At 44.4% G+C, this 103,640-nt stretch carries 73 protein-coding genes; 54 read left to right on the forward strand and 19 right to left on the reverse strand.

Annotated elements, in window-relative coordinates:
• Positions 1 to 370: 370 nt before the first annotated feature.
• The 3 genes from ISR87_01645 to ISR87_01655 all read left to right on the forward strand — a co-directional run bounded on the left by ISR87_01645 (position 371) and on the right by ISR87_01655 (position 3,522).
• Positions 371 to 1,216: an ROK family protein gene (locus ISR87_01645; protein ID MBL7024131.1), complete on the forward strand. Its 846-nt coding sequence runs from the start codon at positions 371 to 373 to the stop codon at positions 1,214 to 1,216.
• Positions 1,217 to 1,290: 74 nt separating this feature from the next.
• A complete protein-coding gene (locus ISR87_01650) occupies positions 1,291 to 3,186 on the forward strand; it encodes a Na+:solute symporter (protein MBL7024132.1) in 1,896 nt (631 codons plus the stop codon).
• A gap of 123 nt (positions 3,187 to 3,309) precedes the next feature.
• Positions 3,310 to 3,522 (forward strand): hypothetical protein, encoded by a 213-nt coding sequence (locus ISR87_01655; protein MBL7024133.1) that lies wholly within the window; start codon positions 3,310 to 3,312, stop codon positions 3,520 to 3,522.
• 223 nt (positions 3,523 to 3,745) lie between these two features.
• On the opposite strand, the gene ISR87_01660 is transcribed toward ISR87_01655, so the two are convergent.
• The 5 genes from ISR87_01660 to ISR87_01680 form a co-directional block, all read right to left on the reverse strand.
• Positions 3,746 to 4,567, reverse strand: a complete 822-nt coding sequence (locus ISR87_01660) for a DUF481 domain-containing protein (protein ID MBL7024134.1) — start codon at positions 4,565 to 4,567, stop codon at positions 3,746 to 3,748.
• Positions 4,554 to 5,609, reverse strand: a complete 1,056-nt coding sequence (locus ISR87_01665) for an LLM class flavin-dependent oxidoreductase (protein MBL7024135.1) — start codon at positions 5,607 to 5,609, stop codon at positions 4,554 to 4,556. Before ISR87_01665 ends, ISR87_01660 begins: the two co-directional genes overlap by 14 nt.
• Before the next feature lie 101 nt (positions 5,610 to 5,710).
• Positions 5,711 to 6,424, reverse strand: a complete 714-nt coding sequence (locus ISR87_01670; protein ID MBL7024136.1) for a pirin family protein — start codon at positions 6,422 to 6,424, stop codon at positions 5,711 to 5,713.
• 16 nt (positions 6,425 to 6,440) lie between these two features.
• Positions 6,441 to 6,800 carry a DoxX family protein gene (locus ISR87_01675; GenBank protein ID MBL7024137.1) on the reverse strand — a complete coding sequence of 120 codons (360 nt, stop codon included), beginning with the start codon at positions 6,798 to 6,800 and terminating at the stop codon, positions 6,441 to 6,443.
• Entirely contained in the window at positions 6,787 to 7,257 is a 471-nt protein-coding gene (locus ISR87_01680; protein ID MBL7024138.1) for a MarR family transcriptional regulator, read from the reverse strand. The genes ISR87_01675 and ISR87_01680 overlap by 14 nt, the downstream gene beginning before the upstream one ends.
• Positions 7,258 to 7,386: 129 nt before the next feature.
• Here ISR87_01680 and ISR87_01685 point away from each other — a divergent pair, with 129 nt between their 5' ends.
• From ISR87_01685 to ISR87_01875, 39 genes are all read left to right on the forward strand, one after another.
• Positions 7,387 to 8,124, forward strand: coding sequence for an NAD-dependent deacylase (locus ISR87_01685; protein MBL7024139.1), 738 nt, complete (start codon positions 7,387 to 7,389; stop codon positions 8,122 to 8,124).
• Entirely contained in the window at positions 8,108 to 10,084 is a 1,977-nt protein-coding gene (locus tag ISR87_01690) for a tetratricopeptide repeat protein (GenBank protein MBL7024140.1), read from the forward strand. Before ISR87_01685 ends, ISR87_01690 begins: the two co-directional genes overlap by 17 nt.
• 95 nt (positions 10,085 to 10,179) lie before the next feature.
• A complete protein-coding gene (locus ISR87_01695; protein ID MBL7024141.1) occupies positions 10,180 to 11,010 on the forward strand; it encodes a phosphatidate cytidylyltransferase in 831 nt (276 codons plus the stop codon).
• Positions 11,011 to 12,858: a peptide-binding protein gene (locus tag ISR87_01700; protein ID MBL7024142.1), complete on the forward strand. Its 1,848-nt coding sequence runs from the start codon at positions 11,011 to 11,013 to the stop codon at positions 12,856 to 12,858.
• A gap of 452 nt (positions 12,859 to 13,310) precedes the next feature.
• Positions 13,311 to 14,243, forward strand: a complete 933-nt coding sequence (locus tag ISR87_01705; protein ID MBL7024143.1) for an ABC transporter permease — start codon at positions 13,311 to 13,313, stop codon at positions 14,241 to 14,243.
• Between the two features lie 8 nt (positions 14,244 to 14,251).
• On the forward strand, positions 14,252 to 15,277 hold the full coding sequence (locus tag ISR87_01710; protein ID MBL7024144.1) for an ABC transporter permease: 1,026 nt from the start codon (positions 14,252 to 14,254) through the stop codon (positions 15,275 to 15,277).
• 164 nt (positions 15,278 to 15,441) lie between these two features.
• On the forward strand, positions 15,442 to 17,286 hold the full coding sequence (locus ISR87_01715; protein ID MBL7024145.1) for a glutamate mutase L: 1,845 nt from the start codon (positions 15,442 to 15,444) through the stop codon (positions 17,284 to 17,286).
• 3 nt (positions 17,287 to 17,289) lie between these two features.
• Positions 17,290 to 18,417, forward strand: coding sequence for a hypothetical protein (locus ISR87_01720; protein ID MBL7024146.1), 1,128 nt, complete (start codon positions 17,290 to 17,292; stop codon positions 18,415 to 18,417).
• Between the two features lie 28 nt (positions 18,418 to 18,445).
• Positions 18,446 to 18,904: a hypothetical protein gene (locus ISR87_01725; protein ID MBL7024147.1), complete on the forward strand. Its 459-nt coding sequence runs from the start codon at positions 18,446 to 18,448 to the stop codon at positions 18,902 to 18,904.
• A 6-nt stretch (positions 18,905 to 18,910) separates the two neighbouring features.
• Positions 18,911 to 19,240, forward strand: coding sequence for a hypothetical protein (locus tag ISR87_01730; protein MBL7024148.1), 330 nt, complete (start codon positions 18,911 to 18,913; stop codon positions 19,238 to 19,240).
• On the forward strand, positions 19,230 to 20,594 hold the full coding sequence (locus tag ISR87_01735; protein ID MBL7024149.1) for a hypothetical protein: 1,365 nt from the start codon (positions 19,230 to 19,232) through the stop codon (positions 20,592 to 20,594). The genes ISR87_01730 and ISR87_01735 overlap by 11 nt, the downstream gene beginning before the upstream one ends.
• Before the next feature lie 16 nt (positions 20,595 to 20,610).
• The gene (locus ISR87_01740; protein MBL7024150.1) at positions 20,611 to 21,633 is read left to right on the forward strand and encodes a hypothetical protein; all 1,023 of its coding nucleotides are present in this window, start codon (positions 20,611 to 20,613) and stop codon (positions 21,631 to 21,633) included.
• A gap of 2 nt (positions 21,634 to 21,635) precedes the next feature.
• On the forward strand, positions 21,636 to 22,481 hold the full coding sequence (locus ISR87_01745) for a hypothetical protein (protein ID MBL7024151.1): 846 nt from the start codon (positions 21,636 to 21,638) through the stop codon (positions 22,479 to 22,481).
• An 11-nt stretch (positions 22,482 to 22,492) separates the two neighbouring features.
• Entirely contained in the window at positions 22,493 to 23,335 is an 843-nt protein-coding gene (locus ISR87_01750; protein MBL7024152.1) for a hypothetical protein, read from the forward strand.
• Positions 23,336 to 23,378: 43 nt separating this feature from the next.
• Positions 23,379 to 24,305, forward strand: coding sequence for an ABC transporter ATP-binding protein (locus ISR87_01755; protein MBL7024153.1), 927 nt, complete (start codon positions 23,379 to 23,381; stop codon positions 24,303 to 24,305).
• A complete protein-coding gene (locus ISR87_01760; GenBank protein MBL7024154.1) occupies positions 24,298 to 25,056 on the forward strand; it encodes a hypothetical protein in 759 nt (252 codons plus the stop codon). The genes ISR87_01755 and ISR87_01760 overlap by 8 nt, the downstream gene beginning before the upstream one ends.
• On the forward strand, positions 25,053 to 25,529 hold the full coding sequence (locus tag ISR87_01765; protein ID MBL7024155.1) for a hypothetical protein: 477 nt from the start codon (positions 25,053 to 25,055) through the stop codon (positions 25,527 to 25,529). The genes ISR87_01760 and ISR87_01765 overlap by 4 nt, the downstream gene beginning before the upstream one ends.
• 151 nt (positions 25,530 to 25,680) lie before the next feature.
• On the forward strand, positions 25,681 to 25,953 hold the full coding sequence (locus ISR87_01770; protein MBL7024156.1) for an HU family DNA-binding protein: 273 nt from the start codon (positions 25,681 to 25,683) through the stop codon (positions 25,951 to 25,953).
• 73 nt (positions 25,954 to 26,026) lie between these two features.
• On the forward strand, positions 26,027 to 27,103 hold the full coding sequence (gene alr / locus ISR87_01775; GenBank protein ID MBL7024157.1) for an alanine racemase: 1,077 nt from the start codon (positions 26,027 to 26,029) through the stop codon (positions 27,101 to 27,103).
• 295 nt (positions 27,104 to 27,398) lie between these two features.
• Positions 27,399 to 28,862: a glycosyltransferase family 2 protein gene (locus tag ISR87_01780; GenBank protein ID MBL7024158.1), complete on the forward strand. Its 1,464-nt coding sequence runs from the start codon at positions 27,399 to 27,401 to the stop codon at positions 28,860 to 28,862.
• Entirely contained in the window at positions 28,855 to 30,048 is a 1,194-nt protein-coding gene (locus tag ISR87_01785; protein ID MBL7024159.1) for an ROK family protein, read from the forward strand. The genes ISR87_01780 and ISR87_01785 overlap by 8 nt, the downstream gene beginning before the upstream one ends.
• Positions 30,020 to 31,324 (forward strand): SpoIID/LytB domain-containing protein, encoded by a 1,305-nt coding sequence (locus tag ISR87_01790; protein MBL7024160.1) that lies wholly within the window; start codon positions 30,020 to 30,022, stop codon positions 31,322 to 31,324. Before ISR87_01785 ends, ISR87_01790 begins: the two co-directional genes overlap by 29 nt.
• Before the next feature lie 146 nt (positions 31,325 to 31,470).
• A complete protein-coding gene (locus tag ISR87_01795; GenBank protein ID MBL7024161.1) occupies positions 31,471 to 32,766 on the forward strand; it encodes a DUF1343 domain-containing protein in 1,296 nt (431 codons plus the stop codon).
• Between the two features lie 89 nt (positions 32,767 to 32,855).
• The gene (locus ISR87_01800) at positions 32,856 to 35,225 is read left to right on the forward strand and encodes a T9SS type A sorting domain-containing protein (GenBank protein ID MBL7024162.1); all 2,370 of its coding nucleotides are present in this window, start codon (positions 32,856 to 32,858) and stop codon (positions 35,223 to 35,225) included.
• 8 nt (positions 35,226 to 35,233) lie between these two features.
• Entirely contained in the window at positions 35,234 to 36,556 is a 1,323-nt protein-coding gene (locus ISR87_01805) for a DUF1343 domain-containing protein (GenBank protein MBL7024163.1), read from the forward strand.
• A gap of 159 nt (positions 36,557 to 36,715) precedes the next feature.
• Complete coding sequence (locus ISR87_01810; GenBank protein MBL7024164.1) at positions 36,716 to 38,272, forward strand: MFS transporter; 1,557 nt, start codon at positions 36,716 to 36,718, stop codon at positions 38,270 to 38,272.
• Between the two features lie 252 nt (positions 38,273 to 38,524).
• The gene (locus tag ISR87_01815; protein ID MBL7024165.1) at positions 38,525 to 39,865 is read left to right on the forward strand and encodes an MFS transporter; all 1,341 of its coding nucleotides are present in this window, start codon (positions 38,525 to 38,527) and stop codon (positions 39,863 to 39,865) included.
• A gap of 176 nt (positions 39,866 to 40,041) precedes the next feature.
• The gene (locus ISR87_01820) at positions 40,042 to 40,350 is read left to right on the forward strand and encodes a DUF971 domain-containing protein (protein MBL7024166.1); all 309 of its coding nucleotides are present in this window, start codon (positions 40,042 to 40,044) and stop codon (positions 40,348 to 40,350) included.
• Positions 40,340 to 40,591 carry a hypothetical protein gene (locus tag ISR87_01825; GenBank protein ID MBL7024167.1) on the forward strand — a complete coding sequence of 84 codons (252 nt, stop codon included), beginning with the start codon at positions 40,340 to 40,342 and terminating at the stop codon, positions 40,589 to 40,591. The genes ISR87_01820 and ISR87_01825 overlap by 11 nt, the downstream gene beginning before the upstream one ends.
• Complete coding sequence (locus tag ISR87_01830; GenBank protein ID MBL7024168.1) at positions 40,585 to 40,899, forward strand: YbjQ family protein; 315 nt, start codon at positions 40,585 to 40,587, stop codon at positions 40,897 to 40,899. The genes ISR87_01825 and ISR87_01830 overlap by 7 nt, the downstream gene beginning before the upstream one ends.
• A gap of 37 nt (positions 40,900 to 40,936) precedes the next feature.
• Positions 40,937 to 41,554: an RNA methyltransferase gene (locus ISR87_01835; GenBank protein ID MBL7024169.1), complete on the forward strand. Its 618-nt coding sequence runs from the start codon at positions 40,937 to 40,939 to the stop codon at positions 41,552 to 41,554.
• Positions 41,555 to 41,727: 173 nt separating this feature from the next.
• Entirely contained in the window at positions 41,728 to 42,705 is a 978-nt protein-coding gene (locus ISR87_01840; protein ID MBL7024170.1) for a hypothetical protein, read from the forward strand.
• A gap of 221 nt (positions 42,706 to 42,926) precedes the next feature.
• Positions 42,927 to 44,225, forward strand: coding sequence for a hypothetical protein (locus tag ISR87_01845; GenBank protein ID MBL7024171.1), 1,299 nt, complete (start codon positions 42,927 to 42,929; stop codon positions 44,223 to 44,225).
• A 9-nt stretch (positions 44,226 to 44,234) separates the two neighbouring features.
• Positions 44,235 to 45,551 (forward strand): saccharopine dehydrogenase NADP-binding domain-containing protein, encoded by a 1,317-nt coding sequence (locus ISR87_01850; GenBank protein ID MBL7024172.1) that lies wholly within the window; start codon positions 44,235 to 44,237, stop codon positions 45,549 to 45,551.
• A gap of 60 nt (positions 45,552 to 45,611) precedes the next feature.
• Positions 45,612 to 47,132 (forward strand): aldehyde dehydrogenase family protein, encoded by a 1,521-nt coding sequence (locus tag ISR87_01855; GenBank protein ID MBL7024173.1) that lies wholly within the window; start codon positions 45,612 to 45,614, stop codon positions 47,130 to 47,132.
• A 45-nt stretch (positions 47,133 to 47,177) separates the two neighbouring features.
• The gene (rsmI, locus tag ISR87_01860; protein MBL7024174.1) at positions 47,178 to 47,855 is read left to right on the forward strand and encodes a 16S rRNA (cytidine(1402)-2'-O)-methyltransferase; all 678 of its coding nucleotides are present in this window, start codon (positions 47,178 to 47,180) and stop codon (positions 47,853 to 47,855) included.
• Positions 47,852 to 48,478, forward strand: coding sequence for a hypothetical protein (locus ISR87_01865; protein ID MBL7024175.1), 627 nt, complete (start codon positions 47,852 to 47,854; stop codon positions 48,476 to 48,478). The genes rsmI and ISR87_01865 overlap by 4 nt, the downstream gene beginning before the upstream one ends.
• Positions 48,475 to 49,110: a dTMP kinase gene (locus ISR87_01870; GenBank protein ID MBL7024176.1), complete on the forward strand. Its 636-nt coding sequence runs from the start codon at positions 48,475 to 48,477 to the stop codon at positions 49,108 to 49,110. The genes ISR87_01865 and ISR87_01870 overlap by 4 nt, the downstream gene beginning before the upstream one ends.
• Positions 49,107 to 50,753, forward strand: a complete 1,647-nt coding sequence (locus ISR87_01875; GenBank protein MBL7024177.1) for a S41 family peptidase — start codon at positions 49,107 to 49,109, stop codon at positions 50,751 to 50,753. The genes ISR87_01870 and ISR87_01875 overlap by 4 nt, the downstream gene beginning before the upstream one ends.
• Here ISR87_01875 and ISR87_01880 read toward each other — a convergent pair whose 3' ends face one another.
• The 7 genes from ISR87_01880 to ISR87_01910 all read right to left on the reverse strand — a co-directional run bounded on the left by ISR87_01880 (position 50,754) and on the right by ISR87_01910 (position 64,164).
• A complete protein-coding gene (locus ISR87_01880) occupies positions 50,754 to 51,227 on the reverse strand; it encodes a DUF4442 domain-containing protein (protein ID MBL7024178.1) in 474 nt (157 codons plus the stop codon).
• 9 nt (positions 51,228 to 51,236) lie between these two features.
• Positions 51,237 to 52,775 carry a response regulator gene (locus tag ISR87_01885; GenBank protein MBL7024179.1) on the reverse strand — a complete coding sequence of 513 codons (1,539 nt, stop codon included), beginning with the start codon at positions 52,773 to 52,775 and terminating at the stop codon, positions 51,237 to 51,239.
• 63 nt (positions 52,776 to 52,838) lie between these two features.
• On the reverse strand, positions 52,839 to 54,221 hold the full coding sequence (locus ISR87_01890; GenBank protein MBL7024180.1) for an amino acid permease: 1,383 nt from the start codon (positions 54,219 to 54,221) through the stop codon (positions 52,839 to 52,841).
• A 356-nt stretch (positions 54,222 to 54,577) separates the two neighbouring features.
• The gene (locus ISR87_01895) at positions 54,578 to 55,936 is read right to left on the reverse strand and encodes an NAD-dependent succinate-semialdehyde dehydrogenase (protein MBL7024181.1); all 1,359 of its coding nucleotides are present in this window, start codon (positions 55,934 to 55,936) and stop codon (positions 54,578 to 54,580) included.
• A 23-nt stretch (positions 55,937 to 55,959) separates the two neighbouring features.
• Positions 55,960 to 60,624: a CotH kinase family protein gene (locus ISR87_01900; GenBank protein ID MBL7024182.1), complete on the reverse strand. Its 4,665-nt coding sequence runs from the start codon at positions 60,622 to 60,624 to the stop codon at positions 55,960 to 55,962.
• 161 nt (positions 60,625 to 60,785) lie between these two features.
• Positions 60,786 to 63,500, reverse strand: a complete 2,715-nt coding sequence (locus ISR87_01905) for a T9SS type A sorting domain-containing protein (GenBank protein MBL7024183.1) — start codon at positions 63,498 to 63,500, stop codon at positions 60,786 to 60,788.
• Positions 63,501 to 63,606: 106 nt separating this feature from the next.
• Positions 63,607 to 64,164 (reverse strand): manganese efflux pump, encoded by a 558-nt coding sequence (locus ISR87_01910; protein ID MBL7024184.1) that lies wholly within the window; start codon positions 64,162 to 64,164, stop codon positions 63,607 to 63,609.
• Positions 64,165 to 64,482: 318 nt separating this feature from the next.
• Between ISR87_01910 and ISR87_01915 the strand changes: the two genes are divergently transcribed.
• From ISR87_01915 to ISR87_01955, 9 genes are all read left to right on the forward strand, one after another.
• On the forward strand, positions 64,483 to 68,973 hold the full coding sequence (locus ISR87_01915) for a T9SS type A sorting domain-containing protein (GenBank protein ID MBL7024185.1): 4,491 nt from the start codon (positions 64,483 to 64,485) through the stop codon (positions 68,971 to 68,973).
• A 151-nt stretch (positions 68,974 to 69,124) separates the two neighbouring features.
• Entirely contained in the window at positions 69,125 to 76,222 is a 7,098-nt protein-coding gene (locus ISR87_01920; protein MBL7024186.1) for a VCBS repeat-containing protein, read from the forward strand.
• Between the two features lie 116 nt (positions 76,223 to 76,338).
• Positions 76,339 to 78,696, forward strand: coding sequence for a T9SS type A sorting domain-containing protein (locus tag ISR87_01925; protein MBL7024187.1), 2,358 nt, complete (start codon positions 76,339 to 76,341; stop codon positions 78,694 to 78,696).
• 57 nt (positions 78,697 to 78,753) lie between these two features.
• Positions 78,754 to 82,644: a T9SS type A sorting domain-containing protein gene (locus ISR87_01930; GenBank protein MBL7024188.1), complete on the forward strand. Its 3,891-nt coding sequence runs from the start codon at positions 78,754 to 78,756 to the stop codon at positions 82,642 to 82,644.
• A 191-nt stretch (positions 82,645 to 82,835) separates the two neighbouring features.
• The gene (locus tag ISR87_01935; GenBank protein MBL7024189.1) at positions 82,836 to 85,565 is read left to right on the forward strand and encodes a T9SS type A sorting domain-containing protein; all 2,730 of its coding nucleotides are present in this window, start codon (positions 82,836 to 82,838) and stop codon (positions 85,563 to 85,565) included.
• A gap of 111 nt (positions 85,566 to 85,676) precedes the next feature.
• The gene (locus ISR87_01940) at positions 85,677 to 86,516 is read left to right on the forward strand and encodes a hypothetical protein (protein MBL7024190.1); all 840 of its coding nucleotides are present in this window, start codon (positions 85,677 to 85,679) and stop codon (positions 86,514 to 86,516) included.
• Positions 86,517 to 86,745: 229 nt separating this feature from the next.
• Positions 86,746 to 87,834 (forward strand): T9SS type A sorting domain-containing protein, encoded by a 1,089-nt coding sequence (locus tag ISR87_01945; GenBank protein ID MBL7024191.1) that lies wholly within the window; start codon positions 86,746 to 86,748, stop codon positions 87,832 to 87,834.
• Between the two features lie 141 nt (positions 87,835 to 87,975).
• Positions 87,976 to 89,214, forward strand: a complete 1,239-nt coding sequence (locus tag ISR87_01950) for a hypothetical protein (GenBank protein MBL7024192.1) — start codon at positions 87,976 to 87,978, stop codon at positions 89,212 to 89,214.
• A 194-nt stretch (positions 89,215 to 89,408) separates the two neighbouring features.
• A complete protein-coding gene (locus tag ISR87_01955) occupies positions 89,409 to 90,338 on the forward strand; it encodes a hypothetical protein (protein MBL7024193.1) in 930 nt (309 codons plus the stop codon).
• A gap of 162 nt (positions 90,339 to 90,500) precedes the next feature.
• Here the strand turns inward: ISR87_01955 and ISR87_01960 are convergent, their stop codons facing one another.
• From ISR87_01960 to ISR87_01970, 3 genes are read right to left on the reverse strand one after another with little or no spacing between them, the layout of a single operon-like run.
• The gene (locus ISR87_01960; protein MBL7024194.1) at positions 90,501 to 91,796 is read right to left on the reverse strand and encodes a TolC family protein; all 1,296 of its coding nucleotides are present in this window, start codon (positions 91,794 to 91,796) and stop codon (positions 90,501 to 90,503) included.
• Between the two features lie 2 nt (positions 91,797 to 91,798).
• Positions 91,799 to 94,951 (reverse strand): efflux RND transporter permease subunit, encoded by a 3,153-nt coding sequence (locus ISR87_01965; GenBank protein ID MBL7024195.1) that lies wholly within the window; start codon positions 94,949 to 94,951, stop codon positions 91,799 to 91,801.
• A gap of 8 nt (positions 94,952 to 94,959) precedes the next feature.
• Positions 94,960 to 96,102 (reverse strand): HlyD family efflux transporter periplasmic adaptor subunit, encoded by a 1,143-nt coding sequence (locus ISR87_01970; protein MBL7024196.1) that lies wholly within the window; start codon positions 96,100 to 96,102, stop codon positions 94,960 to 94,962.
• Between the two features lie 178 nt (positions 96,103 to 96,280).
• Between ISR87_01970 and ISR87_01975 the strand changes: the two genes are divergently transcribed.
• The gene (locus ISR87_01975; protein MBL7024197.1) at positions 96,281 to 97,411 is read left to right on the forward strand and encodes a histidine kinase; all 1,131 of its coding nucleotides are present in this window, start codon (positions 96,281 to 96,283) and stop codon (positions 97,409 to 97,411) included.
• The gene (locus tag ISR87_01980) at positions 97,408 to 98,160 is read left to right on the forward strand and encodes a response regulator transcription factor (GenBank protein ID MBL7024198.1); all 753 of its coding nucleotides are present in this window, start codon (positions 97,408 to 97,410) and stop codon (positions 98,158 to 98,160) included. The genes ISR87_01975 and ISR87_01980 overlap by 4 nt, the downstream gene beginning before the upstream one ends.
• An 86-nt stretch (positions 98,161 to 98,246) precedes the next feature.
• Here ISR87_01980 and ISR87_01985 read toward each other — a convergent pair whose 3' ends face one another.
• Genes ISR87_01985 through ISR87_02000 form a run of 4 tightly spaced genes read right to left on the reverse strand, consistent with a single transcriptional unit; the run spans position 98,247 to position 102,742 of the window.
• Complete coding sequence (locus ISR87_01985) at positions 98,247 to 99,053, reverse strand: SDR family oxidoreductase (GenBank protein ID MBL7024199.1); 807 nt, start codon at positions 99,051 to 99,053, stop codon at positions 98,247 to 98,249.
• 29 nt (positions 99,054 to 99,082) lie between these two features.
• Positions 99,083 to 100,852: an FAD-binding oxidoreductase gene (locus tag ISR87_01990; GenBank protein MBL7024200.1), complete on the reverse strand. Its 1,770-nt coding sequence runs from the start codon at positions 100,850 to 100,852 to the stop codon at positions 99,083 to 99,085.
• Positions 100,842 to 101,573, reverse strand: coding sequence for a 1-acyl-sn-glycerol-3-phosphate acyltransferase (locus ISR87_01995; protein MBL7024201.1), 732 nt, complete (start codon positions 101,571 to 101,573; stop codon positions 100,842 to 100,844). Before ISR87_01995 ends, ISR87_01990 begins: the two co-directional genes overlap by 11 nt.
• An 8-nt stretch (positions 101,574 to 101,581) precedes the next feature.
• Complete coding sequence (locus ISR87_02000) at positions 101,582 to 102,742, reverse strand: hydroxymethylglutaryl-CoA reductase (GenBank protein ID MBL7024202.1); 1,161 nt, start codon at positions 102,740 to 102,742, stop codon at positions 101,582 to 101,584.
• Positions 102,743 to 103,073: 331 nt separating this feature from the next.
• On the opposite strand from ISR87_02000, the gene ISR87_02005 reads away from it, so the two are divergent.
• On the forward strand, positions 103,074 to 103,457 hold the full coding sequence (locus tag ISR87_02005; GenBank protein ID MBL7024203.1) for a response regulator: 384 nt from the start codon (positions 103,074 to 103,076) through the stop codon (positions 103,455 to 103,457).
• Positions 103,458 to 103,640: the final 183 nt, after the last annotated feature.

Here is a 103,640-nt window from a genome sequence, read left to right on the forward strand (position 1 = left end):
TGAGTTTATGAGTTTATGAGTTTAATGAGTTTAATGGGTTGAGTGGGTTTATTGTGTGGATGGGATGGGGCAGTAATCAGACATATTTTGAATTGGGTCTGGCGGTTTCAATGATAATGTAGTGCATACCAGCTTCTAACCCAAATTGGTAATCTCAAAGTTCCATGGGTCCTGTATACAGCCAATATTAATAGTTCTGTAATTCCAAAGGAATGCAGGTATGAGCACGGAAGTATTTTAATTTTAACGCAAATCAGTTCGTTCACACACCTTTATTATCCCATCGTTAGTAACCAATATTAACTTATCAACAAGCTGTTGGTACAAAAATTTAGGGATGAGAACCCAAGGTGAAAAAAAGGAGGGCGCAATGACTGTTATTGGTCTTGATCTCGGTGGAACAACCGTGCATTCAGGTAGAGTTGATAAGGGCGAAATCAAGGATTCGTTCTTAATGAATATATGCGCTGACCAATCAGAGCAAGATGTGTTAAATGATGTTTATACTGCCATTGATAATGTAATCCAGGATGGCGCAAAAGGAATCGGGGTTGGCGTACCTGGGCTGGTTGATGCTGAGAAGGGCATCGTTTTTTCATTGGCTAATATTCCTTCCTGGCAAAAAGTTCATCTCAAGGAAAATCTGGAAGACCGCTATGGCATTCCCACATATATAAACAACGATGCAAACTGCTTTGCCACAGGCGTCAAGTATTTTGGCCAGGGCAAGAATTTCAAAAATCTGATTGGGCTTACTCTAGGTACTGGTATGGGGGCTGGGCTGATCTTAAACCATAGATTGTATTCTGGGAATAATTGTGGAGCCGGCGAATACGGAATGCTGCCATATAAAGATCAGAACTATGAATATTATTGCAGTGGTCAATATTTTATAAAGCTATGGGGAAAATCTGGGAAAGAGCTTCACAAGCGTGCTTTGGATGGTGATATTGAAGCAATTAATATTTTTAAAGAATATGGGGTGGAGTTAGGGAAGGCAATTAAGGTTCTCCTATACACATTAGATCCAGAAGCTGTCTTTTTGGGTGGTTCGGTGAGCAAAGCTTTTGAATATTTCAAGGAAACCATGATGAGAGAAATTAATACATTTGAGTTCGGGCACATCCTGGAAAAATTCTTAGTTATACCCAACCAGACACCAGACATAGCTCTCCTCGGTGCCGCAGCACTCTATGAGGATTCACAGCGGACGTAGGCTAGCTGGATAGCAATAGGATGATCCAATTAAAAAGCTCCCTGTAACATTGACCAACACAAAAGGATAGAGTCATGCAATCATTACATTTTATCGATCTCACTGTCATTATGCTGTTTTTCTTAATCATTTTTGGAATTGCGGCATATTACACCCGCAAAGCTGGTGAAAGCACCAATGAATTTTTTCTATCGGGCCGCAATATGCCCTGGTATATCGCAGGGACTGCCATGGTTGCTACTACCTTTGCTGCAGATACACCTCTCGCTGTTACAGAACTGGTAGCCAGAAATGGTATTGCCGGCAACTGGTTATGGTGGAATATGGCCATTGGGGGTATGCTGACAGTCTTCTTTTTCTCCAAGCTCTGGCGACGGGCAGATATTATGACAGATGTTGAATTTGTTGAATTGCGCTATTCAGGGAAAGCTGCCGCCGTTTTGCGTGGATTTAGAGCGATCTATTTAGGGTTGTTCATGAATGCCATCGTCATGGGCTGGGTGAACAAGGCTATGGAAAAAATATTTAAGGTCACAATCCCCGAGTTTGATCCCTTTTTGCTGGTCATGGCAGCTGCTTTTATTATTGCTATCTATGCCTCTGCTTCGGGTCTACTGGGAACAGCAAGAACTGACAGCTTCCAATTTCTGTTTGCCATGGTGGGTTGTATTGTATTGGCAGTGATCGTCGTAAAACTCCCTGAAATCGGGGGTGTGGTTGCCTTACAAGAAAAGTTGGCCCCTCAGGTTCTGGATTTCTTTCCACGAATTGGTGCAATGAGCGCGAAGGGGGTTACTGGGGGGGTATTTGCACTATCCGTTGGAGCCTTTTTCGCACATATCGGATTGCAATGGTGGTCGAGTTGGTATCCTGGTTCTGACCCAGGTGGTGGCGGCTACGTGGCACAACGCATGATGTCTACCAAAGATGAGAAGAACAGTCAGCTAGCAACTCTGTGGTTTACCGTTGCCCATTATACTTTACGCCCCTGGCCGTGGATCATTGTCGCCCTGGCCGCCCTGGTGATTTTACCGAGAGCCCAGAGCCCAGAGCTTATTGAAGCTGAGAACCCCGCTCTCTACCAACAGGTTGTCCAGGCATATTCTGACAAAGTGAATGTCCTTGGTGATGCTGCCTATGCGGCACCAGAATTCCAGGCGATGTACGAGAAATATGAAAATACCATTGACCCTGGTGTCATGTATCCCAAACTCATGATGCGTTATTTACCCCCAGGTTTACTGGGACTCTTGATCGCTGTATTTCTGGCTGCCTATATGTCTACCATCGCTTCTCAATTGAACTGGGGAGCATCCTATTTGATAAATGATCTTTATCGACGATTTATGCGTAGAGACGCAGACGAGAAGCATTACATCAAGGTATCCAGAATTGCCATTTTTCTCATGACCGTGGTATCATTACTAATTACCCGGTACTTTTTGACCACCGTTTCTGGAGCATGGGAATTCATAATTAACGCCAGTGCGGGATTGGGTGCTGTCCTCATCCTTCGTTGGTTCTGGTGGCGCATCAATGCCTGGTCAGAGATCTCAGCCATGATTGCTCCCCTGATCATTTACCCGGTGGCCCGTTGGGGTTTCGGTCTTGAATCACCCATAACACTCTATCCGATTGTGTTTGGTACCACCATTGTATGGTTAGTTGTAACCTTTCTCACTGAGCCCGTCGAGGTGTCTCATCTCACTATATTCTTCAGACGTATTCGACCTGGAGGAATCGGCTGGAAACCAATAAAGGCTCTCGAGCCTGATGTGGTCCAGGACAGTGGCTACGGTATCACTTTTCTGAACTGGGTGCTTGGTGTCATTCTTATCTACGCTTTTTTATATGGGTTTGGTCAAATCATTTTCCATAACTATTTGGTGGGATTTATTACAGTAGGCGTTGGTATTTCGACAGGTGCTTTGATTAATCACAATCTAAAAAAGGTGACTGGACAGGTCTAGCCATGGCTCAGAAACTGTTTAGTCTACTTGATTTAAATCTCGTCAGGTAGGATTTATATCCTATTCGGTGGATATTTGGATCACCAATAATAATGCGATCTGGGGCGGTGTCATTGGGAGGATATGGCATCAGTGATCAATCTCAGACTCAAGGATCGCTACATTTCACCCTTCAAATGCCAGACTATTGAATTACGTAGTGCAGATGGATCTGCCTTCATTCACCTGCTCCTGGCGGGTCTGACAATGGCTATTCAATATGGGTTGAGGAAAATGGATGAACACATTTGGAAAAGGGCTCAGGAAATCATGCATCGTAGTATTCATGTGGGGTAGTTTTGGTTAGGAGATAGGAGTTAGGAGTTAGGAGTTAAGAGTTGGGAGTTAGGAGTTAGGAGTTAGGAGATAGGAGTTATTGAGTTTATGAGTTGAGGAGGGGGGATTAAATGTTGGGGGAAATCAAACATACATAAAATTGGGTCTACTGGCTATTCTGACCACGTTGTGCTTTTCAGCCCATCACCCAAATAGATAATTTCGAAGTCCCAAGGGTAGGCAGTTATTTAAATTTGTAGGTCATCCCCTGATTGTACTCCAGATCCCTGGACTTTACTCCACCTGGAGGTTCGCTGTCATAGCGGATATTTAATTCAGAAGTGAGTGCCAGCCGTTTGCCCAAACCCACCTCAATCAGGCTTTGGGATAAGAGCCGGTAGTCCTTTATTCTTTGGGTGTCCACCTGATAGTAGGTGGTAGATTGAATATTCACATTTTCATGGGGAGCATAAGCCAGCACGAAATAGTTGCTGGAACGGAGCAATTCAGCCAGATCCCCGTGTACCGGATCTCCTACCGTTGCATCAGAGCCGATATCGATACTTTCTCGTTCCAACATAAGACCCAGACCGAACGCCATGGACAGGGGGGCTTTGCTGATGTTGTCATTTCCAGCCAAACCTGAATGCTTGAAGCGTAGACCTGCACCCACCAGGGCTCTCTGTTTTAAACGGATAAACTCATTAAACTCCAGTTGAGAAAAAACTTCTGCAGAGTAGCCAGGAGTAAGTTCCTTCATGAACCTCAAATGGGCAAAACCCTGGTTCACAAAGACCGTTTCATCTTTGCTGCTCATTTTATAATTGGAGACCAAAAACAGATGCCCCCAGGGTTGGACCTGGTCAAGACGGGTTTTAACCTGGGTCTGGAACAGATTGCGGTTGCCATCCATGAGGTTGAGCGTGGCACCCAGATTAAAATGGAAACCAGGCTCCTGAGTTGTTTTTCGGAGTGACTCGGTATTTACCTGAGCGCTAATCGGTCCTGTTCCCAGGATCATCATACTTATGATGAGGGTAAAAAAAATATAACTACGCTTCTGCATCGATTGTCCTTTTTCCTGCTGCATTGACTATTGGCTGCACTTGATCACCGATTATCTCAATTGATCGCATAAGATCGGTGTGAGATAACCCAGCATTGTCCATTTGGAAAGTAAATCTTGAAATACCCCCAAGCGCTTCGGAGTGTCTCATTATTTTTTCTGCTACATCCCTGGGGTTCCCAATAACCAGGGCTCCCGTAGGCCCGGTCTGAGCATCAAAGCGCTCACGTGTCACCGGTGGCCAGCCGCGTTCTTTTCCTATTCGGGTAAACGTTTCAGCATAACCGGGATAGTACTTGTCAAGTGCTTCCTGTGTGGACTCACCGACATACCCCAGAGAGTGTAACCCCACCTTCAGTTGTTCTGGCGGATGTCCAGCGCTTTCACCAGCACGTAGATAAAGATCGATGAGGGGGCGAAAACGATGGGTCTCGCCTCCAATGACGGCCACCATAAGCGGTAGGCCTAATAAGCCTGCGCGCCTGAAGGAATCAGGGGTTCCACCAACTCCCAACCAGATTGGCAGCTTTTCCTGCAACGGTCTGGGATAGATGGCCTGGTCTTTAAGCTCAGGTCGATACTTCCCTGACCAGGTGATACGTTCATTATCTCTGATTTTAAGCAGCAGATCTAATTTTTCTGAAAAGAGGGCATCATACTCCTGGAGGTTTAAACCGAAGAGTGGGAATGAATCCGTGAAAGAACCCCTGCCGGCAGTTATTTCAGCTCGTCCCTGCGAAATCAAATCCAGAGTGGCAAAATTCTGAAATAATCTCACAGGATCTGCTGCACTTAAAACGGTCACTGCACTGGTCAATCTAATCTTTTTAGTACGCGCTGCGGCAGCGGACAGGATGGCAATATTGGCTGAATCAAGAAACTCTTTGCGATAGTGTTCTCCGATACCAAACACATCAAGCCCAACTTTATCAGCAAATTCTATCCTGTCAAGTAAATCAGATAAGGCAGTGGCAGCCTGGCTAGTCTGATACGGGTCTCCAGAGAGTTTACTGGCGGCAAAACTATCAATACCTATTTCCATTTTTTGCCTGCTTTCTTGAATGGATTCATTTGAAAAGACTTGGGGTAGAGGGAGATAATCTGAATGATGAGAGTGGAACTGGAAGCTTCTATGGAAACGATCTATGAGCTCAGTATAGGTAGGTCGGCCAGAACGATCTCAGCATCAGATTTTGCAGTGATGACAATCTCATCCTCATCTTTGATATAGACGCCGTCACGTTGTTTGAGTTCGTGTCCGTTGATATCAATGCTTCCTTCTGATACGACCAGGTATGCGTGACGCCCAGGATCAATTATCTGAGTGAATGAATGACCTCTGCTGATGACGCCGGCAAAGATGGCGGCGTCCTGATATATATGGAGGGGATCCTGAGGTTTATGGATTTCCCTGCCACTCACCAGTGGAATAAGCGTGTTGCTGGTTTTTTTGGGAAAGGATCTGGCTTCCCAACGAGGAGATACATCTCTTTGTGCCGTATGAATCCAAATCTGGAACAATATTGTGTCTTCGGATTCTTCATTGTGCTCACTATGGTAGACACCGGTGCCTGCGGACATGACCTGGACATCGCCTGCTTCTGTGCGACCCTCATTACCCATGTTATCTCGATGGGTGATGGCACCCTGACGGACATAGGTGATAATTTCCATGTTATCATGGGGGTGCATATCGAAGCCGGTTCCAGCCTGAATTTCATCATCATTCCAGACCAGTAGCGGAGGATAACCCTGACGAGCTGGATCATAATACCTGGCAAAACTGAAATGGTGCCTGGCAGTTAACCAACCATGCTTGGCAATACCCAACGACTGGAATGGAATGACATCAATCATTTATAAGCGACCCGTATTAATCCTGTTGGTAATTTGATGCTAACATCAAAGCACCACCTGCTAATCCAAGATCTTTAAGCAGTCCACTCATGGCCATCATATCGCCACCGATCATGGCTGGCAAATGGATGGTAAAAACGAAGACCAGCATCAAAGCGGCGGTTAATAAACCAGCCAGATATGTATGCTTTTGGATCACAAAGCTCACGCCTGCAGCGATAAGTGCCAGACCTGTAACGTATACCCAGAAAACGCCTCCAGGAAGCCAACTGGGAACCAGGCCAGCCATGTCATTGGCCATCATCAGGTGCATGAGACCAAAGAGAGCAAATGGAACGGTAAACAGGTAACGACCAATTGATTTAAGATTTTTCATTATGTTTTTCCTTTTGTTTTAACCCCAGCTCTTTTGATAGTGAACCGAGGGTTATTAGTTGTTGATCATCTATGACTGAAAAGCAGTTAAGCAATTCATCAAGATGGTTTCTAAAAACAGGTTCAATGAACCCTGAACCTTTTTGTGTGAGGTGAATAATGATGGAGCGTCGATCGTGATCACAGGGTACACGCTTAACCAGCTCCTGCTTCACCAGATTGTCGATGACAGTGACCAGGTTTGAGGTGGTCATTAATAATTTTTGACCAATCTCTTTAACAGAGAGGGGACCAATGTGTTTTAACACCTCTAAGACACCGAACTGTGAGATAGTAAGTCCCTGTTGCTCCACATTGTGGCGCATGAATTGATTTAATGTGTTATTGGCTCTGGAAAATTTAATAAATGTATCCAGAACAAGTTTTTCGCGAGGGTTGCCTTGGTAATGTGTGCTCATAGCAATAAATAAACATCAAATTATTTGATATCAAGATAAATATTGTCACAATAAAAAATATTTTTGAGTTTGGTCCATATGGAAGGAGGGGAGTTTTGAATGGGCACAATGAATTCTATATTCAATGCCATGAGTGGGAACACTATTCCAATAGATCGTTTCAATAGAGATAGTCATGTCGTCTTTTTCACAGGGGCAGGCATCTCCGCAGAAAGTGGAATTTCCACCTTTCGAGATCCTGATGGTCATTGGTCGAAATATGACCCGATGAAATTGGCCAGCCAGGCTGGATTTAAAGAGGATCCTGAGCTGGTATTAAACTGGTATGCAGATAGAAGAGAGACAATCCTGCAAGCTCAGCCCAATGCTGCCCACACCAGTATTAGCGATTTTCAGAAACTATTCAGACATTCTGTTGTAATAACTCAGAATGTTGACGGTCTCCATGAACGTGCAGGGAATCAGACCATTTATGAGTTGCATGGGAATATCCATCGTCATAAATGTAATAGCTGTGGAAAAAGTATTGATTTGACAGCAAAGGATATGAGAGCATTACATCAATGTGACTGTGGTGGAAAGGTCAGACCCGATGTGGTTTGGTTTGGTGAATCTTTACCCAGGGAGACAATCAATCAAGCATTCGAAGCGGTTCAGAATTGTGATCTGATGTTTAGTATTGGAACTTCTGCTCAGATTTACCCAGCTGCACGATTACCCTTTGAGGCTCAAATCCAAGGTGCTTATGTAATTGAAATTAACCCAGAACCGACACCCTTTAGTTCCAAGGCTGATATGAGTGTCCGTGATGATGCCGGTTCTGCCATGCCAAAATTTTATGAGGAGTTTCATGCTCAGCTCAAATGATTTCCTGAAATATTTTAAGCCCATCGTTTTGCTCATGTTTATAGGCATGCAATCCTGCGCTTATTACAACACATTCTACAATGCAGAAGAGTACTTCGCTGAGGCACAGAAACTTACCCGTGAAAACCAGACTGAAATAGTAAGCCGAGATGAAATAAATCTGTATTCAAAAGCTATTGAGAAATCAAAAAAGCTGCTACAAAGATACCCTGAGAGTAAATATCGGGATGATGCTCAATTCATTATTGCCAAGGCTTACTATTTCAAAGGTGACTATCTGCAGGCAAAACGCTATTTCGAAGATCTTGGTTCCCTTTATTCAAATTCACCCTATGTCAGCGAAGTCCCGCTTTGGATTGGCAAATGTCTTCTGAAAACTGGAGATCTGGAAATGGCCAGATATGAAGCCTCCCGAGTGTTGAGGAGTGACTCAGAGCGTAGGCTCCAGGCAGATGCCTTGCTGCTCATGGGTGAAATCGCAGTGCAACAGGATAGTCTTGGTGTTGCTGAACATTATTTGGAGCAGGTCATTGATCGTTCCCCAGATGGATTCACGAAAGCCCAGGCTCAATTTCAGGTTGGCAAAATGCGGGAAAATGAAAAGGATTATGAGGGTGCCCTCAAGGCCTATCAAACTGTTTCCAAATACAAACCTTCAGAATCCCTTAAGGTGGAAGCCATTATCCGACAAACTAGTATGCTTAAAGCTTTGAATCGTGATGAAGATGCAGTTGAAATGATTCAAGATATGCTTTTGAGTGATAAGTTTGTTGAAATCCGGGGGCAATTGGAGGTGGAGCTGGGGAAACTATTTCTCGTCATGGATGAAGTTGATCTGGCCGAAGCAAAATTTACTGCCATTGTTGAAGACTATAACAGGACCGAGGTGGCAGCTGAAGCCAGTTTTTATCTGGGCGAATTGTATCTGACAAAACGCCAGGATTATATCCAGGCGAAAGCTTCATTTGCCAATGTGAAAACGCAATCTCCACGTTCACCCCTACTGACTAAGGCGACTCTGAAAAACCAGCAGATAGATCGCTACGAAAAACTTCAATTCGATAATACCAACTTAGAGAGACAATTGCAGGGACTTCCTCCCATCGTGAAAATTGATAAGAAGGCCAACAGTTCAAATGCCAGGAATAATCGTAGTAACTCAAGGGGACGTTCACGGGGAGGGCGACAGACTAGCCCTGAAGAGGCAGCAGCTGCCCGGAAATTCGAAGCCCCAGACAGAGTCGTCATAGATACTGTCGAAGTGACTGGAGAAGACTCCATCCAGATATATAAATTGATTGGTGAGAATCGATATTCACTAGCTGAATATATGCTTTTCGACTTAGCCCGGGTGGATACCACACTTGAAATACTAAAGCATCTTGAGAATAGTACATCCGATACATCAATGCAGCAGCAGTGCGCCTACATGCAGTATTATGCCTTAGAATCCATTGAGGGTGATAAGGACGGGGGCCGATCTGCCCTGAATCATATCCAGGAAAAATATCCACACTACTACAATACCATCATGAATAAAACTGATACCACGCAGGTATCAGACCCAAATGAGGATCGATTTAGACGCATCGCCGTCCTGTTTGAGTCAGGCAAGTATTCAGAGGCAAGTAAGCGCTACTATTCAATCAAAGAAGATTCCACCATTTCAAGCACAATCAGGGGTGAATCCTGTTTCAACCATGCCTGGTTAAACGATTACTTTTTATTCGACAAGGCATCAGCTGTTGAGTCCTACAGTTACATGGTGGCCAATTTTCCTGAGGATCCACTTTCCAAGACCGCCAGGAACCGCTTAAATGCTTTGACCCAGGATCCCAGTCAGAATATTGAACCCCAAAAGGAAGAGCAGTCTGATGCAAGGGTTGAGGAAGATGAACAAGATCCTGGACAAAAATCGAATAGACCTGAGGATTATGAAAAAGATGAAGATGAGAAATAAAACCTTCACGTCTAAGGTTCTCATCGGATAATATTACCACTTGCCGAAAACATGTTGGTGTTTGGGGGGGCGCCCAATAATTTCAGCGCTCTAATATGTCGATTAATAATATAATAAAACGCGCCCCTGTCGTCATAATTGGCATCCCTGCCCTTATAGGGTTCACGCTATATACACATGATGTTTTTATGGTATTTTTTACCATTGCCGGTATTCTCATTCTGGGTGAGGCTTATCGAATGTCGCGACCAAATGGTACTGAGCCAAACATCTGGGTGGGCTATCTCATCTATCTGGCCCTGGTGGGGGATCAACTGCTAGGTGGCGGTGAAAATCTGGGTCCTATTTTAATTGTCTCGATTCTCATATTATTGACCTGGGAAATGTTTCGCAAGCAGGCCCACGTTATGGAAAACGTCGCCTCAACCTTTTTTGCGGCAACATTTATTGCCATGGCGATGTCATATTTTATTTTGCTCCAACAATTGGGGTTTATGGGGCAGGGGGGGCACCTTGGTGGTTATGCAGTTTTGACTGTTTTTGTAGGCGTCTGGACCTGTGACTCCTTGGCCTATTTTGTTGGTTCTGCCATTGGCAAACATAAGATTTTCCCACGAGTAAGTCCTAACAAAAGCTGGGAAGGTTCAATCGCTGGACTGATTGGCTCCTTTTTAGCACTACTGCTCATTGTACGTGTGGGTTGGTTACCGGGACTGGATTACACAGATGCCCTCATACTTGGTCTTATAACTGGTGTTGCAGGACAAATCGGTGATTTTGCTGAATCTCTGGTAAAACGAGATGTGGGTGTTAAAGATTCGTCCAATCTTCTACCGGGACACGGGGGAGCATGGGATCGGCTCGATTCCATCCTCTTTGCAGCTCCACTCAGTTATTTGTATTTGACGCTTGTTGTCGGGCTATAGATGAAGAAGTCTTTTCTTATTCAATTCTTGATAATGGTGGTGTTTATAGTTTTGGCTAACCTGGGTTTGAGACCTGCAGAGGTTCTGATAGATGATGTGTTGGGCAATGCAGGGGGTATTCGAGTAGATCTTACAGGCGATGAAACCATTTTTGAAAGCAGCCCAATTGGAGAAGATCCGCAACAGGGAGGAACACTGGTTTTTGCAGAATCAGCTCACCCTGAACATCTCAATACATTCACATCCACATCAGCAGCTGCCACCAGGATTCTGGATAACATCTATGAGACACTGCTGGGTTATGACTTCCGCACCTGGCGATATGATAAACCGGTTTTAGCCGAGAGTTTCTCGGTGAGTGAGGATGGCTATACACTCACTTTTAAAATTCGGAACAATGTCTACTGGCATGATGGCGAGCAACTTACTGCACGGGATGTCTTGTTTTCTCTTAAAGCCATTTTGAATCCTTTTGTGGATAGTGCCCCTACCAGGAGTTCCTTTCAAAAGGTGACCAGTGCTCGGACAGAAGGTGACTTTATTTTTAGTGTGACCAGTTCTGAAACCCACTTTCGAAATCAAGAAATCCTGGGTGGATTTCACATTATCCCAAAGCATGTCTGGGATCCTGAAGGATTGTTAGACAGGTATTCAGTCGAGGATTTACTTAATCCCTCTGTAACACGGGAAGAGGCAGCCATCAAGGGGTTTGCAGATGCCTTCAATGTTCATCCACAGGGAAGACCTGTGGGTGATGATGCTGAACCGATAATTGGCTCCGGTCCATGGATATTTGATAAATGGATTACTGGAGACTACATCTCATATGCTAGAAATAACAATTATTGGAACGCTGATGAGACCTATGAAGAAGCATTTTCTGAGAAGGGGGCATATCTTGACAAAGTGATTGTCAAAGTCATCAGCGATGCAACGGCGCGCTTGACAGCCCTGAAAGCAGGCGAATTAGATTTCATACCCAGAATGCGAGCAGTTCAGTACTTTACACAGACCAACACTCCTGATTTTCTAGATAAATTTCAAAAAGTGAGCTATGTGGTTCCTGCTTACAGTTATGTTGGTTGGAACAATGACCGACCCTATTTTAAAGATAAACGTGTGCGTCAGGCCATGACCATGCTCATTGATCGGGACAACTATAACGAGAATGTAGCATATGGGTTAGGTATCCCAACTATAGGTCCTTTCTACATTTATGGCAAACAATACAATCATAATATCCAGCGTTGGCCATATGATCCCCAGCGGGCAGTTGAGCTCATTGAAGAGGCGGGATGGATAGACCACGATGGTGATGGTATCCGAGATAAAGATGGTGTTCCATTCAATTTTACTTTTTCAGTGTCCTCAGGCTCCACCAGTTCAAAATATCTGGCTTTAATGCTCAAAGAGGACTTGCGGAAAGTCGGTATCGTTGTGAATATCAGGCAGTTAGAGTGGTCAGTTTATGTCGAAAATCTCCGAGATCGGCAGTTTGATGTGGTTTCATTATTGTGGATTGGAGGGCTGGAAATGGATCCTTACCAGATCTGGCATTCTGACAATATTGGAGATCGTGGATCAAACTATATGGGCTTCAGCCATGCCGAAGCTGATTCCCTTATTGAGGAAGCACGATATGAACTGGATGAGGAAAAACGAAATGACATGTATTTTCGACTTCAAGAAATATTTCATGAAGAACAGCCCTATACCTTTATGTTTTATCAGCGTGATCCAGGCGCCTATTTAAAAGAATTTCATGGTGTAAAATGGTTACCAATTCGTCCAGGGTATAGAGTGAACAGTTGGTGGCGCAATACTGCCAGCGTAGGAGCAACCTCCTGATGTGGCGCTATTTCCTCAAAAGGATTCTCCTCATATTTCCTACCCTCTTTGGAATATCCATCATCACCTTTCTGATCATCAAGCTGGCTCCAGGGGATCCTACAGCCATAAAAATGGGTAATCAGCAGACCGGAATGGCATCGGATCAGAATCTGGCCAAACAGATGATAGAACAGACACGAGAAATATATGGTTTGGATAAGCCATTATTACTCAATTTTGTCATTTATCGCGTCGAAGATAGCTGGGAGTCAGTCCAGAAGTATCTCATTGAGGGACAGGCACTTAGTGGGCGAGCTTATGATGATATTGTAGAGCCTCTCAAGCAGGCAGATGAAGTTGCCGTTCCATTTTTGGTTGGTCTCTTGGAGTCTGGTGATCTCACAGCGGATGAGACGACCGTAGTCCTTGAAATCCTGACCATTAAACAAAAGTTAAGTATCAGTGTTGAGATGAGTCTGGATAAGCAACTGGAATATATTCAGAACTGGTGGTATGGTGGTACTGACTCTACAGGTGTTGTGCGCAGTGCAGCAAAAGACACCTATCAATTCACCGGTTTCCAAAAATTTAAAAAGATTTTTACTGAGGCTCAATACCCACGTTGGCTGGTCAATATGATGACCCTTGAGTTTGGGACCTCCATAAAGGATAATCGTCCAGTTTGGGATCACATCAAAGAGAGTGTGCCAGTATCCCTGATTTTCACATTTACTTCTTTTATACTTGCTTATCTAATTGCTATCCCTCTTGGTATTTACTCAGCAACACATCAGTATTCAACGGGGGATAAGATCACGACGGTGATTCTGTTTATTCTGTATTCTCTACCAAACTTTTGGGTGGCTACTATGGCCATTGTCTTTTTTGGGGGTGGAGATTTCTTCAACGTTTTCCCTGTTTCAGGCTTGCATAGTTTGGGAGCCAGCGAATTGGGTACCTGGGACTATCTGGTTGATATGGCCCATCATGTGGCTTTGCCCCTGTTGATCTGGACTTATGGTTCATTTTCAGCACTATCGCGTTATATGCGTGGATCCATGCTGGAAGTGATCCGCCAGGATTATATCAGAACTGCCCGGGCCAAGGGTCTCAGTGAACGTGTCGTGACGTATAAGCATGCATTGAGAAACTCCTTGATTCCCATCATCACCATGCTGGCCAATCTTTTACCCCTGGCAATTTCAGGTTCCATTATTATTGAATCAATTTTTTCAATTCCAGGTATGGGGCAACTCAGTTTCAATGCTGTGCTTTCAAGGGATTACCCCATTATTATGGCAGTGACTACCATCTCAGCCATGCTCACTCTGTTTGGAATATTGCTTTCAGACTTGCTTTATGCCGTAGTAGATCCTCGGATCACCTTTGAGGAGAAGCGCTAATGTCAGAGATGGCACCAGCTCGCACCTATTCGCAGATCGTCGGCTCCCAGTTCCGTAAGAACAAACTCGCCGTCCTGTCACTTCACATTATTTATGTGCTCCTCTTTGTCTTTATCTTTGCCGATTTTCTGGCAAATGACAAACCAATTGTGATGCGATACCAGGGTAGCACCTATTTTCCAGTCTTTCGGGAATATGGTGTAAGGTGGTTGGGGTTGAATTGGCAGGATGCATTTAAGAGTCAACAATTCAAGATTTTGGAAGATAAGTATGGAGAAGGGGACTGGGCTATTTACCCAGTGATCCCTTACTCATCGACTGAGTACAATCTTCAGGTGAAACTGCAGCCGCCCAGTCGAGCCCATATATTTGGAACTGACGAATTAGGTCGAGATGTATTGTCCCAGATGATTCATGGTGCCCGGGTGAGTCTATTGGTGGGTTTCGTCGCAGTTGCCATATACGTATTTATTGGAGTTATTCTGGGAGCTCTGGCAGGCTTCTATGGTGGTCTCATTGATATTGTCATTCAAAGAATGATTGAAATAATGATTACCTTTCCTCGAATGTTTCTTATCATTACCATTGTTGCAGTGATGGAGACCCAGTCCATTATAAATATCATGATTATTTTGGGACTGACTGGTTGGACGGGGGTCGCTCGTTTCACTCGGGGTGAATTTTTGAAAGTTAAGAATGAGGATTATGTGGTAGCCGCTAAAGCACTGGGCTACAGAGACTTTCGTACTATTTTCAGACATGTCTTGCCCAATACTTTGACACCTGTGCTGGTTACTGCAACCTTTGGAGTTGCAGCTGCGATCCTGATTGAATCTGGCCTCAGTTTTCTTGGTTTTGGTGCACCCCCGGAGCAGGCAACCTGGGGATCATTGCTAAGCAGTGCCAGGGATACGCTGCCCACTGGCTGGTGGTTGACCACCTTTCCAGGTCTGGCAATTTTTATTACGGTGACCGTGTATAATCTTGTCGGTGAGGGTTTACGAGATGCATTGGATCCCCGTCTCAAACAATAGTGGGATGACAAAATTATAAATCTTTGCGAGAATTAAAGCAAAACACTCTCGCGAAGAACGCAAAGCCGCAGAGAAACGATTTAGGTGTAAGCGAAGCTTTTAGACATTATAATACACTCTGCGTCTCCGTATGCTCTGCGAGATGAAAAAAATAAAGGACCGAAATAGTGGCTGGTAACAAACTTAAAACTATTCTGGCAACGGATTGTGGCTCGACCACGACCAAAGCTATCCTGATCGAATTGACCGATCAGGGGTATCGTTTAAAAACAAGGGGAGAGGCTCCTACCACAGTGGAAGCCCCCTTTGAAGACGTCACCAAGGGTGTACTCAACGCAATCATGGAAGTTGAAGAGCTTTCGGGATTGAAGATACTCGATGGGGATCAGATTATTCATCCCATGAAGGATGCCAAGACGGGTGTGGATGTTTATGTATCCACTTCATCTGCTGGTGGTGGACTTCAAATGATGGTAGCTGGTGTTGTGAAGGCAATGACCGGGGAGAGTGCCGAACGCGCTGCTCTGGGCGCTGGATCCATTGTAATGGATGTTCTGGCATCAAATGACGGTAGACTGCCCCACCAAAAAATTGAACGTATTCGTCAGCTACGTCCGGATATGATCTTGTTGTCAGGCGGAATCGATGGCGGAACGGTTTCCCACGTTGTAGAATTGGCTGAAATTCTGGCTGCAGCCAATCCCAAACCACGTTTGGGTCAGAACTATAAGTTACCCGTTATTTATGCCGGCAACAAAAAAGCCCAGGATAGTATCGCCAAGACGCTGGGTGAGATCACTGATCTGGATATCATCGAAAATATTAGACCTGTCCTGGAAGTAGAAAACCTGGGACCTGCCAGGGACAAGATTCATGATCTCTTTATGGAACATGTCATGGCCCAGGCACCGGGCTATAAGAAGTTGATGACATGGACAGATGCACCCATCATGCCTACACCTGGAGCTGTTGGTTCCTTGATTGAGATGGTAGCCAAGAAGGAAAATATCTCGGTTGTTGGTGTTGATATTGGTGGTGCTACTACAGATATCTTTTCTGTATTCCAGGAACAATTCAATCGTACGGTTAGTGCCAATCTGGGTATGAGCTACTCAGTGTGTAATGTATTGGCTGAAGCCACACTTGAAAACGTGTTGCGCTGGGTGCCCATCGATATCGATGAAGGCGAGCTTACCAATCGGATCGGTAATAAGATGATTCGACCTACTACTGTCCCACAATCGCTTGAAGAATTAATCATTGAACAAGCCATCGCCCGTGAGGCCTTAAGGCTTTCCTTTATACAACACAAATCCTTTGCTGTAAGTCTGAAGGGTGTTCAATCACAACGAACCATTTCGGATGCCTTTGATCAATCCGGTTCTGGCGAAACACTGGTCGACATGATGGAGTTGGATCTGCTGGTTGGTTCTGGCGGTGTTCTATCTCATGCTCCACGTAGAGAGCAAGCCATGCGTATGATGATTGATGCCTTTGTTCCAGAGGGAATAACACAACTGGCAGTTGATTCAATTTTTATGATGCCCCAATTGGGTGTCATGGCTAATATCGAAAATTCAGAAATGGCTGAAGATGCCCGTAAGGCTGCCGTAGAAGTATTTGAGAAGGATTGTTTGATCCGACTGGGTACCTGTATTGCTCCAGTAGGGAAGCCAAAACCTGGCTCAGTAATTCTCACTGCAGAATTTGATCTTCCTGGAGAAGGCAAAAAGGTGGTTGAGCTGAAGCAGGGTGAAATTATTGTTATCCCCGCACCCTACCAGGCGATTAGTGCCAAGTTGACCCCTTCAAAATCCATGGCAATAGGAAAAGACAAGGGTGAATCTCACGAAACCAATATTTATGGCGGAACGGTAGGACTTATTTTCGATGGCAGAGGACGACCCTTTGAGCTGAGCAATGAAAAGTCCAAGAGAATTGAAAATTTGAATAAGTGGTCCAAAGCTACCAATGAATATCCGGACACTGAATTACTGGGAGGAGCATAGATCATGGCCCATTCATATACTCCCGGACTAAAAGTCCTCCACGAAACCAAAGTAAGAAAAGATAGAATTTTACCCCTGAAGGGGGAGGTAGTAGTTCAACTTGGAGCGTCTGTCACCCCAGATGATATCGTTGCTCGCACGCATCTGCCAGGCAGTGTCCAGATGGTGAATGTGGGTAATCTGCTCAATATTGATCCCACTGATGTAGAAGCAGTGATGCTGAAGCCCATTGGCTCTGAATTTACCAAGGGCGAGATGATGGCAGAAACCAAAGGATTCTTTGGCCTGTTTAAATCCAATGTGTTGTCACCCATTGATTGTACCCTGGAATCGATTTCATCCATTACGGGACAGGTTGTCCTTCGGGATGCACCCATCCCAGTTGAAATAGACGCATACATACGAGGCGTTGTGGCTGAAGTTGTTCCTGAAGAGGGTGTCGTCATCGAGACTGAAGCCGTTTTTATCCAGGGGATTTTTGGAATAGGTGGTGAGAGCAGGGGAGAACTCGTTGTAGTGACTGAAAGTCGCGAGGATGAACTTACTGCTGACATGATCAAACCCGAGCATGCTGGAAAAGTATTGGTTGGTGGTTCATTTATCAGTCTGGCTGCATATAAAAAGGCACTTAGCATGAAGGTTGCCGGAGTCGTGGTTGGTGGTTTTAATTATTTTGATCTGGAAGAGATTCTGGGATATACCCTGGGTGTTGCTATCACTGGTTCTGAGGATCTAGTCACCTCCCTGGTACTCACAGAAGGCTATGGCAAAATCCGGATGGGTTCAAGGACCTTCGATCTGCTCAAACAGCATGACGGTAAATTCACATCTATCAATGGTGCAACTCAAATTCGAGCAGGCGTTATCCGTCCTGAAATAGTGATTCCACTTAATCCAGGAGACATCAAGGGTGATATTCAAGCTGTTAAGATAAATGAAGGTATACAGGCTGGAAGTCTGGTACGTGTTATACGTGCTCCCTATTTTGGAAGAATCGGTACTGTGGTTTCCTTACCACCAGAATTGCAGAAAATGGAATCTGAAACCATGGTTCGTGTCGCAGAGATAAATATTGATGATCAAGTCATGGTTATACCGCGTGCTAACCTGGAGATGGTCGAAACTGATTAATCAAATTAAAATTGAGCAGGAGGGGAGTGTGTCATGCTTCGAAAGCCTCAGCAAGACACATTGGGCTTGTCTCCCTGAGGCTCTCGAAGGGTTTGAGGACAAGCAATCCATGATGATGAAGCCATGGTCATACCGCGTGCTAACCTGGAGATGGTCGAAACTGATTAATCAAATTAAAATTGAGCAGGAGGGGAGCGTGTCATGCTTCGAGAGCCTCAGCAAGACACATTGGGCTTGTCTCCCTGAGGCTCTCGAAGGGTTTGAGGACAAGCAATCCATGATGATGAAGTCATGGTCATTCCGCGTGCTAACCTGGAGATGGTCGAAACTGATTAAGAATAAACAGAAACTTGTTTTCAATCGAGTGAATACGAGATCAAACAAGTTTCAAAAACCAGTTTGGGTTCGCTCTGCTCTCCTGAAAACTGGTTTTGCCAGAGCCTGCGTAGGCTGGCTAGAAGACCTGAGACTTGTGAGAGGAATTTGATCAAGATTGATTAAAGAATTGGAAATCGAGACTGAAGGTGGCTTGCCTGCAGAGGACATGGCCTTTATTGAGCGCATAGCAAAACGTATATACAACACAGGTTTTATCACCCCTGCGGTTTTTGCACTGGAGATGGTTAAACCTTTAGCTTTGTTAGGCAGTCATAGCATGATATTTTTTGGACCCATAGTCAGCGCATTTATCAAGGCCGATGGGTATTATAAAGCTGCCGAGTTGTTTGAAGAACCGAGCAATGTCGAATTATTAATCTCAAGACTTGAACAACTTGAACAAGAACATAAAATCAAACAAACGGAGAAGCACAGTGAAAGATAAACAATTCTGGTCTGTTGCCGGCATCATCTTCGTCCTATTCATGATTTACTGGTTTGCAGGACATCCATTTTTTGTCTCTGAACGTAGTGTCATGTTTTGGTCAGTCCTTATTGTCGGAGGCGTGTTGATCTACTCAACCCGCATGGCAAAACGAGGTGAGAAGATTTTCCTGCGTACTATTCCCGGTCTTAAAGCCGTGGAAGAAGCTGTTGGGCGTTCCACCGAGATGGGAAAACCGGTGCTCTATGTTCCTGGAATTATGGATATGGATCAAGTGGAAACGGTAGCTGGTGTTGTTGTTCTTGGTCATGTAGCCAAGATGACAGCCCGCTATGAAACCAGCTTGAATGTTCCTGTATCTCGTGCTATCGTGATGAAGGCGGCTCGTGAATCCTGTCGTGAATCATATCTCGTTGAAGGTCGTCCAGACCTCTTCCATGATGATATGGTCCATTATCTTACAGATGATCAATTCGCATATGCCGCTGGAGTGAATGGAATTATGCTACGTGAGGAGCCAGCAGCCTGCCTGTACATGGGCAAATTTTATGCTGAATCTTTGTTATTGGCTGAAACGGGTAACTCCATTGGAGCTATCCAGATAGCTGGAACTGCTTCGCCATCACAGATTCCCTTCTTTGTGACTGCATGTGATTATACACTTATTGGTGAAGAATTTTTTGCTGCCTCCGCCTATTTGTCCCAAGATCCTGAATTAATAGGTGGCGTAAAGGGGCAGGACTATCTGAAAATTCTTTTCACATCTGTTCTCCTGCTTTCAGTTTTGTTTTTCTCCATGAACATCTTTGAACAGCAACGCAGTAATGAGTGGAAAGATCTTAAACAAAAGACCAATCTGAGCGCTGAAGAATCCATATCTGAATTTTGGAAAAATGCAGATCCTGTTGCAAGGTACAAGGCTGTAAACAGGTCTTTATCAGAACCAAGTGCTGAACGGATACTCAATAAATACAAAAATCTAAGCTATTCAGAATTGAGTAAGCGACAGAAAAACAAGATTGCTTTCACCACGGGTGCGTTATTCTGGATTCAACTGCCAGTTGACAATCGGATGGATCTCGTGAACCAGGCCTTCACTGATAATAATCAATCACTTTATGATGCAGATGATGAATTTCGTCAACTTGAAATTGTGAAAGAGGGTAAAAATAAGTGGAACCAGATGGGTGAGGAAGAACGGGAAGAATATAAGCTTAAGTTCCCTGGATTGAGTGGCGTAGACCTTTACGCAGAAATCGGAAAAGAAACCATCAGTTGGGAAGATCATGAAGTTGACTGGGCCATAAATCAGCGATCAATTCCAGTAATCAAAAACATTCTCATGGTTCAGTAGGAGATTGAATATGTTTATGAAACGACAATTACCTATAGCCATAGCAGCGACCATCGGGTTCTTGACTCTGTTTGGCTGGTTTGTAGATGAACCTAATATCAAATCATTTGTGGATGATGATGCAACCCAGTGGTTTGATATCCTGGCAAGTTTTGCCATGTTTTTGGGTGCCTTGAATCTTCTAAAGATGCAGGCGCTTAAAGTAGTAAAGCAGAGTAAAGGCTGGCCCTATGCGGCATTGGCCATAGCTGGCTTTACATTCTCCTTCACAGCTGGATTTATTCTTCTAGGCTCATATAACGTAGAGATCAGTCAGTATGATGATCCTGCCAAGGTGGCCACTGTGTTGGCCAGCGAGATCAACCTCGATGAAAAGAGCGCTGAGAATATTCTTATCGCCATGCCTGAAGGGGATACATACATCATTGATACACCTTATTTCACAAAAGCTGGAGCAGATAATGTGGTTAAGGAAATCAATGCCGCTGGTGGAACTGCAAATATGCGGGCCACAGAATGGGGTTCCCATATCTCCACCCGGGGATCTCTGTTTAACTGGATGTTCAGATTTATCTTTACACCACTATCTGCCACCATGTTTGCGCTGCTGGCTTTCTTTGTGGCCTCGGCCTCATACCGAGCTTTCAAAATCCGAAATTTTGAAGCAACACTATTGCTGATCTCAGGTATAATAATCATGCTTGGTCGTGTCCCTATTGGTGGCAACATCTCTGCTTGGTTCATCCTGTATATTGTCGTGCTGGCCCTCAGTGCCGGTGTGAATACATGGTTTAAGAATAGAACCTATACGCTGGCATCTGTCATTGGTGGAGTTCTCATCGTGACAATCGCTGGCTTTATCATGGGTTGGCCAGTTGACCAACCGGCGATTTTCTACTTGCCTGTCCTTCAGGACTGGATCTATAACAATCCCAATGTAGCAGGAGCTCGTGCTATTATGATAGGAATTGGGTTGGGTATCTTTGCCACCTCAATTCGCTACATTCTGGGAATTGAAAAATCATATATCGGAGAATGATCATGGAAAAATTCTTAGATTTTATCGTTCGTGCCGGTAGTCTTGATAGACGCTATATCTTTTTAGTCATTGCTCTGGTAGTCATCCTACCTCTGTTTTTTCCACTTGGGTTGCCCATCCGGCCAACCACTTCATCCCAGGATGTTTATAATGCCGTGGAAGAGCTGGAAGCAGGGGATAAGGCTCTGATTTCCTTTGAATATGGACCAAGTACAAAACCGGAAATTCACCCCATGGCAGTTGCTCTGCTCCGTCATCTCTTTGACAGGGATGTGAAGGTTTACATCACCTGCCTCTGGCCTGATGGTCAGTTTATGGCTATGGAAGCCCTTGAGCAAGTTGCTGACAGGCAATACAACAAGGTCTATGGTGAAGATTATGTTTTACTGGGGTATCGACCTGGAGCTGAGGCCGTTATCAAGGGGCTCGTCAGCAATATACGCAAAGTGTTTACCGTGGATGCCAATGGAAATTTCCTGGATGATATCCCCATGATGGTGGATGTGAATCAGGTTGCTGATTTTGACTATCTCTTCTCAGCTTCAGCAGGTTATCCTGGTACGGTTGAATGGGTTCAATATGCTGCAGATCCTACAGGTGTTACCATGAGTACAGGTACTACCTCCATTCAGGTCAACGAAGTGATGCCCTATGTCCAGTCTGGACAGATTGTAGGTATCCTTGGAGGAATGCCTGGAGCTGCAGAATATGAGTCTCTTATTGGTCAGGCGGGTATCGGTACCAGTGGAATGGATGCGCAGTCTGTTGCACACCTCGTCATCGTTGGATTTATCATTTTCGGAAACATCTCGTTCTTTGTTGAACGTCGGCGTTCCAAGAAATATTAGGAGGCTGAATAATGAACGGTTCTGAAATTTTTGGTGCTTGGGTTGCAGTCTTTCTAACCCTGGGTATTTTTTCATATTTATACAAGGATAATCCTTTTTACAAGATATCTGAACACGTGTTTGTCGGAGTGTCTGCAGGCTATTGGATGGCAATGGCCTTCTGGGCACAGGTCCAACCAAATCTGTTTGGTCGCTTATGGCCTACGCCTGAGGGCGAGATATCCGGTTTTTTTATGAGAGCCTGGTATGGGATATATAATCTCTTTGGTTTCATACTTCCCAGCGTTTTTCCTGCTGGTGGAATCGACAAGGGTCATGGTCATGATCCTCATTTTATATACATCCTGCCATTTGCCCTGGGTATCATGATGCTTTTAAGTGTGTCTTCAAAATTGAGCTGGTTAGCCCGTCTTGGTATCGCATATACAGTCGGTATGGCTGCTGGTTTGAGAGCGTACGCTTTTTTGAATTCCAATGTTCTGGGACAGATTAAGGGCTCAGCTGTATCCTTTGTTGATATGCCTTTATTCAGTCTAACCGGTGTTAGTGTTTTCAATAATTTGCTCATCCTGGTAGGTACGATTACCGGGTTGTTGTATTTCTATTTTTCCAAGGAGCATAAGGGTGCTTTTGGTAAAGTGACCCGAGTTGGAATTTATTTCCTCATGATTAGTTTTGGTGCTTCATTTGGCTTTGCTGTCATGGGTCGTATATCCTTATTAATTGGGCGTTTTACAGACCTCATCACCTATGGTGGCCCAACATATAGTTATGCATCAATTTGGTTAATATTGCTCATGATTGTCCTGTTGGCAGTATGGACCATTAAGGGTGACAAGAAAGTGGCTAGCTAAGTCATAGATAATTAGAACGTTTTTCTAGGGAGAACAGGCTGATATGGCCGTTTCAATCACGCTGAGAAATATCATCAAGAAATATGATGATAAGGCAGCTTTAAATAATGTAACCCTGGGTGTTGAAAAAGGGCATATCCACGCCCTGATTGGGACTACAGGTTCAGGCAAATCAACCCTGTTAAGAGTCATAGCCACGCTATGTTCACCTACTTTGGGTTCGGGTTATATCAACGGCTTAAATCTGGGTGCCAGACAAAATCAAATCCGTCATCAGATAGGTTATATGTCTCAGGACAGTCGTTTTGAACAATCGCTTACCCTGATGGAGAACCTGACCCTGCACGGTAAGTTGCATGGAATTGCTCAGGCAGATCTGATAAATCGTATCTCTGGATTTGTGCGACGTTTTGAAGTTGCCAATAGCCTGCATGCCTTTCCCAGAGAAGTGAGCTTCGGTACTCGCAGGAAAATGGAATTTATTCGGGCTGTCCTGCACAACCCATCCATTCTGCTCCTGGATGAGCCCACTGCTTCCCTGGATCAGGGCTGTAAAGAACTCATGGAAGCCTTTCTCCGTGAACAAAAACTGAGATTTACCACTGTGATGGTCTCCAGCAATATCGACCAGGTTGAGCGTCTTGCAGATAGAATCTCCATTCTGGATCAAGGACGCCTGGTTGCTGATGGGACCCTGAAGGAATTAAAAGAGACAGAACGAGAAAATCGAATCCTCGATCTCATTTTATCAGAAACCCATGAAAGGGATTTTAACATTCTCGATGCGTCACCCCATGTGGTCTCCTACACAGTTCAGGGAAATCACTATGAAATCATTACAGAAGTAGATATTCCCCCAGAGAAGATTACGGCTCTCTTTCACGAGAGGGTAGTAGAGGCAACTCCTCGTTTGCCTGCCTTATCCGATATATTTAAACGGATGATTAAGGTGGAGGCCATGCATGAATAACGTATTTGCTGCCCTCTGGCACCGAGAATTGACCATTTATAAACGTCAATTTACCACCATGGGTGTCATGCCTGTGCTCACTGGCTTGATATTCTTTTTCATGTTCTTTTTGCCATATAAATCACTTTTATCAAAAGCAGAGATGGATATCGTCATGCCAGCCCTGGTTTTGGATTCACTGCTGCTGACGCTATTGATTACGATATATGAAACGACAGCAAGGTTTTACTGGGAAACTCAGAGAAGTAATGGTATGGCCAGTCTCTACGAGATGGGTCGCTTTCATAGACAACCCTCATTTTTTATTGCCCAGGGAGTGATTAGTCTGGTGAAAGGATTCACGCATCTTGCAGTGGTTTGGGGTATTCTGGCTTTTGTGACCGAGATGTCTTTTGCTTCAATTAATTTCCAGGCGAGCATTGTGTTCATTCTCTTAGGAGCACTTCAAATTGTCGCTCTGAGTAAGATTATTGGTCTCCTTGCACAGCATGTTGATAGCTTGAGTAAGCTGCTTTATATCGGGCTTCTACCCATCATGATGATCAGCGGGTTGTTCCTTACCAAGGGGGCGCCTATGGAGAAATACCCTGAAATCGCCTTCTACTTGCCTCCCTACAATTGGATGGCCGGTCTTGATATTGCCTTTCTTAATGGCATGATAGATTATGGATTCTTACTCATCTGTTTGATTGAGACTGCCTTCCTTGTCTGGTTTGCAGCAACGTTTTTCCACCTGGATGGCGATAGTTGAAAATCTATCTGGCAGGGGCGATTGAAGCTGCTCCTGATGATGGAAAAGCGTGGCGGGCCGAAATAACCAAATTTCTCGATAGTGAATTTAGCATCGATGTGTTTGATCCTTCTCAACATGAGCAGGACTTTCTAACTGCAGAAGAAAAGAACAATTTCAGACAGTGGAAAAGTGTTGATATTAAACGTTTTAGGCCTGTTATAAAAAAAATAATTGATCGAGATTTGGAGCAACTCCTGGAAAAATGTGATGCAGTGATCTGTCTGTGGGATGAGCATGTAATCCAGGGAGGCGGGACACACGGGGAGTTGACGCTGGCTTATGAGCACAAGATGCCAGTCTACCTCGTGCTGGGTATGCCTCTGGAAAAAGTGTCCTCCTGGATCGTGGGATGTACGACAGAAATATTTTCCAGTTTTGACGAAATGAAGCTATTTCTCCTAAAAAATGGTTTCAATAATAATGTTGAATAACTGCTTGACTTTCAAAAAAGACCCCTTACCTTTTTGACGTTATCCTAAGGTGGGTAAGGGTTTACGCCCACTTGAGCGATTCCGTGCAGGACATGCTCAAGTCAACAGAACCGATAATATTTATTAATACAAAAAACAAGGAGGACACACTATGAACAAAGCAGAATTGATTGCAAAGATTGCCGATGACTCAGGAATCTCTAAAGTACAGGCTGAAAAAGCACTTGGTGCATTTACAGGCGCTGTTACAGATTCACTAAAAGCCGGTAACAAAATTGCTTTAGTTGGCTTCGGTACTTTCGATGTATCAGCTCGTGCAGCCAGAGTTGCTCGTAACCCTCGTACAGGTGAACCGATCAATGTTCCTGCAATGAACGTTCCTCGTTTTAAAGCTGGTAAAGGTTTGAAAGACTCCGTCAACTAGAACTCTTTGCTATACATCAATTAGAAAAAGGGCGTGTTAATTCACGCCCTTTTTTGATTGGGAGAATGAACTCATGGAAGCCATCTGTCAAGTATCTCTTGATGCCATCACTAAAAATTTTAGCTATTTCCAAAAAAGAGCAATTCCAGGACATGTCATCCCTGTCGTGAAGGCGAATGCTTATGGGCATGGAGCGTTGGCAATCGCACATCATCTGCATGCCACCCGGGGTGTTAATACTTTTGCCGTTGCCACACTGGAAGAAGCTCAGGAACTGGCTGCAGAATTTCATGAAATATCCATTTTAATTTTCAGTAGAGTATTTCCAACGGAGCTTGCGTCTGTACCAGAGAATGCAATCCTTAGCGTGGGATCAATGGATGATGCCAGGGCATTGTCTAATAGTTCCATGGGTAGTATCAGGGTTCACCTGAATGTTAATACTGGCATGAACCGGCTAGGTCTCACTTTCGAGGAAGTTTTAGACCTTTTTGGGGATGCTGGGTCCAATTTGCAGATAGAAGGCGTGTATAGCCATTTCTCGTCGTCAGATACAGCCTCAGAATTGGTTTATGACCGGCAAAACAGTGATTTCAAGAAACTGGTTGAAAAATTGCATGGCAATGGATTTACAGGGATGATTCACATTGCCAATAGTGCAGGTAGCTTACACGATGGACAGGAACCATTTGACGCGCTGCGTCTTGGTATCGGTCTTTATGGTTATGATACCTCACCCAAGGGAGATCACCAGGCTTACCTCAAACCTGCCATGACAGTCAAGGCTCCCCTTATTCGTGTGGCTCGTATTAGGGCTGGTGAATCAGTGAGCTATGCCGAAAAATGGCAATCTTCAGTAGATACAAATATAGGTACCCTCCGTATTGGATATGCAGACGGCTACACCAGGGCATTGTCCAACAGGGGAGTGGTCTCCTACAAAGAAAAGAGCTATCCTGTGATTGGTACAGTCACCATGGATCATATTATAATTGACCTCGGTCAAGATGAACCACAAACAGGTGAAATGTTTGTCGTCATGGGCGGAGAGAATCCAAAAGTTCAGGTCAATGCCATTTCCAAAATACTAGATACCATACCCTACGAGATTTGCTGTGCGATTTCACCGCGAGTGAGACGCCTTTATTAGATATATTGACAGTCGAATATTGGCTGTTTAGCTGCATGATTCAAATGCGTGACTTCTTCATTTAATTCCTGTGGAAACAATGAATTCGATCAAGTTATTCTGAAAATAAATTATATTCTCAGAATAATTAACCTGTTTGTTCAGATATTTTACTAATTCCACGGTTCTACCATAAAAAATGGTTGAATTTGCTGAAATATTTCTTAACTCCATGCCTGCATCAAGGTTTAGAAATGCCTGATTTTGATGGTCTTTTTATTATGCCTTCTGTCCAAGAATGCAAAAGGAGTTTAGCGTGAATATATTAGTGATTAGTGGAGAGCAAACCCACGAACTCGTCGACTACGGGAAAACTTTTCCCGACTCTAGAATTGATATCGTGAACTCAGCAGATTTAACATCCAAGTCATTAAGTGAAAAACTTCTTAGCTTTTCCGGCGAATCGCTGCTCCTCATAGATGCTCGCAGTGAAAAAATTGAATTCAAACAATCTGCAGTTGAATTGTATGAGCTCGTCGCTGAAACATCTGATGATTGGTCACTTATTTACGCAGACTATGAAGTTGATGACAATGGACAGCTCAGTGATGAACATTTATTGGATCACCATATTGGTCGAGTCCGCGACAATACAGACTATGGAAAGGCCTGGGTACTCAATCTTGAGAAATTGAGGGATGTGCTCCCATTAGCTGATTCTACCAAGCAGCATTTTTTCTATGAATTACGATTGCGTCTTAGTGAGGTGGGGGAATTGGTTCACATTGCCAATCGTTATGCAGGTTCTCCATATCGGATCAATAAAGCTGTGGGGGAGCAAAATGTTTTTGACTACCTCCTGGCCAGCAAAGAATCCCAGTTAGAGCTTGAGCAGATTGTTACCGATCATCTTAAAAGAATAAATGCTTATCTTGCGCCGGGAGCCCACTATTCACCTGTCCTGTATGCTGAAAAACAATACGAATTAACTGCCAGTATTATTATTCCCGTTAACAATCGACCTGAGTTTATTGGGTCAGCTATCGAATCAATTCTGGCACAAACGGTGCAGGATATTGAAGTCATAGTAGTCGTGAATGGTGGCGAAACAGATCCAACAATTCCTGCAGTTCAGAAATATCAACCTGGTGGAAATAAATACTCCTCAGACAAACCTGCTGTTCATCTGGTTGTTTTGGATATTAATAATATCGGACTTTGCCTGAATACAGGTTTAAGACGAGCAAAAGGAAAATTTTACGTCCAATTAGATTCTGATGATCAGCTAATTGAAGATGCTGTGGAAAAAGTTACTCAGGTCTATGCTTCAGACGATACCATAGCCATGGTTATTGGTTCATATGAAGTCTGGGAGAAAGATTCAGCTTCTGGTGAAATCACCCGGATGGATTCCATCCCAGTGGTCACACATGGAGAGTGGACTGAAGAAAATGGTCGCAATAATTTACTTCGTATTAATGGTGCAGGGGCACCACGATCATTCTACATTGAGGCTGCCAGAGATATTGGTTTCCTCGATATGAATACATCGCCCTATGCTAGAAATTATGGTGAGGACTACGATTTTGTATCCCGGATGAGTGAATATCATCGCATTGGTCGCGTATGGGATCCGATTTATAAAGTGATCAGACACGGTGGCGGCACGGATCACAATATTGATCGTGCTACTGTTGACCGGAATGACAATGCTAAAGATGAAATGCGTCGTGAAGCTATTTACAGACGTCAAATTATAAACGAGGTTGCAAATGGATGAAATTGTGCTCATTGGAATTGACGGCGGGGCTTCCAAAGTCCTGGTTCATAAAGTTGACATCCTGATTAACCCCATGCGTTTTGTCGCATTGAAGCCCTTTATTGAAGTGGCTTATAGCACCTCAGACTCATACAGCCCTAAATTCAAGCCCATCGCCCTGTCCCGCCAGCTAAAGGAGCACAATAGTGGAAGTGTTGTGCAAACCAAGGCTGAGTCTGCTCAGGAAACTGCATTTATCGATAGTTTTTCGAAAGCCATTCGCACCATTCTTGGAGACAATGTTACCCAGGATATAGTTCTGGGAATCGGCCTGCCAGGTCTCAAAACCAAAAATGGGCGTGGCATTTCAGCCATGGCAAATGGTCCACGCATGCCAAAATTCCTGGACAAACTTGAGAAAACCCTGAAAAAAGAGGGCTATTCCACTCTCCATCCGATTCAGATTATCGGTAGTGATGCCGATTATTGTGGTCTCGGAGAACAATGGGGAGATGATGGTGGAATGCGCGGGGTTAAATCGGCTTACTATTTCGGTGTAGGCACTGGTATTGCAGATGCCATGTTGTTAAATGGTAAAAATGTTGCCTTTGATGCATGCAAATCCTGGATTGCAAAAACCTGGGAGATGATGGCAAATGAGGAAGAGAGTTATGAGAATTTGCTCTCTGCAAAGGGGATTCAATCCCGCTATGCTGCACTTACAGAAACAACTGTGGAAGATTTAGATAAAGCTGAGATTTTCCCCTGGCAAATCTATGATCGTGCACTTGCTGGCGAAGAAGCTGCTCTTGAGATCGTTGGAAGTACTGCCCAGGCCTTGTCTGAGTTATTATTCCATCGCATCCAGACCCTTGCCCTGGGAGCTCCAGAAACTCTGCTCCGGGATGCTGACAGAACGCTGGAAATAGAACACGATCATGTCGGTGAAGTATTTGAGCGGATTGTTATAGGACAACGCCTGGGAGATATCTGGGAGTTTAAGAAATTCACACCACTCCTGCTTGACCCCGTGAATGAAAAATTAGGTCGTATGATTCATTCCTCAGCTTTACCAGCTGAAGTGAAGTCACAATACCTGACCAAAACCAACCGTCTGAGGGATGACTTAATCATTCATTCTGAATTGAGACATGCCCCTGCCTTAGGAGCTGCCGTCGATGCCTATCTCGAGTGGATTGAACAGTGAGATAATCCGTGTAGGAATTGTTCTACCTGAAGATCAAATCCAGGAAATTACCATATCCTGGTCTCCCGAGCTTGAGCTCGAATCAAATGTTCCAGATTTAATAGCTGCTCAAAGTATTTCCCTGCTTGTTGCGAATGATGGTATTTCCCTCAAGAATTTTCCCACAATTTCGACCCAATCCACAATCACCCTCGTCTGCCCTGATCAGGTTGTGTCTCTATCAACAAACTATGGATTCCATATAAAATCTGTGGTGGCAGGTCGCGGCTTCCATTGGGAAAAGAGGATTGAAGTTGAGCTACCAGGAAAACTCGAAATTTCCGTACAGGATGGCTCGCTTAAAGTGATCAACTTTGTTGATGTTGAAGCTTATGTGGCCTGCGTGGCAACTTCAGAAATGGGATCAGAAGCTCCAGCAGATCTTCTGGCAGCTCAAACTGTGGTAGCCCGCTGTTGGTCGTTGGCGCTAGCCGAAGCCAAACATCTCTCCGATGGGTATGATGTCTGCAATGACGATTGCTGTCAACGCTATCAGGGTACAAGTTATTTGACGAATCACTCACTCAAGGCTGCCATCGAAACCCGTGGTGAAGTTTTGGTCTATGACGAAAAAGTCATTGATGCCCGCTACTCGAAGAATTGTGGGGGAATGGTAGAAGCATATGATACCGTTTGGGAGGGAGGCAAGGTGCCTTACCTCATCCCTCTGTGGGATGGTCCCAGGCAAAAACCTGGGTATGCTGTTGATGACTTTGAAAAACATTACGCCTACGATGAGGCATATTGTTCTTCAAAGAGATTTGAAAATGTCAATCTGGCTGGAATGCTGGGGAAGGTAGATGTTTCCGGGAGTTATTATCGTTGGGAACAGGTCATGACCAAAGCTGATATCCTGAAAAATTTGGAAAAATATACTGGGCTAATCTGGTCCAGCATTGATGATATACGCATCATGGAACGTGGACCCAGTAGCCGGATCAAATACTTATTTCTCGTCGGTACAGATGAAAACGGCGGTTTGGTAGAACAAATGGTGAAATCAGAATATGGTATTCGCCAAATGTTTAGTGACTCATTTCTCTATTCGTCGGCTTTTGTTATTAAGAATGCAGAAAGCCTGGGGGAGGATGATCATGTGGTTTTAAGAGGGGTCGGTTGGGGGCATGGCGTTGGTTTGTGTCAGATGGGGGCCCTGGGAATGGCCCTGGAACACATCGGATACAAAGATATTCTAAAACATTATTATCCTGGATCAAGGCTGGCTTCACTTAAATAGTTGGTCCCGGTTTCTACCCTGGAAGAAGACCCTCCAGATTCTAAGCTTTTTTTAAGGATTCACCCAATTAGACAAGAACTTCTTGTTTTGTGTTGGTAAATGCTTTTAACTAACCTAGTTTAAATCAACAACCCGGAGTATGACTTATGCAACACCCAGACATTTCTCTTAGAAGACGAATCACAATTGCAGGCATCTTATTGATGCTAATTCTTCAATCCTGTGTGAGCGTAGCACCACATGATATGATTGAGATGCCGCCAGTTCAAATCAAGCCCCAACTGCCATCAGATATTGTCAAATCCGGTCTTGAAGTCTTTATTGAAAGTCGCGCCTGGGACAATAATTTGAAATATGGTCTTCTGGCAAATCAAAGCTGTGTGGATAGAAATCTGGTTCATGGTGTACAACTGCTTCCTGAATATATCAATTTGGTCCTCATTATGTCACCTGAACACGGATTGTTCGGTGCTGAAAATGGGGGAGATCTCATCGGTGAAGAAATTGAACCCAGTTCCGGAATCAGAGCTGTCACCACCTATCGGCAGGGGCAAGAGGCCATTAACGAGATGGTTGCCGATCTGGATGTGATCCTTTTCGATATTCAAGATATTGGTATCCGATCCTATACCTTTGTCTATTCAATGTCTTATATCATGAAGGCCGCTGCAGCCAAAGGAAAAAAAGTCATCATTCTGGATCGCCCAAATCCTATTAACGGGATGCAGATGGAAGGCAACATTCTCAGACCAAAATTTGCAAGTGGTGTCGGTCGATATCCGATCCCATATCGTCATGGAATGACTACTGGTGAGCTGGCCTTGCTCTTCAATACCGAGTTTGGGATCAATTGTGATCTTGAAGTCGTCAAAATGGAAGGCTGGACCCGGGACATGTGGTTTGAAGAAACTGGTCTGCCATGGGTTCCAACCTCCCCCCATGTGCCAGATGCATCCACTATTCTTCCCATGATTTCAACCGGTACTTATGGCGAATTACATGTTCTATCTGAAGGAGTGGGAGTAACCATCCCCTTTGAATTTGCAGGTGGACCCTGGATAACTAACCCCCACGAATTTGCTGAGGCGTTGAAAGCAAGGGTTGGGGGGGGCATCATCTTTCGCCCGACCTTTGTGAAACCCTATTATGGCCGCTTTAAAGGCCAGGTTTGCGGTGGGGTCCAACTTTATGTCAGTGATCGTGAACTTTACAAACCCTATTTGGTTGGGTTGCAAATTATGGCCGTTCATCAGGAGTTATATCCTGAGGTTGATCTCTTCGCCAATGAAGGCCGCTGGAGTATGTTCAACAAGGTCATGGGTGATGATCAAATCAAAGAAGACATTCAGGCCGGTAAAGATCCATTGGAGATGGAGGTAGGCTGGCTGGAAGACCTAAACAAATTTGCAGAAATGCGCAAAGCATACCTTTTATACAATTAACCCATTCCTGAGGTGACCTTATCTTAAGCAATTTACGTCGTGCTATCGGGGTTCTTATTATCCTGAGTTCATTCCTCTATAGTCAGGATATGCTGGAAAAAACCCACGCTGCTCATGTTGCTCAATTTGGTAATGTTGACATCGATCAGGAAGGTGGATTTACAGGATATCCCCGAGATCTGATACCCCGCAATGCATTACGGGATCCCAGCCATGTTGTTTTTGGATACCATCCCTATTGGAACGGCACCGCCTGGGAAAACTATGTCTATGATATTCTAAGTCATGTCGCCTGGTTTGGATTGAACATGGGAAATGATGGCGAAATTACCAATGCCCACGGCTGGCCCGTAAATGGTCTTGTTGATCTGGCCCATAGTCATGGTGTAAAGGTTATTGTCACTGTAACCAATTTTGATAATGCAGGTATTGGAACCCTGCTTGGCAATCCTGCCTATCGCCAGACTGCCATTGACAATCTCATATCAAGGGTGATACAGGGCAATGCTGATGGGGTAAATATAGATTTTGAATTTGTGCCCTCAAGCGCTACTACCAATTTCAACACCTTTATTCATGATCTCACCCAGGCTTTCCATGATCAGATTCCCGGATCTGAAGTAAGCATTGCCATGCCCTCTGTGGATTGGTCCAATGCCTATGACTATAACTATCTATCTGATAATTGTGATGGTCTCATGATCATGGCTTATGGGTACTATTGGTCCGGTAGTTCCCATGCAGGTCCTAATTCACCACTAAATAGTGGCCTGTCAAGCTGGTATATCAGTCGTACGATTGAGGACTATCTGACAAAGACAGGGGATGATGGTTCACAACTCATTCTGGGGCTTCCCTGGTACGGTAGAGATTGGCAGGTAACCAGCACTGTTATCAATGCACCTGTGGTTGAAAATACTACCGGCTCATCGATTTTGTATCCTGCTGCCGAGGCCAGTGCCCAAGCCTATGGAAAACAGTATCACAGTGGCGTAGCAGCAGCCTGGTACAATTACAATAATGGACAACAACATCAGGTCTGGTATGATGATTCCCTCAGTCTGGCCACAAAGTATCAATATGCAGTTGATCAGGAGATCAAGGGAATTGGTATCTGGGCGCTGGGGTATGATGGAGAGCGTCCTGAAATATGGGGCGGGCTCAGCAATATATTTGGTGCCACAGCACCACCCCAAACCTCCAGGTATTTCACAGTCAGGAATCTGGGGAATGGCACCGTTGCCGTGCATTGTGCACAATCACTTTTTACCGATAAGTATGAAGTGTTTGCCAGTGCAGATGGTGAGGAGTATACCCTGGTGGACAGTTCAGAAACACAGGATATCCTGGTCTCCAATCTCTGGGAAGGACAGGTTGTCTATCTGAGGGTGAGAAATTCAAATAGTTATGGAAGCAGTGAGCTCTCTGAAGTACTTGCCACCACAGTCGATATACAACACGAATCAAATGTGCTTATCGTTCAGGGTTTTGAGCGAACATCAGGCACTGTAAACAATTTTGACTATATCATCCAACATGGTTCTGCAATTCAAGCCAGCGGTCGAGCATTTGACGCAGCTAGTAATGATGCGGTAGAAGTCAATGCCATTGATCTGTCGGCGTATGCCATTGTGGATTGGATAAGTGGGGAAGAAGCCACACAGACAGTATCATTCTCACCAACAGAACAGACTCGTATCAAAGATTATCTTGAACAGGGTGGTCGATTATTTATTTCTGGTTCTGAGATTGGCTGGGATCTTCAAGCAAATGGCAGTGAAAGTGATATAAGCTTTTATCATAATTATTTCAAAGCCGATCACATTACTGATGATGCCCAATCCTATGCGATTTCAGGTCAATCCGAGGGCATTTTTTCAGGGATGACAGGAGTTACCTTTGATAACGGATTGCATGGGACCTATGATGTTGACTATCCAGATGGCATTAAGCCATATGCTGGATCGCTGAGCAACCTTCACTATGATGGATCTGATTATCAAAGTCTGGGAGGCGCTGGCATTCAATACATTGGGAGTTTTGGTGGAAGTTCAGCTTTAGGTGGAATTGTGTATCTTGGCTTTGGATTTGAGACCATTTATCCTGAAAGCGCTCGTACCGATGTGATGTCTGCAATTCTGGATTACCTGGAGATTTCCGTCCATGTGGATGTCCCTACCCAGTACCCTGTTCACTTTCAAGTTTCACAGGCCTATCCCAACCCATTTAACGGGTCCTTTGCAATTGATGTACACATCCCTGAAGCGACTGCCCTGACCCTAAGCCTTTATACTTTGAAGGGGCAATTGGTCAGACGCGTTGAGCAAAAGGTTCATGCCGGGTCAAATCATATTATATTAGCTGGTCTTAACACTTCAAATGCCAGCTCAGGTGTGTATATCCTTAAGGTTGAAAATGGAACCCAGTTTTATACACAACGTGTTACCTACTTGAAATAGGAGCTAAAATGAAATCATATTCCAAACCCATACTACTGGGAATTGTCCTTCTGGGACTGTGGTCCTGCGCATCTTCACCTAAAGGGGGTCCAGGAGTAGATATCCCCGGACCGCATGAAGAGCAGCAAATGGAAAAAAAAGATATCCCACAAGAGAAAATTGTAGTCCACACAGGACTGGATGTCATGGAAAAGATGGGTTTTGAACCTCTCCTCGAGAAGCATGTAGGTGTGGTTACCAATCATACAGCTGTGAATAAAAAGGGTGCCCATCTCGTTGATTTGTTACATGCCAATAGTGACATCACCATCAAGGCAATTTTCGCTCCGGAGCATGGATTTAGGGGGAAAGAGCAAGGCGGTGATGACATTCCAGGTGGTGTAGATTCAAACACGGGGGTGCCGATACACAGTCTGTACGGTGCTCAACGTGAACCGAATCCAGAAATGTTGAAGGGCATTGATGTTCTGATTTTTGATATTCAAGATGTGGGTACTCGCTTCTATACCTATATCTCAACCATGGGATATGTCCTTGAGGCTGGTGCAAAATACGATATTCCAGTAATGATACTGGATCGTCCGAACCCAATTGGGCGTCGTATAAATGGCAATGTTCTCGATGAAGGTTTTGAAAGTTTTGTGGGACGCTACAAAATTCCCATTCGTTATGGCTTGTCCATGGGAGAGCTGGCCCGCATGATTGTTGGTGAGAAGATGATATCTGGCCTGGAATCATTGGAGCTCCACGTCGTGGAATGTGAGGGGTGGCCAGGAGATGTGTACTGGTCTCAAACTGACCTCACTTGGTTGCCACCCTCACCCAATATGCGAAACACCAATGAAACCTTGACATATCCCGGTCTTTGTCTACTTGAAGGTGTCAGAATTAATGAGGGTCGCGGGACTGAGTTTCCCTTCGAATATATCGGAGCGCCCTACATGGATGGAAAACTACTGGCCCGAGAACTTTTGGCCACGGGGTTGGAGGGTTTCACAGTTGAACCTGTTTCCTACACACCAGTAGATATGCCCGGCGTCTCTATGAACCCGCTCTTTGAGGGCGAAGTTGTCAATGGGGTCAATATTGTTGTCACCGATCCAGATAAATTCAAAGCAGTGGATTTCCTGATACACCTCCTGGTTATAACCAAAAAGAATTATCCCGAAGCATTTGGATGGAGATCCACCCGTGGACCTGATCGTTTATGGGGAGGATCGGGATTGCGTGAGATGGTGGATGCTGGAAAGACCGCCCAGGAAATCATTGCTAGTTATCAAAACGAATTGATCGCATTCGAAGCCATTCAATCCAAATACCTGATTTACTGAATTTAAACATTATATACTGTCTGAGATGATCACAAAGTGAAGGACATCCCAATGAATACTGACAAGACTACAAAAGCTCGTTCACCCTGGACCTGGATCCCATCCCTTTATTTTGCTGAAGGAATTCCATATATCATCGTCATGTTTGTGGCCAGTGATATGTATAAAACACTGGGTGTCCCAAACTCCACTTTGGCTTTATGGACCGGCCTGCTCTATTTACCCTGGGTGATTAAACCTTTGTGGAGTCCTTTTTTGGACATGTATTCCACCAAGCGCAACTGGATATTCTGGATGCAACTGGTTCTCGCCGTCATGTTCTTTGCCGTTTCTCTCTCACTACACCTACCCTGGTGGTTCCCCATGACCATATTTTTTCTCTGGGGCATGGCAATTTCATCAGCAACCCATGATATTGCAGCAGATGGATTTTATATCCTGGGCTTGAATGAGCACGACCAGGCTTTTTTCACCGGTATTCGTTCAACTTTCTACCGTCTGGCCATGATCGCTGGATTGGGACTCCTGGGAATAATCACAGGTCTGATCATTGACAACACTGGCCTTGAAACTGTTAAAGTGGATATCCATTCAGTACCATCAAGTGAAATCACTGAGGTGATCACGGAGGCAGATATCATTATCCCTGCGGACAATGATGGTGAATCCAGAATTCTTATCTATCCTGAGGTTATCAATGTTCCACTTCCTGGTGGATCTCTCGACTCCACCAACATCTTCTTTATCCTCTCCGCGCCACCTGTGGAAGATGTGATTATGAGTTTTGGACAGAAGAAGGGAAGCCAGGACATTAGCCTGGTGACTTCTGGTATTTTGGAATTCGACGCGACAAACTGGAATGTTCCACAGAAACAAACCCTCAAAGTCATTGGAAATTTAACCGAAACAGCTGAAGCAAGATTTGAAGCAAAAGCTGGGAATGTGCCCTTTGGTTGGTCCGTATCCATAGGTTTCCTCGGTGGACTATTTGTCATCTTTGCCCTTTACCACAAATACATGTTGCCACGACCTGCCCGGGATATTCAAAAAGACCCTGCTAATGAAAAAGATTCCTATATAGAGATATTCACCTCCTTCTTCAAAAAGGAAGGTATCGTGGCCTCAGTATCCTTCATGTTGCTCTATCGCTTCTCTGAAGCTCAGCTGACCAAAATGGCTTCACCCTTCCTCCTGGATGCCAGGGAGAATGGTGGGTTGGCGCTTTCACTCACCGAAAAAAGTTTTGCCTATGGCACGGTTGGCCTGTTGGCCCTGGTCATTGGTGGAATTAGTGGTGGCATTCTGGCATCTCGTCATGGTCTGAAAAAATGGATCTGGTGGATGGCGTTGGCAATTAATGTCCCTAACACAGTCTATATCTTCATGTCCTACACTATGCCGTCCAACCTGTATCTGATTAATTCCATGATAGCCATCGAACAGTTTGGCTATGGATTCGGGTTTACTGGATACATGTTGTACATGCTGTATGTGGCAGGTCAGGGAAAGCACGAGACAGCGCACTTCGCCCTGACAACGGGCTTTATGGCTCTGGGTATGATGATTCCAGGTATGATTAGCGGATATATCCAGGAATTTTTAGGCTACCAGCATTTCTTTATTTATGTCATCCTGTGTACCATCCCCAGTTTTGTCGCGCTCTATTTTATAAAAATTGACTCTGGATTTGGAAAAAAAGTAGAGGCGAAAGTATAGTTTCTAAGACATTTCGGACGAAAGCATGGCTCATGGCTCTCTCATTTTTGGAGTGGTCAATCAGTGTTGCCTAAATGGCCTTTTCAACAGGTGTTGGTATCTTTGGCTACAAGACGAAATTGTATCGCAAGAAATCCCTTCGCATATTTCTGTGGTTGCCTATATTGATTCCGAAGTCTTCAACATCTCAGTAGTATAAAGAACCGATAACCATTACAGCTAGAGCTGTATTGGTACACAGGAGGATAACTCATGGATAAAACCAGAAAAGGTATCTGGGGTTGGGCAATGTATGACTGGGCAAATTCAGCATTTGCCACCACAGTCATGGCTGGATTTTTCCCAATATTTTTTAAAAGTTATTGGAGTGCAGGCGCAGATGTAAATGTCAGTACAGCCCAATTAGGTGCCGCTAACTCTATAGCCAGTCTCATTGTTGCCTTAATGGCTCCCATATTGGGTGCCATTGCTGACAAGGGTTCCGCCAAGAAAAAATTCCTTATCTTTTTTGCCTATCTGGGTGCCCTCATGACCGCCGGACTTTTCCTGGTACAGGAAGGGAATTGGCAAATGGCAATTTTCGTGTATGTAATGGGTATTATCGGCTTTTCTGGTGCGAACATATTTTATGATGCACTCCTGCCCAGTGTTACCTCTGAGAAAAATATTGACAGAGTTTCAGGTCTGGGTTTTGGCATGGGGTATCTCGGAGGAGGAGTATTGTTTGCCTTGAACGTAGCCATGACACTTTTTCCTGATACCTTTGGACTTGACGGACCAGCTCAGGCAGTACGAATATCATTCCTGTCCGTGGCAATCTGGTGGGGACTTTTCACCCTATTCACCATCTTTTGGGTGGAGGAAGAGAAGATTGAGAATAACCTGGGTGTGATGGACACGGTTAAGGCTGGCTTCAAACAATATCTGGACACTTGGAAAAAAATCAGACACCTCCAGACCGTATCAATATTCTTGTTAGCCTACTGGTTCTATATCGATGGTGTAGATACCATTATCAGAATGGCTGTAGACTATGGCATGTCAATTGGCTTTGAGTCAAATGACCTTATAATTGCTCTCCTAATTACTCAATTCGTGGGATTCCCAGCAGCCATAGTTTTTGGAAGACTTGGTGAAAAATGGGGTGTTAGAAAATCCATATATCTGGCAATATTCGCATACATTATTATCACCTTTTATGGTGTCCTCATGACCAAACCAATCGAATTCTATGCCCTTGCCATCGCAATTGGACTGGTTCAGGGGGGTATTCAGGCTTTGAGTCGTTCTTACTACTCCAGACTGATTCCCAAGGGACAGGAAGGCGAATTTTACGGATTCTATAACATGTTGGGAAAATTTGCAGCAATCCTTGGTCCCCTCCTCATCGGTGTGGTGGGTTTAACCATTAAGGGAACTCTCGGTCCATTAGCAAATACTCCAGAACAGCAGATGGCCATTGGTCAAATTGCGTCTCGATGGGGTATTGGATCTGTTGTATTGTTGTTTGTCATTGGAGCTATCCTCTTCAAATTTGTAGATGAGGAAGAAGGCAAACGAGAAGCTGCCTATATTGAGAAACATTCAGAATAAGTACTCAAACATCTGAGAAAAAGCCTCGGAACAATCCGAGGCTTTTTTTGTACTATCACGGCGAGAAACAGGCTTAAAAAGTCTCAGAACCGGAATGTCCTGTTTCCAGACTCGTATCGATATTTATTTCTGTCCCGCTTGAAACGCTTATATTTGCGCCGAAAGGATTTAAGAACATGAAAATTCTAGAACTGATCCAACTTCCCGTCGGGGTTGCTATTCGCTGGGATGATGGGGATGAAGCACTGATAGATTATCGCAAACTCAGAGATGCCTGTCCCTGTGCAAATTGCTCAGGTGAAAGTGATCTCTTTGGACATAAGACCTTTGGCCTGCCCATGCTGAAAACAGCAAACACCTATGAGCTGCAATCATTTCGTTGGGTAGGACACTATGCCATACAATTCACATGGGCAGATCGCCATGATTCCGGTATTTATACATTAAAACTTCTAAAGGCCTTGGGTGAACCTGATGAAGAATAACATAGCTGATCAATCTGATTCAAATTTTCTCCCCAGGATCATTGTTGCCGTCATGATCATCGGGTCTAGTATAGGTTTGTATAGTATTGCCCTGGATTTATGGCAGGGAGAGATGATCTCAACTTTTGAACGCTTATTGGTCACAGGTTTTATTCTCGTGATTGTGGCAACCTTAATTTATGTCATTATTCAGCGCATTGAGATGCGTAAAACTGAAAAATTCAGGAGAGAAAAATGGTAGCATGGTATACAACAGAGACCGTTGCGGGGAAGCAAATATCCAAACATATCGGCGTGGCAATGGGCAGTACCATCAGAGCTCGCAATATTGGTAGAGATATTATTGCCGGTCTGAGAACCCTGGTGGGTGGTGAAGTTCCAGAATATACGGAAATGATGGCTCATGCACGCAACCAAGCCATTGAACGCATGCTCCAAAAGGCCAATGAAATGGGAGCTGATGCTGTGGTTGGTGTACGTTTTTCAACTGCCATGATTATGCAGGGAACTGCTGAGGTCATGGCCTTTGGAACTGCTGTAAAATTTTAAGCCGCCCATATTGAAATCCAACTCACCTTCCGGAGAAATTGTAGGGACTATCACTGCAAAACGCCTGGATACCATCAAACGAGTGGTCAGTAACCGTCAGTTTGACTTAACCGTCATTCTCGAAAACATTCATGATCCCCACAATGTAGCCGCTATTTTCAGATCTGCCGATGCTGTGGGGATTGATGAAGTTCAACTGCTCTATACAAAAGAGAGTTTCCCAGCACTCCACCCCAAGGTGACAGCAGGAGGGGGGAAATGGGTCAAACAAAATAAATATCGGGATCCACAGAAATTGGCCACAGATTTAAAGCAAAGGGGTTTCAAAATTTATACAACCCATCTTAGCGTAGATGCAGTTTCCATCCATGATATTGACTGGACTCAACCCTCGGCTGTGATTCTGGGCAATGAAAATCGCGGGGTATCTTCGGAAATGACCAAACTCGCCGATGCCAACATAGTCATCCCCATGTTTGGCATGGTTGAAAGTTTAAATGTATCAGTGGCAACGGCAGTGGTTCTCTTTGAAGCATGTCGACAACGAATTGCCAGTGGAAAATATCCCAATCCTGAGTCCAAGCCTGAACTCCTGGAGCAGATGACAGATGAATGGGTTAAAATAAATATTAACAAGCGAATACGACGGAAGTAGGCTAAGGCTTGCCCCTGGGGATATATCCAATTTCATCTTTTGCTACAGTTGACCTGAGCGGACACAGGAGACTGTCATGGATTCATCAAAAAGAAGGTTTGTTGTTGGCACAGAGATAGGTATGTTGTCAATCTCATTAGCGTTCATCCGAAACCCAGGTAAGGAATTCAGTTTTGATAGACATATTTAGATCGCTCCAAAAACGAACCTATCTATTGCTTCTCATCCTGGTGAGTTTTGCTTCCCTGCAAGCCATTCCCCCAGAAGCGAATGGTATGATGACAGAAATGGGTGCCATTGCCTATATCAACGAATCAGATGGGAAGGACGCGATTTATGTGAGGGATGCAGCATCTAGTAATGTCATTTTCACTTGTGCCTCTGGAAATGTAATCATTCTTACTCCCTCAGTTAGCTATGATGGGAAATACATAACCTTTGTGGTGGATAATGGCCGCAATCAGAAGACGATACACATTTTAGGACCCATTCAAAAGCTCGATAATAAATGGCAGGCCCATGACCTTGAGGTGATGACAGTAAGAGGGGGAGCATGGCCAGTATTTAAGGATAATCAATCGGTATACATGTCCATGCCTGAGCAGACTTCGATATCTAATGACGGCTCCTCGAATATCTACCGGATCAGTAGCGAGGAAATTATAAAAATTAGCGACAATCAAGGGGTATCGTCTCATATCTGGCCTCTCATCAATCCCACTGGCGACGCATTGATTTATCGCAATATACCACAAACTGATGATATGGGATACACCACTGAACCAGTTAAATCCGTAATTCTTAATCTGGAGTCTGGTAGTAGTGACAAGCATTTTGTGGATCAATTTGTCTATCTGGAACAATGGACAAGTCTTGGAGAAATACTTTTTTCATTCAGAGATAAAGATCAGAATGGGAATCGGATCTACGCCTTATACAATCCTGAATCCAGAAAGACCAGAGAGATTTATCGCTCTAAATCAAGACAGGGTGCTTTAACCAGCGATTCCAAATTTCTGGCTACCATTCGCCCGGTCCCTGAGGGGAGTCCACAGTTTGATATTTTCGTGACGGATTTGATTTCCAAGACAGAAATTAATCTGACACAATCACCCAGACAGAGTGAAAGTCTCATCGGCTGGATCAGATAACTCAAATCAGTCTTCATTTATGTCGGTAAATATTTAATAAATAATGATTTAGTTTAAATATTTATTGAGAGATAATCTGCAATAAATTTTTGATAAAATTGATCCTAATTTCTTAGTCTAATCCCCACTTTTTACAGCATAAACCTTGAGTCGCAAGCACCCTAAACTATATTGCAGAGCTTCATTTCATTTGGACTCATAAAGATAGGGAAATTGCGCTGATGGCTGTTAAGATTGGAATCATAGCTGAGCACAAACCAGGGGAAGGTCGAATACCTCTCACCCCTGTGCAAATCTCACAATTACTCAAGGATCATCCTGACCTTGCTATCACAGTAATGCCCTCTGAACAGAGGATATTTCGGGATGAGGAATTTCTAACATCAGATATCCCCATGTCCCAGGATTTGGCAGATGCAAATCTGGTTATGGCGGTAAAAGAAATTGATGTGAAAGATATTCGTAGCAACCAAGCCTATCTTTATTTCTCACATACTATAAAGGGGCAAGATTATAACATGCCCATGCTGCAGCACATCCTTGATACTGGTGCAACCCTGCTGGACTATGAACTCATTCGAGATGACAGCGACCGTCGACTGGTATTTTTTGGTCGTCATGCGGGATTAGCTGGGATGGTGAATACCCTCTGGGCCTATGGACAACGTCTGAAGGTATTGGGGACTTCAAGTCCTTTTCTTCAGATCAAGCAGGCTCAAGATTATGCCAATCTTGAAGAGATCAACCTTTCACTTCAAATTTTAGGATCAGAAATAAGTCGCTGGATGGCAGACAAACCTGCACTTGTAATCGGTGTGACCGGTTATGGCAATGTCTCTGGTGGTGCACAGGAAATCCTGGCCAATCTACCCGTGCATGAAATGAGTGCTGAGGAACTGCTTGCCGCAGATTTGGATGCATTTCATGGACAGCTCATCAAAGTTGTCTTTAAAGAACAGGACATGTTTGAACCCATTGATTCCAAAACTGAATTTGAACTTCAGGATTACTTCGATCATCCTGAAAAATATCAGGCAAAATTTCAACCATACTTAAAAAAAATGAATATGCTGGTAAATTGCATTTACTGGGATACCCCATATCCGAGACTTGTCACACTTGATGATATTAAAGCCCATTATGAGTCCCATAAAACCCTCATGGTCGTGGGTGATATTACCTGCGATATTGATGGAGCTATTCAATTCAATACAGGTTCCACCCTGAGTCCAGATCCAGTCTATATTCATGATATTCACACAGGTGAAAAAATAATGGGTTTTGAAGGTGAGGGACCTGTGGTGATGGCAGTGGACAATTTGCCTACAGAATTGCCCCGTGAAGCCTCTGAAGCCTTTGGTGAAGCACTTATCCCTTTTGTGTATGCAATGGGTGTATGTGACTACTCCAAGCCCTTTGAAAGCCTTAATCTTCCACCCCCAGTGAAAAGAGCTGTGATTGCTCATGCTGGAAAATTGACCCCTGACTATGAAATGTTGAAAAAATATTTAAAGGCCTAACTGAACTCGATGAGCAAACACGTACTTATTCTGGGGGCTGGGCTTGTATCTCAGCCAATTATTGATTACTTATTTAAGAAAACAGATTTCTTTCTTACTGTAGCCGATATCATTGAAGAAAATGCTGCTCAAGCCATTGATAATCACCCTAGAGGAAAATCAGCTGGGCTGGATGTCAATAATGAGGATACTCTGGGCCAGTTAGTAGCAGAATCGGACCTGGTTGTATCACTTTTGCCATACGCACTTCATGGCATTGTAGCCAAGCATTGTCTTAAAGCTGACAAACATATGGTCAACGCATCGTATGTTTCGGAGGAAATGAAATCCTTTGATGCACAAGTTCGCGAAAAAAACCTGCTGTTCCTGTGTGAAATGGGACTGGATCCTGGTATTGACCACATGTCAGCCATGCAGATTATCCATTCCGTGCAGAAGCGGGGAGGGAAGATTGATGAATTCGTTTCTGTTTGTGGCGGTCTGCCTGCACCTGAAGCCAATACTAATCCCTTTGGATACAAATTTTCATGGAGCCCCAAAGGTGTCCTCCTGGCAGGCAATAATCCTGCCCAGTACATCGACCATGGAACTTTGAAGAAAATCAGTGCCAAGGACTTGTTCAATTCAACAGCTCCCATGGAAATTGATGGACAAAATTTTGAAGCATACCCAAATCGAGACTCCACTGCCTATGAGGAGATTTATGGGCTGGAGGGAATTGATCTGCTTATGCGCGGGACCTTACGCTATGCAGGCTGGCATAAACTGGTCCTGGCCTTGAAGGCATTAAACCTGTTGACAGAGACATCCGTCCCAGCAGAGACAAGTAGTTATGCTGGAATGCTGGCGATGGTAAGTGGTTTAGATGAATCTAAACTCCGGTCAGCGGTTGCTTCTAAACTTGAGATGACAGAGGATGATAAGACAATCAAAGCACTAGATTGGTTGGGGCTTTTCGATACGAAGCATGTTGATTTTCCAGCAACCACATCAATTGATATACTCGCTGATCTCATGAATCAAAAAATGGCCTATGAATCTGGTGAAAGAGACATGATAGCCCTCCAGCACAGATTTAAAGTAACTTTTCCTGATCATCGTGAGGAAATAATATCAACCCTGTTTGATTATGGGATTCCCAATGGGAATAGCTCCATGGCCCGTACCGTATCATTGCCTCTAGCCATTGCAGCCAGGCTCATTCTTGAAGGAAAGATTAACCTGACAGGCGTGCAAATTCCAGTTGATCCCATCATTTACGAACCCGTTCTTTTGGAATTAAAATCTCTGGGTATTGAATTCTCAGAGGAGATTGTCAGAAGCTAGACCGAATGAATAACAGGACATTAAACTTTATAAAATTAATAGATAAGTAAAGAGGTAATTATGGATTTCTTAAAAGAATTAGGAATTGAAGAATTTAACGCTGGTGCCTGTGTAGGAGCCGGTGAATGGTTGGCGACTGGCGGGGACGATGTCCTCAAATCTCGCAACCCAGCCACTGGTGAAGTTATTGCCAATGTGTATCAGTGCACGGAAGAAGCCTATGAGCAGGTTGTTGCTCAAGCCGATGAAGCCTTTAAGGAATGGCGCCAGGTTCCAGCCCCAGTTCGTGGAGAATTGGTCCGCTTGATGGGTGTGGCTCTGAGAGAGAAAAAAGATGCACTGGGTAGCCTGGTTTCCCTCGAGATGGGAAAGATAAAGCAGGAGGGTGACGGTGAAGTTCAGGAAATGATCGACATTGCCGATTTTGCAGTTGGACAGTCCCGCATGCTATATGGCAGCACCATGCACTCCGAGCGTTTTCAGCACAGAATGTATGATCAGTATCATCCGCTGGGCGTGGTTGGAGTCATTTCAGCTTTTAATTTTCCAGTCGCTGTTTGGGCCTGGAACTCATTCCTGGCAGCCATTGCTGGTGATACCACTATCTGGAAACCATCATCAACTGCCCCGCTATGTGGTATCGCAGTGCAGAATATCTGTAACAAGGTTTTGACTGACAATGGTTACAAAGGAATCTTTAATCTGGTGATTGGTCGCGGTTCTGTTATTGGTGAGCGTCTCATCAATGATAAACGTATTCCGCTTGTATCCTTCACAGGATCCACTCCCATGGGTCGTCATGTGGGTGAAGTGGTTGCAAAACGTTTTGGCAGTACCATTCTTGAATTAGGTGGTAATAATGCCATCATCATTGATGATACAGCCAATCAGGATATGGCTATCATGGCTACTGTTTTTGGTGCTGTGGGAACTGCTGGACAGCGCTGTACTTCCACACGCCGAATCATCATCCAGGAAGAGATCATGGAACCCTTTGTTGACAAGCTGGTGAAGGCCTACAAACAAGTCCGTATAGGCGATCCACTGGTTGAAGGAACCCTTATGGGACCTCTGGTGAATGCAGCTGCTGTAGAAGACTATGAGCATGCTATTGGTGAAATCAAGAAGGCTGGTGGAAGAATTCTTGCCGGTGGCAACGCATTGAAAGACAGAGCAGGATATTTTGTTGAGCCTACCATAGTATTGGGAGAAAACCATTGGGAAATTATCCAGACGGAGACTTTTGCACCCATCCTGTATATCATTCCATTCAAAACCATTGATGAAGCTATTGAGTTGCACAATGCCGTCCCACAGGGACTTTCTTCAGCTATGTTCACCATGAATATGCAACATGCAGAACGATTCCTATCCCACACTGGTTCTGATTGTGGAATTGCCAATATCAATATTGGTACCTCAGGTGCAGAAATTGGTGGAGCCTTTGGTGGTGAAAAGGAAACTGGCGGTGGCCGTGAATCAGGTTCAGACGCCTGGAAAGCCTATATGCGTCGTCAGACCAATACCATTAATTGGAGTAAGGACCTACCGCTGGCTCAGGGTATTTCCTTCGATCTATAGAACTGGATTATTAGCGGGGCTTTTTTAAGTCCCGCTGAATCATTTATGCCTGCTGGAAAAATATATATTGTCTCTACACCCATCGGTAATCTCGGTGATTTTACTTTTAGAGCCGTTGATGTCTTAAAGTCGGTTCAGCTTATTGCTGCGGAAGACACACGGGTTTCAGGGGTCTTACTGAAGCACTATGAGATAAAGACCCCCATGTTGCCCTATCATGACCACAATAAAGAACAGGCAACCCCTGGTCTTTTGAGGAAAGTGGAAGGGGGCGATGATATCGCTCTCATCACTGATGCTGGGACACCCCTGGTCAGTGATCCTGGATTCTTTCTGGTGCGAGCTGCCATTGCTCAAAATATTGAGGTGATCCCCATTCCAGGTGCTTCGGCTATGCTGGCTGCTCTTGTAGCCGCCGGGCTTCCCTCAGATCGATTTACCTTTGAAGGGTTTCTGCCCAGGAAAAAGGGGCGTCAAACCCGGTTTAAAATGCTGGCTGAAGATCCCAGAACCATCATCCTGTATGAATCACCTCACCGTGTTGGCAAGACACTCAAGGATATTGGAGAGCATATGGGCGACAGGCAGGTTGTTATCGGCAGGGAAATAACAAAAAAATTTGAAGAATTCATTCGTGGTTCAGTCTCAGAGATCAGGGAACAGTTGGACACGCGTAGCATTAAAGGTGAAGTAGTAATTATGATTGGAGGGAACAAGGCGTGACCAAAGACCAAGTTTTCGAGTATGCACGAGATGATTTTAATTATCCCAGATGGATTCAAAACCTTCTAAAGAAAGCCCTCAACTTTGCCATCACAAAGGTTCAGGAAGGGAAGGTTGAAGCCAGTACACTGACCAAGACCCGTTATGTTGTTGGTTTATCCAGTATGTTTGCCCTGGTATTGGGCTTGTATCTATGGACAGCAGTCTTTCTGGCGATCTGGCTGTTCATGGATCAGATTCAGTTGCACCTGTTTGTTGATAGATCTGCTCCCAGCAGCCGGTTTAAACATTTTGTGGAGGAAGTGCCACTTATGTTTGCATTAAGTCTTCACATGTGGGTTGAGGGGCATCTTTGGACGGGTATAGCCGGTCTCGTTGGAATTACTGGTCTCTATCTGCTTACAAATTTGCAGATGAAATATGATCTGACAGCCATTAATCTCCCACATCTCTACTTTTTAAGATGGGATAGAATGGGCATCCTGTTTCTGTTTACGCTGTTAGGGTCCTGGCCTGGTGAAAGAGCCTACTTGTTTGTGGTGCTCTTGGCCTGGTTCCTGGCAGCCTTAAGTTTTTACGATTATATCTGGATACTTATCCAATTAGCTAAAAAGAAAAAATGAAAACTGTTAAACCACTGCTCATAAGTTTCGAAGGTATTGACGGATCTGGGAAATCAACCCAGTGCAAAATGCTGTATCATGAACTCCTGGATCGGGGTTATGGTGTCCATTTATATCGAGAACCAGGTGGGACTTCAATTTCTGAAAAAATTCGAGATATTCTTCTGGATCGGGAAAACGTTAAAATGAGTCCCATCACTGAGATGCTGCTTTATTTCTCCAGTCGAAACCAACTCATATCCGAAAAAGTCCTCCCGGCCCTGGCAAGGGGCGAAATCGTTCTGTTGGATCGATTTGTGGACAGTACCATTGCCTATCAGGGCTATGGCAGGGATTTATCACTTGAGAGCATCCAAAAGGTTGCTGAGGTGGCTATTGGAGATCTTTCTCCCGACCTGACCATTCTGGTTGATACACCCCTGGACACCGCTGAAGACAGGATGGACCATCGTGAACTTGATCGTTTGGAAGCTGAAAATGAAGAGTTTAAGCAAAGAACCCGAAATGGTTATCTGCAATTGGTAAAAGCGGAACCACACCGCTTCCTTCTTCTGGATGGACGCGAGGCCATTGACACATTGAAACGCAAGGTCTTTGATCGGGTTGACCAGTTATTAGAGGCAACAGTTTGAAATTTCGATCCACACTTTTACCTGTTTTGACACTGCTTCTGCTCACTGGATGGGCAGCAACAATTTATACCCAGGCACATTCTGAACGTGTGGAGGGTGAAGCTTCAATCACCAAGGTATTTCAGACTATTCTTGATCGTTATGTTGCCGAGATTGATCCCGATAAGCTTGCAGATGCAGCCATTGAGGGAATGCTGAGTGAACTTGATCCCTACTCCCAGCATATTGATGATAATAATTCATATCGCCTTGATGCCATAACAACTGGTGAGTATGGTGGTGTGGGTATCCATCTTGGTCGTATGAATGATTCTCTCATTGTGATCTCACCCATGGATGGGACACCGGCATTTCTCCAGGGCATTCATGCTGGAGACCGAATTGTAAAAATTGATTCTGTCTGGACCAAAAAGCTGAATCTGAACGAAGCAGCCCGGATGGTACGGGGAGAGCAGGGGTCCACAATAAATCTTCTCATTAAAAGAGAAGGCGAAACTGATTATATAAATTTTGAGCTGATTCGAGAATTGATTAAGGTTCCAGATGTGAGTTATTCCGGGTTACTGAGAGAGCGGACGGGGTATGTGAAACTTTCCAATTTTTCAAAGTACTCTGCTGAAGAGCTGGAAAAAGCCATTCGCAAGATGAACAAAGTTGGCCTTGAAGCGCTAATAATAGATGTGAGGGGTAACCCCGGTGGACTTCTCAGTGCAGCCCTCATGAGTGCAGATCTGTTTATTGAACAAGGTGCCACCCTGTTGGAAACCCGGGGACGTGTGGATCAGTCCAATAAGAAATATCTGTCTCGTCGTCGTCCCATCGTTAAGACGGATCTTCCAGTAGCCATTCTCATAGATGGTGGATCGGCCTCAGCTTCAGAGATACTCGCGGGTATTCTTCAGGACTATGATAGGGCAGTGGTGATTGGTGAACCTTCGTTTGGCAAAGGTTTGGTTCAAACCGTAACCCGCTTGTCACCTGATACCCGACTCAAGCTTACCTCAGCAAAATACTATCTGCCCAGTGGTCGCCTTATTCAGAAACGTGAAATCGCTCAGGATGTGCTGTATGAAGATTTACTTATTTCTCAGGATACTTCTTTTCTCTCTGACAATAACCGCAAGTTCGAAGGTGGGGGTGGTGTTGAACCCGATATTTACACAGAAGATTTTCCTTTAAGTAATCTTGAGAACTCTCTGTGGCGTAAGCGGCTATTCTTTAAATATGCTCTAAAATATGGTGAGGAGCATCCAGGTCTCAGCATGCCAATTCATTTCGATGATTCTGAGGTGGATAGCTTTTATACCTGGATGGATCAGCATGAATTAATCCCAGAAACAAACTTCAATCTCTGGATAACCGATCTTGAGGATGCCATTGACACATCAAGTGCTATCTATTCTGATGTACTGGATTTGCAACATTCTTTGAGTCTATTGGAAGAAATTTATGCTCAAGAAGAGTTTCATAAAATAAAATTTCAAATTCTGGCTGGTCTGGAAAAGGAAATGGCCAGAGTTTTAGGTGGAAACGGGGCTCGAATTGCTGCCTCTTTGGCCCATGATCGTGTTGTTTTGAAAGCGATTGAAGTCCTATCGTCAGGGAAGCAGATTCAGGAAATCCTTGCTGGTCCTACTGAGTAATTAATCCTTTACTTTTAAAGAAAGCGTAAGGGTGAAAGTCGCCAGGATTTCAGCTCCATATTTGTCTGGCGCCGTCACTAGAATATTGATTGGTTCATGGTGACGCTCACCCGTATCGATGACCTTTTGAATGAGTGACCCTATTTTTTCACCATCGGTGCAGGTGAAAATGGCATCTGCATCAACTCTTTTTAAAAAATCTGCATGCATATCTTTAAATACGAGATTGATTTTGTGGTCACTTCTGGCAAGCATTTGCATGGCCAATAAACCACCAGCCAGATCGGCACCGACTGCCAAAACACCGAAATACATACTCATTAGATGATTTCGGGTCCGGCGGCGCAAGGGAATTTTGATCATACACTGGGATTGATTCAACTGTAAGACCTGGGGTTTTACAAAAAATATCAGGGGTATTTTGGTGATTCCAAAATATCGAACCAGGAGCGTTTGTTTCCAGCGTGTTTTCATAATGCCAAATTATATCAAATGCTGGATGGTTTCTTTTAATTCGGCCAAACGGAAGGGTTTGGTCATAAAGTCGCTGCAACCTGCATCAAGGCATCTATCCCTATCAGAGGTGAAGGCATGGGCAGTCAGGGCAATTATGGGTATATTTAACCACTTATCCTCTCCTCGGAGATATCTGGCGAGATCAAGTCCATCTTCATCCCCCCTCAGGGAGAGATCCAATAGAATTAACTGAACTTCTTCAGCATTCAGCACGTCTTTAGCATCTGATACCGAATCTGCAAAATGAAGGTCATAGTCTTTGCTAAGGGTGAAACTGGCCAGCTTTTGAGAATTAGGGTCATCCTCCACCACAAGAATGCTCATTCTGGTGTCCTGAGTGGCGTCTGAGTGCCCACCCACAGAATCAATAGGTTTTGGTTCGTCAACAGCTATTACCGGTTTCACAGAGGGATCTATGGGTAAATAAACGGTAAATTTGCTCCCTACTTCCCGCTCACTCTCAAAGGTTATCTTTCCATTGATCAGGGAGAGATAGCGGTGGGCCAGTGCCAACCCAAGACCAATACCTTGAAAATTCTTGGTATAGCCAGTGCTTTCCTGGGAAAAAACATTGAACATGTGGTCCTGATACTCTTTGGACATTCCTATGCCCGTATCCTTAATGATGATAATGACAGAGCCATCAACAATCTCAGTGTCCAGGTCGACGTGGCCGGAGCTTGTATACTTTATGGCATTGTCGATAAGATTGGTGATAGCCTGTGTCGCACAGTACTCATCAGATATTATGTTAATTTCAGTATCAGGAAGGTTGATGTTGAGTTCCAAATTCTTAGCCTTGGCTGCGGATTTGAATGAGGCTCCCAGATCTTTTATAATTTTGCCCAGATTAACGGTTTCGGTTTTCAATTCAAAAGTGCCGGTTTCAATTTGGGAAATATCCAGGATGTGATGAACGGTTTGCCAAAGGCGTTCGCCGCTCATGTAAATGGTTTCAAAATATACATCCAAATTTTCATCAATCTTGCCTTTGACTTTTTCCTCAATCAGCTCAGTAAACCCCAGTATTGAATTGATGGGAGTTCTGATCTCATGACTCATATTGGCCAGGAAGAGGGTCTTGACTTCTTCGTTCTTTAAGGCCCGTTCTTTGGCAGCTATAAGCTCAGTCTCAGTATTTTTGAGATTGGTGATGTCCGTGGCGTAGTAGTGTAACAGATTTTGGTTTTCCAGGAAGAATGCTGTCCATAGGAGGTGCGAGCCACCCAATGATACCTCCCGTGAAGGAATTTTGCCCTTATCGGAGGAGGCAGTTTTTATGTCCGATTTATACGTCTTCGGTAATATTTGGGAAACCTGCGACATATCCAGATTCATCTTATCAAGGAGTTGGATTCCTGCAGGATTTATATAACTGGGAACGCCATCTAGATCAACCTCTACAACAGGCATGGGGTTGGCAAGTGGAAAAAAAGCGAGTCGCTCTATCTCCTGTTGCGCTCTATCGCTTTCGCTTATATCAAGTGGTTCTTTTTTAGCAGTCAACTTTGGTTTTTACCTTAATATTTAATAGACACATTTTAAAAAGACCAGACATCTGCATGAGAATTATTCTCTAACTAATTTATCTCGCTTGTGGATGTAAAAGTAATAGTAAATCGATCCCAGACTAGTCAAACCCAGACCTATGAGAGACGGAATGAGAGTCGTCATAAGTGTAATAACAAAGAAAGTGGCGTATATGACAATTACAATAATCAAACTCCATGGATATAACCAGGCCTTGTAAGGTCTGTCAACAGTAGGATATTTCTTTCTGAGAATAAAAATGGCTCCAAATACCATGAGATTGAATACAGTTGATGTGGCTGAGAAAAAATCGATAATCGTCTCATAGGAGTTCGCTGCAGACACGGCAAAAGTCAATAGTACGGTTGCCCAGACACCTTGTCCGATCAAAGCATTGTTGGGGGTTTTATGTTTTTTGCTGAGTACAGCAAATTTTTTAAAAAACATGCCATCTCGCGCCATGGCCTGCAGGGCTCTTGCTTTACATAGGATTTGAGTGCTCACATTTCCAAAAGTATTAAACATGACCGCCACGGAAATTAGAATGCCACCGGTGGCACCAAGAGCAACTTTCATGGCTTCTGTTGCTACCTCATTATTGTCGGCGATTTGAGCAGGTGTCAATTGGAACAGATAGGCAGCGTTTGCACCCATATATAGAACCATTACACCGGCTATTCCGATAAACAGAGATAGGGGTAAATTCTTACGTGGGTTCTTCACTTCTTCGGCGATATATGTAGCACCCTCCCAACCACTAAATGCAAAAAAGGCGTATCTCAGGCCTGCACCCACGGCTAGAAATGTGGACCCACTGAAGGATTCCGGTAAAAGAGGATTGACAAAATTTGACAGAGACCCTGTTGACCAACTGGTAAAACTCACACCGATGATACCACCCACAGCAACCACTTTGATAGCACCAAAGAAGTTCTGAATTTTACCGCTAAGTCGAACACCAAAAAGATTTACCACGGTAAGCAACCATATGGTAGACAGAGCAATAAAAAATAGAGTAATCTGTCCAAAGGCCTGACCAGATGCGATTCGCCAGAGGGCATTTAGATACTCTCCAAAAATGAGGGCCACAGCAGCAATAGAGGCAGTTTCGGAGACAAAAAACATGGCCCAGCCACGGAGAAAAGCCCAGAAGGGGTGATAGGCCATTTTCAAATAGACATAGGGACCGCCAGAGCGGGGCATCATGGCAGCCAGTTCAGCATAGACGACTGCCCCAAAGATGGTCACAATGCCACCAAGGACCCAGACAAGACCAAATAAGGAGGTACAACCCACCAGAGCCATAATGGGTGCTGGGGTTCTAAAAATGCCTGATCCAATAATCCTGCTGATCACAATGGAGATAGCCTCAATGAGCCCAAGATCCCGTTTGTATTCAGTTGAGTCGCCGAAATCTCTCATTTGCGAAGTCATCTCAGTGGTGGACAATCGAACCTCCAGGTGTAAAGTGCATCTTGTTTGAGCAGCTTAAACAAAGCCAAATGGATTTTTGCTCAATTTAATAAGGACGAGCATTCAAGTTTGATATCCTCAAATGGTAGTGGTGCTTCATTATGTGGAATCAACAGAACAGCCTTATTTAATAGCTGAAATCTCATGAAGCAAGGGGGTATTTCTCTTCATTCATAAATATTTGATACTATCAATTTGTGTTTTTAGAAAAACAAACTGATCTAGAGATATTAATATTCGTATATCACTGATACATAGATAGTTATGAGATATACCTAAATAGGAATAATGATGAGTATGAAGTGCTATGCAATCCAAATTGATTTGATATTGGTGAACTCACGGATACCAAAATGTGATAGCTCACGTCCATAGCCTGAACGCTTGATGCCGCCAAAAGGAAGCCGTGGATCAGAAACAGTCATCCCATTCACAAAGACTGCTCCACTCTCGACTTGCCTCGCAAGCTTCTCACCCCTGACCAAATCATTGGTCCAGAGTGAACCCCCCAGGCCAAATTCGGAATCATTGGCTACTTCGATGGCTTGCTCAGCATCTTTCACGGGGATGATGGCAGAGACAGGCCCAAAGGTCTCCTCGTGATATAGACTCATACCTCGCCTAACATCACTTATTACCGTAGGCTCATAGAAGAAACCTGGTCCAGGAATGGATTTTCCTCCCAGAAGGAGTCTGGCACCATCATCCAGACTTGCTTTGACCTGTTCATGCAATTCATCGCGGAGATCCGCCCTCGCCAGGGGCCCAACCTGTGTGTCTGCCAGGAGGGGATCACCAACAAGAAGGGTTGACATGATCTCAGCTTTTTTGGTTTCAAATTCCTCAAGACGAGATTCAACAACTATAAACCTTTTGGCAGCAATACAGCTTTGACCGTTGTTGATCATGCGCGCATTGACGGCTGTTGTCACACATTTATCAATATCTGCATCCTCCAGAACGATGAAAGGATCAGATCCACCCAATTCCAGGACGGTTTTCTTGAGGGCTCGTCCCGCTATGGCGGCGACGTTCATTCCCGCCGCTTCACTACCTGTCAGGGTGACTGCTCGGATATGAGGATTCATAATGACTGACTCGACTTGGCTGGCCGATATCATCAAGGCTCTAAACAGGTTTTCTGGAAATCCTGCCTTGATAAAGATATTCTCAATGGCCAGTGCGCATCCAGGGACGTTGGAAGCATGTTTAAGAACGGCAGCATTGCCAGCCATGAGGGCGGGTGCGGCGAAGCGAAAGACTTGCCAGAACGGGAAATTCCAGGGCATGACTGCCAGAACAATTCCCAGGGGTTCAAAACTGACAAAGCTTTTGGAAGCGTTTGTCTCCACCATCTCATCGGCGAGAAAGGATTCTGCATTGTCTGCATAAAACTCACACACCCAGGCGCATTTTTCAATTTCAGCCCGGGCTTCATGGATGACTTTCCCCATTTCAAGGGTCATGAGCTGAGCTAATTCTTCATTTTGCTCTCGCAGAATGAAGGCTGCCTGTTTCATTTTCTTGGAACGAAGGCTAAAGTCGGTGGATTTCCAATCTATCCAGGCTTCTCCGGTTTTTGATACAATTGACAGCGCTTGCTCATTTGAATGAGTCTCATATTTCCGGATAAGCTCGCCTGTGGCGGGATTGATTGATTTCATATGTTTCCCCGTTGTTTCCGCAACTATTTCAGCAATACCATTTTAATTGTTTTGGTATACTCGCCGGCGACAATATGACACAAGTAAACCCCAGCACTTACTGGCTTGCTACGATGATTGCTACCATCCCAGATCAACTTTTTGTATCCTATGGTCTGGGTTTCATTGACCAGAGTCCTGATCAATCGGCCTCGAAGATCATAGATCAAAACTTGAACTTCAGCTGGTTCAGGTAATTCATATCGAATGGTCGTGTTTGGATTAAATGGATTGGGATAATTCTGATGCAAGGCGAACTGTTCTGGGATAGACGGCATCGATACAAGGTCAAGAAACTGATTTGAGTTACCAGGCGTAGGGGATAGCATGGCCCAATTATTACTACCATCAGGAACTCTACCCCAGGAGATGTCAGTTATCTGAGCGCCAAAAGTAAGTGAGTCGATGATACTTAAACCATTTGAATCAACCAGGGCAATGAACTCACCTGAGGCACTTAATTTGAAATTGGCGTGGAGCGGCCCCTGGCTACCATCTTCATCACACCAGATGAGGAGAAATCCACCATGTTCAATGGTGGAAGCCATCTCAGGAAATTGCCATTTGGTCAAGTTGTTGGGATTGTCCGTTAAATATAAATTGGAAAGATCCAGTGTTTCTTCAGTAGGATTATAAATCTCAATCCAATCATCATATTCACCTGATTCATCGGCGTTGGAGGTTGAATTACTGGCCAGGAATTCATTGATCTTCAGAAATGAAACATATCTACCTGGAATTGGGAAAGGGTAATCATCAGGGTTGAAGGAATAGTAAGCGCCCATATCTCTGGGGCTTCCATTCTCATCAAGGGGATCACCTGGATCGCCCGCATCCATGCAGGGTGAATTTGGCGTCAATTCAAAATTATAAAGGCCTGGATCAACAAACAGGGGCTCGTCATACAAATTGCCTGCTCCCATCATCAATTCAGCATTGGACAAAGAATAGGTTACTGTTTGAGCGGAAAACGCATCCACAAAAAGTGTTGAGATCAAGCTGTTGGAATAAATACTATTCCTTTCCCAGGCTTCACCTCCACCATTACCGACATTTTTTTCGAAACAGACCAGACTGATTTCATTGTTAGCATAGGTGTTATTTAAGAGCAGCGCGACGGAACTGTCTTTCACAGCGACACCCCACTTGCACCCAACAATCAAATTTCTCTCTATGCTTGTTGTGGAATGCTGGCCAACAGAAATACCCTTATCTGATGAATGGTATATCTGATTATCGGTGATGAGAATCCCCACACAACGCTCACCCAGATCAATGCCATCTGAATTTGGCCCTGCAAAGTTGTAGATATGGTTATTGGATACAACCCCTGACTCAACCCCATCAAGGTCGATAGCGTCCGTGTCAGGCGCCTGAGAACCATAAAAGGTGCAGTTGTCAATGAGAACCTCTGCCCGTTTGACATTGATGAAGTCAGAGATGAACTCACAACGCAGGGAACTATTTAACAATTTGACGGAACCACCTTGTATGTAGATGGGGAATAACACATCCTGAATATCCAGATGATCGATGATCAGATTTGCATTATGCCCAGAAATGGCCCCGCGATGAATGATGGGATCTACACCCTTGGAAGCACCCGAAAGAGAGAGGTGGTTAATTCTTGAAGTATCTGTAGCATTGGAGAAGGAGATACCACCCCATCGCAGCGTTCCTGTTTCAACATTGGGAGAGATAATTACAGGTGAAGCATTTGTGCCATTAATGAGGAGGTGACCATCCACGATGATATGTCCCTGTTCAGGCATGAGAATCTCTACACCAGCCTCCAGGGTCAGGGTGAGTCCCGCAGGAATCTGCAGATTTTCTGAAACGTAGTAAGTCTGATTACCCAGGAGTGTGGTATTCTCCTGAATTTGGGCAGGTAGAATGTTACCAGTACTCGGTTGAAACAAGGCAATAAAACTCGTATCTGTCTCACAAGTGTAGAGAATGCTGGTGGAATCCGAGATGCCAGACCAGCCAACGACTTCCCATCCTGGCGCGGGAACGGCAGTGAGGTGGAGGGGATGATCTCTGAAATAGGTTCCCGTATTATTTTCAGATAGCTGAGGGACATCATTTATCAAAATATGTCCACCCTCAGAAGGATAGGTTGCCAGATTCATATCGATGGTCCCATTCAGGATCAAATGACTGTTGAAATGATCAAACAGATTCGCTGTTCGATTTTGGGCAAAAGTCTTGATGGCCTCCGTCTCATTTTCCCAGGATGTCATGGATGAAATACCGCCTTGGGATCCCCATCTGTCAATATGACGAGGCATTTCATCAGTGATGGTATTGCTTAAACTATCCACAATTCTTTCAACTCGCTCAGTCAGAAAGGTATTGTTGAAATGTGCGGCAGCCCGTTGGAGAAAGCGGTCTTTGAACCGTTCGCTGACCATGAGATATTGAAACAGAAGATAATCCCTCAAGAGATTGTCCAGGAGGTTATTATTGACATTGGATGGATTAAAACCACGGTCCACATCCACAATTAACCATTGCCATTTTCCGTCACCACCTCTGGGGCGCCACCATTCACGGTTATGCCCCCAGCTGGTGTTGGCACAGTATAAAGTCATGACGACATGATCAATAAATCCATCAATATTCATTCGCTCTGACAATTCATTGTATACTGTAATCTGGTCAAGATCACTATTTTGTACGAATGAGATGAAATCATTATAGGCGAGCTGGTCACCTTCAATGGTGAGCAATCGGGTTCCAGCCTGTGTGGCACCATATTCAAGATGATCTATATTATCGGGATCAACTCCAAAATTCTCAAAGAAATAGCGGGTATTGTACTTTTCCCGAATATTGTAAATCCCCCAATATTCGCCATTCAGAAAAAGGGCGGAGGGTTGGTAAGCCATATAGCCGCAATCCATCATACCTTTCACAAGACTACCGGTCATGGGATCCCGTAGCAGGGTTTCTTCCCAGTCATCACCACCATTTCGGAAAACGATTCGGGAAAAATCCGAGATGGGTTTGGTTTTGAAAATCTGATAGGGAATAAGATCCTCACCAAATCTGTCGCGTGTGTAAATAGTAAAGGGTTTCTGGGGTTTGGTCCAGATGTTCAATCCACCCAATCTTGCTCCGGCATCAATGCGAAATCCAGTCTCAGTATCCTGCTGGAAATAGTGGATGGATACAGGGATTTCTCGTTGCTTGTACTCGTTCTCATAAATACCAATATCGGTATCCCAGAGGGTGGGAGGTTCAGCAACCAATGAAATAGTGGGCAGAAAATGCTGTTCATCAATGAAATAAGACGCTGTCATGAGTTCACCGGGTAGTAATCCAGCTTCAAATGATCTGGCCTTTACAACGGTGGTAGCATCAATGGTGATACTTCCAGAATAGAGTGGACTCGAACTGCCTGGTCTGCTTCCATCCAGAGTGTAGTGAATTTGAGCCTGGGAAGATGCAGTTGTCAGGGACACGCTGATAGCGCCATTATAAAAGCCGCTGGCGACTGAAGTTGCCACAGCTGTGGTTTTATCTGTGCCCGCACTTTGGGGAGTTAAGTTCGTATTCCCTGGTGTAGGTTCTCCGAAAAAGGTCCAGCTCATAGCTCCAGAAGGGCGTCCGAAGGAAACATCGGTTACTTGTTCATCGAAAGATACATAATCAACAATGCTGGCCTCAGAGTAGTTGATTCCCACAAGCTCAAGATCAAAACTTATATCTGAGCTGGTTTCACTTATCTGGTGTATTTCTACTGCCAGACAGTTTTCTCCAGCGGTAAGCTCATTGGTGGAAATAGTATATTCATAAAATGCATCTTCTTCAGCAGAACTCACTGCCGTGCTGGCCAGGGTTTCGTTGGTGATGTCCCCACTGGGTAAATTCGATCGGATGATCTCAGTCCCATTTAAATAAACCACTGCACCATCATCACGCTTAATCTGGATTATCAGATTACTGATGGCATTTGGATCATTTACAATGAAGGTTTTCCGAAAATAAGTCGTGATCTGCTTCTGATTGCTATCATCACCATAGTCCACGATGGTGTTTTCATCCCCATCCCCATAACCCAGTTCTGCCTGACCCTCAGCCCAGCTGGCATCATCATAATTATTTTCAATCCAGGATGGATCAAGGTTGGAACCATCATCCAGATACTTCCAAAATGATTCGGTGGGAATAAAGGAGGTTGTAGATGTTATATCTGCTTGGGCCAGAACCAGCTCTTCACCTGATTTGCTCAGTTTGAAGTTTGTGTGGTAGTGACGGGTGGAATAGTCATCATAGGGCCAGGTTTCACGTGTGTAAATAGAACCTGGTCCATCGTCATAGTCATCTGCCCAAACCAGCAAATACCCCTGGGCAGGAATGGAAGCGCCACCAGGTATTCTCCATTTTAGCGGATTGTTAAGATTATCCGACAGGAAGTATCCATCTAGCGATACTGGTGAATCTGAAGTGTTATGCAGTTCTATCCAGTCATTGTAGTCCCCAAAATCGTACATCTCAGGATAATCCCGCACATTTGAAGCGAGAAATTCATTGATTTGGATGTCCTGTCCCCAAATGGAAAAACTTAAGCTCAGTACAAGCAGAAAGCTCAGAGGAGTGTTCTGGAACAGTTTATGGGCAGGTTTTAATAATGGGCTATTCATAGATAGCATATAGTGTATCACCAACACGTTTTCGGACAAGTATTTTAGCAGTGGCTCTGGCCGGAGAATATGTCGAGGTCAAACATCCTCTGAGACTCCTAATATCAATTAAATATTGAATTTAGATTCGATATACATGCGAGCTACATGCGTGATTTGACTCACCTCAGGTATAGCATTTTGATTGTGTGCTGATAGCTCTCTGTTATTAAACTGCAAAAGTAGACACCCGTGCTAACAATCTGACCATCTTTATTTAACCCGGACCATTGGAGTTGATGATGTCCGAGGCCTTTATAACCATCAACCAAGGAGACGATCTCCTGGCCCCGAATATCGTATACAGTGAGACTGACATGGGTATCAATTGGAATCTGATACGAGATGGTGGTTGTTGGATTAAACGGATTGGGATAATTCTGACGAAGCACAAAAGTATGGGGAAATTGGTGAAAATTGTCTTCTTCAACATCGCTTGGATCTAGCATCTGAATCTTTACCGCATCAGCTCTCAAAACGGGCCCTTGAGTGGTATTCCCAACATCGTGAACTTCCAGATCAATGGGGACATCAGCAGACAGGTAGTACATTCCAAGACTTACCCAATGGCCACTATTGGCATTTTGGTCCATGAAAACAGAATCAATAGGTGCACCATTAATTTTTAGCACATATGCCGCATTGTCACTTGAGTTGATGGTATTTGGAACAATATAGCTGACCTCATAGTAGCTGGGATCATCAGGCTCCAGACGAAATGATGCTGAAGCCCCGGAATTAAGCCAGGAGTACCGGCTGGACGATCCCCAGGCCTGGGCAACACTGGTAAACCACTCTCCGGTTTCCGTGTAGGATTCAGTATCTTCATTATCCACCACATAAAATGGGTACTGAACATTGGCCGTGATGACAATATCAAGTTGTGAGTGCATGGGATCATCGCTGGAAATTCTCAGCGTATCCTCAAGGGGACCCAAATCAAGGGGATGAAGGGTTAGGGGAACATCGATATCGCCCATGGGCTCTATCTGCAAGGGTAGTGACAGGTCAAAATTCACATGCTGGTTGATGCTTTCAAAATTGTGAATAGTCAGCATTGAAGTGCCCAGATTGTTGATTCTCAGATTTTGGGAAGTCGTGCGATTCAAGCTGATCTCCCCATAATTAATGTTTTGACTGGAGAGATGAATATCTCGCTGGCGTACTCTGGCTGTGAGTTTAAGAGCATCTACCGTGAGTCTTGCACCGGTCACAGTTTGGGTAATGTCACTTAATAATTCAACCACTTCGTTCTGTCCTGCATTCAGCGGGACAGTAGCTAAATAAATCCATTCATGGGCAGGTAGGGGAGCCATGAGCGATAGGGTATCAGATGTAATATTTGAATGAATGATGGCTTTTAGCGGGAATGGTGGCGTATCGGTGTCGGGTACCTGAATAAAAACATGATACAGTGAGGATTCCTGAATATCTGGTGACCATGAGACATGCACTGGATTGTTTTCATCGGTTGAGGCAGTGCGTGCATCTACCCCCCAGGCTGCATTTTCGGTATTGGTCCATACACCACTAAACTCGTTATAGCCCATATCTTCATTGTCCATATAGAGGTCATCGGGAATCAGGTTGATAAATTCAGTGGTCAGGTTTCCAGAAGTATCTGTGGCTGCTACACCGAGTTTTGCCAGTTCTGACGGAAAGGGGATGATTTCTGTGGTCCAGGACAACTCTGATTGTTGGATGCACTGGATTTTGCCATAGCTCTCATCTCTATACTTAACTGCCACAAAGGGTTGGGGCATAAACAGGGGTTCATTTGATGTGATATGATAGGTGCAGTTGTCTTCTGTCCCCTGACTGGTAAGGGTGATTTCAGGAGGTGTCTCATCAATAGTTCCACGCCACAACTGCATGGCCTCAACCCCTGTACAATAGCGGAAATCGACATCAGGATATAAATCAGCAGCGGTATGCGCCAATTGATCCATGGTAGCCATTTTCTCTGGGAAATCACTCTCTGGAAGGTGGGCCCAGAGGCAGGCAACTTGATCGGTGCCATTGCTGGCTGCTTCAAAAATGGAGTTCATAATGCTTGAGCCAGCGACCTGGCCAAAGGAAACGGAGCGTACATTCCAGCCAGGACCATCGCCATCCAACATGTAGTTTTCCAGTGAGGGTCTAAAAGGTACAAATTCTGAAGGGGATTCTGACCAATTATAGGAATTGTCCAGTGGTTCTTCTTCATCGACCCGGTTTGCAGGCCAGGCATTGTGCATACTGAAGGGGAGGATCTCATTCAGGTAATGCTGCCACTCATTGTCCATAAAGTGCCAGCCACTGCGAAATGAGACAGGGAAAACATCCTCTTCTAAAAGGAATTGAGCCAGGGTCACATCAAAATCGTCTTTAGATTCTCCAAAGGTGAGGGATTGATTCCAGAAATACATGCCATCCTGATCATAGTCAGACCAGAAAAATGTATGATAGTGAAGGGATAGTTCATCCCCATTGATGATGGCATTTTCTCCATGATATTTCTTCATCAGATACATGGTCATGATATTGGGGACAGGGAAGTTCCGGTTGGTAGCATAGCGGAAGATATTTCCGGCCATCATCCACCAGGTCATTTTCATGGGTTGACCGTATGAATCCACGAATTGTGCTCGAAACGCAGGGTCCATTACCTCATAGGTATTCATTGATGGATCTGTGTACAGAGCCTGGTTATAGGTGTTGTGATAGCGATTAACTGACATGCCGTCCCATATGGCAGTATCAGAACCCAATACCAGATAAACTGTGGCGGATTCAAGCTGGGAAACCCCAAGAATTAAGATTAGGAAAATGTTGAGAATTTTTTTTGATCGGTCCAAATCAGAGCTCCCCCTCGTGGTACCGCAAGTTTACAATTTAATTCCACCGATATGAAGAGATGTTTAAAAATTAACTATGGATATAGCTGCTAATATTAACTTACGCTCAATTGAGATGACTGACCAATATTCTGACCCCAATTCCCAGCAAGATGAGACCACCCAGGATTTCAACCCGGTGACCCAGCCAAGCTCCTGCAGTCTTCCCAATCCTGGTTGACAACGCTGATAAGATGGCAGTAATCACACCGATGAGGAGACAGGGGATCCAGATATTCACGTGAAGGATGGAAAAACTGAGACCAGCAGCCAGGGCGTCAATACTGGTGGCTATGCTCAGAGTAATAAGTGTCCACCCCTTGGATGGATCCACAGTGAGTCTATCATTGTCCGGGAAGAACCCGGAATAAATCATTCTACTACCGACGATTGCCAGGAGGATGAAGGCAATCCAATGATCCCACATGCTGATGTAATCCACAACAGTAGAGCCCAAAAGCCAGCCTATAAAAGGCATAAGTGCCTGGAAGAACCCGAAGTGGAAGGCGAGACGAAAGACAGCCCTGTTGTCGTTTACAAATCCGGCCGCAGCAGCTGTTATAGATACTGCTGAGGCATCCATTGCCAGACCGATTGCGATGAGTATCATCTCGAGTATAGACATGCTCCATGATAATCATTAATGCAATAAATCCATCTAAATAGAATGGAATCCGATGTAGCTTAATTCGCTCTATACAGGTTCCAGCTCAAAATCCTCTAATCACCCCCAAAACACCTGAAATGTTCCATATGGGCAAGGATTGGTTCCATCCGTGTTAGTCAGATTCCATCCTGAACCTTAATTTTTTGCTGAATATCAGGAGTACTTGCTAATAAATAATAGATGCGTTATACTCTGCGCATTCCATATTGATTCACAAACAGTATTTATTCCTTCTGTTGTTCAGGGCTGATTTATAATCTAACAAAAGGGGGAATCATGTATTCCAAAATCAGAAACAATTCGATGTGTTTTGTAAGTGTCAGTATTGTACTCGTGCTTTTCTTTAGCATGGGCTTTGCGGACTATGACGCCGATGGGGTCGATCTAGTGGGACGAAATCCTTATGGATACTGTCCATTTGCAGTCGCATCTGGGGACTTTGTTTATTCAGCCAATGGAACCGTACTCGAAGTGTTGGATATCCATACATTGGAACCAGTAAGTGAAGTTGTCACAGAAAGTATCGTCAGTGGGCTGGCAGTTTCCGGTGACTTTGTCTATATCGCCAATTGGAGTGATGGCTTCAGGGTTGTTGATGTGTCAGATCCCACAAATCCATCTATGGTGGCAGAGCTTGAATTTCTCGGACAATGCTGGGATATTTCCGTAACGGGGGATTTTGCCTATGTTGGTAATGATGATCAGGGTCTCAGGATCATTGATATTTCCAATCCACTCATCCCAACGCTGGCCAGTACTTTTCTGAGCACTCCTGGAGTTAAATTTGAACATGCTCAGGTCATTGACACGCTTGCCTATGCAGCGACACAATCGGGCTTATTTATCCTGGATGTAAGTGATCCAGCTGCGCCTGTCCAATTAGGTCATTCTCCAGCAGAGAATGGAGCCTGGTCGGTGCATGTTGTAGATACAATTGCTTATTTGCCCAAAGTGTTTGAAGGAATACGCATGGTCAATGTTGCTGATCCCACCAACCCAATTGAACTGGGGTATTTCCAAACACCTGATGCAGCCTACTGGATGGAGGTTGTGGATACCATAGCCTATGTGGCTGAACGGTTTTCAGGGATCCAAATTCTCGACATTTCAGATTTAACCGCCCCAGACTCCGTTGGGATGCTTTCAATGGATTATGCTGATGCGCTCTATATACTGGGTGACAGCATGTATGTTGCTTCATCCAGTTGGGGTCTCAAACAGGTGGATATTAGTGATCTGACTGCACCTGTCTTGGTAAACGAATGTAAGGGAGGTGGCTATCCAGTAGACATTCAAGCCGCCGATACGATCACCTACGTGGCTATGAGGGGCCTGGGTGTTGGCATTTTCACATACGACGAATTCTTTGAGCCTGACATGATTGCACTGATAGAGATGGATAATCCCTATCGACTCCATGTAGAGGGGGAGTTGCTCTTTGTCCTAGAGAATTATAATTTGCATATATATGATGTAAGTGATCCATCGAATCCTGTACATACATATTCAACCGATTCAGGCGGTATAAATTCTGTTTTTTGCATGGCTAATTTGCTCTATGTCGGTGGATACCCAGATCTACGGATTTTTGATATAAGTGACCCCTACTTTCCCGCTCAACTTGGTGAGATGGATGGCTTGCCCAGCAGTCCTTATTCCATGTATGTATCGGGTGGTTTTGCATTTCTCACCAATCGATGGGGTGGACTACATATCGTCAATGTCATGGATCCCATAGAGCCATGGCCAGTGGGGGCAGCTCCCAATTTTGAGGATGCCAGAGCAGTCTATGTTGCAGGTGAATACGCCTATGTTACTGATCGCTATGTAGGTGAATTAAAAATTATCGATATTGGCAACCCTGAAGATCCCTATGAGATCAGCAGTTTTTCTGTGGGAAATGCCGCAGTGGATGTTTACGGATCAGGAAGGTATGCTTACGTCATCGATTCATGGACAGGTGTGCGGATCATTGATTGTGGAGATCCCTACAACCCGGTTGAAGTTGGATATTTTAATACTGGGGGATATGCCCAGGCTGTTATTGCAAACCAGGGGCAACTCCATGTTGCTGATGGGGGTGGTGGATTCTATCTGCTGGAAACTGAATTCAAGCAAGCCGTATTTACGGTGAATTCAACGGGTGATGCTGTTGATGCCATTCCTGGAGATGGAATCTGTGATGATGGTACAGGTGATTGCACCCTCCGGGCCGCTATCAATGAAGCCAATGCAACCCCTGGATTCAATACGATCAATTTTGATATAGAAGGTGTTGGTCCGCATACATTCCAACCTGCTAGCGCTTTACCCACTATCATAGATCCCGTGGAAATCGATGGTAGCTCAGAACCAGATTTCCTCGGTACTCCCATAGTCGAACTGGACGGTAGCTTGATCGAAGTTGACAATGGACTCAATTTTGCCACAAATAATTGTCTCATTTCGAACCTGGTAATCAGTGGATTTGATGGCGCTTCAGAGAATTTCGAGGCCAGTGGGATCTATATATTAAATGGCAGAAACATAATAATTGAAGGTTGTTATATTGGAACGAACAATCTCGGTTCAAGCGCGAACGGAAATGTAATTGGAGTTGTATTGACCGGTTCGTACAATCAAATCCGTTCTAACCTCATTTCTGGAAATACTAGACTTGGACTTGAAGTCAGTAATTTTGAAGAAGAGGCAGCATCTTTCAACCATATAACAAACAACAAATTTGGAACTGATATTTCTGGCATGTCTGTGTTGCCAAACGAGGGGAATGGGTGTGTTCTCTTGGGAGCCCGCTTTAGCTCCATAATTGGAAATACATTCTCTGGAAATACAGGTTATGGTCTACAACTGACCGACGGTTCTGCTTTTAATGAAATCCAAGGCAACTTTCTTGGCTGCGATCCCACTGGGACGATACGTGTTCCCAATGAAAATTCAGGTGTTAATATTCGCAATGATGCCCATGATAATCTGATTGGGGGGACTGAACCAGGTGCCGGAAATGTCATCAGTGGTAATAACCGTACTGGGCTGTCAATTGGACAGGGGACTGGAGCTAGTCTTAATTATATCTTGGGGAACCGTATCGGTACAAATGCCGCCGGTACCGACTCCCTAGTGAATACAGCCAATGGAATCGTCCTGTTCCCAGGAGCGTTTGAAACCATGATCGGCGGTCTTGAACCCGGCGAAGGCAATCTTATCTCAGGGAACCGCCTGTCAGGCATCTCCATACGAGCGGGCTGTGAACAAAATTCGATTCTGGGTAATTATATTGGCACCGATATCAGCGGCTCCATGGCCATTCCCAACCAGGCAGACGGGATATCCTCATTAGGCGCAAGCCATGATATTCGTGGAAATCTCATTTCCGGCAACAACCTGGATGGTATCCTGATCGAGGGTGAATCAGCCTCTGGCAATCAGGTCTTTTCGAATCGCATCGGTAGCGATGCCAGTGGGACGGCTGCAATTCCCAATGCCTTAAACGGTATTCACATCCTGGAAGCCTCTTCGAATCAGATCGGTGGCATCAACGATGATGATGGCAATTTGATCTCTGGAAATGAATACTATGGTATTCACGTTGAAGGAGCTATGTCAACAGAAAATATCATGCAAGGCAATCTTATTGGTACAGATATATCCGGTATGGAGCCCCTAGGAAACAGTGTTAATGGTATTGGACTGCGTGGTGGAGCTAACAATAATCTGATTGGTGGGGCAGAAGAGACTGCTGGAAATGTGATATCAGCAAATGGGGGTAAGGGTATCACCCTCATAGGGGAAGGCACCAACAATAATATCATTCAGGATAATTTTATTGGCTGTGATATTACCGGAGACAATAGTGATCTGGGTAATGGTGGCGGTATCGTAATCGCAGGAGGAGCCTCAAACAATCTCATCGGTGGAATGGGGGAGTTCACAGCAAATTGGATTGGTTATAATTTGGGCTATGGGATTACTATTAGGGACACTTCAAACACTGCAGGAAATTCAATACTGGGCAACGGTTTCACGCAAAATGAAATAGCCGGTATTGATTTAAGTGAAATAAACAGGGGCAATGATGGACCCACAGCCAATGACAGTGCTGATGTGGATACTGGACCTAACAATCTCCAGAACTACCCTGAACGATTGAATTGTGGCATTGAAAGCAATAATGATTTCATGCTACAATTTTTCATCGACTCAGATCCAGCGCATTCAGCCTATCCCATTCATGTTGAATTCTTCCAGGCTGATGAGGAATCCAATCAGGGATATTATCTGGTTGTTACAGATGAATATTCAGATGATGACCATACTGCAGGTTTAAAAACCCTGAATCTGGGGAACGCGAATGAGCTTGGTCAGGAAGGACTCTGGAATGGGATACGCATTGTTGCCACAGCCACAGACGCCAATGGCAATACGTCAGAATTTTCAGAAGCAATTGAAATAGGCAATTATGTGGGTATCGCTGCAGTTGAAGCGCTTCCAGAAGTATTCACCCTTGAACAGAACTATCCGAACCCATTTAATCCAACCACGACGATCCGCTATGGTTTGCCGGAAGCATCTGATGTAAGGCTGGTCATATATGATCTGAAGGGTAGAATAGTACAGAGCTATTCAGAGAGGGGTCGAACAGCTGGCTGGGTCAATTATGAATGGTCTGGTACCAATATGAGCGGTGAACCGGTAAGTACAGGTGTTTATCTCTGTCGTCTGGTTGCAGGTGAATATTCAAAAACAATCAAGATGGTGTATTTAAGATAATACGATAAAAGTGTAAAATATCCCTGTAGTATACTAATGGTCAGTGTATTACAGGGATAATATAAAGTGGATAATCACTGCAGGGAGCGATGTATTTCCTTCAGGAATACCTCAGTTGCCTCAAACGAGGTGTAAACACAAAGGGGGGATTATGAATTCCTTAGGCAAGGTTCACACGAGCTTATTCATTATTTTAACATTTTGTCTGTTCCTGAACGCAACTCCGGCATTGAGCCAGGATCTGGACGAGATCAACATCCTGATGGATGACCCTGAATTAATCCAGAAGACTTTGAGCAACACCAATTTCTCCCAGACACAATCACAGCTACGGGATCTGGATTTCTCATTTGAACTCATCAGTTGGGCTGAATATGATCCTTATGATTATTCAGCAGTGTGGTATCCCACAGAGGGCTGCCGTGGCTTATGTGCCGGGTCAGATCTTGATGGAGACGGACATGAGGAAATTTTCGCAGTTCATTATGGAAACGGCAGCGGAGTGGTTGGGTTTGAAATGAATGACTCAGGCGTTCTGGAAATGATCTGGAATTCATCAACAACTGAGCCTGCAAGCTACAATTTAGGGACCCGTTTTGTACAAACTGGAGATATGGACGGCGATGGATTAGGGGAAATAATATTCTTCCGGGGCAGGTATTCAGACGACCCCAACCGCGGGCTGTATATCTATGAATGGGATGGGAGTGACAATGGCTACTGGCTGGCCTACCATAATACGCTTCAATCACTGAGCGGGGATCTGGTTTATGATATGGTGATTGAGCACTTCCTGATTGCGGATGTGGATGATGACGGCTCCCAGGAGCTCATCTTTGCCAATAATGGCCTGACCATGGGGATTGATCGCTCTGAGGATTTCTTTTCCATCCTCTCCATAGCAGGTGACATCGGTTCCGGTGAAGAGGTTCTCACCGAAGAGTACTGGATCAGTCCCAGAGATGTCGACCGTGATGGTGTAATAGATGATCTTCTAGGTGGAGGCAGTGGTCTGAATGTTCAGGTCTGTGACACCGACAATGATGGTCTGAAGGAAGTGTTCTGCCATGCCTGGAATTATTTCAATATCTTCTTTTTCGAATGCACAGGTCCCGATAGCTATACATTGGGAGATACCAGCAATATACGTTTCACCTATCCTGATGACGATTCCCAACTTATGAATGCTGCAGTATCTGATATGGATGGCGATGGAGCCGATGAAATCTATATCGCGAATTACATAACTGGTGATGTTTATATGATCCAGGATACTGATGGCGATGCCACCTCTCTGCTCAGTAGTGAAATCGTGGTATTGGGAGAGAATCTGGGGGCCAAATTTGGAGCAATAGCCTTTGATTTTGATACCAGTGGAACGGATGAAATTTATTTCGGTGGTTCCTCGGTATTTGGTGCAGATATCCGTGTCTGGGATGGGGAGGAGTTCAGCAGCTTTCAATCAGATCCTGGATCAGACGGATTCCTGCCGAAGATGGATGTAGCTGACATGAATGGGAATGGAATACCAGAACTGATTACCGCACATCAGATGGTGTCAAACTACCCACAGAAAATTATACGTGTTTTGGAATATCGGCCTGATGATCCCTCAAATTCAAGATGGGAATTCACACCTATGGCTAACGTCGGTTATACCAATGATTGGGGCAGTAGCTATGCTCCTGTTTTGGGAGATTATACTGGCGATGGCTTTATAGATGTCTTCGTCACCAATGGGGGTGATCAAAATAATTTTCTCTATCAGAACAGCGGACTGGGGTATTTCAATCGAGATTATAATAGTGATCTCGCCTGGGATTCGAATTGGTCAAACACGGCCACCTGGGGGGATTACGACAATGATGGTGCCCTTGATCTATTTGTTGCCAATGGAGGTGATGGAGAAGCCAATTGCCTCTATCACAACCTGGGTGATGGAACCTTTGAGACGATGTATAACTCAAGTATAGCCAGCGAAACCGGCGCCCGTGGCGCCAGTTGGGGTGACTATGACAATGACGGTTATCTGGATCTTTATGTTGCCAACAGCTCAGAGGCGAACGCCAACAATTCTCTCTTCCATAACAATGGGGATGGCAGCTTCAGTCAGATAGGCGTTGGCTGGATTGTATTTGACAATGATGATTCTCAAACGCCGACCTGGTGTGACTATGACAATGATGGTGATCTGGATATGTATGTGGTTAATTGCGGTCCCAATGCGCTTTATCGCAACGAAGGGGGAGGGACTTTCACCAAGATTCAAACCGGCGTCCTGGTTGCCGATGGTTATTGTTCGAATGGAGCCAGCTGGGCAGACTACGACAATGATGGTGATTTTGATGTATTTGTAACCAGTGGAGATGATCATTCAAATCGTCTGTATCAGAACCAGGGTGGGGGTGTTTTTGTTCAGATCACAAATGGAGCAATAGTTACTGATAACTCTAATTCCTGGGGAAGTGCCTGGGCTGACCTGGATAATGATGGTGATCTGGATCTCTTTGTGGCCAACAGTGCAGAGCCCGATCCACGGGATAACTTCATATACATCAATAACGGAGATGGAAGTTTTACCGGAGTATACGATAATCTCCTCAATCAGAATGATCTGCTCCCCATTGGCTGTGCCTGGGGTGATTACAATAATGATGGAGATCTGGATCTCTTTGTTGCAATCGATGGGGGACGGAACTTGTTGTATTCCAATCAGGGTAATAGCAATTCCTGGGTCAATATCCAGTGTGTGGGAACCCTTTCCAATCAATCAGCTATTGGCGCCAAGGTGCGTGCCAAAGCCACCATTCTGGGGAACGATGTCTGGCAGGTCCAGGAAATCAGTGGACAGACCGGGGCTTTTGGCCAAAATAGTCTCAACGTGGAATTCGGCTTCGCAGATGCTGATATCATTGATTCCCTGCGTATTGAATGGCCTTCAGGGATGATCAATGAGTATACTGACATTCAAGTTGATGAATTCTATGTCATCCAGGAGGGACCTGCTTTACAGGTTTCAGCTGACACATTGGCCTGGGGGGAAGTATTTCTGGGTAGTGCCAATTCGCTGGCTTTTGAATTATCAAACCTGGGTCCAGAATCAATCCAGATCGACAATGTTAGTATAGATAATACCGCGTTCATGACTGATCTCACTTCATTTCAGATCGAACCTGGTTCGACATCTCTTTTGTCGGTCATTTTTGAACCAACTGAGACAGGTAATTTTGAAGCACTTCTCACTTTTACATCAAGCGATCCGCTCGTCCCTGCAGATAGCGTGGTACTCGCCGGTCAAGCCATCCTGGCTCCAGATATTAATGTGACTCCCGATAGTGTGGCTGTTACCCTTCTACCAGGCGCAACGCATACTCAAATAATTACTATTGATAATATTTCTGGCGAGAGCCCACTATACTGGACAGCCGACCTGGTGACAGGTGACATTGATCGCACAGTCACCTTCACAAAAGATGATTATGCTCCATGGGAGCAGCCAGAAAACCAGGATCGGATAACCGACAATGTCTGGATAACCCGATCTAATAGTCAGGGTATTTTTAATGCTGCTGTAGAATCTGGATATGATTTTGATATGTCTCCCTGGGATACGGAATGGGCTTATGGATATTCTGAAGATTTAGCACCTGAGCACTATGCGGTTTGGCGTGATGCCATCAATGGTCAGCCGCCAGCAATGATTGATAACCCTCTCTCTGTCCATTTGATATCAGATGATATCTATTTTGATGTAATATTTCACAGTTGGACCTCAGGCGGTAACGGTGGTGGCTTTTCATATACCCGAACGATTACCTCACCTGAATGGATAAAACTATCTGCAGACATGGGGTCTTTGGGAATTGGGGAGAGTACTTCATTAGAGCTATCGCTGGACGCTTTTGACATGCCGGCTGGTACTCATATTGCAGACGTGGTGATTAGCAGCAATGATCCTGATGAATCGGAAATAATCATACCCGTTGAGTTAGAAGTAAGCGTTGCTCCAGATATCTATCTTGAAAATGACACACTTGATTTTGGCAATGTCTACAATGGTTATTCTGATACCATGGCCATCCAAATTGAGAATTTGGGCTCGGCTGACCTCGTCGTATCTGATGTAACAGCTGATTTGACAGAATTCGAGGTCATGACTCAGAATTTCGAAATTTTAGCTCTTGAGTCCTATATGTTGGAAGTAATCCTGACCCCCTCCTCAGCAGGTGATTATGTTGGAGAGCTGACGCTTACAACTTCAGATCCAGATGAGGAATTTTTCACAATCACACTGTTGGGGAGCAGTTTGGACCCACCCATTGCAGGTGTAGCTCCTGATTCATTATATGCTGCTTTACTCACAGATGAGACCCTCGTTCAAAATATGACCATTTCCAATACTGGTTTGAGTGAGCTCACTTATGAGATCCGATCAATTTCTATTGATAACTTCTCCAGGGAGAGGGGTGCGTTTCCTGATGTAAGTCTGTTGTCGGGTTCACGCTATACTTGGGATGAATTGATGGGTGGAAACACCCAACCCTCAAATTTCCAGGGAACAATGCGGGGTAGAAACGACAAGCCAGGACCTCGTTTAGCTGTTGAAAACGAAATGACTGATTATGCGCTTAGGAATCTCAGGGAATCCTGGGAGTTGCTTTATACAGATCCAGAAGAATTCGGGCCTGTTGATGTTCAACACGTTTATGGAAGCACGACTTCAGACGAAGTGCTTGTCAAAATAGAAGGTTATTCGGAATTTGATGAGATGGTTTTTGTCGTTTATATCGATATTGACCAGAATGTGAATACTGGGCTGGACACTGAAGAAGATGAGCTGGGATGGTATCTGGGTATTGATTGTGCCATGATAAGCACAGGTTTTGGTTTCGATGGATTTTTTCTCGTAGATACTGAGTCTCAAGAATTTATTTTGTTGGATACGCTAACTACAAACATTATTGAGACAAACTCTACTGAAAGAACTATGGGTGCAGGTATCAGCCATTTCGAGGGCATATCGGCTTTCGATTTTGCTATTATTTGTGATAGTGGAATTGAGGATTTGGTCCCGGATTTAGGATCAGGACATATTACTTTTCCATTTTCTACCCCCTGGTTGGACTTTGAACCAGAAATTGGTACAATTGCAGCAGGTGAACAGGAAGACATCATTGTAACTTTTGATGCTACTGACATGTATGGTGGGGAATATTATTCACAGATTACGGTTCTAAGTAATGATCCTGCATCACCAGAAGTAACCGCAAGCGCTCATTTGACAGTCACGGGTATCCCTGATATCGATGTGGAGTTAGGCGTCTTTGATGAGACCAGCCGAATCAATTTCCATGAATACGACGCGTCGACCACCCATGAGTTCGCCACCGAAATGATGCCGGATGGAAATGGCATGCTGTACGTAGGCCTGCAGGGGGATTTTGGCAGTTCCAGTGAATATGCCGATGTTTATATCGATGGGGAATTCTTCATGACAGTAAATCCTGCAGTCGAGAGCTACAGTGTGCATGAATTTACTATCACGCTGAACTCGTTGAATCATTATCTCAGGGATGGTCTCATGGAGGTGGATGTTGTGAATTCCAGCTCGGTGGGATCAGGGGATGGCAACAGCTTTCACGAGGTTCATCTACGCTTTCAGGGAGGGGTGGATACCTTGAGATTACGTGACGTATTCCTGGGAGAGTCCAGAACCAGCAACATCGTCATCAAGAATACCGGAACCGATTCTTTGCAGATATCCAGTATCAGCATCGGTGCCGGGGCGTTCACACTCGGTGCCGTCCCGTTGGGACTGAGCTATGACGAGGCGGATACAGTTGCAGTGGGTTTCACCCCGGGAGCCGTCGGTGATTATTCAGCCACCATCACCATTACATCAGATGACCCGGATGAGCCTCTGCTCACCATACCGGTGTTAGGCTCTTGTGTTGAGCCACCGGTTATATCAGTTTCTCATGACTCACTGCAGGTTGTTCTTGCTGACCGGCAAAGCCTGACTCGAACGATCACTATCTCGAACACGGGTGGAAGTACCCTGGAGTATAATGCATGGATTGACCTTTCAGATGAGCGTGATAATTATGCACTACACTTCGACGGTGCCTATGATCGTGTGATCCTGGGGAATGATCCCGCTCTGAATCCAGCGGGTGCGATGACGATCAGTACCTGGGTAAAACCGGAGAGCTTCTCGGAATGGGATCGCATCCTCGTAAAACCCTGGACAGAGAACAGTGAACCCTGGCAAGTTTACAGCCTGGGACTTGATGACCATATACCAGCAAGACCCATGTTCGTTGTTACTGTGAATGCCCAGGCATTCTATCTAACATCAAATTTGGCTCTGACAATTGGCGAATGGACCCATATAGCTGGGACCTACGACGGTGAAATCATGAAGATCTATGTGAACGGACAGTTCTCAGGTCAAAGCTATGATCCCTCAGGTCCCATCGATCAGTTTGATACAGATGTCGCCGTCGGTTATAATGTGTTACATGCTCCGAATAGCTTCAACGGTGAGATCGATGAGGTGCGCATTTGGAACATCTCACGTTCTCAATCTCAGATTCAGCAGGACATGTACGCTAAGTTGAGTGGCTCAGAATGGGGGTTGGTGGGCTATTGGCCATTTGATGAGGGCTATGGTTCGTCTACTCTCGATGAATCAGGTGGTGGGAATCCCGGCTACATATATAATGAAGCACAATGGACTCATCCCGGTTCGCCGGTAGATCTGTGGATCGACTTACCCGTCACCCAGGCCGTTGTGAATCCTGGCAGTATGACTGGGATGGATGTTAGGTTTCAGGGTATCGGTCTCCTGACCAATGATTACACCGCTGAAATTGTCATCGCAGGCAACGATCCGGTCACGCCGGAAATCAGGATTCCGGTGGAAATGCATGTTGACGTGGTTTCTGTCGCAGAAGGGCTGCCACTGCCGGAAGAATTCGTCCTGGAACAGAACTATCCGAATCCCTTCAACCCGACCACAAGCATCCGCTACGGTTTACCAGAAGCATCGGATGTAAGTCTGGTCATCTATGATCTGAGAGGTCGCGTGGTACAGCAATACTTCGCACCAGAACAAGCCGCAGGTTGGGCTAATTATGAATGGTCTGGTACAAATAGGAGGGGTGAACCGGTTAGTTCAGGTGTTTATCTCTGTCGACTGGAAGCAGGGAATTACACCAGGACTATTAAAATGGTATTTTTGAAATAAAATTTACACATCATTAGTCAACAGCGTTGAGGACAGGTGATACGCTTTGTGAAGTGGGTTAATTAACGATCCCAACGTAAATAGTTTCTTTGAGAAAATGAGAAGGGGGCTCCATTATGACTAAAATTCGCCTGGTAATCATCGGGATCATCTTGATGATGAATACGCTCTGCGCTGAATGGGAATTCAGTCATGTGCTGGATAGAGTCGACCTTGATGTCACAAGTAGCTGTGGCATGCACGGTGTTGCTGTCGATCCAGATGGAAACATCTGGTATGGAATGTATTCAAGCAGTGGCTCCTGGGCTTATGACACCCTGGATGTGAATGGTGAGGAAGTCTATATCCTACCCATTTTCGCTGTAACACCCCTGGGTGAACCCCTCCCATTTTCTCCCATCTATACGCTTAGCAACGGAGAAGTCATTGATACGATGACCAGCGGTTGCCGTGGGATGGCGACAGCTGCAGATGGTCATATCTTGTATTCTGTTTCCGGGAAACTGTACAAGGTCAATTATCAAACCGGGGAAGGCATTGCCGTATATCATTTTCCAGAATACACATCTGGTCTGACTAAACCTGCAGTCGATGATTCAGGACGCATTTATATCAGCACTGTAGCACATGGATATCCAGTCAAGATCCTGAATCCGGATCTCACCGAGCTAGGCAATGCCCTGGATGATAATTCAGGTGGCTACAATCGAGCCATTGCGGTTACAGGAGACGGTCATGATCTTTACCTGGGAAGTGTCTGGAATGGTGTGGGAATTCGACATTTTTATAGCCCCATACCTGGAGTATTCCCCTATGAACCTGTGGACACAATTGGTGGCTGGTGGATGGATAATGCCACTTGGTTCCAACCCATGTGGGCTGAGGATGTGAGTCTCAATCCCTTTGATGATCAATTATATGCGGCCAGCACTGAAATCAACTATACAGGTGACGAGTATCATTATTCCAGGTGGTACATCTATGACCGTGTTTCTGGTGAAGAGCTGGATTCCTTTGGCATCCCTGAGGGAGATTATGCAGCAGGAGGCGTTCACAATGGACGTGGTGCTGCCTGGAGTGCAGATGGTAGAACCATGTATGTGGCTGATTTTGGCTACAATAGCATCACGGTCTGGGATCTAATTGGTACAGGTCCCGATTCGATTCATCTTGAGATCCCTTTGGCTTATGCAGCTCCCAATTACACAATAGCTCTCCCAGTAAATGTTGAATTCCCCTTCGATTTCAATTGTGATACCGCTGTCATTGGTCTGGGAGGGTTCCAGGATGATTTGGAATTTACAGGTATTATCACGGAGGGTGGACTGCTTCAGGATGCAAACTGGTCCATTGAATACACCGAAACAGATACACTCATGATATCGCTCGGTACCAGTGGCAATGGTGTGAGAGGGGCAGGGACGCTATTCTGGTTGGAATTTTATGTGCCGGATACACTTGAAAACGTGTTTGTACCAGTCACAATTGACACTACCCTGTTCAACAACGGGGACCCGGATATTGTCATAGTGGATGGAGGTCTTGAGATTCTGGAAAACGCATTTTTCGGAGATGTGGACCTGAATATGGATGTCCGTGCTTTTGATGCATCCCAAATATTGAAATATCTGGTTGATCTAATCGAACTCGAACCCCAGCAATTGTTGAATTCTGATGTGAGTTTGGACGGCACTGTATCAGCTTACGATGCCACATTCATTCTGCAATATGTGGTTGGGCTAATTGATGCGTTGCCATACATACCTGGACCTGATCTGCAGCTTGCCAGTGGGAGCATGTCCCTGGAATCAGCATTGCTTAGGCCTGGTGCCATGGTTGAAGTGCCACTACTCCTCCAGAATCCAGATAATATCTATTCATTCGAAGGGCAGATAGATTGGGATGTACAGCACCTTGGTCTTGTTTCAGTTGAATGGAGTGAACTCTCTCATGGCCTGGCCATTGAGTGGAATAGTCAGGATGGCTTTCTGAGATTCGCTGGTGCTGGTGAACTAGAACCTGGCTTATCCGATGTTTTGGCTATTATGCAATTTCAGGTTTCTGATCAATTCGATGAGGAACAAACCAGTATTTCATTGAGCAAGCTCCGTTTCAATGAAGAAGACCTCCAGGAAGATGTTGCCCGGGTGGAGTTAATTCACGCCGTTTTAAATCTGGAACAGGGTGAGTTGCCTATCAGTTTCGACTTGTTGCCAAATTATCCCAACCCCTTCAATCCACTTACATCTATTCGCTATGATTTACCAGTCGAGGCAGAGGTAAGTCTCCAGGTATTCGATTTAAAAGGTCGATTGGTGCAAACTCTGGTACGCAGCCGTCAATCTCAAGGCCGGTACGCCATATGGTGGAATGGCACCAGTAATTCCGGATATCCAGTCTCAGCAGGAGTCTATTTATGTCATCTGCAGGCAAGCGATTATAGTGCAACGATCAAGATGCTTTACTTACGATAGAGTGAGATGATGAAAACTCAAATAGGTCGTAAAGTAAAACATTTTTGGAGGGAAAAAATGAGCTGGATAAAAAGTGTTATCACACTGGGATTAATAACTGTGTTTGGGATAAGTGCGAACAGCTTAAATGCACAAATAATTATTGATGGGATTATTTCTGATTGGGACGACGTTGCACAATTTGACGTGGCACCCAACCCAGAAGAATATGTAGGAGATTTCCTTTATCCCTCAGGTGATATAAGCGATATCTACATTACCCAGAATCAGGACAGCTTGTTTGTTCGAATTGATATCAATCCGGATGGCAATATTTCCGATTTGGCAGCTGATAATTCCATGATCCAAATTGGTTTTGATACTGACAACAATGTTAGTACTGGGCTTACCTGGGATTGGTGGATGACAGGGGTCGACTATTTTGCCGGTGTTACCTGGCCCAATACCTGGAACGGGATGGCGTGGCCTATCCCCACTCAAGATAGTCTTGGAATTGTGCGGTTTGTCGGCCCTCATGGGGGTGAAGCAGATTGGGAGGACACCTATTACGGTTGTGAAACAGCAGCCAGTTCTGATGGCACTTCATATGAAATTGCCATTCCCTTGGCTGCCCTGGGTGAGCTCTCAGAGAGTCTAACCATCATGTTTCTCACTGAAGAGACCGTGAACTGGGCTGCGGATTCCTACCCAAATTCCTTGGGTGATGAGACAGCAGTTTATGAAATTGCCAGAATAACCAACACCATTTCATTCATTGTTCCTGAAGTGCAGGCTTCCCCTGGGCAGGATGTTATGCTCCCTCTCCTGGTTGAATTCCCCACTGACTCCAGCTACAGCTCCGCTGAAATCAGTGTTGGAGGCTTCCAGGGCGAATTGGAGCTTCTTGATGTCATTTTGAGTGGCAGTCTCATGGGATTTGCTGATTGGTCATACCAGATGAATGAGACGGACAGTTTGCTACATCTCGCCTTTGCCGGAGCAAATGAAATTTACGGGGAGGGACAGCTATTCCAGCTGGCATTCCATATCCCTGATGACGCTGAGCCCGGCTTTGTTCCCGTCACCATCCATTCAATCCTTTTTGATAATGCTGGCATACCAGATTCTATCATCAACGGTGGAATAGAAATAATTCCGCCTGGATTTATTGTCAGGAACACGGATGACAATGGTCCAGGTTCTCTGAGACAGTATATCCTTGAAGCCAACCTGAATCCTGGAGTAGATACGATCAAATTTGACATCCCTGGTCCCGGTCCTCATACCATCCAGCTATTTTCAGCCTTACCGACCATCACGGACCCTATCGTCATTGATGGGACCACAGAACCTGATTTCTCAGGAGGTCCAGTGATTGAATTGGATGGGAGCAGTGCAGGACCGATTACGTCTGGATTAAAGATTACTGCCGGAAACAGTACCGTGCGAGGATTGCTAATAAATCGTTTCCATGAAAACGGGATTCTATTGGAATATGGTGGAGGCAATGTCATTCAGGGGAACCTCATTGGTACCGATGTCAATGGAACCAGCGCTTTAGGGAATTCATGGGATGGTGTCCGCATAGGACAGGGTAGCGATTTCAATATCATCGGTGGAACAACAGAAGCTCACAGAAATCTTCTTTCTGGCAATGGCGAGTGCGGCGTGAATATCTCGGGTTGGGGAACAAATAATAATACTGTTATCGGGAATTTCATCGGCACCGATATCAATGGAACCACTGCATTGGGAAATGGCTGGGACGGTGCTCGCATTCAGGGAGGAAGTCATTCCAACACTATCGGTGGAATAACGGCTGGTGCAGTGAACATTATTTCAGGCAACAGCGAATGTGGAGTGAATATTGGAGGATCTGGAACCAGTGGTAATTCTGTCATCGGAAATCTAATTGGGACGGATCTCACTGGAACGTCAGGAATTGGGAATGGTTCATCCGGAATAAGTGTGGTAAGTAACTTCAATATTATTGGTGGACTTTTGGCAGAAGAGCGTAATGTAATTTCAGGGAATATGGGACCCGGCATTGAGTTCTGTTGTGAAGATTACGGTTATAACCAGGTGATGGGCAATTATATCGGGACGGATATATCTGGTACTGAAGCTTTGGGAAATGGATCCGGAATCAATATCCTAAGTCCTGGAAACCTCATCGGTAATCATTTCCAGGGTGCTGGTAATGTGATCTCAGGAAATATGGGGAATGGAATTGATATAGGAAGTCCAGATATGCCAGCCACAGCCAATTCAAATTCAATTAAGGGGAATTTCATTGGAACAGACGTGACTGGAACCATGGCACTCCCCAATGGCGGGACAGGGATCCTGATTAGTGAGGCTGGCTTCAATCTCATTGGAGGGTATGATCCAGGTGCCGGCAATGTAATCTCTGGGAATATGCTTGATGGTGTCCTGATAGCAGACAATTCCAGCGTGAATTACATCCAGGGAAACAAAATTGGGACAGATGTTACAGGTGAAGCTGCCATTTTGAATTCTTTTGGCATCTCCATCCAAAATGGAGCCTCAAACAATTTGATTGGGGGGATGGAACCAGCCGCAGGGAATCTCATTTCAGGTAATTGGAGGGATGGTATCAGGATTTTCGACGATAGTCACTACAATACTATCAAGGGGAATTTAATCGGAACCAATGTATCTGGTGAAGCCAGCCTGGAGAATCAAAGGGATGGTATCCGCCTGGAAGCAGGTGCCACTCATAATCTCATTGGTGGTGCTGCACCCGGTGCCAGAAATGTAATTTCAGGAAATGGTGAGTCTGGTATCATGTTCTATACCAATTCTACACTGAATACTGTGCAGGGCAATTTAATTGGTACCAACATCACTGAGGATTCGGCCCTTCCAAACTTTATTGGGATTTCTATCCGCTCAACTTCATCCAATAATCTTGTAGGAGGTACAGAATTCGGTTCAGGAAATGTGATTTCAGGTAACTCGAATGTGGGTGTTAGGCTATATAACAGCAGCAGCAACAACATCCTACAGGGTAATATCATTGGAACAAATCTTACTGGTGACTTGGACATTGGAAACCAGCGGGAAGGAATCCGGATATATGATGGCTCCACCAACAATCTCATTGGAGGGAGCGTAGATGGAGCAGCCAATACCATCGCATATAACAGTCGGAGTGGAATCCTGATTAATTCCTCCGTCTCAATGACCGGGAACCAATGCCTGTCAAATTCGATCTATCTCAATGCCGGCTTGGGTATTGACTTGAGCCCGACCTCTCCTGGTGATGGGATCACTCCTAATGATCCCGGTGATGTTGATGAAGGTCCAAATCGTTATCAGAATTTCCCGGAATCAATAAATATTGGGGTTGATGATAACGATTATCTGATCATCCAATATCTGGTCGATTCTGATCCTGAAAATTCTGACTATCCGCTGCAAGTGGAGTTTTTCCAGGCTGATACTGGTGGTGCAGGTCAACTGTTTTTTGCATCCGACGTCTATGATACGACAGATTTTGAGCTTGGATTAAAAACCGTCGATTTAGGTCCCGCTGTAAATTATGGAATTGTCATGGGTGACCAGATAGTTGCTACTGCTACGGATGCTGCTGGAAATACTTCAGAATTCTCCGCAATGAGTGAATTGGGTGATTATGTGTATGTTGAGGAAGCGATTGAGATTCCTGAAAACTATATGCTACAGCAAAACTATCCCAACCCCTTTAACCCAAGCACCACCATACGCTACGGCTTGCCAGAGACTTCAGATGTTTCGCTGGTCATCTATAATCTCAAAGGTCGGGAAGTGCGACGTTTCTCAGAGACGTCTCAAGCAGCAGGCTGGGTCAATCTGAGATGGGATGGGACCTCGAATAATGGTGAACCCGTGAGTACCGGCGTCTATCTGTGTCGAATGGTAGCCGGGAACTACACCAGGACTATCAAAATGGTTTATTTGAGATAAGATGAATCCATCGCAGCCGAAAGCCTTAGATGGACGATCAAGGTGGTGTATCTCCGATAATATTGGGAGTATTTGTTGATGCACAATGGGTGTGCTACATTCTGAGCATACCAAATTGATCCACAAGCTGCATTTAAACCTTCTGATTCTCGAGGCTGATTGAAATCAATTACTAAGTGAGAGGGGAAATTATGCTAAAATTTTTTCTGACAATTACTGGGATTATATCAAGCCTATTCGCCACAATCATCAATATACCAGTAGATTATGCAACTATACAAGGCGGCATTAATGGGGCAGAAAATGGTGATACTGTCCTTGTACAAGCTGGCACTTATGCAGAAAGTATCAATTTCATTGGTAAAAATATAATTATTATGAGTGAAGAAGGCCTGGAAAGTGCCATTATCCAGGGTGACAACACACAGAGAGTTGTCACCTTTGAATCCAGCGAAGGTCCAGGAGCCATGCTAATTGGTTTCTGTATTGAAAATGGGAATGGTGGAATCATCTGTAGCGGGAACTCTAATCCAATCATTTTTCAGTGCAAAATTCGCAACAACAACTCAACAATTCCTTCAGATGCCAGTTTCAGCCTGGCGGGTGGCGGTGGTATCGCCATTATTAATTCAGCACCGCTCCTGATGAATACTGCTATCTATCAGAATGAATCTTCCCTCATGGGTGGTGGTATTTATATGAATTATTCAACTGCCGTCCTGGCCAATAGTATTGTGTATGGAAACCAGGGGATCTCCATTGATGGAGTAATTTATCTAAACAGCCCGAATAGTGTCATTCTTAACTCAATTATTTGGGAAAATAATATTGGCCCAAGTTCAAATAACCCGATCAATATTTTATATAGCGATATTCAAGGAGGATGGACAGGCGAAAGTAATTTGAATGAACAACCTCAATTTGTAAACACAGAGAATGGAGATTTCCATCTTCTTCCAGAATCACCATGTATCAATGCTGGCCAACCAAGCTTTTTATTCAATGATAATGATGGCACTTCCAATGATATAGGATCATTTGGCGGGTCTGGATTCTTCATTGGAATGGGTGGGATAGATATCGGTCAGGTGGTCATTCAATCATACTCGACCTATCCGCTGAAAATTTACAATCTGATGGGTTTACCACTATCGATCTCGAATCTTGCATTCTCAAATCCAGATTGTTGGAGTACGAATATCGCTTTCCCTTTTAGTCTTGACTTGTCAGACGTCAGTGAACTGCCAATCACCTTTATTCCTCAGATGATCGGTCTCGACACATGTGACTTGACCTTCCAATTTACGGATGGAATCAACGCAGACAATTTGAGTATCGTGGCAGAAGCTGAGGGAATCCCATCCTTCGGCCACCGCGAGTTCAGGAAAAAAGGGCAACTCGATGCAGGCTTAGTAGCCACCATATTTAAAAATTACAGTGAGATTACTGATTATCCCAATCAACCGAGTTGTGAATGGCCGAAGGGAAGTGGCCATAGCTACATGGATGGTATAGCATTTATGGTTCAAGCTGAGATTGAGGACATCTCAGGAAACATCATCCACCCCTTAGAAACCCAATATCGGGAATTTGTCGATATGAGTCCTGAAGGCGAACCGTGGGGCTGGGAACCCCTACCTGGATATTTCAATCCACTATCTAGTTCTATTGCCATGAGTACAAACCCAGACAGTTGGCCGACACATTGGCCAAATAAAGATTCAGCTTGGGATGGATACTGGAATGGTTTCTTTGGACGAGGCGTTGTCCATGCTGATCAGGAGACCTATTTCATGATCGATGATTATCAGGATCAGGAGTGGGATTATAATCCTGTGGAAACCGATCCATCTCGAGGTGGCTTGGGATTACAGGTTGAAGTGCGGGGTTACGCCTGGAATAATACACAATTTGAGGACTTGTTGATCTGGCACTATGCTGTTCATAACATTTCAGACTTTGATTACCAGCAAGTTGTTCTGGGATTGTATATGGATACGGGTGTAGGGGGAACTGAGGATGGTGCTGATGATCTGGGTACCTTTCTGCCGGAAGAAAAATTGGTCTACTTCAATGACATTGATGGGATAGGCGGGGGTGGCTGGTCCCCAGTTGGGTATGTAGGAATAAAATTTTTAGAAATGCCTGGAAATCATAGTGATGGAACTGACAACGATTCTGATGGATTGGTCGATGAATCACGAGATAACGGAATAGACGACGATCTGGATTGGAATCAACTAGTGGACGATGTGGGAAATGACGGTATCGCTGGAACAAATGATACTGGGGAAGGAGACGGTTTCCCATCACATGGTGAACCTAACTTTGACAAAACGGATCAGGACGAATCTGATGCTGTTGATATTAATACCGTGCGGTTCTTTCCAGTTCATAGTTATGAATTGCATGATGATGAACAGAATTGGGAAATATTCACCAGTGGTGAAAAACAAAGCAATTCAGGGGATATTGGCAACCTGGGAAGCTTTGTAATCTCCGAAGCATTTCCACTCTCTTCTGGTGAGACCACCTACTTTTCTTTTGCCATTGTTTTTGGTGAAGACCTGGAAGATATGCTTTCAAATACAGGGTCAATCTCTCCCTCGAGATTGGTAGATGATTTTTATCCCGGACAAGTTCATACAGCCAATTTACAGCCTAATTTTCCGAACCCCTTCAACCCCACAACCACTATTCAATACAGTCTGTCTGAGGCAGAACAAGTTAAACTGAAAATATTCGATATTCTGGGTCAAGAGGTCATGACACTCCAAGATGCTAAAAAGGCTCCTGGTAATTACGAAGTGCAGTGGAATGGATTAGATCAATCAGGCAATCCACTGAGTACGGGAGTGTATTTCTGTCGACTAGAGGCAGGTAGTTATAATCGAACCATTAAAATGGTTTACTTGCGATAAAGATTTATCAATCGTGTGCCAGGCCGAAGCCCAGAGGGCATAGGCTGGTAGCTCAGAACGAGCGCAGATGGGTTGAGTATTTGAGGTAGTAGTATCCATTACGAGGGGGCCATGCAATTAACAATATTATTAATGATTATCTCCTGTGCTAGTATTTTTGGACAAGACACATTAATCACTACATCGGGGATGATTTATACTGGAAACTTGAATGAAATCAACGATGAGCGTGTAATCTTTACTGAAACAGGAAAGTCCCAACCCCAGTCCATACCCCTCTATATCATAGGTCAGATTGTATCAGAAACGGGGACAGTTGATATCAACGAAATTACAGAACAGACTACTCCGGTTAGCAAACCAGAAGTCTTTAACGACGGGTCTAATCACACTCAGCAGCCAACAATTTCTGGCTTCTCGCTTAGTCCCTTCACACTAGTTCATGTCACCACAGCAGATCAGATAATGAAAAGAACCCACCGCAAGCGAGTGATCATTTCATTCACAAATGGCACTACTGTCAAATCTAAAATTTTGAGAATGGACTCGTCTGTGTTGGTCTGGCGGAATCTTGAAATCCAGTCAAGGGATGACAGTACTGTAACACCTTTATCCGAGATATTGAGAATAAAAGTTGGACGCAGCCGCCTTGGCGGTGGTGTACGCTTTATGATGTACGGAGGCATATTGGGCGGAACGGTAGGTTTTGCATTGGGATATGCAGGAGGACCTGGTCCAGGAATTGGTGAGGGGAGCTATAACGAGACCGCATTTGATAGCGGCTTATTGGGAGCTGGATTTATAGGATATTTGGGGGCTGTTTTTCTCACACCTATTGGCATACTTATCCCAGGACACTCAATTTATCACCATGAAGGGATGGCAAAACTGATTCTTGTAGAGCAGCTCATCCATGAGGATGCAAAAGAAATCAAGATGGGGGACGATTAATATGAAACGAATGAAACAATTAATATCAGGGTTGATAGTATTTTGCTGCCCCCTCATTGGATTAAACCAGATTCAGCATAAAATGTCAGCAATGTACCAGGACTTTCCTAGTGTAGATTTTTATGAATTCTCATCTTTTGGTGCAAATAATATTGAAAGAGGGGGAAAAACTATAAGTATGACTCATCCTGTAGAAACAAATGATTATGCTTGGGTTAACTACCTTAGAATGAGCAAAAGGTATGATTCGCTACAATATATTGTGGAAGATACCTGGGCTTCCTGGCAGGGAGAAACTTGGGTTAATAGCTCAACGATGACTTTCACCTATGATGAGAATCACGAGCTATTACAGAGGCTACAATTATCGTGGGATGATACGGAATGGATTAATTATAGGCGACATTCCTATATTTATAATACAGATGGTGAAAGAATTGAAAGATTGACGGAAAGGTGGTCGGAAGATCACTGGGATAATTATCAACGCTTCAGCTATGGCTACTCAGAAAATGGCTTCATGATTTATGTCTTATATGAACCATGGGTGGCGGAAACTTGGATCAATGATTCCCAGGAGTTTCATTCATACAACGATAGTGGTCTCCGTGATTCAATTATTGCAGAGACTTGGTTTGGATCCGCATGGTCGGCTGACTGGAAAAATACTTACTATTACAATCCTGATAGCACTCTATCAGAAATTTATTGGTATCAGTGGGTGGACGGAGTTTGGGAATATAATCAGAAAGCAATTTACACCTATGATGCCGATGGAATACTGCTTCAGATCATGTACATGAATTGGGAGTCGGGAAATTGGGTTGACTATTTGAGGAGTACTTTTAGCTATGATGCTAACGGTCTACTACATACTGAAACAAATGATTTTTGGGGATATAGCGGATGGCCTCCAATTATCCAATGGCTTCCAAGTAACCAATATAAATACTCCTATGATGAGGCTGAAAATTTAACAGAAACCATCTGGACCAGATGGCTGGAAATTGTGAATATTGAAGACCAAATGCATCGCCCGCTCACATTCCTTCTATCACAAAATTTTCCTAATCCCTTTAATCCCACGACCACTATCAGCTTTAAATTGCCAGAAATATCCACAGTCAGTCTCACCATATATGATGTTAAAGGTCAAGAAATCATTAGCATTCAGAATGGAATTAAACCACCAGGCAATTATGAGGTGCTGTGGGGCGGGTTGGATCGATTCGGCAATCAGGTAAGTACAGGAGTGTATTTCTGTCGTTTGGATGCAGGAGATTATTCGAAAACGATTAAGATGGTTTGTTTGCGTTAGCTTGAATAATAAGACCGGGACAATGCGTGATATCGATTTCAGAGAACTCTATTCCGTTTTTAGGTTTCTGGATAGAGTGAATTACTGTATAATATTTTTAGACTAAATCTGTGGGGACTGATTGTGAAGTCAATAATTATAATGATTATTTCTAGCATCTGTCTTTTTGGACAGGACACATTAATCACTACATCGGGGATGATTTATACTGGAAATTTGAGTGAAATCAACGATGAGCGTGTAATCTTTACTGAAACAGGAAAGTCCCAATCCCAATCCATACCCCTCTATATCATAGGTCAGATTATATCAGAAGAGGGGACTGTTAATGTAAACGAAATTACACCACAGTCTGCTACGGTTGCCAAACCAGAAGATTCTATGGGCAAATCTAATCAAGCTCAGGAGCCAACAATTTCTGGCTTCTCGCTTAGTCCCTTCGAAATAGTTCAAGTCGCAATAACCAATCAGAGAATGAAAAGAGCCCGACGAAAGCGATCGAAAATCACATTCGCATCGGCAAAGCTTTACTCCCAGGATACGCTGACTACTTCCGCAGGACAAAAATATATCGGGAATATCACCAAAATTTCCGAGAATAGCATCCAATTCATGATCGATGGCACCGATCTGCTAGAATTTTCAAATAAAATTGTACGGAGTATTTCTGGCGGTCGTTGGATATTGATATTGGATAGGGAAAGCATGTGTACGGGTCAATTAGCTGGAGTTAAAAGCGACACACTTTTTTTGAAAGTAGAAGATGGTTCTGTTGAAGGATATAAATTGGAGAATATTGCCATTGCCCTCAATTATCAAGCCAGTGACCAGGGTGGAGCCTTTGGGACAGCCACAGGAATATTGTTGGGTGGGATAGCTGCCTCAATTCCTATCATTTTAGATTCATACTCAGTAGATGAATACGATACACGATTGGAACATAATGCAGTATTAATAGCTGCACCACTAGGTCTCTTCGGTGGAGGTATCCTGGGAAATAAGATGGGTAAAAAATGGTACAATCTTAAATCCGTTTATTGGCTTGAAAGTGAAATTAATCAAGCGGAATACAAACAAGGCAGAAAAGATGGTCGTAAAGCCTCCTGGGGTAACATTATGTGGTTTATACCTGGAGCGATGATGAATTATTATGGTCCCTCAGAAGCCAGGAAGTATAAGCCCTTTCCACCTCCAGATCGGCTCATAGGAAAGTCTCATTCATATATTGCTGGATTCATAGAAGGATATGGAAAAAAAGCGAGCACTTTAAATACGTTCTATTCATCAGTTGGTTGTTTGGGGAACTGTTGGTTTGTACCCGTGGGGATAATTATCCTCGGGAGTATGACTTTTAGTTTTGATAGTCCCTGGGCGAACTAAAGCAGTTCAATGAACAACCAACATTCTAAACTATTTGACTCCGATTGTGTATTTCTGTCGATTGCAGGTCGTAGATCCCGCCACAGGCGAGGCTGTGTCTCGGGAACGGGGGCAGCTTTTTTGGTTTGTTTCTTTGGGGTCTCGGGACTCCTCATTCGAATTAAGATAAATTAAGTTGGCAAGGAGGGGGTATCATGGGAAATAATCTTTCGAACCGGGGCTTACGATTTATGCTGCTGGTTATAATTTGCGGAATGACCATTGCCAGTCCAATACCCAACAGCCCAAACCTAAAAGCAAAACCTTCAGTTGGATTGAATGAAGTCAGGGACCTCAAGCTCTTTCTGGCTGTCATTAATGACAATAATACGGGGAATGTGGAGCGAGGAAAAAAGGGTCTTTACCTAGGCCCTGATGACTTTTTAACCGTCTCCATATTCTTCCGTCTCCACCTGGATGCCTGGCGTCTGGCATTGACATATAACGATGTTACCTCTCGCAAGGAGCAATATAGATATGATCTCATCTTTGGTGGTCTTTCAAAACGCTTTGAGAGGAATGGGCTTGAGGTGAAACCTGAGCTGGGGCTGGTCTGGAAGGGCAATTGCGGTGGCGATGACCTACAGAATGGATTCCATCGGATGAAAGATTTGCCAGAGTTATTTGTTCCCTATTGTGATGGGGGGCTGGCAGCCTTTGCTGCGGCCATGATTTCGAGACCTGTAGAGCTATCCCGCCCCTTTGAGGGGATACTCACATCGTCAATGGAAATCAGACTCATTTCAGATCTGGTACCATCCCGTTTGACTCCCATGTTGGGTTACCAGGCTGAGCTTTGGCCAGGTCGTCTTCAATTGGAGATGGTGGCTGGTGCGCGTTTATACGTCAATGAAATTGAGGAATATTCACATATGGTCCGGTCCGGAGCATTTGCAGCGGTGAATGCGAAACTAAGGGTGTATCAGAATTTTTATTTTGATACTGGAATTGCCTTATTTCCTGCACAGAATCTTGAGAATGACCCTATTTATAAGGACAAGGACCACAACTACCTCCCTCAAATAACCATGGTCTTTTCATGGAATAGTGCCTGGTACGGACTCTATAATTATTTGGAGTACTAGTTTCTAGGATTTACACTCTAACTATATCTTATAAGCAACTGTAACACAGCGACATATGCAGATCTATTATATCTTGGATATAGATAATACGCCTCCTGGAATGGAGGCGTATTGTACTGTTGGAGAAGCAATGAAATCTCCGACCAAATTGAGGCACAAACCTCAACTCTGTTTGATTTTATCTTCCAGTTGACCAGTCAATTGCCACAGAGACATTTCAGCCAGATAGGCTGAGTAGCGCGCCTGGATCTGGCTGCTTTTGGCTCGACTCAAATTGAGCTGGGCATCCCTGAACTGAGTTGAGCTCACCTGGCCCAGACGGAAATACTCAGATGTTTGATCAAAATTAAGCTGAGCCGAAGCCAGGGTATTGGCCTTCAACTCCAGCAGCTGTTGACTTTTCTCATAGTAGGCCAGGGCTGAACTAAGGGATTTCTCCAGTTGTCGTTTTGAATCCAGGGTGTTCCATTTACTATTTTTCTGAAGTAAACGTCCACTGCTAATGGATTTTGATTTCATGCCATCAAACAAGTTCCAGCTTAGTGACAATCCTGCTGTGGTATTCATATCAGGATTATCAAACGCAAAATCCATATCAGGATTGATCTGTTGGAGACCATAAGACCCACTGACGCTCACCCGCGGCATGATTGACCCCAGGGTTCGTTTTAGATTCAAGTCAGTCTGCTTTTCCAGATTGAGATTCAATGCATGGCTTTTGTTGGAATTTTCGGCTGCATAGAGAAGCATCTCTGGTTCATAGCTACCCAGATCATAATCCAGAGGCTTGGGCTGATAATCAAGATTCAGATCCCACCCAACGAGCAAATTGAGACTCCTTTTAGCCTCCAGAACAGCATATCTGGATTCTATCACCCCAACACTATCATTATCAAAGTCAACCCTGGCAGCCAGAGCGGAGAGGGAGCTGGCCATACCACGCTCAGTCTGTTCCAGGGCCTGATCCAGTCGCTGGCGTGATATTTCAAGCTGTTCCTGGCTGATCTGCAGATTGTCATGCCGGATGAGCACATTGACATACAGGTTTGCTGCAGAAAGTAGAATGTTTTCCTCAATCATATCGCTTTGGAGTTCACTGGCCAGCGCCTGGGTATTGAGTAGTTGATACTTGGTTAGCCCCTGCATCCCGTTAAAAAGCGTGAAACTGGCATTTAGACCAGCTGAAAGAGAAGTGTTTTCCACATCAACCTCTCCTGTTGGTGTTTGATTGATACCATTCATCAGCATCGATCCTGAGCTCAAATCAAGACGTGGCAGGAGACCAGCATTGGCAAGGCTGGCGGAATTGTCAGCTACCTCTGAGGAGTTTCGAGTCTGTTTGATAGATAGATTCTGCTGGCTGGTTGCTTTGAGTATTTCATCCAATCCCATATCACGCGCAGGCATTGACCAAAGTGAGAACGAGGACAGAAGTAATAAGACTATTGTGCGTTGCATTATTACACCTGACTTTCAGCTGCCAACTGGGCATCGATATCCAGCTCATTTACGGCAGATTCTACAGATTCCCTGCTAGGTAGTGATCCGGTCATAAACTTGACCTTGTAGCGTTTCATATCGTTGGCAAAACTCAGGAGAACAGGCAGAATTAGTAGGGTGGAGAATGTCGATATGATAAGACCATAAGCTACTGAGATAGCCATGGGCACCGTCATCTGGGCATCAGGATTATTGGCGATAATCAGAGGAGCCAGTCCAGCGATTGTCGTCAATGAGGTAAGCAGGATGGGTCTGAATCGGGAAATACCGGCTTTCAGAAGTGCATCCATATATGCCATTCCTTCCTTGAGGTTGCGATTAAGCGTACCAATGAAAACAATGGAGTCATTTACCAGAATACCTATGAGCGCCAGAACCCCAAAATATGAGGGCATATCCAGGGGAGTGTCATGGATAGCATGTCCCCACCCAATTCCAATGAAACCCAGGGGAATGAGTGATAAGAGAATTGCTGTCTGACCAAATGAGCGGAAGGTAAAGGCAATCACAGCGAAGAGCAGGACCAGGATCAGCGGTATGACATTGATCATGGATGTTTGAGCCTCGGCTTTGCGTTCCCCATGGCCACCAATGGTATAGTTAATGTCAGGATATTTTTCCAGTATTGAGGCAAGGATAACATCTTCAACCTCAGATTTAATCTGTGTGAGATCTACTTTCTTATTCAGGGCATCTGCCTCAACCGTGACCTGACGTTGCCCATTCAGGTGTTTGATCTTGCTCAAACTGCTGGTGTAATTCAAATCAGCGATAGATTTAAGCTGGAAGGCTTGCCCCGTATTGGTACGGATCTTCATCTCTTCCAAATCACCGATGGAGGATCGATCCGTATTACTGTATCGTACCCAGATTTTGACTTCTTCAGTACCGCGGTTGATTCTTTGCACTTCAGATCCATAAAAACCGCTACGAATCTGATTCATGACAGTTTGTATATCCAAACCGAGACTATAGGCATGGTCTTTCAATGCAACTTCTATCTCACGCATGCCCTGTTGATTATCATCGATGACATTTTTTAAACCTGCCAGCTGGTTGAGCTCAATTTTAAACGCTTCCACAGCAAGATTCAGGTCCTGGATGTTATCTCCCAACAAGGAAATGGAGACAGCCTTTCCGAATTGACTGGATTCTACATAGTTAATACGGTCGACTTCCGGTACCTGTCCCACAGCCTGACGCCAGGAGTTGGAGAAATCTGTGGAAAGGAACTCTCGTTCTCTCGTATCCAGAAAGTTGATGGTTACGCTACCTGCATCACTGCTGCTGATTCGTTTCACTACGCTGGTAACGATATCTTTACCTTCATCCTGGGAAAATTTCTCGCCTGTGAGCATGCCATTAGCTTCCAGTTTGTCAAGAATTTCCATGGTTACGCTGGCTGGCGTTCCCGGTGGCATTTGTATATCCACCGTGGATAGATTCTGATTGTCAAATGAACTACCACCCATTTGAATGATACCACCACCAACGCCACCAATTGTGATAATAAATAATCCCGTAACCACAGCGATGACCATGCCTCGATGATTTAGCGCATAGCGGTAGAGTGGGGCATAGAGGGCGTCGCGCATCCAGGCCAGAGCCTGATTGGATTTGACTTCAAGTTTTGTTGGTTTTCTATCTGCAGCCAGAGCTTTGGAGTGGGCAATGTGGGCTGGTAGGATAAGTGCACCTTCAATAAGAGATATAAAAAGGGCAGCCATGACGACAAATGCCATTTCGCGGAAAAATTGTCCAAAGGTTCCTTCAATGAGCAGAAAGGCTGAAAAGGCGACCATGGTGGTCAGAACCGCTGAAAATACTGCAGGTAATACTTCCAGCGAACCATCAATGGCAGCACGAATTCGTCGTTTACCCTTTTCATGATGCTGATAGATATTTTCAGCGATGACGATACCATCATCCACCAGGATACCAATTACCAGAATCATTCCAAAAAGAGAGATGCGGTTCAAAGTAATATCCATCAGAGCCGCCAGTCCAAACATCCCCAGGAAGGAAAGGGGAATGGAAATAGCTACCCAGATGGCCATGCGTGGATTGAGGGCCAGGGAGAGGAAGAGCAGGACCAAAAAGAACCCAACCATACCATTATTCAGGAGAATGCTCTGCATGCTTTCAATGGAAGTTGCTGCGTTACGCAGAACCTCTGCTTCCAGCACTTCATTCTTTTCATTAAAATCAGCAATGTAGACCTTCACCATATCAGCGGTTTCAATGACATCTTCGTCGCTGGTATAATTGACAGAGACCAGCACTGCTGGTTTTCCATTTACATAAACAGCATCTGGATTTTCAGCCCATTTCTCTGTAATATCAGCCACATCACCGAGGTATAGCAATGTGCCATCCTGGAGTGTCCTTAGAACAATGTCATGCATCTCTGAGGCATAGTAGCGTTTTTGACGAGTCCGTATACTCAAATCTTCGGTTTCTCCACGGATGGTGCCACCAGTCAGGTCGATGTTGGCCTTGCGAACCATTCCCACGGCTTCTGACATGGTGAGACCATAGGCTTCCAGATCTGATTCTCGGAATGCAATCTCTATCTCTTCATCGGGATAACCTTTGAGTACTATTTTTGAGATGCCCTCCATGGCCAATAAATCATCCTCGATCCGTAGAGCAGCGCTTTTCAATTCGTGGAGATCCACATCTCCGTTGATCATGAATTCAATGGCCTCAGAACGGAATTCCCATTTGGCTGTTCGAGGTGGCTCAATACCTGAGGGGAAAGAGCTAATGCCATCCACGGCATTCTTGATCTCTTGTAAAACCAGATCAGGATCACTGCCACTGACGAGTTCTACGGTGACGGTTCCCACATTTTCCATTGAGGTGGAGGTGATTCTCTTTATACCGCTGATGCCCTGGATATTTTCCTCAATTTTGAGGACAACACCTTGTTCGACCTCTTCAGGGGAAGCGCCAGGATAGGTTGTCATAATATTGATCACACCCAGATCAATCTGGGGCATGAGGGTAGAACGCAGGGAATAAAATCCCATGAGTCCCAGAAACACCAGGAGCAGGATAATGACATTCCCCGCCGTGGAGTATTTGATAAAATATTGAATGAGGGATTTCATGATACTTCTTAACCTGCCATTCTTGAAGAATTATCTGCTATATCGTTAACGACCCGAACGACGGTTCCATTTTGTAAATTCTGAGTTCTCAGAGAGATTTGTGTTCCATCACTAAGACCTGTAACAACAGCCTCTTCACCCCGGGTTGAAACCACGTGTACTGAGAGACGATTTATGATCCCATTCTGCACTTCCAGGACCGTATTATTTGATTCAAGCAGCTTACGGGGTAGAATGACACCTTCAAGTGATGAAGTTGTCAGGATGTCGCCCTTGAGATGCATGCCTTCTCTCAGCTCAGGACCAGAAACTGTGATAAAGACCTTCACCATCTGGCTATTGACATCCAGACCACCACTGATGCGGCTTACTTTTCCCATCCAGGTGGATTCTGAATTGCCACTGGTGAGTTTTACCGGGTCACCCACATTGATATACTCGATTTCATTGATTCCAACGGTAGTTTCCAAATCATAAACATCAGGGTTTAGAAACACACCCAGGGTTTGTCCGCTTCGAACCAGATTTCCAGGTTTGATATAACTCTCAGTTGCGCTGCCATTAAAGGGAGCTCGGATGGTGTATTTGGCCAGGCGAGTTTCTGAAGCTTTTATATCGTAATAGGTTTTAGCAATGCCCTTGTTGGCCACAAAATAGCTTTCACGCTCGTTAAGAGGCTTGGGGAGAGGCTTGGTATCACCATTGACATCAAATGCCTTTAAATAGGTTTCCCATCGGATATAACTCTCGGGATAATCGAATTTCAATTCAGGAAGCAAGGCTGCAACGGCTGTCATGAGATTGCTGCGTTGGGCTTTCAGATTTAATTCTGACTCTTCACTGTTTATTTGCAGCATGACATCACCCTGTTTATAGTCGTATCCGGCGAGAAAATTATTTTCAGATTGGAGGAGAATACCAGATACCTCAGCAAAGAGGGTGACCTTTTGCTGAGCACTGATTTTCCCCATGACTGGCACGGTTATCTGAATGTCTGAATTTTTTATTTCCTGCGTGGCTACCACAATACGTGTATCCTCTTGAACTTTACGTTCAGGGGAGCTTTTCATGGCCATGAGCAGAAACATGATAGCCAGTGATCCTGCCATGACAGCTACCAGACTCATTGTGTTTTTAATCGTAATTTTCATAATTTGCTTCTCCGTTTGTTTGGTCTTCTTTTTCATTGCGGCGTGAACCTAGAACTATGTCAAGTGCATGTGCGTTGCTATTCGATGAGTGTGGTTTGCCAGCGATCAAATCATGAAAGGACGGGATATCCGGCCTGCCTGGTGTTTATCGTGGATATGGGGTCGTTGGTCGTGCGAAATGCTAGAGATTTCGAAAGTTGGGGCTGAAGCGGGTGCCAAAACCTATATTCTCGCCATGATAAATCGAATGAAGCTTAAAGACAGCCGCATCGCCCAGCACCTGCTTTTTTGGGGTGCTTATTTTATCTTTCTGTTTCTAATCAGCTTGTTAAGATCCAATGAAGGTCGCGATGTAAGCTTTCATCTCCCATTTGAACTGATGCAGGTCGCAGTTATGGTTTCAGTTGTTTACCTCAACCTGAAAATCTTGATTCCCAGGTTTTTTGAAACGCGCAAATTCTTTCTGTATGGCCTGCTTATGATTGCTGCCGTGCTGGTAAACGGAGGTATACTCGTTTCCCTGATGCGCCTATTTCCCGATTTTAGCCCACCCTTCATTTTGAAGCATAGGCCATCTTATATGTTTGTCCTACCCATGGCTTTTATGCAGTTGTCATTGGTAGCTGTGACATCAACTTTGCATTTCATGCGTGAAAATCTGCGACTACAGCAAGAAGCGCTTTCGGTTAAAGAGCTGGAAAGTCGTCAATTAAAGGCTGAGCTTGATTCACTCAAGGCCCAGGTCAATCCCCATTTCTTGTTTAATTCCTTGAACAATATTTACTCACATAGTCTGTTGGAATCTCCCCAGACACCAGACCTCATCCTGAAGCTTTCTGGTCTGCTGAACTACATCATTTATGAATGTCAGGACGAACAGGTTCGACTGGAAAAGGAAATGGAGTTTTTAACCAACTATATTGCTCTGGAAAAAGTTCGTATAGATGAGTCAGTCCAGGTTGAATTGAAGATGGATGTCCCTGATACGTCCATAATGATCGCCCCACTATTATTTGTCCCCCTCATAGAAAACGCCTTTAAGCATGGCGCAAATATTTCAAGTGGTCAGCCCTTTATTAAGGTTGAACTCAAACAAAATGCTGGTGAGTTGAAGTTTCGATGTACAAATCTTCGGGATAATTTTGAGGATGACCTGAAGCGTGAAGGGGCAGTGGGAGGTATTGGTCTGGAAAATGTCCGCAAACGACTCGATCTTATTTATCCTGATAAGCATCGATTTGAGATCAAGGATGATGGGAAGCAGTTCATTGTTGATCTTAGAATTTCCTTTGGAGAATTGAGCCCATGAGTTCGCAGACAAATATTCGTTGTCTTATTGTTGATGATGAAGCACCCGCTCGTGCTGTTATTAAAAAATATCTCTCTGATATTCCTGGTTTTGAAGTTCTCAGTGAGTGTAAGAATGCATTTGAAGCCAATGAGGCTATACTCACGCTACACCCTGACCTATTATTTTTAGATATCAACATGCCTAAATTTACGGGGTTGAAACTGTTGGAGAGTCTGCGACGTCCACCCCTGGCCATTATCACCACAGCTTATCGTGAGTATGCCGTGGAAAGTTTTGAGCTGGATGTGGTAGATTATCTCCATAAACCCTTTTCCCTGGAACGCTTTATACAGGCGTTGAATAAGGCTCGGGATAGAATTACCCCTGCTGATGGGAATATGGCAGGCAATGAAGTTCCATCTCCAAAAGAGGGAGGAAGCCAGTCGGGAAAGGATTTTATTTTCCTCAAAGAGGAGGGTCAGGTCAATCGTGTGGATCTGCGTAATATTCTTTATGTGGAAGCAGTGGGTGATTATCTCAGTGTCATCACCAATCAAGGCAAGCATCTTTCCTATATGTCCATGAAAAAAATGGTGGATCTGCTACCTGCAGATCGCTTCTGTAGAATCCATAAGTCATTTATTGTGAGTCTCTCCAAAGTAAATACCATCGATAAGGGAAGAGTCTATATCGGGGAAAAAAGTTTTCCCATCGGCGCCACCTACCGTCCCGTATTTATGGATCTCATAAAAACCCACATGGGGTAGTCAGAAACAATCTCTTCAATTAGTGTAAATATATTGGCGTAAAAATTTAGAGGTACCAATTGTCCATGGCGATTGAGCTTAAACTGCTATGACTCGTTTTTGTCGATAGCTCCAGATACCTTGCGCCGGAGAAAACCCTGGAAGAAAGTATTGAGAAGGGGAATCATAGCCAGTTTCCTGGGGATGTAGACCGTCTTTTTATCAGCTTCTATTGCCAGGATTATTTGTTCCACACAATCCTCTAAGCTTACTGATTCACTGGTGTGCTTCTTTGAGGATTTGGTGAGTTTTGTGCCCTCTGCTCCAAAGGCGTTGTCCCTGAGATTTGTACCCCTGATCCAGCTCAAAACAGCCTCGAGAATTGATACTTCGCCCTTCATCTCCATGTCCAAAGTGGATAGAAATCCATGAAGTGCATGTTTTGAAGCGACATAGCCTGAATGGTTTGGAAATCCCATGATGGCTTGAGCTGTTGAACAACTGACAATTTTTCCATTGGTCTTTTTCAGATGGGGAAGCGCTGCGTGGCAACAGTTTACAGCCCCAAGATAATTCACATCGATTAAATTCTGGAAAAATGAGATATCAGTGATGTCCTCAAATCTGGCCCACATGCTGACACCAGCGTTAAGGATTAGACCATCCAGTTTGCCATACTTGTCTATGCTTTGTTTGATCAGATGACGACAGGCATTCAGGTCAGTGATGTCTGTTTGTACGGCCAGTGCTGAACCGCCAGCGGTATTAATGGAATTGCAGACCCGCTCAAGCTCATTTACTCTACGCGCCGCACAGACAATCTGGGCACCCCTACTGGCCAGCTCAACTGACAGTGCTTCGCCGATACCAGAAGAAGCCCCAGTGACAATAAAGACCTTTCCTGACACATTCATATCTGAAGAATCCTTAAAGTCTGTTCAGCTTAGTCTGCGAAAATATTATTCCGGACGCCAAAAATATTTTTTGGGTCATGGGCCGTTTTTACCTGCTTTAACATTTCGATACTTGCCGGGGAAATGGTTCCCTTCATAAAATCTTTGCGCAGTTTTCCAACCCCATGATGATGGGAAATGGAACCACCAGCTTCCATTATGGCTTCCCTCATGGCATATTCAATTGAATTGAAAATCTCAACGGGATTCTTAACACCTTTGATATTCATGGCAAACATAAAATAGATACAGACCCCCGTGTGATAGATCTGAGGCACACGATATGAGATATAAGGCTTCCCGGGGATGTTGTGCTTTTTGTGAAGTTCATTGATTTGATTGGTTGCAGCTTCACATACCTCATTTAGTTTGCTCCATGGAACCGAAGTTTCCATGGTTTCACCAATAATACGATAGCGAGTCATAAAGTCTCTGATGTAGGCGATGGCAAAAGTCAGGTTATAACCCTTCTTGCCATTTTCAGAGCCGCCAATCATACCTTTATGTTTCTTGGTTAATTTTTTTAAAGTTTTCTGTTGCAATGCCACTTCATCTTTAGAGCCCTCCAATTTGAAGGAGGTTACCACCATTTTGTAGGGGTCAAAGCCCTTGACATTTAATACGACAAACTTTTCAAGTTTTTTTATCCACACCTTTAGACCACTGGGTTTGGCATTCAAAGCTTGACCAAAACGGAACTGGGCGTTATCCATGAGTCGAGCGCTGGCAGGAACTGCTCCACTTTTGGATAATTCATACATAAAAGCCACACCGGTCTCCCAGTCATGAAACAGGGCAGAATTAAAATCAGATAATTCTGGGAGTGCATGCACTTTTAAAGTGGCTTTGGTGATGATTCCAAAATTACCTTCAGAACCTAAAAGCATATTCTGTGCACTAACACCGATGGATGCACGTGTAATCGGATTGACCTGCTCTACCACGCCATTGGGAGTGATCATGGTTACATTTTCAACAATGTCTTCAATATTACCATAGCGATTTTTTTTCATCCCACTGGCATTGGTTGAAATCCAGCCTCCCAGGGTAGACAATTCGATACTGTCTGGTTCATGTCCAACGGTTAGCCCTTTGGCTTCCAGCAGCTCTTCCAGTTTGCTGCCGAGGATGCCGGCCTGGACAACTACGCGACGGTTTTCCACATCTATGGATTCGATTTTATTCATTCGTCGCGTGTCAACTGCTACCACCATTCTCGTTTCAAATTGAGGGATTTGCAGCGCGTTGCTTACACTTGTGCCACCACCGTATGGGATGAGGCAAACATCATATTTAATCGCCAGGTCAATCAACTTTTGAGTTTCGTCTTCAGACTCGATGTAGAAGACCATGTCAGCCACTTTATCGATTTTTGCAAAAACGACCTTATATATTTCATCGGTAGTCTGACCAGCACTATGCATGAGGCGCTCTGCATCACCAAAGGAATAACGATCCTCGGAAAATGTAGATGTAACTGCGTCTACGAAAGCTTGGTTGATCTGAGCATCTTCTACAGGCTTGTCCTCCACCTCAGGCAAGACGTCGTCTACATCAACTGTCATATCCAACATCTCTTCAACGTATGGGATAAAATCTGGCATATCGAAGCCACAAAGATCGTAGCGATCTCCGGTCATGCTTACGGTCCGGTCTTTATTCAGTATAAATTCTGAATCTTTGTAACCCCATTTGTGTCCCCAGTTGTCTTTATTTACAGCGTAAAATTTCTCTGTGTTGGGAGTCTTATCATTTTTCATAAAGTTCGGCTGCCTTATTTGTAATAGCTTGTTCCAGCGCAGCTATCATTTTTTTTGCTGCTTCTATCAAATCATTCTCGCTTGGAGTATCAGTTTCCAGAAAATTTGCCGGATATATTGGTTCAAGAATATAGACCTCAATGCCTGTTGGACGCATTAAAAAATTACCCCGCGGCCAGGCTTTGTGAGAACCGTATATCACAGCGGGCAAAATGGGAACCTCCAGATCCAGAGAAAACCTGGCAGCACCCTTTTTGAAGGGTAATATTTTGCCGGGAGTGCCACGGGTGCCTTCAGGAAAAAATATGAGACTCCTCTGTTGATAGTTCATGAATGTTTTGCACAACTTGATGGTGTCCTGGATGGGAAACTGAGTATCCCCTTTGATCTTGCGATCAATAGGAATAAGGTTCATGACTGTATTAATCAGGGTTCGTCTGGTCCAACTATCAAACCAATAGTCTTTGGCTGCCATCATTCCAAAATGATTGAAACTTTGTTGTGCCGCTGCAGAAAGAAGGGCGACATCCATGTGGCTATTGTGATTGCTGCAAAAAATATAGGAGGAGTCGGGGACGTGTTGGCGACCGTAGACTTTCAAGGGCGTATAGAATGTAAAAACGACCTTGCTGTAGTAATAAAACAGGATTTTCCAGATTTTATAATAGAAGGGCTGTTTTCCCAACAAATAGGAATATTTTGGATTTTCAAGAACATCCATACCAGACTCTATTTTCTGCCATATTTCATATGCGCTTCTGTCCAGGTGTGAGACCCGATGGCGCAGATGAGTGAAATTTCAAGAGACAGGGTTGCAGCAGTAATAATTTCTGCCAGTTTTCTCGATGAATGTTCACCTTCTGCACATCCCAGCAATTCCAGGTTTCGCTTTTGCATTTTCAGGCGTGTTCCTCCACCCACAGTACCCACTGTGAGAGAGGGAAGCGTCAACTTGAACTTGATTCCATCTTCCGCCTTTTCGATGCCCAAATGGGCAATGCTATTTTCAGCAGCGCAGGCTGTGTCCTGACCTGTGGCCAGATAAATAGAGGTAATTGCATTTGAGACATGCAATCCATTCCCATGGGTTCCAGCTAAACTCGATATGGTGGGAAAAAAGCTAAAGGAATCATACAATATGTCGGGATCCATTTTGAGAATTCTGCGCATGACACTATTCTTGATTGTGGTCTCTGCAGAGACAGCATGACCTCTTCCCAGCAGCATGTTCCTTGTAGAGGCTTTTTTATCACTATTGAAGTTGGACTCCAGGAAGTAATTCTGACCTGTCTCAGCTTGAATGTATTCACAGGCTACCTGAGCTGCCAGTGTAACCATATTTTGTCCGGCTGCATTGTTGGTGTCCATCACCAAATCCAGCACAACATAATTTTGAATTGTATATTGATCAATTCTCAACACTTTTCCATGTCTGGTGGTACTTTCCGCCACTTCCATGATTTTGTTCTGGTTATCTGTCACCCATTGTTGGAATTTTGCGCTTTCGTGAAGGTTGTCCAGAATAAATACAGGTGCCCTTGAAAGCTCCTGCCTGAAATGACGTACTATTGTTCCACCACTGACGGTAGAAGCATAAATCCCACGATTCATTGAAGCAGCAAGTGACCCTTCAAGGGTGCAGAGGGGGATGACAAAGTCACCATTGGCATAGGTGCCCTCGATTTTCAGTGGGCCGACCACAGCCATGGGTATATTCATCGTACCAACATGGTGCTCAATGATTCCCTTTAAATCTTCAACATCATCAGTGAGCGTGTCATCAATTTCAACGCCTGTGAATTCCTTGACCCATTCTTTGCGAGCGATTGAGTCTTCCATGCTGTAGCCTCGTGGAAGATGAGAATTGAGTCCGTTGTTTTGTTCAGACATATATCACCCCATATAAATGAAAGTTGTATTTTTTAATTTGTCCTGATTCTTCGTGTATATAATCACAATCATGATAATATCAATCACCAAATGACTGGTATTCGTGGACGCACCAATTCAATTTTCATGCACAACTTCATTGTTCTGTTGGGGACCTTTTCTACAAGATACAAACCCCTTGAAGCATCCATAGCTCTATTTCATGCTGTAATTAGGGATTGTCCAGCTTCAAACTAGGCTTCCCCTCATGAGAACAAAGAGATGTGGCTCTATATTCATGTCACGTTTTTCACCAACACCTATTTGAGGAGACAAGAAAATGGAAATCCAAATGCCACCGAAGAAAAAAACTTTATTGTTTGTAGAGGATGACCCGGGCTGGAGATTGATCATTAGCTATATGGTTAAAAACATGGACATCGAAGCACTCTATGCTGAGTCAGGTGAGGACGCATTACAGATTATCAAAGATCGCAAGGATGTTGAGATTATGTTTTTGGATGTGTCACTTGGGAATGGCATATCTGGAATGGATCTGGCTGGAAGAATCAAATCCAATCAGTGTTATAAGAATATTCCTCTGATTGCCATGACAGCATATGAGAAAAAAAGTATCGAGGGTTATCAGGAGAATGGCTTCAATGGATATCTCCAAAAACCATATTCTGCAGCTCAATTTGGCGCAGTCATTGAAGGAAATTATCATCTGAACTAAAATTAATTATTGTAAGAAAATATTGGAGAAACGCCATAGCCCCGGACTTAAGAGGCTGTGTGAGAATACAATTGCAAGAGTCTCTTTTTCGTCATTTTGAGACATCTTTCACTCATTTCTCTGATAAATTGACATTTTCATTGTCTAGATCAAAAGAAACAGCCATTTCAAGCCATTTCCCAG

This window comes from Candidatus Neomarinimicrobiota bacterium (assembly GCA_016784545.1).
Classification (GTDB): domain Bacteria; phylum Fidelibacterota; class UBA8477; order UBA8477; family JABMPR01; genus JABMPR01.

Bases quoted from the DNA above. Each gene is read 5' to 3' on its own strand.
- ISR87_01645 (MBL7024131.1), top strand. From the start codon at position 371: ATGACTGTTATTGGTCTTGATCTCGGTGGAACAACCGTGCATTCAGGT.
- ISR87_01650 (MBL7024132.1), top strand. From the start codon at position 1,291: ATGCAATCATTACATTTTATCGATCTCACTGTCATTATGCTGTTTTTC.
- ISR87_01655 (MBL7024133.1), top strand. From the start codon at position 3,310: ATGGCATCAGTGATCAATCTCAGACTCAAGGATCGCTACATTTCACCC.
- ISR87_01660 (MBL7024134.1), bottom strand. From the start codon at position 4,567: ATGCAGAAGCGTAGTTATATTTTTTTTACCCTCATCATAAGTATGATG.
- ISR87_01665 (MBL7024135.1), bottom strand. From the start codon at position 5,609: ATGGAAATAGGTATTGATAGTTTTGCCGCCAGTAAACTCTCTGGAGAC.
- ISR87_01670 (MBL7024136.1), bottom strand. From the start codon at position 6,424: ATGATTGATGTCATTCCATTCCAGTCGTTGGGTATTGCCAAGCATGGT.
- ISR87_01675 (MBL7024137.1), bottom strand. From the start codon at position 6,800: ATGAAAAATCTTAAATCAATTGGTCGTTACCTGTTTACCGTTCCATTT.
- ISR87_01680 (MBL7024138.1), bottom strand. From the start codon at position 7,257: ATGAGCACACATTACCAAGGCAACCCTCGCGAAAAACTTGTTCTGGAT.
- ISR87_01685 (MBL7024139.1), top strand. From the start codon at position 7,387: ATGAGTGGGAACACTATTCCAATAGATCGTTTCAATAGAGATAGTCAT.
- ISR87_01690 (MBL7024140.1), top strand. From the start codon at position 8,108: ATGCTCAGCTCAAATGATTTCCTGAAATATTTTAAGCCCATCGTTTTG.
- ISR87_01695 (MBL7024141.1), top strand. From the start codon at position 10,180: ATGTCGATTAATAATATAATAAAACGCGCCCCTGTCGTCATAATTGGC.
- ISR87_01700 (MBL7024142.1), top strand. From the start codon at position 11,011: ATGAAGAAGTCTTTTCTTATTCAATTCTTGATAATGGTGGTGTTTATA.
- ISR87_01705 (MBL7024143.1), top strand. From the start codon at position 13,311: ATGAGTCTGGATAAGCAACTGGAATATATTCAGAACTGGTGGTATGGT.
- ISR87_01710 (MBL7024144.1), top strand. From the start codon at position 14,252: ATGGCACCAGCTCGCACCTATTCGCAGATCGTCGGCTCCCAGTTCCGT.
- ISR87_01720 (MBL7024146.1), top strand. From the start codon at position 17,290: ATGGCCCATTCATATACTCCCGGACTAAAAGTCCTCCACGAAACCAAA.
- ISR87_01740 (MBL7024150.1), top strand. From the start codon at position 20,611: ATGAAACGACAATTACCTATAGCCATAGCAGCGACCATCGGGTTCTTG.
- ISR87_01745 (MBL7024151.1), top strand. From the start codon at position 21,636: ATGGAAAAATTCTTAGATTTTATCGTTCGTGCCGGTAGTCTTGATAGA.
- ISR87_01750 (MBL7024152.1), top strand. From the start codon at position 22,493: ATGAACGGTTCTGAAATTTTTGGTGCTTGGGTTGCAGTCTTTCTAACC.
- ISR87_01755 (MBL7024153.1), top strand. From the start codon at position 23,379: ATGGCCGTTTCAATCACGCTGAGAAATATCATCAAGAAATATGATGAT.
- ISR87_01760 (MBL7024154.1), top strand. From the start codon at position 24,298: ATGAATAACGTATTTGCTGCCCTCTGGCACCGAGAATTGACCATTTAT.
- ISR87_01770 (MBL7024156.1), top strand. From the start codon at position 25,681: ATGAACAAAGCAGAATTGATTGCAAAGATTGCCGATGACTCAGGAATC.
- alr (MBL7024157.1), top strand. From the start codon at position 26,027: ATGGAAGCCATCTGTCAAGTATCTCTTGATGCCATCACTAAAAATTTT.
- ISR87_01785 (MBL7024159.1), top strand. From the start codon at position 28,855: ATGGATGAAATTGTGCTCATTGGAATTGACGGCGGGGCTTCCAAAGTC.
- ISR87_01790 (MBL7024160.1), top strand. From the start codon at position 30,020: ATGCCTATCTCGAGTGGATTGAACAGTGAGATAATCCGTGTAGGAATT.
- ISR87_01795 (MBL7024161.1), top strand. From the start codon at position 31,471: ATGCAACACCCAGACATTTCTCTTAGAAGACGAATCACAATTGCAGGC.
- ISR87_01800 (MBL7024162.1), top strand. From the start codon at position 32,856: ATGCTGGAAAAAACCCACGCTGCTCATGTTGCTCAATTTGGTAATGTT.
- ISR87_01805 (MBL7024163.1), top strand. From the start codon at position 35,234: ATGAAATCATATTCCAAACCCATACTACTGGGAATTGTCCTTCTGGGA.
- ISR87_01810 (MBL7024164.1), top strand. From the start codon at position 36,716: ATGTATAAAACACTGGGTGTCCCAAACTCCACTTTGGCTTTATGGACC.
- ISR87_01815 (MBL7024165.1), top strand. From the start codon at position 38,525: ATGGATAAAACCAGAAAAGGTATCTGGGGTTGGGCAATGTATGACTGG.
- ISR87_01820 (MBL7024166.1), top strand. From the start codon at position 40,042: ATGAAAATTCTAGAACTGATCCAACTTCCCGTCGGGGTTGCTATTCGC.
- ISR87_01825 (MBL7024167.1), top strand. From the start codon at position 40,340: ATGAAGAATAACATAGCTGATCAATCTGATTCAAATTTTCTCCCCAGG.
- ISR87_01830 (MBL7024168.1), top strand. From the start codon at position 40,585: ATGGTAGCATGGTATACAACAGAGACCGTTGCGGGGAAGCAAATATCC.
- ISR87_01845 (MBL7024171.1), top strand. From the start codon at position 42,927: ATGGCTGTTAAGATTGGAATCATAGCTGAGCACAAACCAGGGGAAGGT.
- ISR87_01850 (MBL7024172.1), top strand. From the start codon at position 44,235: ATGAGCAAACACGTACTTATTCTGGGGGCTGGGCTTGTATCTCAGCCA.
- ISR87_01855 (MBL7024173.1), top strand. From the start codon at position 45,612: ATGGATTTCTTAAAAGAATTAGGAATTGAAGAATTTAACGCTGGTGCC.
- rsmI (MBL7024174.1), top strand. From the start codon at position 47,178: ATGCCTGCTGGAAAAATATATATTGTCTCTACACCCATCGGTAATCTC.
- ISR87_01870 (MBL7024176.1), top strand. From the start codon at position 48,475: ATGAAAACTGTTAAACCACTGCTCATAAGTTTCGAAGGTATTGACGGA.
- ISR87_01880 (MBL7024178.1), bottom strand. From the start codon at position 51,227: ATGAAAACACGCTGGAAACAAACGCTCCTGGTTCGATATTTTGGAATC.
- ISR87_01890 (MBL7024180.1), bottom strand. From the start codon at position 54,221: ATGAGAGATTTCGGCGACTCAACTGAATACAAACGGGATCTTGGGCTC.
- ISR87_01895 (MBL7024181.1), bottom strand. From the start codon at position 55,936: ATGAAATCAATCAATCCCGCCACAGGCGAGCTTATCCGGAAATATGAG.
- ISR87_01900 (MBL7024182.1), bottom strand. From the start codon at position 60,624: ATGAATAGCCCATTATTAAAACCTGCCCATAAACTGTTCCAGAACACT.
- ISR87_01910 (MBL7024184.1), bottom strand. From the start codon at position 64,164: ATGTCTATACTCGAGATGATACTCATCGCAATCGGTCTGGCAATGGAT.
- ISR87_01915 (MBL7024185.1), top strand. From the start codon at position 64,483: ATGTATTCCAAAATCAGAAACAATTCGATGTGTTTTGTAAGTGTCAGT.
- ISR87_01920 (MBL7024186.1), top strand. From the start codon at position 69,125: ATGAATTCCTTAGGCAAGGTTCACACGAGCTTATTCATTATTTTAACA.
- ISR87_01925 (MBL7024187.1), top strand. From the start codon at position 76,339: ATGACTAAAATTCGCCTGGTAATCATCGGGATCATCTTGATGATGAAT.
- ISR87_01930 (MBL7024188.1), top strand. From the start codon at position 78,754: ATGAGCTGGATAAAAAGTGTTATCACACTGGGATTAATAACTGTGTTT.
- ISR87_01935 (MBL7024189.1), top strand. From the start codon at position 82,836: ATGCTAAAATTTTTTCTGACAATTACTGGGATTATATCAAGCCTATTC.
- ISR87_01940 (MBL7024190.1), top strand. From the start codon at position 85,677: ATGCAATTAACAATATTATTAATGATTATCTCCTGTGCTAGTATTTTT.
- ISR87_01945 (MBL7024191.1), top strand. From the start codon at position 86,746: ATGAGCAAAAGGTATGATTCGCTACAATATATTGTGGAAGATACCTGG.
- ISR87_01950 (MBL7024192.1), top strand. From the start codon at position 87,976: ATGATTATTTCTAGCATCTGTCTTTTTGGACAGGACACATTAATCACT.
- ISR87_01955 (MBL7024193.1), top strand. From the start codon at position 89,409: ATGGGAAATAATCTTTCGAACCGGGGCTTACGATTTATGCTGCTGGTT.
- ISR87_01960 (MBL7024194.1), bottom strand. From the start codon at position 91,796: ATGCAACGCACAATAGTCTTATTACTTCTGTCCTCGTTCTCACTTTGG.
- ISR87_01965 (MBL7024195.1), bottom strand. From the start codon at position 94,951: ATGAAATCCCTCATTCAATATTTTATCAAATACTCCACGGCGGGGAAT.
- ISR87_01970 (MBL7024196.1), bottom strand. From the start codon at position 96,102: ATGAAAATTACGATTAAAAACACAATGAGTCTGGTAGCTGTCATGGCA.
- ISR87_01975 (MBL7024197.1), top strand. From the start codon at position 96,281: ATGCTAGAGATTTCGAAAGTTGGGGCTGAAGCGGGTGCCAAAACCTAT.
- ISR87_01980 (MBL7024198.1), top strand. From the start codon at position 97,408: ATGAGTTCGCAGACAAATATTCGTTGTCTTATTGTTGATGATGAAGCA.
- ISR87_01985 (MBL7024199.1), bottom strand. From the start codon at position 99,053: ATGAATGTGTCAGGAAAGGTCTTTATTGTCACTGGGGCTTCTTCTGGT.
- ISR87_01990 (MBL7024200.1), bottom strand. From the start codon at position 100,852: ATGAAAAATGATAAGACTCCCAACACAGAGAAATTTTACGCTGTAAAT.
- ISR87_01995 (MBL7024201.1), bottom strand. From the start codon at position 101,573: ATGGATGTTCTTGAAAATCCAAAATATTCCTATTTGTTGGGAAAACAG.
- ISR87_02000 (MBL7024202.1), bottom strand. From the start codon at position 102,742: ATGTCTGAACAAAACAACGGACTCAATTCTCATCTTCCACGAGGCTAC.
- ISR87_02005 (MBL7024203.1), top strand. From the start codon at position 103,074: ATGCCACCGAAGAAAAAAACTTTATTGTTTGTAGAGGATGACCCGGGC.